75 protein-coding genes and 1 pseudogene (1 of these 76 running past the window's edge) are annotated in these 90,376 nt (G+C 44.8%); 32 read left to right on the top strand and 44 right to left on the bottom strand.

Annotated elements, in window-relative coordinates:
• The first annotated feature begins 470 nt into the window (after nucleotides 1-470).
• Both A6D97_RS04550 and A6D97_RS04545 read left to right on the top strand, forming a co-directional pair.
• On the top strand, nucleotides 471-1,778 hold the full coding sequence (locus tag A6D97_RS04550) for a TolC family outer membrane protein (protein WP_065583903.1): 1,308 nt from the start codon (nucleotides 471-473) through the stop codon (nucleotides 1,776-1,778).
• Nucleotides 1,778-2,389 carry an OmpA family protein gene (locus tag A6D97_RS04545; protein ID WP_010441482.1) on the top strand — a complete coding sequence of 204 codons (612 nt, stop codon included), beginning with the start codon at nucleotides 1,778-1,780 and terminating at the stop codon, nucleotides 2,387-2,389. Before A6D97_RS04550 ends, A6D97_RS04545 begins: the two co-directional genes overlap by 1 nt.
• Nucleotides 2,390-2,664: 275 nt before the next feature.
• Here A6D97_RS04545 and nhaA read toward each other — a convergent pair whose 3' ends face one another.
• From nhaA to A6D97_RS04520, 5 genes are all read right to left on the bottom strand, one after another.
• Complete coding sequence (nhaA, locus tag A6D97_RS04540; protein ID WP_010441484.1) at nucleotides 2,665-3,831, bottom strand: Na+/H+ antiporter NhaA; 1,167 nt, start codon at nucleotides 3,829-3,831, stop codon at nucleotides 2,665-2,667.
• A 274-nt stretch (nucleotides 3,832-4,105) separates the two neighbouring features.
• On the bottom strand, nucleotides 4,106-5,254 hold the full coding sequence (locus tag A6D97_RS04535) for a lipocalin-like domain-containing protein (protein WP_065583902.1): 1,149 nt from the start codon (nucleotides 5,252-5,254) through the stop codon (nucleotides 4,106-4,108).
• The gene (locus tag A6D97_RS04530; RefSeq protein ID WP_065583901.1) at nucleotides 5,244-7,697 is read right to left on the bottom strand and encodes an ABC transporter permease; all 2,454 of its coding nucleotides are present in this window, start codon (nucleotides 7,695-7,697) and stop codon (nucleotides 5,244-5,246) included. Before A6D97_RS04530 ends, A6D97_RS04535 begins: the two co-directional genes overlap by 11 nt.
• Nucleotides 7,678-8,349, bottom strand: coding sequence for an ABC transporter ATP-binding protein (locus tag A6D97_RS04525; protein ID WP_010441489.1), 672 nt, complete (start codon nucleotides 8,347-8,349; stop codon nucleotides 7,678-7,680). Before A6D97_RS04525 ends, A6D97_RS04530 begins: the two co-directional genes overlap by 20 nt.
• A 122-nt stretch (nucleotides 8,350-8,471) precedes the next feature.
• A complete protein-coding gene (locus tag A6D97_RS04520; RefSeq protein WP_065583900.1) occupies nucleotides 8,472-9,845 on the bottom strand; it encodes an MATE family efflux transporter in 1,374 nt (457 codons plus the stop codon).
• Nucleotides 9,846-9,943: 98 nt separating this feature from the next.
• Here A6D97_RS04520 and A6D97_RS04515 point away from each other — a divergent pair, with 98 nt between their 5' ends.
• Nucleotides 9,944-11,374 carry a DUF2867 domain-containing protein gene (locus tag A6D97_RS04515; RefSeq protein ID WP_017065397.1) on the top strand — a complete coding sequence of 477 codons (1,431 nt, stop codon included), beginning with the start codon at nucleotides 9,944-9,946 and terminating at the stop codon, nucleotides 11,372-11,374.
• Nucleotides 11,375-11,499: 125 nt separating this feature from the next.
• Here the strand turns inward: A6D97_RS04515 and A6D97_RS04510 are convergent, their stop codons facing one another.
• From A6D97_RS04510 to rsuA, 3 genes are all read right to left on the bottom strand, one after another.
• Nucleotides 11,500-12,159: a DUF2913 family protein gene (locus tag A6D97_RS04510; protein WP_017060382.1), complete on the bottom strand. Its 660-nt coding sequence runs from the start codon at nucleotides 12,157-12,159 to the stop codon at nucleotides 11,500-11,502.
• Nucleotides 12,159-13,376: a Bcr/CflA family multidrug efflux MFS transporter gene (locus A6D97_RS04505; RefSeq protein WP_065583899.1), complete on the bottom strand. Its 1,218-nt coding sequence runs from the start codon at nucleotides 13,374-13,376 to the stop codon at nucleotides 12,159-12,161. Before A6D97_RS04505 ends, A6D97_RS04510 begins: the two co-directional genes overlap by 1 nt.
• 200 nt (nucleotides 13,377-13,576) lie before the next feature.
• Nucleotides 13,577-14,272: a 16S rRNA pseudouridine(516) synthase RsuA gene (gene rsuA / locus A6D97_RS04500; RefSeq protein ID WP_017060380.1), complete on the bottom strand. Its 696-nt coding sequence runs from the start codon at nucleotides 14,270-14,272 to the stop codon at nucleotides 13,577-13,579.
• 97 nt (nucleotides 14,273-14,369) lie between these two features.
• On the opposite strand from rsuA, the gene A6D97_RS04495 reads away from it, so the two are divergent.
• From A6D97_RS04495 to A6D97_RS04480, 4 genes are all read left to right on the top strand, one after another.
• Nucleotides 14,370-16,112 carry a DEAD/DEAH box helicase gene (locus A6D97_RS04495; protein WP_017065396.1) on the top strand — a complete coding sequence of 581 codons (1,743 nt, stop codon included), beginning with the start codon at nucleotides 14,370-14,372 and terminating at the stop codon, nucleotides 16,110-16,112.
• 180 nt (nucleotides 16,113-16,292) lie between these two features.
• Nucleotides 16,293-16,691 (top strand): membrane protein, encoded by a 399-nt coding sequence (locus A6D97_RS04490; RefSeq protein ID WP_017066076.1) that lies wholly within the window; start codon nucleotides 16,293-16,295, stop codon nucleotides 16,689-16,691.
• A gap of 61 nt (nucleotides 16,692-16,752) precedes the next feature.
• Nucleotides 16,753-17,412, top strand: a complete 660-nt coding sequence (locus A6D97_RS04485) for a response regulator transcription factor (RefSeq protein WP_017060377.1) — start codon at nucleotides 16,753-16,755, stop codon at nucleotides 17,410-17,412.
• Between the two features lie 104 nt (nucleotides 17,413-17,516).
• Nucleotides 17,517-18,863, top strand: a complete 1,347-nt coding sequence (locus A6D97_RS04480) for an ATP-binding protein (protein WP_017060376.1) — start codon at nucleotides 17,517-17,519, stop codon at nucleotides 18,861-18,863.
• A 77-nt stretch (nucleotides 18,864-18,940) separates the two neighbouring features.
• Here the strand turns inward: A6D97_RS04480 and A6D97_RS04475 are convergent, their stop codons facing one another.
• Both A6D97_RS04475 and A6D97_RS04470 read right to left on the bottom strand, forming a co-directional pair.
• On the bottom strand, nucleotides 18,941-20,248 hold the full coding sequence (locus A6D97_RS04475) for an LssY C-terminal domain-containing protein (RefSeq protein ID WP_017070602.1): 1,308 nt from the start codon (nucleotides 20,246-20,248) through the stop codon (nucleotides 18,941-18,943).
• 14 nt (nucleotides 20,249-20,262) lie between these two features.
• A complete protein-coding gene (locus A6D97_RS04470) occupies nucleotides 20,263-20,991 on the bottom strand; it encodes a glycosyltransferase (protein WP_065583898.1) in 729 nt (242 codons plus the stop codon).
• 367 nt (nucleotides 20,992-21,358) lie between these two features.
• Between A6D97_RS04470 and rplY the strand changes: the two genes are divergently transcribed.
• Nucleotides 21,359-21,637, top strand: a complete 279-nt coding sequence (gene rplY, locus A6D97_RS04465) for a 50S ribosomal protein L25 (RefSeq protein ID WP_017060373.1) — start codon at nucleotides 21,359-21,361, stop codon at nucleotides 21,635-21,637.
• Between the two features lie 168 nt (nucleotides 21,638-21,805).
• Here the strand turns inward: rplY and A6D97_RS04460 are convergent, their stop codons facing one another.
• From A6D97_RS04460 to A6D97_RS04430, 7 genes are all read right to left on the bottom strand, one after another.
• Nucleotides 21,806-22,198, bottom strand: coding sequence for an NUDIX domain-containing protein (locus tag A6D97_RS04460; protein WP_017060354.1), 393 nt, complete (start codon nucleotides 22,196-22,198; stop codon nucleotides 21,806-21,808).
• 61 nt (nucleotides 22,199-22,259) lie between these two features.
• On the bottom strand, nucleotides 22,260-23,021 hold the full coding sequence (locus A6D97_RS04455; RefSeq protein WP_065583906.1) for a nucleotidyltransferase domain-containing protein: 762 nt from the start codon (nucleotides 23,019-23,021) through the stop codon (nucleotides 22,260-22,262).
• Between the two features lie 14 nt (nucleotides 23,022-23,035).
• A complete protein-coding gene (locus A6D97_RS04450) occupies nucleotides 23,036-23,572 on the bottom strand; it encodes a GNAT family protein (RefSeq protein ID WP_065583897.1) in 537 nt (178 codons plus the stop codon).
• A gap of 50 nt (nucleotides 23,573-23,622) precedes the next feature.
• On the bottom strand, nucleotides 23,623-24,018 hold the full coding sequence (locus A6D97_RS04445; protein WP_017060348.1) for a DUF3465 domain-containing protein: 396 nt from the start codon (nucleotides 24,016-24,018) through the stop codon (nucleotides 23,623-23,625).
• 58 nt (nucleotides 24,019-24,076) lie between these two features.
• Nucleotides 24,077-24,328: a TIGR03643 family protein gene (locus A6D97_RS04440; RefSeq protein WP_065583896.1), complete on the bottom strand. Its 252-nt coding sequence runs from the start codon at nucleotides 24,326-24,328 to the stop codon at nucleotides 24,077-24,079.
• A 123-nt stretch (nucleotides 24,329-24,451) separates the two neighbouring features.
• Nucleotides 24,452-25,264 carry a hypothetical protein gene (locus A6D97_RS04435; RefSeq protein ID WP_065583895.1) on the bottom strand — a complete coding sequence of 271 codons (813 nt, stop codon included), beginning with the start codon at nucleotides 25,262-25,264 and terminating at the stop codon, nucleotides 24,452-24,454.
• 218 nt (nucleotides 25,265-25,482) lie between these two features.
• Nucleotides 25,483-25,908 (bottom strand): hypothetical protein, encoded by a 426-nt coding sequence (locus tag A6D97_RS04430; RefSeq protein ID WP_004734639.1) that lies wholly within the window; start codon nucleotides 25,906-25,908, stop codon nucleotides 25,483-25,485.
• Nucleotides 25,909-26,435: 527 nt separating this feature from the next.
• Between A6D97_RS04430 and A6D97_RS04425 the strand changes: the two genes are divergently transcribed.
• Together A6D97_RS04425 and A6D97_RS04420 are read left to right on the top strand one after the other, a co-directional pair.
• Nucleotides 26,436-26,627, top strand: a complete 192-nt coding sequence (locus A6D97_RS04425; protein ID WP_017065380.1) for a hypothetical protein — start codon at nucleotides 26,436-26,438, stop codon at nucleotides 26,625-26,627.
• A 206-nt stretch (nucleotides 26,628-26,833) separates the two neighbouring features.
• Nucleotides 26,834-27,210 (top strand): annotated as a pseudogene (locus A6D97_RS04420) (BLUF domain-containing protein).
• Nucleotides 27,211-27,312: 102 nt separating this feature from the next.
• Here A6D97_RS04420 and A6D97_RS04415 read toward each other — a convergent pair.
• The 3 genes from A6D97_RS04415 to A6D97_RS04405 all read right to left on the bottom strand — a co-directional run bounded on the left by A6D97_RS04415 (nucleotide 27,313) and on the right by A6D97_RS04405 (nucleotide 42,263).
• Nucleotides 27,313-28,263, bottom strand: a complete 951-nt coding sequence (locus A6D97_RS04415) for an OmpA family protein (RefSeq protein WP_065583894.1) — start codon at nucleotides 28,261-28,263, stop codon at nucleotides 27,313-27,315.
• Between the two features lie 62 nt (nucleotides 28,264-28,325).
• The gene (locus A6D97_RS04410) at nucleotides 28,326-31,841 is read right to left on the bottom strand and encodes a hypothetical protein (RefSeq protein ID WP_065583893.1); all 3,516 of its coding nucleotides are present in this window, start codon (nucleotides 31,839-31,841) and stop codon (nucleotides 28,326-28,328) included.
• Between the two features lie 27 nt (nucleotides 31,842-31,868).
• Nucleotides 31,869-42,263, bottom strand: coding sequence for a DUF11 domain-containing protein (locus A6D97_RS04405; RefSeq protein ID WP_065583892.1), 10,395 nt, complete (start codon nucleotides 42,261-42,263; stop codon nucleotides 31,869-31,871).
• Between the two features lie 306 nt (nucleotides 42,264-42,569).
• On the opposite strand from A6D97_RS04405, the gene A6D97_RS04400 reads away from it, so the two are divergent.
• Nucleotides 42,570-44,429, top strand: coding sequence for a helix-turn-helix transcriptional regulator (locus A6D97_RS04400; protein ID WP_065583891.1), 1,860 nt, complete (start codon nucleotides 42,570-42,572; stop codon nucleotides 44,427-44,429).
• A 28-nt stretch (nucleotides 44,430-44,457) separates the two neighbouring features.
• Here the strand turns inward: A6D97_RS04400 and A6D97_RS04395 are convergent, their stop codons facing one another.
• Nucleotides 44,458-45,324 carry a LysR family transcriptional regulator gene (locus A6D97_RS04395; protein WP_065583890.1) on the bottom strand — a complete coding sequence of 289 codons (867 nt, stop codon included), beginning with the start codon at nucleotides 45,322-45,324 and terminating at the stop codon, nucleotides 44,458-44,460.
• 141 nt (nucleotides 45,325-45,465) lie between these two features.
• Between A6D97_RS04395 and A6D97_RS04390 the strand changes: the two genes are divergently transcribed.
• Nucleotides 45,466-45,840, top strand: coding sequence for a nuclear transport factor 2 family protein (locus A6D97_RS04390; RefSeq protein WP_065583905.1), 375 nt, complete (start codon nucleotides 45,466-45,468; stop codon nucleotides 45,838-45,840).
• A gap of 204 nt (nucleotides 45,841-46,044) precedes the next feature.
• Here the strand turns inward: A6D97_RS04390 and proX are convergent, their stop codons facing one another.
• The 3 genes from proX to proV are packed head-to-tail and all read right to left on the bottom strand — an operon-like array spanning nucleotide 46,045 to nucleotide 49,330.
• The gene (gene proX, locus A6D97_RS04385) at nucleotides 46,045-47,052 is read right to left on the bottom strand and encodes a glycine betaine/L-proline ABC transporter substrate-binding protein ProX (RefSeq protein WP_017065955.1); all 1,008 of its coding nucleotides are present in this window, start codon (nucleotides 47,050-47,052) and stop codon (nucleotides 46,045-46,047) included.
• Nucleotides 47,045-48,139, bottom strand: a complete 1,095-nt coding sequence (gene proW / locus A6D97_RS04380; protein ID WP_065583889.1) for a glycine betaine/L-proline ABC transporter permease ProW — start codon at nucleotides 48,137-48,139, stop codon at nucleotides 47,045-47,047. Before proW ends, proX begins: the two co-directional genes overlap by 8 nt.
• A 3-nt stretch (nucleotides 48,140-48,142) precedes the next feature.
• Nucleotides 48,143-49,330, bottom strand: coding sequence for a glycine betaine/L-proline ABC transporter ATP-binding protein ProV (gene proV / locus A6D97_RS04375; RefSeq protein WP_017067805.1), 1,188 nt, complete (start codon nucleotides 49,328-49,330; stop codon nucleotides 48,143-48,145).
• 640 nt (nucleotides 49,331-49,970) lie between these two features.
• Between proV and A6D97_RS04370 the strand changes: the two genes are divergently transcribed.
• A complete protein-coding gene (locus A6D97_RS04370) occupies nucleotides 49,971-50,708 on the top strand; it encodes an HAD-IIB family hydrolase (RefSeq protein WP_065583888.1) in 738 nt (245 codons plus the stop codon).
• 40 nt (nucleotides 50,709-50,748) lie between these two features.
• Here A6D97_RS04370 and A6D97_RS04365 read toward each other — a convergent pair whose 3' ends face one another.
• The 3 genes from A6D97_RS04365 to A6D97_RS04355 form a co-directional block, all read right to left on the bottom strand.
• On the bottom strand, nucleotides 50,749-50,961 hold the full coding sequence (locus A6D97_RS04365; RefSeq protein ID WP_017068050.1) for a TIGR02450 family Trp-rich protein: 213 nt from the start codon (nucleotides 50,959-50,961) through the stop codon (nucleotides 50,749-50,751).
• A 141-nt stretch (nucleotides 50,962-51,102) separates the two neighbouring features.
• On the bottom strand, nucleotides 51,103-53,550 hold the full coding sequence (locus A6D97_RS04360) for a molybdopterin guanine dinucleotide-containing S/N-oxide reductase (protein ID WP_017060333.1): 2,448 nt from the start codon (nucleotides 53,548-53,550) through the stop codon (nucleotides 51,103-51,105).
• Nucleotides 53,551-53,572: 22 nt separating this feature from the next.
• On the bottom strand, nucleotides 53,573-54,667 hold the full coding sequence (locus A6D97_RS04355) for a NapC/NirT family cytochrome c (protein ID WP_017060332.1): 1,095 nt from the start codon (nucleotides 54,665-54,667) through the stop codon (nucleotides 53,573-53,575).
• A 307-nt stretch (nucleotides 54,668-54,974) separates the two neighbouring features.
• Here A6D97_RS04355 and A6D97_RS04350 point away from each other — a divergent pair, with 307 nt between their 5' ends.
• Nucleotides 54,975-55,250, top strand: a complete 276-nt coding sequence (locus tag A6D97_RS04350) for a nitrogenase-stabilizing/protective protein NifW (protein ID WP_017060331.1) — start codon at nucleotides 54,975-54,977, stop codon at nucleotides 55,248-55,250.
• A gap of 135 nt (nucleotides 55,251-55,385) precedes the next feature.
• A complete protein-coding gene (locus tag A6D97_RS04345; RefSeq protein ID WP_065583887.1) occupies nucleotides 55,386-56,510 on the top strand; it encodes a M14-type cytosolic carboxypeptidase in 1,125 nt (374 codons plus the stop codon).
• A gap of 143 nt (nucleotides 56,511-56,653) precedes the next feature.
• On the opposite strand, the gene A6D97_RS04340 is transcribed toward A6D97_RS04345, so the two are convergent.
• Together A6D97_RS04340 and A6D97_RS04335 are read right to left on the bottom strand one after the other, a co-directional pair.
• Nucleotides 56,654-57,010, bottom strand: a complete 357-nt coding sequence (locus A6D97_RS04340; protein WP_017060329.1) for a hypothetical protein — start codon at nucleotides 57,008-57,010, stop codon at nucleotides 56,654-56,656.
• A gap of 267 nt (nucleotides 57,011-57,277) precedes the next feature.
• The gene (locus A6D97_RS04335; RefSeq protein WP_017060328.1) at nucleotides 57,278-57,904 is read right to left on the bottom strand and encodes a LysE family translocator; all 627 of its coding nucleotides are present in this window, start codon (nucleotides 57,902-57,904) and stop codon (nucleotides 57,278-57,280) included.
• Nucleotides 57,905-58,113: 209 nt separating this feature from the next.
• Between A6D97_RS04335 and A6D97_RS04330 the strand changes: the two genes are divergently transcribed.
• The 3 genes from A6D97_RS04330 to A6D97_RS04320 all read left to right on the top strand — a co-directional run bounded on the left by A6D97_RS04330 (nucleotide 58,114) and on the right by A6D97_RS04320 (nucleotide 60,257).
• Nucleotides 58,114-59,352 carry a DEAD/DEAH box helicase gene (locus A6D97_RS04330; protein ID WP_065583886.1) on the top strand — a complete coding sequence of 413 codons (1,239 nt, stop codon included), beginning with the start codon at nucleotides 58,114-58,116 and terminating at the stop codon, nucleotides 59,350-59,352.
• A gap of 253 nt (nucleotides 59,353-59,605) precedes the next feature.
• Nucleotides 59,606-59,827, top strand: a complete 222-nt coding sequence (locus tag A6D97_RS04325; RefSeq protein ID WP_017057116.1) for a hypothetical protein — start codon at nucleotides 59,606-59,608, stop codon at nucleotides 59,825-59,827.
• Nucleotides 59,828-59,954: 127 nt separating this feature from the next.
• On the top strand, nucleotides 59,955-60,257 hold the full coding sequence (locus A6D97_RS04320; RefSeq protein WP_017065764.1) for a thiamine-binding protein: 303 nt from the start codon (nucleotides 59,955-59,957) through the stop codon (nucleotides 60,255-60,257).
• 57 nt (nucleotides 60,258-60,314) lie between these two features.
• Here the strand turns inward: A6D97_RS04320 and A6D97_RS21955 are convergent, their stop codons facing one another.
• Both A6D97_RS21955 and A6D97_RS04315 read right to left on the bottom strand, forming a co-directional pair.
• Complete coding sequence (locus A6D97_RS21955; protein ID WP_170791802.1) at nucleotides 60,315-60,482, bottom strand: hypothetical protein; 168 nt, start codon at nucleotides 60,480-60,482, stop codon at nucleotides 60,315-60,317.
• A 109-nt stretch (nucleotides 60,483-60,591) separates the two neighbouring features.
• On the bottom strand, nucleotides 60,592-60,855 hold the full coding sequence (locus A6D97_RS04315) for a DUF1289 domain-containing protein (RefSeq protein WP_017060324.1): 264 nt from the start codon (nucleotides 60,853-60,855) through the stop codon (nucleotides 60,592-60,594).
• 188 nt (nucleotides 60,856-61,043) lie between these two features.
• On the opposite strand from A6D97_RS04315, the gene A6D97_RS04310 reads away from it, so the two are divergent.
• The 5 genes from A6D97_RS04310 (at nucleotide 61,044) to A6D97_RS04290 (ending at nucleotide 66,014) form a co-directional block, all read left to right on the top strand.
• Nucleotides 61,044-61,490, top strand: coding sequence for an META domain-containing protein (locus tag A6D97_RS04310; protein WP_004734625.1), 447 nt, complete (start codon nucleotides 61,044-61,046; stop codon nucleotides 61,488-61,490).
• Nucleotides 61,491-61,918: 428 nt separating this feature from the next.
• Nucleotides 61,919-63,085 (top strand): ABC transporter substrate-binding protein, encoded by a 1,167-nt coding sequence (locus A6D97_RS04305; protein WP_017068055.1) that lies wholly within the window; start codon nucleotides 61,919-61,921, stop codon nucleotides 63,083-63,085.
• A 5-nt stretch (nucleotides 63,086-63,090) separates the two neighbouring features.
• Nucleotides 63,091-64,791, top strand: coding sequence for a thiamine ABC transporter permease (locus A6D97_RS04300; protein WP_017065762.1), 1,701 nt, complete (start codon nucleotides 63,091-63,093; stop codon nucleotides 64,789-64,791).
• The gene (locus A6D97_RS04295) at nucleotides 64,757-65,407 is read left to right on the top strand and encodes an ATP-binding cassette domain-containing protein (RefSeq protein ID WP_065583885.1); all 651 of its coding nucleotides are present in this window, start codon (nucleotides 64,757-64,759) and stop codon (nucleotides 65,405-65,407) included. The genes A6D97_RS04300 and A6D97_RS04295 overlap by 35 nt, the downstream gene beginning before the upstream one ends.
• Entirely contained in the window at nucleotides 65,397-66,014 is a 618-nt protein-coding gene (locus A6D97_RS04290) for a CDP-alcohol phosphatidyltransferase family protein (RefSeq protein ID WP_017060320.1), read from the top strand. The genes A6D97_RS04295 and A6D97_RS04290 overlap by 11 nt, the downstream gene beginning before the upstream one ends.
• A gap of 93 nt (nucleotides 66,015-66,107) precedes the next feature.
• Here A6D97_RS04290 and A6D97_RS04285 read toward each other — a convergent pair whose 3' ends face one another.
• The 4 genes from A6D97_RS04285 to A6D97_RS04270 all read right to left on the bottom strand — a co-directional run bounded on the left by A6D97_RS04285 (nucleotide 66,108) and on the right by A6D97_RS04270 (nucleotide 71,184).
• The gene (locus A6D97_RS04285; protein ID WP_065583884.1) at nucleotides 66,108-67,061 is read right to left on the bottom strand and encodes a class I SAM-dependent methyltransferase; all 954 of its coding nucleotides are present in this window, start codon (nucleotides 67,059-67,061) and stop codon (nucleotides 66,108-66,110) included.
• Between the two features lie 8 nt (nucleotides 67,062-67,069).
• Nucleotides 67,070-67,768, bottom strand: coding sequence for a TIGR01621 family pseudouridine synthase (locus A6D97_RS04280; protein ID WP_017060318.1), 699 nt, complete (start codon nucleotides 67,766-67,768; stop codon nucleotides 67,070-67,072).
• A 177-nt stretch (nucleotides 67,769-67,945) separates the two neighbouring features.
• Nucleotides 67,946-69,562, bottom strand: coding sequence for a methyl-accepting chemotaxis protein (locus A6D97_RS04275; RefSeq protein WP_065583883.1), 1,617 nt, complete (start codon nucleotides 69,560-69,562; stop codon nucleotides 67,946-67,948).
• 188 nt (nucleotides 69,563-69,750) lie between these two features.
• On the bottom strand, nucleotides 69,751-71,184 hold the full coding sequence (locus A6D97_RS04270; RefSeq protein ID WP_083190207.1) for a sodium-dependent transporter: 1,434 nt from the start codon (nucleotides 71,182-71,184) through the stop codon (nucleotides 69,751-69,753).
• A 366-nt stretch (nucleotides 71,185-71,550) separates the two neighbouring features.
• Here A6D97_RS04270 and cls point away from each other — a divergent pair, with 366 nt between their 5' ends.
• Nucleotides 71,551-73,005 (top strand): cardiolipin synthase, encoded by a 1,455-nt coding sequence (cls, locus tag A6D97_RS04265; protein WP_065583881.1) that lies wholly within the window; start codon nucleotides 71,551-71,553, stop codon nucleotides 73,003-73,005.
• Nucleotides 73,006-73,193: 188 nt separating this feature from the next.
• Nucleotides 73,194-74,378, top strand: a complete 1,185-nt coding sequence (locus A6D97_RS04260) for a cystathionine beta-lyase (protein WP_017065338.1) — start codon at nucleotides 73,194-73,196, stop codon at nucleotides 74,376-74,378.
• 244 nt (nucleotides 74,379-74,622) lie between these two features.
• Here the strand turns inward: A6D97_RS04260 and A6D97_RS04255 are convergent, their stop codons facing one another.
• From A6D97_RS04255 to pspA, 7 genes are all read right to left on the bottom strand, one after another.
• Nucleotides 74,623-75,189, bottom strand: a complete 567-nt coding sequence (locus tag A6D97_RS04255) for a DNA-3-methyladenine glycosylase I (RefSeq protein ID WP_017065337.1) — start codon at nucleotides 75,187-75,189, stop codon at nucleotides 74,623-74,625.
• A 76-nt stretch (nucleotides 75,190-75,265) separates the two neighbouring features.
• Nucleotides 75,266-78,376, bottom strand: coding sequence for an efflux RND transporter permease subunit (locus tag A6D97_RS04250; RefSeq protein ID WP_065583880.1), 3,111 nt, complete (start codon nucleotides 78,374-78,376; stop codon nucleotides 75,266-75,268).
• The gene (locus tag A6D97_RS04245; RefSeq protein WP_029222096.1) at nucleotides 78,369-79,454 is read right to left on the bottom strand and encodes an efflux RND transporter periplasmic adaptor subunit; all 1,086 of its coding nucleotides are present in this window, start codon (nucleotides 79,452-79,454) and stop codon (nucleotides 78,369-78,371) included. The genes A6D97_RS04250 and A6D97_RS04245 overlap by 8 nt, the downstream gene beginning before the upstream one ends.
• 1 nt (nucleotide 79,455) lies before the next feature.
• The gene (locus A6D97_RS04240) at nucleotides 79,456-80,490 is read right to left on the bottom strand and encodes an efflux RND transporter periplasmic adaptor subunit (RefSeq protein WP_065583879.1); all 1,035 of its coding nucleotides are present in this window, start codon (nucleotides 80,488-80,490) and stop codon (nucleotides 79,456-79,458) included.
• A gap of 157 nt (nucleotides 80,491-80,647) precedes the next feature.
• On the bottom strand, nucleotides 80,648-81,034 hold the full coding sequence (gene pspC, locus A6D97_RS04235; RefSeq protein WP_029222097.1) for an envelope stress response membrane protein PspC: 387 nt from the start codon (nucleotides 81,032-81,034) through the stop codon (nucleotides 80,648-80,650).
• Nucleotides 81,027-81,260, bottom strand: a complete 234-nt coding sequence (pspB, locus tag A6D97_RS04230) for an envelope stress response membrane protein PspB (protein WP_004734605.1) — start codon at nucleotides 81,258-81,260, stop codon at nucleotides 81,027-81,029. The genes pspC and pspB overlap by 8 nt, the downstream gene beginning before the upstream one ends.
• A gap of 15 nt (nucleotides 81,261-81,275) precedes the next feature.
• Nucleotides 81,276-81,947, bottom strand: coding sequence for a phage shock protein PspA (gene pspA / locus A6D97_RS04225; protein ID WP_004734604.1), 672 nt, complete (start codon nucleotides 81,945-81,947; stop codon nucleotides 81,276-81,278).
• Between the two features lie 272 nt (nucleotides 81,948-82,219).
• Between pspA and pspF the strand changes: the two genes are divergently transcribed.
• The 7 genes from pspF (at nucleotide 82,220) to A6D97_RS04190 (ending at nucleotide 89,399) form a co-directional block, all read left to right on the top strand.
• Nucleotides 82,220-83,242, top strand: a complete 1,023-nt coding sequence (gene pspF, locus A6D97_RS04220) for a phage shock protein operon transcriptional activator (protein WP_065583878.1) — start codon at nucleotides 82,220-82,222, stop codon at nucleotides 83,240-83,242.
• Nucleotides 83,243-83,344: 102 nt separating this feature from the next.
• On the top strand, nucleotides 83,345-84,967 hold the full coding sequence (sapA, locus tag A6D97_RS04215; RefSeq protein WP_065583877.1) for an ABC transporter substrate-binding protein SapA: 1,623 nt from the start codon (nucleotides 83,345-83,347) through the stop codon (nucleotides 84,965-84,967).
• Nucleotides 84,967-85,929, top strand: a complete 963-nt coding sequence (locus A6D97_RS04210) for an ABC transporter permease subunit (RefSeq protein ID WP_065583876.1) — start codon at nucleotides 84,967-84,969, stop codon at nucleotides 85,927-85,929. Before sapA ends, A6D97_RS04210 begins: the two co-directional genes overlap by 1 nt.
• The gene (sapC, locus tag A6D97_RS04205) at nucleotides 85,916-86,803 is read left to right on the top strand and encodes a putrescine export ABC transporter permease SapC (protein ID WP_017065331.1); all 888 of its coding nucleotides are present in this window, start codon (nucleotides 85,916-85,918) and stop codon (nucleotides 86,801-86,803) included. The genes A6D97_RS04210 and sapC overlap by 14 nt, the downstream gene beginning before the upstream one ends.
• Nucleotides 86,803-87,804 (top strand): oligopeptide/dipeptide ABC transporter ATP-binding protein, encoded by a 1,002-nt coding sequence (locus A6D97_RS04200; RefSeq protein WP_017060305.1) that lies wholly within the window; start codon nucleotides 86,803-86,805, stop codon nucleotides 87,802-87,804. Before sapC ends, A6D97_RS04200 begins: the two co-directional genes overlap by 1 nt.
• Nucleotides 87,801-88,583: an ATP-binding cassette domain-containing protein gene (locus A6D97_RS04195; protein ID WP_017065939.1), complete on the top strand. Its 783-nt coding sequence runs from the start codon at nucleotides 87,801-87,803 to the stop codon at nucleotides 88,581-88,583. Before A6D97_RS04200 ends, A6D97_RS04195 begins: the two co-directional genes overlap by 4 nt.
• A 36-nt stretch (nucleotides 88,584-88,619) precedes the next feature.
• Complete coding sequence (locus A6D97_RS04190; RefSeq protein WP_029235328.1) at nucleotides 88,620-89,399, top strand: DUF2927 domain-containing protein; 780 nt, start codon at nucleotides 88,620-88,622, stop codon at nucleotides 89,397-89,399.
• Nucleotides 89,400-89,497: 98 nt separating this feature from the next.
• Here the strand turns inward: A6D97_RS04190 and A6D97_RS04185 are convergent, their stop codons facing one another.
• Entirely contained in the window at nucleotides 89,498-89,887 is a 390-nt protein-coding gene (locus tag A6D97_RS04185) for a DUF2750 domain-containing protein (RefSeq protein WP_004734596.1), read from the bottom strand.
• Nucleotides 89,888-90,036: 149 nt separating this feature from the next.
• On the bottom strand, nucleotides 90,037-90,376 hold the final stretch of the coding sequence (locus tag A6D97_RS04180) for a manganese-dependent inorganic pyrophosphatase (protein ID WP_017065328.1). It continues 566 nt past the right edge of the window; only the last 340 of its 906 coding nucleotides appear in the window; its start codon lies beyond the right edge, outside the window — the gene reads right to left on this strand; it ends in the stop codon at nucleotides 90,037-90,039.

Raw genomic sequence — 90,376 nt, 5'->3', positions numbered from 1 at the left:
TTACTACCGTTTTTGTTTTTAGTTCCCGCTAATCCGCGATGAACCTTTTTTTTGTTTGTTGTTTAGGGTGAAACCTTACTTACCCTTCTTCACAGCTACAACTACAAACTAAACAGCGCGATCGATTCTTTTTATATTGTCATTTTTTACTAAAAATCGAACTACCACGCTTGGCACATTGCTATCACTGAGATACGTATTTCAAACAACCTCCTAACCAACGTTTACCAATCTCTGCCCAAGCCGAATTCTAGCCTTGCATTTATTTTCAACACATCTACTCGAAGCTTGCCACCTGTCACAACTGGTAAATTAATCAATAGCGATAGAGACTTACATTCGAAATAAAGCCAACAAACTTAGCAATTTCTAGCAGATGTCCTAAGCTTCGTTTAATACCCTTCTCAATTAAGTAGTTAAACGCTAGTTGGGAGGAGGAGGGAGCTTTTAAAAGTAGAAGGAGACCTACTTTGAGACTGTTTAAATTACCCATCATCTGTTGCTTAGCTATTGCAACCCCACTCTCTGCTCAGACTTTAGAACAGGCTGTTGCCATTACCTTGGCTACCAATCCTGAGATAAAAAGTATTTTTAATGAGTTTGTGAGTGTACAAAAACGAAACGATGCCGCAGGTGGTGCTTATAGGCCGAGTATCGATCTTGATGCTGGTATTGGCTATGAAGGCATAAACCCTGTGCCAAACAACGGTCCTGATACCGATCTCACACGAAAGGAAGCCACCATATCCCTCACTCAGTTGTTGTGGGATGGTTCGTCGACTCTCAATGATATTGATCGTACTGCCGCAGAAGCAGAATCGGTTCGTTTGCAATTGCTCGCGGATGCCGAAGACAAAGCGCTAGAGGTCACACAGATCTACTTAGACGCAGTCAAAGCAACTGAAGTTTTAGCCCTTTCGGAAAGTAACCTCGCTATCCACAAGAAAATCTATAAAGACATCAAAAAGCGTGCAGTCTCAGGCATAGGCTCAACCGCAGATGTATCTCAGGTAGAAGCAAGGATTGCAAAAGCTCACGGCAACTTATTAGCCGCACAGAACAACCTAATTGATACCCACACCCAATTTAGAAGAATAGTGGGTCAAGAACCGCTTGGCTTAGTCTACCCAAGAGCCGATATTTCTATGATTCCTCTGTCATTATCAGACGCGCTTGTTGATGCTCTGGACCAACACCCAGTCATCAAAGTCGCGACTGCAGATGTCGATTCAGCGCACTTCCAGTACAAACAATCAAAAGGGGTTAACTACCCGACGTTCTCTATCGAGGCATCTCAATCATGGCGCGATGATGCGGGAGGCGATGAAGGTTCGAGCCAAGAGACGTTGGCAATGTTAAGAATGCGATACAACCTCTACAACGGTGGTACCGATAGTGCTAATTCAGAAGCTGCAGCTTACCAACTTAATAAAGCGAAGGATCTAAGAGATCGTGCTTATCGACAAGTGGAAGAAGGCCTTCGCCTATCTTGGAGTGCATTGGATCTGACGTTGCAACAAAAGAACTTCTTATCTGATCACGTGGATTCGGCGTCAGAAACCGTTATCGCTTATGAGAAACAATATCGAATCGGCAAACGTACACTCCTTGACCTGCTTAACACTGAAAACGAATTGTTTGAAGCCCGTAAAGATTACTTAGATGCGCATTACTCTGAACAGTACGCTAAATACCGTGTAATGAACGCGACAGGCTCTCTATTGAACGCTCTACTGGTCGACATTCCAGACGAGTGGACAACGGCCGTGGAGTATTAATGATGAAAATACCTTACTTATTGCTTTCCGCATTAACGATAACGCTATGTGCATGCTCTAGCCAAAATGAAGAGCCCTATATAGAAACGCCAGAAGCGGAGCAAATTTCAGACCTGCAAGACGATGATAATGATGGGGTGGTCAATGCACGAGATACCTGCCCAAGTACACCTAGAGCGTCATTAGTTGATAATGAAGGTTGTGGCGAGACTATACGCTCAGAAGAAATCAGACAGCTGAACATCCTTTTCGCCAATGACTCTTATGAAGTTAACCCTATCTTCTCAGATCAAATCACTACCATGGCTGAGTTCTTAGAAACCTACCAAAGTGCATCGATAGAAATTCAAGGTTACGCCAGTAAAGTCGGCGCGAGTGAATACAACTTAGAGTTATCAAAGAAGCGCGCTCACCACGTTGAAGATGAATTATTGTCGAATGGTATAGACCCGAGCCGAGTAAGAGTTGTCGGTTACGGTGAAAACCGCTTAGAGAGCGATGGCAACGATGCTACTTCTCATGCACTGAACCGTCGAGTAACAGCAACGGTTGTCGGGCTGAATGAGCAGATCGTCGAGGAGTGGACCATATTTACCACGCTAGAAAAATAACATGACACTGTCACTCTGGTCATCCAAAACGATCCGCAATTCATGCCGATCAAAATAATGAGTTGAATCTAGGAGTTTTAGATCATCAATAACTAACCAAACTAAAAATACTAGCAGTTAGGATCAATAAAGCCGAGATAGGAAACCCTATCACGGCTTTTTTGTTCTTTGCTGTCACATGAATCGGGGAGGATGATTCTGTGACTCGTCTTGCTACTCAGAAGTTAGCTTGTTAATCAGTGAATAGGCTCGCCGTTAAACGAGCCTACCGCTGATTATAGTTTTACTTCTTGTTGCTTTGCTGTTTTCGGTAAAGAAACGCTTAGCAGGAAGTAACCTAGAATTGCAGCTGTTGTAGATCCCATCAGGATGCCTAGTCGAGCTAGTGTGTCAAACTCTACATTCGTTGGGCCAAATGCTAGTGATGAAATAAAGATAGACATTGTAAAACCAATACCACACAGGACAGATACTGCGAAGATGTTCATAAAGTTCACACCTTCAGGGAGCTTAGCAACACCCAATTTCACCGCACCCCAGCTGAATGCAAAGATACCAAGAGGCTTACCAATCAATAGACCCATAGCGATACCAAGCGGTAGCATACCTGTTAGGCTTGAGATTGAGATACCTTCCAATGAAATACCTGCGTTTGCAAAAGCAAAGACTGGCAAGATTGCAAAAGCGACGTATGGGTGCAGAGCATGTTCTAGATGCTTCAGCGGAGAATGTTCACCTTTATTGCCTTTCAGTGGGATAGCAAAACCAATCACTACACCAGCCAGCGTTGCATGAACACCAGACTTCAATACTGCAAACCACAGAATTGCACCAACAATGAGATACACACTCAGCTTAGTTACATGCTTGTTGTTTAGCATGAACAACACACCAGTCGCGATGAAGCCAACTGTAAGTGCAAGTGTTGATAGGTCGCCTGAGTAGAACAGAGCAATGATAACAACAACACCTAGGTCATCGATAATTGCCAGTGCTAGCAGGAATACCTTCAAGCTTACCGGTACACGGTTACCAAGAAGAGCCATGATACCCAATGCGAATGCGATATCAGTCGCTGCTGGGATAGCCCAACCTTGAAGCGCTTCAGGGTTACTTGAGTTAAATAGCACGTAAATAAGTGCAGGAGCTAACATACCACCCACAGCTGCGATAGCTGGGAAGATTGCTGTCTCTTTAGACTTTAATGCGCCTTCTAAAAGTTCGCGCTTAACTTCTAAGCCGATTAGAAGGAAGAAGACAGCCATTAAGCCATCGTTAATCCAGTGAGACACAGACATACCAAGAACGTAACTGTGAAGTACACCTTGGTACATTTCGTTCAGTGGTGAGTTTGCTACAAACATTGCGATCGCCGCAGCGATGACTAGTATGATGCCGCCAGCAGATTCCATTTTAAAGAAGTCACGGATGACGTCGGTCATGATTTCGCCCTTATATTTATTATTTAAATAAACGAATAACAAAGAATAACCACGAGTTTATATCCAAGTTTAATTGATAGATAATCACTTCTTCGGATGTTTAACTTCGGTTTTTCCTACAAATACTAAACAATACGTCGTATATACCATAATGTTGTTATGCACCATGAATTAAGTATAGATGAGATCATCGAACCTGTATGCACAATTCATTGGGGGACGCTAAAAGGCGCAGGCATAAAAAAGGCTATCAAATTATAGCCTTAGGTGTTTTTTAGTAGCCAGTTAACTGCATAAAGCCTGTCGCTTCATGACTCCCGCTCGCCTTAATCGGCCCTTCCCAATATGGTATGACAAATGGAAGCCACATATCCCTGCGTATAATACGCGTTGTGAGGTTGATATCATGCTTAGGGACGTTAATGATCCACTGCAAAGGCATCCGTCTTCCATTCATCAACGTTGTATTTTGCAATGGTTGAATGGAAATGTCGGATTCCGTTAATTGGTAAACTTTGCCTGAGCGCGTTGCTAATGTCCCGAATATGTAAGGCAACTGTTGGTTATGACGATAGCGGTTAATGCTCAGCGCTGTGCCGTCATCGAGGTTAAATACAAACCAATCCCAACCTTGTTGGCCCACTCCAAGTAAGCCACTGCCCCACTCTTTATGTACCCACGCAGTTCCTTCCACTTCCTTGGTAACGCCGTCTAGGTTCAACACACCACTCAACGATAAAAATGGAGCGCTGAAGTTATAAGACGCGACAGGTAATAAGTCGTGCTTTTTCTGATAACCGTTATCGCCGTTGAACACATAGGGCCCTTTTGCAATGGTGTCGAGTTCAAGTCCAAACGTGTCTGTTTGCACTTGAAGGCGTCCTGGGAATGGGGTGTTGCCGAGTGCACGCCAGTTCCAGTTATCAATCCAAAGCCTGAATGGACGATTAGTCATTCCCGCTTGGCCAATGCCGCCACGAGCCATGCGCTGTTCTTTCCATACTTTGGACTTAGAAGAGACCACTACATTTGAGATATAGACTTGAGGGCTTTGCCACCCTGGTGTTTCACGTTCGTCCGTTGCGATACGGAAAAAGCTCCACTGGACCGAATAGTCTTTACCATCATCACCTTTCAAAGATGCAAAGTAATGCCACCACTCGTGCTGAAACTCTGGGTGGAACTTAAAATCTTGTGGTAGCGAAACATTACGGTCTGGCAAAACAGGTTCGAACACATTGAAGTGTTCATTAACCAATATTGAGTTAACTTCATTCACGTCCTTTTCACCAGGATCGATGAAATAGGAGTAATAACCCCAAACACTTAAAAAGATGCCGAAGAAACTGATTAATAGCAGAGAAGACAGAATTCGTTGTCTTAACTTAGTTGAAGTATTCCGTAAAAACATACTAAAGCGCATCCCTCAGTGACTTCATCGGAGTGTTCCGAATCATTCTCATCACTGGTAAAGCACCAGCTAGCATCAATGCTGCCATGGCCCATGCAAATGTCTGCAAATAGTCCCAAGGAATCACTTGTAACTCAAGTGACCACCCAAAAGACTGCTTTATCACGATATCAACAATTAGGCTCGCTAGCGCTAATCCGAGCGGAATCGCAATTAAGGAGGAAATAAGCCCGAACACAAACAGCTGCAAACTACCTGTCAGGATCAGTTCTTTCGCCGAGACACCCAAACAGCGCTGCAAGGAAATATGCCTTTGGCGAGATACTTCACCCGCAACCGTCGCGAAGAAGATACCGAAGACGGCGATAACCAAGGTGATATTGCCTAGTGTATCTGCAATCGCGAACGTTCTATCAAACACCCGCATCGCTTGACTGTGAATATTGTTATTATCGAAAACACGCTCAGAACCAAGCCTGAATACACTTTCTAATCGGTTGCGAAGCCCTAGTGAATTCACATCGTCTTTGAGTATTACGCCAAGGCCGACATTTCCCCGCCCTGCAAACCCATACAGCCAATTTCGATGCGACATCATGACTTGATGGTAAGGGTTACCGTAATCGTAATAGACACCGACAACCTGCCAACCAGAGCCGAGACTGTCATAGAGGTCGATGTAGTCGCCAGGGCGAATCCCCAGCTTGAGAGACATCGATTCACTGATCAACACACCTTTAGAGTGATGTAAGTGATACCAGTAATTCGGAATACCTAATTTGATCGTCAGCGCTTCTAGTTCGCCTTCAGAAGGGCCTGTACTGACCACCTGAATACTACCGACTGGAGACGCAACATCTTTCTCCCAACGCCACCAAACCGAATCCACTTCAGGTTGGTCAGATAACCAATTACTCATACGAGCAGCGGCATTGTTGGTTGGGTAGATATAAAGATCGGCTGCCAAACGCTGTGTTAGCCATTTATCAGTGGTATCTCTAAAGCTACCGACCATGGTTTCTACACCAATATTGGCTGTTAAGGCCAACATAAAGGCCATCGTCGCCACGCCACGGTAACTCATACTGGAGGCTGCATCAGCAAAGAACCAGCGAGCACGAACCCAGCGCAACGAATAAGAGAGGCTGTTAAATAACTTCCACATCAAAAACGGGGTAAATAGCGCCACACTGATCAGCATTAGCGCGATAATCGCAAAACCCGTCTCTTGAGTCTGAGGGGCTTGATACACGGCGACAGCGGCAACCAAGAAACCACAGCCAATCAATGCTTGCCAAGTAAACTCCGTACCCGCAAAGCGCATCAAAGATAAGCGAGAGGTCAAACGAATCGGTTGTGATCTAAGCAAGCGCACCAATGGCCAAGCGCACGCTAAAAACGCACCAAGTAACGCCATCAATAAGCTGTAGCCGCTCCATTGCCAATTCCAGTCGATCGTTAAGCCAACGTTGGCGTCGTATAAGTCGCCTAAGCTTGAAGATACCGCTGGTAACAATTGGTTGGCTAACATGACACCGAATAAATTACCGCAGATCCAGCTCAGTACGACCAATATCAACAATTCTAAGCAAAGCGCTTTAGCCAATTGCCAGCCCGATACACCTGTTTGTCTTAAGATTCCGACTAACGGTTGGCGCTGAATAAATGACAACGACATCGCTTGATAGAAAATAAATAAACCAACCACAAACGACAGCATACCCATCGCTTTTAGGTTTAAGTGGAACGCACTGGTCAGCGACTCAAGCTCTGCCTTAGAGCTACGAGAGATCGTCAAACCATTAGGTAACATATTTTTAAGACGTTCAAACTTCTCAGTGGGCATGTCTGAACAAGCAATCACTGAAAGCCCAGCACTGCGTTTAAGCATTCGGAGCAAGGAGATATCCGCAATCAACCTTGTACCATTAATCATATTATTTTGATCAACAACCACAGGACCAAGTTCAGAACCATCCATCAAAGGGATGTAATCGCCGTTGTGCCATTCCATGTGTTCAGCAAGATCATCACTGACAAGGATTGGATATGGTGGCTTCATGAGATTCAAAGCGGTGAGATCTTTTAACGCTATACCAGGTTGTAGCTGAAGCATAGAAACAGGATCTATACCGACAACCATGAAGTTTGCGCCATTTTCATCAGTGATACGATGGTGATCAAGAGGAGAACACTGTTGAAAACCTTCACGGCGAAGTTGGATATAAAAACCTTGCGGGATTTTATTAGCGTTGTGTTTTGGTCGAATACGATAAGGAAGAGGATTCGAAAAAAGTTTCTCGCCATGCGCATAGCTTTGCTTGGCGTGTTGGTTGATGGCAGTAACACCAACCAAAAGTGATACGCCAAGGGTTAAACCAAGCCATACCAAAATAATCTGAAGTGGGTAACGTCGATAGTGACCGAGTAGTGCCTTAACTACGGGCCATGACATGCAGTTGCCCTCCTTGTAGACGGATACGACCATCCATATGGAGCGCTACTTTTTCACTGTGCGTCACCAATAACAAGGTACACTCTAACTGACGAGCCAAAGAAGTAAGCAAACGCATTACCGCTTCCGCATTACGTTCATCTAAGCTTCCTGTTGGTTCATCGGCCAACAAAATTTTAGGTTCCATATACAAAGCACGAGCAATTGCCGCACGTTGTTGTTGGCCACCAGACGCCTCTTCAGGATAACGCCCCAGTAAAGGCATAAGGTCTAAAGCAGAAAGAATTTGTCTCCAGAGTCCTTTATCTTCTGGTAAACCCTTTAATTGACGGCAAAAGCGAATGTTATCGGCAATATTAAGCGTTGGCAGTAAGTTGAATTGCTGGAAGATATGGCCAATATTATTTCGGCGATAAGCAGTACGATCACGTTCAGTGGAGGCGTGCATGTTGAAATGAGGAAAAGCAATTTCACCTGAGTCTGCTAGGTCTAAACCCGCGATAAGATTCAATAATGTACTTTTCCCTGAACCGCTTTCTCCCATTAATGCGAGTTGATCGCCTTGGTTTAATGTTAACTCAGCACCTTGCAAAACAGGGTGGAACTCCCCCCCGTCGACATAGCCTTTACATAGGTCTGACAGCTTTAACATTAAACAGCTCACATTAGTTAGAATTTGGAAGGAGAATCTACACTAATTCCCTGTTATGAGGAAGTATTTTGAAAGATAGATCACACGCCAACGAGAAAGTCATTAGATTGATGCGCCTCACTTCAACTTCCTATTAAGTTCTTAATCCATTTTCTTGTTTTCATTCGATAGAGCGAACCGCCCCACTTTATGACTTCTTCGGTAAGAAACAGTAAATACACCCATTCAGGCGGGAACTTGAAATAAATAGCAGCGATCGCGGCCAATGGAATGCCAATCACCCACTGAGCGATTAAGTCTTGATAGAGGCAGAACTTAACATCACCACCCGCTCTCAATACACCTACAATCACTGTCATTGGGATAGAACGGATAACAATTCCGACACTTAAAATGAGAATAAACTTCTCTGAGAGCGCTCTGGTTTCTTCAGTCAACGCGCTGAACGCATTAAGTATTGGTACTTGCACAAAATAAAGGAAGACCGCCACAACAATACTGGTCAAGAAACACAAAATGGTTAGGCCGAGAGCTTGATAGTAAACCGCTTCATTATTCTTTGCGCCAAGTTGATTCCCGACCAAAACAGAAGCTGCATTCGACATGCCAATCAATAGACTCAACGAGATAGACTCAACCGGCGTCATTACTGACAGTGCCGCCAAACCTTGTACACCTGATTGCCCCATGATTGCGTGGTAAGCAAACAAACCACCCGCCCATGCTAAGAAGTTAAACGTGGTCGGCAGAGACAGCTTCAAGAAGCGAACCACCTTATCAATCGAAGCTGCCGCTTTAATATCGCAAAACTTAAATGCTAATAAATGCTTAGAGAAATAGAGATAACCAAACAAAGTCGCGACTTCAATCGCGCCACTCAGTACCGTCGCAATCGCCGCACCTTTGATTCCAAGCGCAGGAAAGCCTAAGTTACCGAAGATCAGCACCCAGTTTAAGAACACGTTAGACAGGATGCCGATACCGCTGAAAAATGTACTTAGCCCGGGTTTGTGCATCGCTCTCAAACCCACAGCCATACTGCTGACACACGATACCGCTAGCATGCTAAATGACGTAATTACGATGTATTCAACGCCTAAGTTGATGACCTCTTGAGAGTCGGTCGTCACGCCCATGATTTGTCCAGGAAATGAAACGAAAAACGCGATAGTCAGTAAAGCAAACAGTGTCGACACCAGCCACGTCAGCGCAGTGCTTTCTCTCACACCTTGTCTGTTACCCGCGCCCCAATATTGAGCAGTAAGAAGAGCACCGCCCGTGGTAACACCCACCAGCATAATGGTCGTCACGAACATCGCTCGGCTCGCCACCCCCACAGCTGCGATGTCTGCTTCGCCAAGTTGGCCCAACATCAATACATCCACCAAGCCTCGGCTTGAAAACATAATGCTCTGCAAGGTGATGGGCAGTGCAATCGCAATAAGCCTGCGAACAAAATCACCTCGTGTGTGATGAATAATTGAAGAGAGCAACATAGAGAGATACCTAAACGGAACGTATTGATGAATAAAGATAAATATCGCGCTATTATATCAATGTTCGGTTTTTAACCACAGATATAAATGGAGTAACAATGAAGAAAGTACTGGTTTTAGGCGCTTCTGGATATGTTGGTTCGCAACTCCTCCCTCTCCTGCTTGAGCAAGGCTATCAAGTCACGGCAGCAGCAAGGCATATCGACTATTTAAAGGCACGGACCGAGCCTCACGAAAGCTTATCGCTTGAGTATCTTGATCTGGCCGATCAAGCTGCGACACAAGCCTTAGTCCCCGACTTTGATCTTATCTTCTTTCTCGTCCATGGCATGGCGGAAGGCCACGACTTTATCGATTATGAGCTGAACTTAGCCCGTAACTTTGTTTCTGCTCTTGGGCCAAAGAATCAACACGTCATCTACCTGAGTTCTTTACAGCCTCAGACTGGTGATTCAGAGCACCTTCAAGCGAGAAAGAAAACCGGCGAATTGCTTCGTAAAGGGCCTGTACCCGTTACCGAACTTCAAGCTGGCGTGATCATTGGCCCAGGATCTGCGGCATTCGAGATCATGCGAGATTTCGTGTACAACTTGCCGATTATGATTGCGCCAAAATGGGTTGACTCTAAAGCCAACCCGATTGCTTTGCAGAACCTGAACCACTATTTACTAAAACTCGCACAAGACACGCCTAGCGAAAGCCAAACCTTTGAGGTTGGCGGGCCGGATATTGTCTCTTACCGAAACCAATTTGCTCATATTGCTAAAACCGCCGATCGTCCACTCAAACTATGGGCGACATCGCTACTGACACCAAAGATTGCTTCATATTGGTTAGGTGTGGTGACTTCTGTACCGTCTAACATAGGTAGAGCACTGCTTGCAGGCTTAAAGCACGACTTCATCGCCAGTTCGACCATCATTAGAGAAAAGTACCCTCAGAAGCTTATCTCGTTCGAAAATATGGTTGAACAAGCCATTCACGCTGAAGGAAACTTTGTCAAAAGCAATGTATGGGGCTTTGATAAAACCGCATTCAAACGCTGGCAAGCTGGGTATGGCTATTACCCGAAGAAAACAGGCGCAAGTATCACCTCAAGCGCTTCATTGGAATCGCTTTGGCATGTTGCTCAGCAAATCGGAAGCCCGAAGCAAGGTTACTTCTTTGCTAACACTTTATGGCGCACACGCGAATGGTTGGATGTTCTTTTCGGTGGCGGTGTACCGGTTCGACAAATGCCAGAAGGGCCCAACCTAAAAGTCGGTGACAAAATCGATTCATGGAAGGTCATTCGCTGTGAAGAGAATCAGTTTTTATCCCTGCTTTTCGGTATGAAAGGCCCCGGTTTAGGGCGACTCGAGATTACCGTCTCTGACCACGGTGACTCTCGCGAGCTGAACATTTCAGCGTGGTGGCACCCTAAAGGCTTTCTAGGGTTACTGTATTGGTTTGCTATGATGCCAGCCCACCTGTTTATTTTTAAAGGCATGGTGAAGGCAATTGAGAAGCAGGCTAAAGAACAGGATTAAAAGCAGATGCGAGATTCGGGTAACGGGATGCGAAAAGACTTAACAGCAAATTAGCGACACGCGCTATGAGAGACAAAAAAGAGCGGATAATTCCGCTCTTCGTATCTCTCATCTCGAATCCGCTATTAGCCGATAACGCTAATTGGGATCTCAGCCAGTTGGTTGCCTTGGTTAGCAGGGTAAACGATGTATTCACCGTGATACTTCACCGCAGACTTATAGTCCGTTACTTTGTGAAGCATGAAGCCCGCTTCCATCGCCGCTTGGATGAACTCAGCATGGTTGCCACGAACAAACCAGTTCATTGGCTTAACCATCAACTCCCCGTCGAAAGAGTCGTCACACTGTTTACCGCATAAAGCAAAAGAGTGCTCGCCATCGGTGAAGAATTGAATCTTGCCGCCAGTCGTTAGCTCGTCTTCACTCGATACGCTCCAACCCATCTCGTACATTTTGTCCATGAACGCTTCAACATCACTGTCTTTTAGCGTTTTAGGCTCTTCGCCTTCAGGGAAAAAACGTCCGTAAAACGCAGAAATACGTTTAAAGGTAAAAGTTAAATCAGAGTTGTTGCCTTTTGAGCGACCCTGTTTCTGCCAGCGAACTAAGTCAGGCACAATCACGCGATCATAAGCTTGAGATTTAATCGCTTTTGTTACCCAACGAACAAGATAAAGGTTGTTCGCGATAGGTGCGTCGATCGCTTTACCAGACTTATGCAGAGCATACAGCTCGCCCAGCGCATCGTTCACTAACTTCTGAATTTCAATATAGTATTTTGACATTATGCCTTCTTTCCTAATGTCCAATATAGTAATGCTGACAGTATTGCACATGCTGCCATCATCATAGCCATTGGCCCTGCAGTGTCACTTGGTAGCATAGCAACAATTGCCCCCACTACAGAACCAGTACCAAATCTTAATGTGCCTGCAAGCGAAGAAGCTGTGCCGGCCATATTCGGGTATCCGCTTAAAAGCAGTGCCATTGAGTTACTACCAATGGTAGACAGTGTGCCGATAAACAGCATCACGCATGGCACAATACCCCACAAACCGATATCTAACATCCAACCGACTAACAGACCTAAGCCCGCAAACAGTTGAATGGTTAAACCGACTCTGAGCATAGCGTGAGAGCCCACTTTCTTAACGATTCGACCGTTGATGCTCGTCATCAAGATCATAGCAACAATATTCAAGCCGAACAGGTAGCCAAACAGATCAGGGCGAACGCCATAGATATCGATGTAAACGAATGAACCTGCCGTTAAGAACGCAAACATCCCTGAAAATGAGAATGCACCAGAGAAAATCAGGCCCATCGCCGTTGGGTTCTTACACAGTCGAGCATAGTTACGAATCGTTGTTTTAAAGCGCAATGGTTGTCGGTTTTCTGCAGGAAGCGTTTCTGGGATCTTCATCGATACCGCCAGAATCACGATCACCGCAAAAATAGCCAGAACCCAGAAAATTGAACGCCAACCGAACCACAACGCTAAGTAACCGCCAATCATCGGAGCAACCAATGGCGCAACTGTCATCACCAAAGTAACGAAAGACATGGTTCTTGCGAAATCTTCACGATCGAACATATCTCTTACCACCGCTTGGATGATAACGGCCGCCGCAGCACCAGCAAAACCTTGAGCGGTACGGATGTAAGTCAGCGCTTCAATGCCATGAGTTGTCGCACTCACCATAGAAGCGATAGCAAACAAGAACACACCAATAAGCAGTACAGGCTTGCGACCATAGCTATCCGCCAACGGGCCATGCAGCAACTGCCCCAGCGCGAAACCTGCGGTATAGGCTGTTAGCGTGATTTGTACCTCACCCGCCGTCACACCAAGATCTTTAGCAATGGTCGGCATCGCTGGCAGATACATATCAATGGCTAGCGGAGTAAGTGCACCAATCGCACCTAGAATCAAAAACAGCACTAAGCCTAATTGAGGTGTTTCTAGTTGGGAGCTTTGGCTCTGTGAGGTCGATGTTTGCATGGTTCTCCGAATGTTCAACTGATAGAGCTAGGGACTAGCGTGAGTACGCGAGTCAAAGATTGGCTGAGACTTTCCTAGTACCAGTCAACATCATCAGCCGACGCTATCCATGGTCGGCTTTACAACGAAAGGGCTATTTCCAGCAAAAGTGGTCTCTTGTTAAGAACAATTTCTTGTTAAGAGCAACTTCTAGCTAAGGACTACTTCCAGATTGAATCGACTTCTTCTTGCGTTAGGTAACGGTATTCACCTAACTCTAAAGATTCGTCCATCTCAATTTCGCCAATACGTTCACGGTGTAGTGCTTCTACCTTGTTACCAAGAGCAGCAAACATACGTTTAACTTGGTGGTATTTGCCTTCGTGAATCGTTAGCAATACTTCACGCTCTGCACGAACTTCTAGGTGTGCAGGAAGTGTTAGGCCATCTTCGCTCTTAAGCTGGATGCCCTCTTTGAATTTTTCAACGTAATCGTCTTCAACAGGTTCAACCAACCAAACACGGTACGTCTTCTCGCACTTGTGCTTTGGCGAAGTGATACGGTGAGACCACTTACCATCGTCGGTAATCAATACAAGACCTGTTGTATCAATATCTAGACGGCCAGCAAAGTGCAGCTTGTCCATTTTGATTTCATCAAGTAATTCAAACGCGATACGATTTGCGCCATCTTCATGCGAACAAACAAAGCCTTCTGGCTTATAAAGCATGATGTAACGTGGGCCGTGAACATTCAGTTCATTGCCTTGCCATTCCACAACGCACTCTTCAGTTACCTTGAGTGAGCCGCTTTTTTGAATGACATCATTTACTGTCACTGCCTTGGATTTTAATAAGTGTGTTGCTTCTCTTCGAGTGACGCCTAATGCATCGCACAGAAATTTATCTAAACGCATGAATACCTCAACTAATCTAAGTCGGGTATTATAGTCACCTTTGCTCAATTAGTTGAGCTATTTCACACTATTTGTTTTCCTTCTTACAAGACGCGATATGTATACACTCCGCCCGTACCAAGCTGATTCTGTAAAATCAGTGATTCATTACTTCAGAAAACACCAAACTCCGGCAGTGCTCGTGCTTCCGACAGGTGCAGGAAAAAGCCTTGTGATTGCAGAGTTAGCAAGGCTTGCGAAAGGTCGAGTGTTGGTGCTTGCTCACGTAAAAGAGTTGGTTGAACAGAACCATGAAAAGTATGAAGGTTACGGGCTGAAAGGCTCGATTTTCTCTGCGGGTTTAGGACGCAAAGAGACCGACCAACAAGTCGTGTTTGCTTCGGTGCAATCTGTGGTGCGAAATCTCGATTCATTCTCTAACCAATTTTCGCTGTTGGTTATCGACGAATGCCACCGTGTTCCCGATGAAAAGACCAGTAGTTATCAGAAAGTCATCACTCACTTACGCGAGAATAATTCGGGCATCAAGGTGCTTGGATTAACAGCGACCCCATATCGTCTTGGGATGGGTTGGATTTATCAATACCACACTCGCGGTCAAGTGCGTTCAGATGAGCCACGTTTCTTCCGCGACTGTATCTTTGAGCTGCCGATTCGTTACCTGCTCGATGAAGGTTTCTTAACTCCTGCACGCATGATTGATGCACCCGTGTTGAGCTATGACTTTTCGCAGTTAAAGCCCGCGAGCACTGGTCGCTACAAAGAAGCAGAACTCGACATGGTGATCGAGCAATCGAAACGAGCGACCCCACAGATTGTCGATCAGATTATTCACCTAGCCCAAGATAAACTAGGCATCATGGTATTCGCTGCGACCGTTCGACACGCGCAAGAGATCCTCGGCTTATTACCAGAAGGTGAAGCTTCAATTGTGATTGGCGATACGCCGACGCTCGAGCGTGACCAAATAATCAGCGACTTCAAAGAACGTAAAATCAAGTTCTTGGTTAACGTATCGGTATTAACCACAGGTTTTGATGCGCCACACGTCGATTTAATCGCGATTTTGCGCCCGACAGAATCCATCAGTTTGTATCAACAAATCGTTGGCCGTGGCTTACGCCTATCGCCGGGTAAGAAAGAGTGTTTGGTGCTCGACTATGCGGGCAACAGTTACGACCTTTACCAACCCGAGGTTGGCGACCCTAAACCCGATTCAGACAGTGAAATCATCACCATTCCTTGCCCGGCGTGCGGCTTCAATAACAACTTTTGGGGTAAGCTAGACAGCAATGGCTTCTTGCTTGAGCACTTTGGTCGTAAATGCCAAGGCTACTTTACCGATGAAGACACAGGCGAACGCGAACACTGCAACTATCGTTTCCGAGCGAAATATTGCGGTGAATGTGGTGCGGACAACGACATTGCCGCGCGCATTTGCCATGAGTGCGATGCCACCTTAGTTGACCCAGACAAAAAACTAAAAGAAGCACTGAACCTAAAAGATGCATTGGTATTTGAATGTTTAGAAATGGATCTCAACGTGCTTAAAGACGACAAAGGTAAATCACAACTTAAAGTCACCTATCGCGGGGAAAACCAAGCGCAAGTGCATGAGTTTTGGTCATTAACCACCAAAAAGCAGAAGCAAAACTTCAAAGACCAGTTTGTTCGCCCTCACCTTGCAGACAGACATCGCCCTTTTGAAGAAGCCTCACCGACGAAAGTGGTTGCTCACCAACATAGATTCCGCCCACCTCAATTCGTGATTGCACGTAAAGTCGGACGCTTTTGGAAAATGAGAGACAAGATATTCGAAGACGAACTACAGCAGCGTTAAGGATAAGAATAAAGGTAAGTCTTACGTTCTTAACACTCGGCAGTTAGTGTTATGTATTAAAACCCGCGCCATTTAAACGTTAAGTTTTTCGGTATCAAATTCTCATTATTAATCAGGTTCACTTTCTGTTCAGAATTACTTTTTTATACTGAACGCTATCAACCTTCTCTAGGATTCGCTATGTTTAGTAAAGCTATGATTTCTTTGTTTTCTATAAGCTTAGGCTTATTTGTTTCTGCTGGTGCATGGGCTGACTCACATCATAATGGTCATGAATTAGTGCAGGACGTTCACAAAGCAGGAACCAGCATCGAATTTGAAGAAGATCAAGACGAAGTCTATGAAGCCGTACGAGAAGGCTACATTCGCCCTTTCTCAGAAATGTATGCGGCGGTTGAAAACGATCTTCATGGCAGAATCATTAAAGTAGAACTAGAAGAAGATGACGACATTTGGGTGTATGAACTAAAAATCAATTACCAAAACAACATCATCAAAGTCGAATACAACGCTGAGACGTTAGAAATGCTTATGATCAAAGGCCGCAACTTTAAAGACGCAATTAAACACGGCGACTAGTTACGTACGACGAAGAGCTAAGCACGACGAACAGTCATTAGAAGAAATTAGAAGAACAATTATGAAAATTTTAGTCGTTGAAGATGAGCCTCGTTTGGGCCAACAAATTATTGAAACACTTGAGGGGGCCGACTGGGTTCCAGAGCTCTCTCAAGATGGTATCGACGCACTCTACCGTGCAACGTCAGAAGAATGGGACGCGATTGTCCTCGATTTAGGTTTACCTAAGCTTGACGGCCTAACGGTATTAAAAGGCATTCGAGACGAAAACATCAACACGCCAGTGATTATCTTAAGTGCTCGTGACACGCTAACTCAACGTGTTGAGGGCTTGAACGCCGGTGCTGATGACTACCTAACTAAGCCATTTGAGATGGTCGAGCTGATTGCCCGTATCCGAGCTCAACTGCGCCGAGCATCAGGCAGTGCTGCTCCGATACTTCAAATCGGTGATCTAAGCCTAGACACACGCAGTTCTAAAGTGTTGTGGCAAGGTCAAGCAGTTAGCCTCACGGCGCTGGAATATAAAGTTGTCGCGTACTTCATGCATAACCAAAACAAGGTTATCTCGCGCACTGAGTTGGTTGAGCATATCTACAAGCAAGACTTCGACCGAGACTCAAACACGGTTGAAGTGTTCATCGGTCGTATTCGTAAGAAAATCGCACCAAAGATCATCAAAACCGTTCGTGGCCTTGGCTACCAACTGAATGCTGAATAGCTCAGTCGTCAATCACGCCAAGAGCAACCATTAATTAAGTGGACAGCCTGTTCTGATCATCGCAATACGATAAGTTACGATGAGCAAAGGCAGGTTGGAAATGCATGAATCTAAAGAAACGAACACTTAAAAACATCAGTTTAAAAAGCCGCTTGCTCCTTGCTGCGGCTTTTTGGCTAGGTGCGATGATATTAGCGGCTGGTGTTGGGATTCCGAAACTGGTTAACGACTACCTCGTCGATGACATGAAGCAGCAGCTTGGCTTAACCATGGATGAGTTAACCGCCAATATCGAAACCAATGACAGTGGTAACCTGATCATGGCAGAGCGTCTGTCTGATCCTAGGTTCAACCAGCCCTACAGTGGTATTTATTGGCGCGCCGCTACCCAAGAGCAGATCATTCGATCTCGCTCGCTATGGGATAAAGACCTCACCATCAAGCGTTCACCGATTCACACATCAGTCAAAGGGCCAGAGAAAGAAAAGCTGATTTACATCGAGCAAGATATCTACCTGCCTGAACTGAGCGACCCTGTCACGATCACCATTGGTATTGATGAAGATCCATTAGAATCCACACTGACAGAGCTTACTGGTCAAGTCTGGTTGATCCTAATGTTGCTGTTTGTTGGCGTGCTGATGTTGATCGGTATTCAAGTCAGTTGGTCGTTATTACCGCTCAGCAAGATGCAACGCGAACTGGTAATGCTAAGAAACGGCGAGCAACAAGGGTTAAGCGATAACTACCCGAAAGAGGTTTCTCCATTAGTCTCTGACCTCAATGCCCTGCTCTTTCACTATCAAGAGTTATTAGAACGAGCTCGTAACCACGCGGGTAACTTATCTCATGCGTTGAAAACACCGCTTTCAGTTCTAAAAAATGAGATAGAGCGACTTCCAGAGGATGACAAGGCACTGCTGCAACAGCCCATTCATCAGATTCAAAGCCAAATTGATTATCACCTTGGCCGCGCTCGTATGGCAGGTGCAATGAACATTCTTTCGGTGAAGTCTTCACCTTGTGAGCGTGTTGAAGCTATCTCAATGGCGTTTGATAAAGTCTACGCAGCCAACGAAGTCACCATAATTAACGAGCTAGACTCTGAGATTGAAGTGGCGGTAGAAAAAACCGACCTTGATGAAATGGTCGGCAACCTACTCGAGAACAGTTACAAGTGGGCTGGCAGCATTATTCGCGTCCATGCAAATGAACTCGACGATGGCAATATAGAGTTGGTGATTGAAGATGATGGCCAAGGCATTCCTGAAGAGAAGCTTGAGCAAGTGACCAAACGTGGCGTCCGACTTGATGAAACCACACCAGGAACAGGCTTAGGGCTTAATATCGTAAATGAAATGGCACACAGTTACCGAGGCAGCCTAACGCTCAGCAAGAGCTCAATGGGCGGCTTAAAAGCTTCTCTGGTGCTTAAAGTAAGTAAAGGCTGAACAAGCTAAGTAAAAGTTAAACACAATAAGCCCTAACGTAATGCTAGGGCTTAATTCTATCGACCTTATATACAACTCTATATATCGTTCACAGCAACATCCAAAGTTTGTGAATTATCACTAAGGGTCGTTGCTCCAATCGTTAATACCCGGCCATCAGTGTAATAGTCATGATCGTCATTGATCACTTCCACCGTTGCTAATGGGTACTTGTCTAACTCGATGTCTGGTAGTAACGTTCGTATCTGATTAGCAAGCCGATCTCGCTCTTCATCAACATTAGGGTCAATGTTATGAAGCACGGTCACAATGCCTGAGTAAGGCGTGACTTTAAGGCCATCATCATAGCTAATTGCGCCTAACCACTGAGGCTGGTTAGTTTTAATATCAACACCTGCACGCCACCAACGAATATGGCTGCGCTTCATCAGGTTACCCGGCAATTGAAAAGCCATATCTTGCGGCTTGTCTCGCCAATATAAATCAGACACTGGCGGCGTTTTTTCTCTAAGCAATGCGAGATAACCAACCCATTCAATCTCATTTCGAGAGAAGGTTTGATTCTCTATCCAGCCTAATTGCTTCATTAAGTCTCTTGGGGTTGCTCCAACATAAATTACGTTGATCGCTTGCGCCGAGTAGAACGAAGATTTACCGGGGAACGCTTTATAGGTAACCGAGTTCCAGTCGACTTTGTTTATTTGAGCCGTCTCTGGTTGATTCTGAAAGTCATCCGCTTTCCAGAAAAAGTGAGCGTAGTTCGCAAACAATACCCACGCCAACAACAGCGCACTAGACTTAAGTACTAAGCATCGCCACTTCATTCGGTAACCGATAATGGTGAAGACTAATACCGCGAACACACCAACGATCAAGCTATTATGCTCCGAGATAAATATCTTAAGGCTATTAAGCCACGGGAAGTTTTCAACGCCGTGCGCCAGTAACATGCCCCAAGCAATGAACTGCCCTCCACCAAGGGCCAAACCGATAAACGCCAACACACTAAAATTACGCCACGGTACACGATGCGAGCCAGCTATAAATGGCACAACCCAAGCGATAGGCCCTAATAAACGAGCAAAAAGAATGATGTATGTGCCTTTGCGAGCAACCAGATAGCGGCAGCGCGCAATTAATCTTTTGGTTTTAGGGCGAAACTTAATGAGCCTTCGTTGCACCTTAACACCGTATTTATAACCAATGAAATAACTGAGTTGATCACCAAGCAAACCACCTAGCATCACCAAAACCAACGCCATCCATGCACCTGAATACAGTTGAAAGCCCGCTGCGATAAAGAACGGCTCTCCCGGTACAAATAGGTTTGGGCCAATGAGAGCATCACCCAATGCTCCCAGAAACAACCCTAGTCCATCAAACATAACAACCTCAATGCTTACTGTTCTTTGTAGTGACCAAACTTGTAGTTCATTTCGTTGTTACGCATTTCGCCTTTAAAGAAGCGTCTTACATTGGCTTTAAGGTAAGTTGAACCCGTCTTCACAACACCATCTTGATCTAATCGACGTGGGTCAAAGCCAAAGGTCATATTTAGGAATCTAAATCGCCATGTTTTGCTCGCACGTTTTACATAATCACAGTCCTCACAAAGGACAATCTCTTCATCGAAACCACCGATCTCTTCATGTGCTCTTTTGGTTGAGAAAATACACGCGCCAATCGCGGTTGGGAAAAAGAACTGCGTCGCAAATAAGCCCGCATTAAACAGCCCATAACCGAGTTTATGAACCAGTTGCAGCCCTTTTGAACTCATGTATACGCCAGCAACTTCAAGCTTGTTCTCTTCTAACTCATAAAGCGCCTTCGCAAGGAAGTTACGAGGCAGGCTTACGTCGGCATCCAAGAAAAGGATTCTGTTGTATTGCGCCAAAGCAGCCCCGGTGTTTCGACCAAGGCTAACACCGCGTTCTTGCATATGGTGGACTGTCAGTTTTGGCAATGCACTTTCATAAGCTTGCGCCACTTCTCTGGTGTTATCTTCACTGTTCGAGTCGACAACAATCACTTCAAACTCTTGGTGGGTTTGCACGCTCAACTCTTCCATTAAGCGGCTAATGCGTTTCTCTTCGTTTAGCGTAATTACGACAATGCTTACCGGTTCCATATTTTCACCTATTCATTCTGCTGTTTAATTGACACTAAGATTAACGAACTAAGACTTAACCAAGTCTTAGGCAAACATTCATTTTCCGTTCATTAACTTGATGATTTAGCAGTGATATAAATAGATAAGGATTGCGATGTAAAAGGGAGTAAAATGCGCTAAACAAGCGTTAGCGAACGTTTTATCTCCAAACGAACCCATTATCGAAGGAAATTCACTTTGAGATGGGCTTCTGACTTGCTCATATTGGAATGTGATGTTAGTATCCGCGCTCGCTTAAGCATGAACTTTTATGTTTAAGCATTACCACACACTCAAGGTCGCATTGAGGTGTGAAGTTAATTTTTACTAATTTGAGAGTAAAACTATGAAATTTGAAGCAGTAGTACGTACTGAACTAGGTAAAGGTGCGAGCCGCCGCCTACGTCACGCTGGTAAATTCCCAGCTGTAATCTACGGTGGCGAAGCTGAAGCTGTAGCTATCGAACTTGTTCACGCTGACGTGATCAACCAAATGGACAAGCCTGAATTCTACGAAGCAATCACTCTACTGATTGACGGCGCAGAAGTTAAGGTTAAGCCACAAGACGTTCAACGTCACGCGTTCAAGCCAAAAGTTGAGCACATGGACTTCATCCGCATCTAATTCCCTACCAAGGAATAAGATTGGATTAATCCAGCCTTCTGCATAGAAAAGATAATCGATCTTACCAGTCGAGAAATCTAGAAATTCGAAACCCCGATGCTACCAACATCGGGGTTTCACCGTTTTTGAGCCCTCAAAAAACGTCCAAAACATCTTATCGAATCCAAACTAAAGATACCTACCCACGCGCTCTACTTCTTTCAAAGCAATACCATCGGCTGCTATACCAACAGGAGCTGAACCTAGTGAATACCACTTAACATCATCAGTCTCTTGAGCGGTGATATCTCCTTTCCAGTCACTCACGATAAAATAATGAATCAACTGAAGTTCCTTCGTAGGATGGTAAAGCGAACACAAGTATTGGTAATCAATCGGAACAACATTAAGCTCTTCATCAAGTTCACGAAACAGCGCCTGAACCTGGTTTTCACCGTGTTCAATATGGCCGCCAGGTATAGTGATTAAACCGGGATCGGTCTCCCTAGACTCACTACGCTTTTCTAGTAATACCTGCGATTCCTTCAGCATGATAAAAGAAACACACTCGTGGACATCCATCTAATTTTCCTAAAGCCGTTACAAAGGTAGTTAAGTTTGTTGTTCTAGCTTGTGTTAATGCTTAATTTACAACAAGCTTTTTACTCAGCCTTTCATACAATTCAAAAGCTTCTGTTTTAGATATCAAATTTCCGAGAGCGTATTGATGAGCTAGCTCAATATCGTCGCTTTGATTGGAGTAATAGCGCTTGGCGACTGCAGCGCACTGGCTCAGATTGGTGTACCAACTGCCGTCTTGCTCAGCCACAAAATAATACGCCGCTCGCACTAACTTTTTACCAATTACCTTAACGATATCCGCATCAGTCATTGTTTTGAAACTCGAGGGCATGTGCTCAAGAAAAGTAGACAAGTCACCATTGAGAGCTTGAGCGATTTCAATGCTTGGTTTGTATAGTGGGAACTCATTAGATAAATCATTCCCCCAAACACAACAGCAGCAATGCTTGATCCAAAAGTGCCAGTGATACTTTTCCGTGGGTTGCAGAACATCCCGCAGGAAGCCAGGATCGATATCAAGCTTGGTCACTTGCGGATAGGTTTGGGGTATGGTGCCGGAAAGTAGGTTAAATACTTCCTTTTCTCTCTGACCAACAGGCGTAGCGAGTACGATAGAAACATCCAAATCAGAGCGACCAACAATGGCCGTTCCTCTAGGCACGCTTCCATACAAGTAGATACCATCAACTTGACTTGGAAGTTCTCTTAGCAACGAATCAACGACTGCTGACACCACTTCTTGAAATTCAGGCGCAATGTTCTTTGGCGAATAAAGATTTTGAATGAACCCTTCTCGATCGAGCCCTCTATCTAGCTTCTGCATACCACTTTCCATCACTAAGCCTTTTTCCAATCAGAACGTAGAACCGCCAACACAACTGTATCCCACCATTGACCTTTGAAGAATCGATGATCTTTAAAACACGCTTCTTGTTTCATTCCTAGTGACTTACATAATTTAATCGCAGCCAAGTTCTTGCTGATGGTTTCGGCGTAGATACGGTGTATGCCTAACTCTGAGAAACCAAAATCAGCGAGGGCTTCAGATGCTTCTATAGAAAGCCCTTTTCCCTGAGTTTGCCTCGATAAAGCACAGCCCATTGAAGCTTGTTTATCGCGTTCAAGACGTAAACAAACGGTTCCAATAAACTTCCCCGAATCTTTGCTTTCAACCGCTAGCTGATAGGACTGGCGTGGTACTTCCAAAGCCTGTGCAACAAACAACTGAGTTAGCTCTCGATATTTGTTAGGTTCGCAATCACTTTCATCATAGAAACGCTGATACTTTGCGTCTTGAGAGATCGCAACAAAGGCACACTCGTCTTCGATACTCATATCTCGAAGAATCAACCTGTCAGTTTCCAGCTTAAACATCAAAATTCCTTTTTATCTTATAGCCTTGAAGGGAAAAGTCTCGGAGGTGTTTACTCGTATACTTTCCCGTTATGCTTCAACCAACCATGAGTGTGATGATTACGAGGGTCTTTGTGCGTCCAGTGCATTACGCCACCTTTATTGTTCCATTCATATTCACCATAAAATTCAACTCGATCGCCCTTTGCCAGTCCCTGAACACGAGGCGCTAAGTCAATATTATGTGCGACTAACAAGGTTTGTCCGCTATCGAGTCGCAAAATGAATTTCTGATGTCGAGAGCCTTTATTATCATCAGGAAGTACTCGATACACCGTACCCGATCCGCGCACCTGAACGTCGCTTTGGTGATTTTCGTAAGCTTGCTTAAGTCGCGTATCATTCGCTTGAACATGACTAATGCCGAAGCTAAGCAGCACCAAAAGTAGAGCGCAAAATTGTTTCATTCCTTTCATTTCCCATATCTGTGTGTTGATTTGGGATACTTGCTGGGCATCCCCTCTTTTAACGATGCTTGTACTGAGTCGGACAATAACCTCTCGAAACGTCCGAACTGCGCAGTTTTACATGCTTGGTCGAGCGCCCAGAAACACGTGAGCGCCACAGCTTAAAACTGCCAAGCTTGAGATGGCTACGCATAAAACGAATCACTTGCGATTCATTCAAACCAAATTGCTGTTCTATTGCTTCAAACGGCGTTCTGTCTTCCCACGCCATTTCAATAATTCTTGATTCATTCTCTTTGGATAACATCATACATACTCTTCCTTAATAAACTGGGAGAAATACGCTCGTTCCAAATTTAAAGATCACAGGACAAACACTTTGAATTGAACGCGTTATAACGTTCGATAAAACAACAGGCTACCAACTAGGCAATCATGGGATTAAATAAGCTTGTACGAACTCTCTAAGCACTCTCGCATTGTTGTGGTATTTGCTATCCCCGCACTTTATGCCATCTACTCTGATGTCCGGGCTGGAATATGCAGGTATAACATCTCGCTCATAAGACATCACTGTCCCTCTGTCAGCACAAATTGCACCGAAGGAATATTGAGGAGCTCTTGGATACGTTCCAGAAATGTAACTTTCGATACTATCAAAATCTTTCAATAACGTTTTATAGTCATGATTAGCACCACTTAAATGGCCAATTTCATGCTCCATTAAGTAATCAGGGCAGTTTATCGCTAAAGAAAAAAAGTAGGATACCGAAGATGACATACCACAATAATCAGACTCAAAGCTAAAATTATAATTAGAAAATACTATCCCAGTAAAAATGGGGACGCCGTCTTCTGTTGTTTCTGGAATCGGTTCTTCCATCGATAATTTTAATAACCTCTCTGCTGCCCCCAAATCTTGAAACCAAAGGCTGTCGATTTCAGACGTATAAATCACCTTGGTGACTTTTCGCGTCATAGGAATGCAGGAGTTTTTCAACACCAGATTCGAATAGCTTTCCCATGTCGCTATTTTAGAGGCAACAAATGCTTTGGAATATTCGGCTAATACAGATTCATCAACATAAAGATGGATCTCTGTATTCAAAACCTCACTCTTCGCACAAGTAGGAAACTCGATGCTTTGAGCATTGGAGAGTCGACTATTGCTCAACACTATAATCAAAACACAACCAACTAACTGGATGAGCCTTTTAAAAGAACTCTCACTGACTCGTGTATTCATTTCCACCCTCTCCCTATATTCAAAACCACAAAGAGCATCACAAATGCCGTGACTTAAGATTCATATCAATCCCCATTACACATATAAGCATTGGCCTCTCAAAGTAACCTGCACTATCTGTGTTTTTCAGAAAACAAAAAGCTCGCCATGCAATGACGAGCTTTATTGATTATGGGAGCTTAACGGTTATAAGACCCAAGCCTTAACCGATCTAACCATTAAGACACCTGATCGCGCAAAGCCAATTCAACGTTTTTCAACACTTTGAACTCTTCTCGAGTACAACCGCGCGCCACGGAAACCCAGTGGTCGCCAGTTTCATCGGCTCCTTTAAACTCTGCACGCAACTCATATCTTCGCCATGTAACAAACGCCAAGATAAAGGTCAGTGCAAGCATCGGTAAACCGAACTGAGGAACAAATGCCCAAGTCGCAGCCGAGAGAACTAAAGCCAACGAAACAATATTGATTGCGTTTTCTTTAAGACCCAATTGGCGAATTTCTAACTGTTTGATTTTACGTAAGCTGTACACATCTTTCTTAACTCGGAGTTCGTTAGAGCTCACCAGAAAATCTGATGCTTTGTATGACCTACGAAGTCGCACTAAATTCGCTAACCTGTTGCGTGTTTGATTCTTTTTCATCGCCTTTCTCCATGTTATTAAAGGTTAGTAAAAACTAATATAATCATGAAGTTAATGAACGAGTGCTTATTTTATAAATCAAACTAATATTAAAATCAAGCTTATGCAATTAATAACACTTATAACAACACCATCTTGCATGTGAAATTTCAATATGAAGAAGGCTTATTAAGGAATCTACTCATCATAAATCTGTGTACTTTAGTTAAGTTAGATATAGGCCGATAATGGTTCCAATAACCGACCAAACATACCAAACGGCGGGCATAATTCCTCCTGCTTTGTAACCACTTATTTCAACGCGATTTTTGCGACAAACTTCGTGTTCAAGGAATGCTGAACAGTGGTCACATAACGCTCCACTTGTCATAGGTCGCATAACTCCCTTGCCCACTATCCATCCGGCTTTTAAATACCTGAATCACTCAATTGAACATATCAATATAGCTTATCGATTAAGCAATTGATCTCATAATGTAGAGTCTGTACGCTTACACTATGCACACGGTTACCTAATGAAGATCACGATGAACGAACTACTGACATGCGGTATGGAACAGAAACAACGAACAACGGTGACGAGTTTATTCGCAAGAAATGGATTTAAGATCGCAACGACTGACTTTGATGATGTGACTTTCGAACGTGAAAATGTGTTGGTCAACGTTCGATTTGATTCCTCTTCTAACGTTGAATCGATTTCAACTCTAAACAACTAACGAGCTCACAAGCAGGTCGCTAAAATAATTGAATGGCCAACATTCGAGTCATTTTAGCGTATCTTGCAACCTGCCCTTTTCTACTTCATCCCCATCCTCTTCTCTTCCAAAAGCCACCGAGTGACAATTAAATCAATGACTCGCAATTCCATGAACTTGGCTTATATTTATTAATACCCTTTGAACAAAAATTCGAAATAATGCCTATGTTCCTAACTCGGTTAATTTATGTCAGTACGCTTTCCGAATGTTGTGATTCCAAAGCATTGGAGGAGATACTCGCTATCTCGCGAGATCATAATCGGCAAAGCCATTTAACGGGGCTCCTCAGCCATAATCAAAAGTATTTTCTTCAATGTATTGAAGGGTCTAGAGAGGCCGTTAACCACACGTACAATCATATTCTTAACGACGAGAGACACAATCACGTCGCAATACTTTATTTTAAAGAGATTGATAGCAGAGAATTTGGAGATTGGTCGATGGGAGACATTCCGCAGTCCAATTTAACCCATATGAAATGTCTGGCGAAAGTGCTTACCGAATGCTTTTAGAGTTAAAGAAAAATTTGCCATCTGAATAGATATTCGACCCGACTTAATCCCTAGAGCGAGCAACAAAAAGCCCCAACGTAGGGGCTTTTTGCGTTTTATAGAGGCATCTATTTGTTATTCTTCAGTAATTTCTACTCACTCTCGCTGCTCGACGCCTCTTGTTCACTGCCAGAAAGAGCTTGCTGTTCGGCGGTAATATCAGATTCTTTGAACACAATGAACGCGCGGCGGTTTAATGCATCGGCTTTTTCAGAGCGTTCATTAATCGCAGGCTGCAACTTACCAAATGACTTCACTTCCCAGATAAACTGCTTAGGGTCGAGTTTGGTTTTGAGGTATTCAACCACCGTTTCTGCGCGGCGCTCTGCCAGCTTTTCATTGTAAGAAAGTGAACCCGCTTGGTCGGTGTGCCCTGCCACCATTATGCTGCCTTGCAGGCCGCTCAACTTCGTTGTGAAGTCATCTAACTGAGTTAGATCTTCTTGCTTGAGTACTGACTTATCGAAATCGAAGTGTGGCGTCATTGCCATATAAACTTTACGTTCTGGTTTTGGTGGCTCACAGAAAGGCATCTCTTCGTACTTCTGAGCTTCTTCAAACACAATAAATGCACGGCGGTTCTCCGCTCGGTCTTTATCTGTCTTACCAAACAGAAGAGGTTGAGTCTCACCAAGATGTTTCACTTCCCAGTCATATTGCGTTGGGTCTAGTTGCCCTTTCAAATAATCTGCGACCGATTTAGCACGGCGCTGTGAAAGACGTTCGTTGTATTCCAGAGAACCTTTGTAATCAGTATGGCCGACAATCGTGATACGCCCTTCGAGACCTCTGATCTCTTTAACAAAGGTATCCAAGTTGATCTTATCGAGGTCGCGTAATTGGTATTTATCAAACGCAAAATGCTCTGCGATGGCGATGTGCACCTCACGCTCTGGCGCCAAACACTCGCTGATTAAAAACTTAGACACATCGATGCCTGCGAACTTGTCTCGGTTCTCCTGGCTCACATAGGTGTCGGTTGCACAGCCGGACAGCAGCAAAGTACTCATCACTGCGCTTATTAGGAAAATAATTGTTTTCATCTTACTCTTTACTGTCACTTTGAATTCTCAACTCTTAACTTTCAACCCACTTGGGGGCATGCTTAGATCTTACCGACTAAGTTAATAAACACGCCGGATGCGTCGTAGTCGTCATCATTGGTTAAGTCACTATCAAACGCAGAGAAGTTATAACCAATCCCCATTTTGAAGTTCTCGCCGATGTGCTTGTTCACCGAAACTAACGCACCGTGTTCTAGCTCATCGTTGAGTGTGTCTGTTTTCCAGTGGTATTCACCCGTCACATCCCACTCTTTCATCACACGGTAAGAAGCGCTTAATCCGTATAGGTCGATATCGCTTTTAACCAGCTCATTCGAACCAGATGCTCGTTCAAAAGCTTGCTGTTTGTCTTTATGGGCGTACTTAGTACCGACATCCCAGTGTTGGTCAATCGAATAGATCGCCTCAACTTCAATGATCTGACTGGTTTCGTCTTGATAATCCACATCGCGATCCAGTTGATCGAAATCTGCAATATACGTGTAGCGGCTCAGTAAGTTGAGTCGATCGTTGTAGATCGGACGATACGCGAGGCCGCCAGTGGCTTCGGTAAATTGCGCCATGGTTTCGCCCGTGGTTTCGCTTTCGGTGATGGAGTAGTTGTACTTACCAAATAGCGTGTACTCTTCCGTTAAGTGATGCGTGTAACGGTTGGTCGTCACGATTTGTTGCAGTTCTCGCTGAGCGATGTCAGGGTCGTCTTCACTCTTATCCACTCGATATTCAAATTTGTGGCTTAGGGTGATGTCATCTAGGTCAATTGAAGCATTGAAGCTAATAGATTCACGCTCTGTGGTGATGTTCTCGTCATCTTTAATTTCCCCAAGCTGATAACCGATCCCCATCTCGACATCTTCCGTCACGTCGTAACCAAAGCCGTACGAGTCGATACGGCCATGACCGTCGTTTTCATCAACAAACTGGTTCTCTTGGTAGAAATCGACACTGCTAGTCAGGTCTGCACGCTGACCAACAATCACGTTGTTTTGACCTTCGTAGTTATCATCTACATAAGTTACGTAGGTTGAGTGGTCATCGGTTACATCGTAAGTCACAGTCGCTTCTGCTACTTGGCCTCGGTCGCCATCGGTGTATTCGCCGCCAAGAGACAAGTCTTCCAACACTTGGAATTCAGCGCCAATCGACGCGCTGTCGTTTTCATCATAGTCATCCGACTGATCGACGGTCTTTTGCCCTTTAACGTAAACGCTGTTCTCGCTGTCCCACATGTATTCCAAACGCACACCCGCTAAGGTGGCATCACTGTGCTCGTCGTTTTGGTTAAGCTCTTCAGTTTGTTGCCCTGCCGCCGAAACCTTAATGTGCTCGGTGATTTTAACTTGAGTCTCAATCTCAATCGTTTCAGTATCTGTTTCTAGATTACCATCGACATCGCGCTCTTCATTGGTCGAGAAGCGAGATAGCACCGCCAAGCGATCAGTTGCTTGTAAACGAAGTTCAGCACCGTATGCCTCTTGCTCTAAATCATCGCTGCTGCTCGCGTAGCTGTATCCCGCGTCTTTGTCTCGATACCAAAGTTTCAGGTCATTACCAACGGCACCAAAGATGGTTGGGGCAAGGTCATAAAGGCTGGTGACAGCGGTGATTTGGACACTATCACCCTCGCGGTCTTCCAACGTGTCGCCAATGGGCGTAAAGGTTAAACCACCATCAGTAGAGACGAAATTCGACTCGGTTTGCCTACCTTCACTATGTGCAAACTCAGCCTTAATGTAGGTCCCCTCAGTGGCACGTAGCGTTAAGTCCGTTCCATAAGACTCGTAATCTTGATTGTCCTTTTCTTGAGTCGCATACGTCACGCCAACACCAACGTAATCGTTGATCCAACCTTTAGCACGACCACCGTAAGACATCGCATCTAATGAATCTGAACCTTGTGGGACGTACTCATAGTCGACAACCAGAAAGTTTTCGTAATCATCGCCGTTTTCAATCACGCTGCCAAAGCTGTCGGATAGAATGTTATCGAGTGGCTTGGTCAAAATAATGCGACCTTGGTACGGGTCAAAGTCATAGTCGACGCCCGGCTCAAGTGGGATTTCATTCTGCACTAGGCCAGATTCATCTTTTACTTTGACGTAAACTTTGTCACTTCCCGGTACCGCTTCACCATGACGAAGGAAGTACAGAGAGCCGCCTGTACCCAAGAACTCATCGTGTGCATACAAAGAGTCTGCTTCGGCAGTAAAACCGACCACGTTCAAACGATCTTCACCGTATTGTGTAGTATCGCGAGTACGATAATCAGCTTTGAAACCATAGAGGCTGCGGTTGTAATCGTTGTTTTCGGTGCCTGTTAAACCCGTGTTGTAGTTACCCCACAAGTATTGAGACTTATCGTATTCAACATTGAGGTAAACCTTGCCTTTGGTGTTGACCACTTTTTCGATGTTTGAGCTGTCACCATAGTTACCGTAATAAAGCTCATCGTCGTCTTCGAGGATATCGAACACATCCGAATCGTCGGAGGCGAACGGATGTTTGAACATGTCTTTGATTTCACTTTCTCGCGTATCAAAGTGAGTCGTTACACGAAGTTTGTCGCCAAATTTACCCTGACTAAAGTACGCTAAACGACCTTGGTTATAGATGTCATCTTGGTACTGGTCATCGACACTTAATGCATCGCTATTACCAGACACATTGTTCTTACCAACATAAAGATCAGCCAAGCCGGTTTGTGCGTAGTAAGTATCTGGAATACGAACGTACAGCTTGTAACGACGTTCATCACCGTTATCAAACACAACCTTGGTTGGGAAAATGTAGGAGTCTGTAGGTAAGTACTGCTCTGCGTATAAGTTGCCATCTTCGACATCAAATTCATCTTCACCGATGATGACTTTATCTACGCCCTTTAAGCCGGTGCCGATAAATTTCGCTAAGCCCGCATTGGTCGGGATGTTGTGACGCATCAACTTAGCTTGGCCGTAGCTTTTATCTTTGCTCTCTTCATCGTCGTTATCGTTTCGGTCGATATCGACTTCAGAGTCCGGCTTGACTAAGTCAGTCACACCAACGGTGGTCACATCCATGTTGCCATCTTTGTCCCACGCTTTTAGGCGGAACATCAGCTGCTCACCGACCTCAAACTGATAATCAACATCAGTTTGACCATCCCAATTGATGTCAGAGTCGTTCGCCAGTTTATCGCCTTCAAGCACAGCGATGGGCTCAGACAGACCAAAGTCACCCACTCGGTACACTTCCAACTGGTACTTTTTGATGTAGTAACCGTAGTTGGTGGTAATGGTGAAACCGACGCTGTCACGCAGTGTGCCTTGTTCGACTTCTAATTCATCGCTGACACTGACATCTAATACTGGGTCAAAGCGAGTGATGTCACGGCTTGCCCAAATAGCGCCTTGCTCTAAGTAAATACGCGAGCTGTCTTGGTCTTGGTTCGGCTTGGTGATTTCAATGCCAGTCGTCTCAGAACCGAGTTTTTCAAGCTTACCTGTGTCTTTCGCTACCGCCATCACAGGAATGGCCGTTAACACACACGTCGCTAAACGAGACTTACTAAATACTTTCATACAATTTCCAGTTACGGTTCCAATGGCTTACTTCTGTTCACTTTGTTGGTCTTTGCGATGAACGCTAAAGTTGAACTTGGTGAGCTTGTTCGGGGTAATTCGCAACACTTTTGGGTTTTCGCTCACCACTTCCATGGAGGTGGAGAGCGAATCAGTGTCCAACTTCACGAGGAAGTTCTTACCTTTCTTATTGAGTACCCATTGGTCGGGCACGTGGTAACGACCGTACTGGTCTGTGTAAATAACGATTCCCTCAACCGTCATCAACTTAACGCCCGGAATACCATCTTCGTAAATACCTTTGTTCTCGATAACGATTTCCCACAGGTAATCCTCGCCATCGCGATACAGGTTTCTGGTTACGTTGAGGTTTTCCGCGCTCAGTCCCTTTTTCTTGTCCGATTCATGCTTAAACTGAATCTGACCTTGTGCGTCGAACTCGATACGAGAGCCCGCATCGGTTGTGACGTAGAAATCAAAGCTTTGCTGTGTGCGAGTTTTAAATTGAATCACCACTTTGCTGGTTTCTGGCAGTGTTCGGTTCACTGAATGTCCCCAAAGGTCACCAAGCTCCAAACCTTGTTCAAGTGCAGTGGTTATCGCACCATCTTGAGTAGCAACGTCTTGACCATCACGAATGATGTGCGTCGAATCAGCGATGTAGCCTTGTGTTGCTAAGTTCGCAGTTAGCTCAACATCAAACGCGGTTGCATCAGCTTGGAATCCATCTTTGTTATGATCCTCAAAAACTTTACCGATGATCGATGAGGTATCGAACACCTTGTCCGGCTCAATGGTCACTTTGGCGGTGTCTTCATTAGAAACAGCCGAGCCATCAACCTTCGCTACTGCGGTGTTGATGTAATCACCAAAAGTGGCACCTACCGAGACACGCAATAAGTAACGAATACGCAGCTTCTCGCCCGGATCAAAGTTCAACGATGTGAACATTAACTTGCCCGTATCTGATGGATCTTGAGAGATAACCTGATCGTCTTCCGTACCGAACTCACCATCAATGCCGCTTAGCACAACTTCTGATGTATCCACGATGTATTTCAGACCACCTGGGTAACGGTCTTCCACAGTCACGTTCTTAAAGTAAGATTCATTGTTGTTCTCAACGATGATCTCGTACTCAACCGCATCACCCACTTGCGCGGTATCTTGCAACGCAGACTTGGTCAGCTCCAACTCTCCAGAATTATCAGGAATCTTCTTGATATGAGTAGTTACACTGTCGCTGGTTTCGGTACCGTCAGATTCGGTCGCCGTAAAGGTATTGGTAATGTCGTCATCCAAGCCCTTACCTAGCGTACCCACGACCTCAAACGCGTAAGCATTTCGTTTGTTGGATTTCAGGTTAACGGTAGTGTCTAAGTCTTTATTCGACGGGAAAGAATGACGCTGAATAACCGCGCCTGAGTCGTCGACTTCCACACCTTCAATTGTCCAATCGATAAAGACTTTATTACCTGTGCTGTTTTGTAGTCCACTGATCTCATCGGTTAGACGAACATTAGCCGCGTTACCTTGACCGTTGTTGGTCACGGCTAAGTAATAAGTGACACTGTCGTCATCTTCGGTGTATTCAGGCTTATCAGAACGTTTTTCAACAACCAGATCAGCACCCACTGGCGGCAAATCCAAAGCAGATACTTGATCTGCCACTGCCTGCATCGAGGTTTCAGAGGCCAACATGCCTTTAGAACGAGCGCGCATCGCTGGGCTACCAGTTAAGTCGAGGTAGTATCCAAGCACATCGATATTAGTCAGCATGTCTTCGTTGACCGTCAATGTGAACGTGTAATCAATCTTGCCGCCCGGCGATATGTCGACCAAGGTGAACAGGTCTTTGTCGTCATCAAAGGTGCCAGGTTGAGTTTCAGCCCCTTCTGATGTTGCCGTTAGTGTCCATTCATCAAACGCATTACTAAAATTACCATCAATATGATCACCCATGGATTCAGAGAACTGGGTGTAAAGCGCGACATCTTTGGCTATACCTCGGCCTATGTTTTGCACCACTAAGTGATACTCAACCTGCTCTCCCGGCACGTAATACGGGGCATCGGTAAACAGCTCAGCTTGAACCACAGCCGCAACTGTTTGAACTGGAGGACTGATAACATCGCCGCCATCTACTTGCGCAGTATTAATGATGTGTCCGGTCGCGGTATCGACTACGGTGCCTTTTGAGCGGAACACAACTGTGCCGTGCGGTGCAATATCCACACTGTACTCAATCGGGCTAATTTGCTCCGTCGTCGTTCCTACCGTGGTTGACTCAACAACCAAAGAAGTGGTTCCAGCAACAAAAGCAGGCCCAGTGGTACCATCGTAATAGCCCACCTCTATCGTGCTCATGTCATCGACAACACTTAAATCGCTGATGTAGTTGTTAGAGGTGTTTTCAATGGTAATCAAGAATTCCAGCTCACCACCCGGCTCATACTCGGTTTGTACGTTAGTTTTCGTCGCAACAAACTCAGAGTCTTTCGGTGTCATGACTACCGTTGAGTCTTGTGGTGTTCCGTTATAAGTGATGGTTGCCGTGTTACTGATATCGCCAATCGCCGTCGTACGAATCAACGCCTTAACATGGAATGTCACGGTACTTTGTGGCGCCACATCCATACTCACATCGATATCTTCACTCAAGTCGAACGTCTTGGGAGTGACAACAGAGCGATCATCCGAGGCGTCAAAGCTCACTTCCCATAGTAGGAATGCCGACTCTTGTTTATCCGCGGTCGTGTCGACTTGAATGTCACTGATGATGTCTTGAAGTTGAACACCAGATGCAAACGCATCAGAGCTGTTGGTTACGGTGATGTCGTAGTTAATCAGCTTGGTTACTTCATACGATGGCGTATCAACCGTCTTCTTGACCGAAACCGTCGCCAACACTGGTGTACTGGTAGCACTGTCATCAAATGTTGTGCCGTCAAAGGTCGCTGATGCGATGTTAGTAATATCGCCTGTCGCCAACGGATTAGTCGCAACTTGAATAGTGAAAACAATACTGTCTTGAGGCGCAATATCGAGCGTCTCATGAAGGTCTTCACCACGGGTTGCATCCGGTACTGGGGTTTCACCGGTTGTCGATACCGCCGATATTTGGATTGAAGCAGGGTCAAAAGCTTGTTCAGTCGTACCACCTGCAATCGTGGTTTCAACCGACTTCAGCGCATCTTCAATAGCAACATCTTCAGCCCAACCTAAGCCGTTATTCTTAACGGTCACGGTGTACTGAAGTGTTTCTCCCGGAAGGTACTCTGCTTTATCGACATCTTTAGTGATCTCAACTTGCGCATCTTCTGGAATGTAGGTCGCGTCTGCAGAGTGCTCACCGTCGTCGCTATCAACTTTAACGACGTTAGTGATCTCGCCTTTGGCCTTATCATTAACAGTGTTGGTCACGACAAATGAATAACTGTCACCCGGGTGAATGCTGTAAGTCGCACTATAACCCTGTGCGTTATTAACCACATCTTTGCGAGCGTTCAGGGCTGGATCGCCACTGCCATCAAGCTGTTCGTCGCTAATGATCCAATTACCTGTCAACGCTTGCTCTTGATCTGGGCTGTTAGCCACCTCTGTCATGATGGTATCGATGCGATCCGTCAGGACTTGATCGACAAGGTAACCTTCACCTGTGTTAGCCACGGTGATCTTGTATGAGATAGGTTGACCCGGTTGATACTTAGCATCAGGTTCTGCAATTGGCGTCGTTTCTTTGGTTAGAACCAATTGACCCGACTTCGGAGTGATAAAGCCTTCTCGTAAGCGAGCGATCTTCGAATCGTCCAAACCATGTCGTAGATAAGCCGTATTGGTAAAGCGCCCAATCGCATCATCACGAACCTTACCTTGAACGTGAATACGGACAGCTGTGTACTTATCACCACCACCCGTACCAGCATCGTCACGCCCAGCCATCTTGATCGATTCAACAGGTAAATCGATGTCTGGACTGTTTTGACCAACTAGCTTATCTAACTCTGAGAAATCATTAGCGTCAGGGTCTGACGGCGCCGAGTTATAAAGCACATCGTAATCAACCGTCCATTCTGTCAATGCCGTTTTCATTGAGCCGTCGACGGTTTCGACTTCAAAGCCGCTGATGATGTCACGAATCGAAAACAGGCCAGAATCCACATCGTCATTGGTGATGTCGATGTAGTAATTCACTGTTCCACCCGGCACGTACTCAGGCGTATCCGTCCATTTATCAATCAGGATATTCGAGCGGCCCGGATCAAGTACGATGTCGTTGGTGTTATCACCGTTCACTTGCGCCGTGTTGGTAATAGTGCCTGTCGCTGAAGTCGACACGGTGCCTTTCACGTCAAACACAATACGCTCACCAGGACGAAGATCGACAGTTGCATTCAATGGTACGCTACCGTTGTAGTTACCTTGCACGTCATAAGTGCCAACAGGTTCAACCGCAATAGCCGTTGTCCAGCTAGAGAACGCATCATCGCCATCTTCGGTTTTAATGGTGTGAATCGCATCAATAACGCTCACGTCATTTGCGATGCTATCGCCTGTGTTATCTAACGTAACTTGATACTCAACATCACCACGTGGTGCGTAAGTACAACCGCTGCCATCGTTTGAAGGAACAGAACACCCTGCCGATTCACCATCGGTATACACCAAGGTTTTGAAGTAATCGAGTTCAGCATCTTTAGGTGGTATCACTTGCGACGTTGCAGAGTCACTTCCTGCGGTCACTTGGTTCGCATCAATCGTGCCCAAAGCGTCGTCACGAACGACACCGGTTAAGTTAAAGGTCAGCACTTCTCCCGCTGCAATATCGGTTTCAATATCAAGGTTGCCACTGGTGTTGTAGCTTGGTACATAGGTATCAATGTTGGCATCAATACCATTGCTGACTTCATGGATTATATCGCCAGAAACAAAAGCGGATTCCGTTTTACCGCCAATCACTTCGACTTGAATGTCTGTGATTGTGTCTTTGATCTGAATATCATTCGCCCAACCGTTTTCAGGGTTTGTGACTACAAATTCATACTCAACTTCGTCACCCGGAAGATAGGTATCACCATCATTGAACGGGTTGCCGTTGATCGACACCACCCGTTTTTCAACACTGGTATTATTTTCAAGCGGCATTAAATTCGCTGTTCGAGCACTACCGTCATACGTCGCTTTATTTTGAATGTCACCCAATGCATCTTCACGAATTTGAGCATGAATAGTGAACGTTAGGCTTTCTTGAGGCGCGATAACAATTTCGTTATCAATATTGATGTTATTGCCCGGAACAAAGTCAATCGCGTCGGTAATAGAGCCTGTCGCAGCCGTTTTATCTAGGCTAACTTCCCAGCCAGCCAAGAACGGTTGTCCAACAGGATCACCACCTGAAGTGGTGCTGTCTTCTGCAATACGAGTTTGAATTTCCGAAATCGCATCTTCTAGGCGAGAACCATATTCTATACCATCCCCCGCATTCTTAATCTCAACGCGGTAATAAACCTCACTCTCACCAGAAGCTTGAGAATATTCAGTTTTTTGCGAAGAGAAGCCTGCATCATAAAACGCTTTTTTAGAGAACGTGACTTCAGGATCTGCCATCGTTGATGGTGGCGATACCGCGATCAACTCATTGCCATTGTCTTCATCGATGTAAGCTTTATTAGTAAAAGAACCTACCGCTTTCGGACTGATCTTGGCTTTTATGACATAGCGGACAAACGCTGACGATGCAGCTCGGCCAAAGTTGTCTGCCGAGATATCGAAGTGAGTATCAATCGGCTTATTGTCTTGGATTGAGTTATCAACATCTGGGTTGGAAATACCTGAGCTATCAGTGAATGTTTCAATCGTCCAGCTATCAAAGGCAGGGCCACGCGTTCCATCAAAGTATTGAGTGTTAATTTGGTCGATGTCATCACGCAAGCTCATATCATCAACGTGGGCGCTCGCAATGTTCTCAATTAAAATTTCATATTCAACATAACCACCTGGCATGTAGTTAGTTGCGCCAACCAGTTCGTTTTCATCCGTGTCGTAATACGCCAGAATGTTCTTTTCAAAATCAACTTTACGAGCTTCTTGCTGAATATCATGAGAAATGGTGTCGCCATCAACGGTTAGAACGTTAACAACATCGCCATTGGCTTTGTCATTGATGGTCGCGACAACTTGGTACTCAAGCTTAGCGCCCATCGGAATATCGGCTTCAACATTTAGGTTACTGTTGGTTGATGTGTAAACATTGCCAGCACCTGCGCCCGCATCCACATACTCAGAATCAGTTCCAGTTGCGATCGATGTGATGGTCCAATCTGAATACGCTGGTCCTGTATTACCATCCACTAAGCTGACCGTAATATCTTCGAGGTTATCGACGATTGGAATATCGTGAGCGTTACCTTTGCCGTCATTCTCAATCACTAAGTGATAGGTCACGGTTTGAGCGGGCTCGTACACCGCTTCATCAGTCGTTTTATCAAAATCTAAATGGTAGTCATCGGGAATCACGACGGTATCTCGATAATGAATATCACCGACCGCATCCGGTCTTACGGTACCTGTTACTGTGTAAGTCACGTCTTCGCCAGCATCGATATCAATCGAGGTTACGATGTCAGTGTCGTTCGCAACATCACCGTCTTTGGTACCATCTGTTGTACCCGCGTTCGCAGGATCGCTCTTAGCAACCGCCACCGTAAACTTGTTTGAACCTACCGAATCATCGAAAAATGGATTACCTGAATTGCCATCTTGTAGCTCCACTGATATGTCATTAATCAGTTCGTTAACGTCTACGTTGTTTCGATAACCATGTCCATCTTGAGAGTTGTACCTAATGGTATAAGTCAACTCATCTCCCGGAGAGTAGCGGTTAATGTTAGTAGTGCGAACAACGCCGCCGTTATTATGTACCTGATGGTTTTCAGCCACGGCACGTTTGGCATACTCACAATCGTCAGTACAACCGGCATTATCATCATGAATCAGCACGGCTTCGTTGCGGATTATGCCGCCGTCTCTGTCCGCTACACCGTTAGATACCGCATTGTCTTTGACATGCGCCTTAATACGCACCGTGACAAAGTCTTTGGCCGGAATTGAAACTGGGAACTCCACATCTTCAGTCGTTTGAGGGCCGAAACCAGAGCCAGTATCAACAGACCAATAGTCAAACGGGTTTTGATTAAGAACATCTTCTACTTCACCATCTTTATCATTCGCTAGCGTAGTAGTGATCTCACTCAGGCGATCCATGAAGATAAGATCGGTCTCATCAGTGTCGCTGTTATTGCCAATAACGATGGTGTAGGTGAGATCTTCACCCGGCGTGTAGCGGACAACATCGGTCGTTTTGGCTAATGAAACATTGATGTCATAGGTACTGTGTGAGTTATCTATTTGAGCGGAAGAGCTGTGGTCACGGTCTGTAATAGGATCGTAAACATCAACACGGTTCGATACTTGTTCTTCTTCATAGTCAGACTTAACAATGCCGCTCACCTCATAGTGAACCCACCCTCCGGGAGTGATATCAACGTCGGTATCGATGTCAGTGTCGTTAGCAATGTCACCGTAACGAGAACCCGGTTTATCTGTGTTGGTCGAACCTACAATTGTCCAACTATTAAAGAAGTTAAGCGCTGAAATACTATCTTGTACCGTTGCGTCATTTGCATAGCCAACACCGCGGTTATAGATATAAATATCGAACGTAGCGCGCTCACCTACAACAAAGTCGGTATTTTGAGCGGTCTTAGCGACTACAAGATTCGGCTCGCTAGGATAGGTACGTACCGTATCCGATAGATTAGTATCTGGTCCCGTCACTGTTGCGGTATTGGTGAATGCTCCCCAAAGAATCTCACTGTCGACACTGCGATCGAGTGTCCCAACAATGGTATAAGTAATCGTCGCACCTGGCGGGAGCTGAGCGGTGGCATCCAGATCATTGTTATCCGAGAACGATCCAGGGTCAGTCACGGCTTTCACCCACGGGGAGTCTGCCTCTCTTTCTGCACTGATCGTCCACGAAGAGAACACGGGCTTGGTTTCACCCGGCTCGTGAAGTAACTCTGCTTCTATGGTACTGATTTCATCTTTAACATTGATGTTAGAGGCGAAACCGTTCCCTGCTGGGTTGGTAATGCTGATCGTATAAGTGACAGTATTGGTGGTGTCGGTATACGCGTTTTGTTCGTCATGACCATCAACACGCTTATCCAATACTAAGTAGTAATCTCGTGGGTATGAGCCTCTATCGGAATAAAGTACGCTGTCAACCGTCACTTCATTACGGATTTCATCATCGGCAATGGGGTTTACGATCGCGGCAATGCTATAAACGAGCTTATCGTGTGGAGCTAGCTTTGCCTTCACATCTAAGATCTTTTGATTCTTCTGATTACCTTCTATGTCATCAGTAAAGCCGGGATCACTGTTTGTCGAAATTGAGCCGTCAGAGGCATAAGATTTCGCAGTAATAATCCAGCTCAAATACGCTTTAGTCGGTGTATCATTAATAGACTGAGTCATGACAGAGACTAAATCATCATAAACCGGTATATCAATCGCATAGCCGTCACCGTTATTCTCTACCGTGATGTCGTAGTTCAGGGTACCGCCAGCTGAGTAGTAACGAGAATCCACTTCCTTTTGGACCTTTAATTTCGAGTTTGGCATTTGGACGCCAGAACCCGACTCGCCTAAATTATCCCCTAAGCACAAGCCGGCATCGGTACCATCATCAACAATCTGCCCCACACTGGTGTCTGCCACTTTTGCGGTCAGCTTATAATGAACGAAGCCCTCAGGTGCGAGGTCGACTTTCAAATTGATGTCGTTTGTTGTCCAAGTATTGTAATTAAATGAACCATAATTCGATCCTTCACCACTTCTATCAGCGACTTCAAGCTTCCACTCGGAAAATGCTGAAGCATTAGAGCCATCCGCTTGCTCGGTCACGATACAAGCAAATTTATCGACAACTTCGATATCGTTGGCGAAGAACTCTGTGTCCTTGTTAGAAATAACAATGTCATAGACCACTTCGTTATCACCGACTATCCCCGGAACATAAGTCGTATCTGTGGTGTTCTTATTACGTGTAATTTGACTTGATGACGTCGTCAGAACGTCTTTCGAATCGAGAATATTGGCCAAAGCATCGCCAGAATCTGCGTGGCCATCAGCATCAACCACTCGGGCTGCAACTTGGGGAATTTGACCAATAGACACAGGGCTAACGTCCACCACAACGGAATAAACAATCTGCTCACCGGGATAGATAGACACTTTGTCTTCTAGTGACTTGTTGGACTCCTTTCCAGATGCATTGAGTTCAGAAAGGCTATTAGAACCGATCGAGGTCACTTCATTGGTCCAAAAATCGTAAGGGTTACCAACCGTGTCAGTTGCGTTCTTTTCGTTGCTGACATCGTTGCCTAGATCGGTTTCAAGATCCGCAAGAAACTGCTGAACCGAATAATGGTACGCGATACCAGTGTTTGCTTGGTTAGCAACCGTGACCGTATAGGAAAACTCATCGTCGACTAGGTAGTTATCCGATTGGTTCAAGGTATGTGTCAGGGTGATACTAGGCTCAGTGGGTGGAGTGATAACCTCATCAACTGTGACCAAGTCATCGCGTGTTTCAGCGGTTATACCGTCATTAACAATGTCGCCGACTAAATTGTCGGCAACGGTCGCTTGAATTTCGTAAGTCACTGACCCACCTATATCAATCGACGCAGCACTTACTGATAAGTCCCCTGATTCGGCGAAGGTGCCTGGATCGCTTTTGCTGCCTTCAACCTTTGTGGCAGAGTTAACGTTGTCAGTAAAAGCTTGTTGCAAAGCCCCTTCAATATTGAGTGCCTTTATATCTGAAATGATATCTTGAACGTCGAGCGCCTGAATAAACGTATCGCCAGTATTCGAAACCTTAATCTTATAGGTGAGTTTGTTATTGAGTTGATAGTTCGCTTTATCGACCGAAACAACAACATCATGTTGATACACACCACGCTGAATGGATTCTGTATTTGATTCAACAGCATCCAATAGTCCAGTGCTCGCACTTGCGAAGTTATCAATCGTACCGGCTGCGTTAGCAGAAACGGTGGCGACCATGGTGTAGGTCACTGACCCACCAGCCGCAATACGCACACCTGATGCATCTAAGTTTCCGAAGCGACTGTAATCACCTGGAGATGACAGGAAGGAGGATTGCGCTTGAGTCGAGACTTGCGAGAACGCGCTGACATTATTCCCTTGGTCATCTGTCGTTAAGATATTTAACAGCTCATCCTTAACGTCCAACTCAGCAATAGCTTTATCCGACTCATTCGTTAAAACAAGCGTATAAGCCACCTCTTGGTCGTTGTCGTAAGACGCGCTGTCAACAGACAGATCCATAACAAGACCCGTTGTGTCCGCATAGGAGGCAAATGGAATCAATAAAATAGATAAGAAAAAGGCAAGGTTGTATCTGAACATTAACGCGCACTTCACAGTAGATTGACAAGTGTCTAGGCAAAAAGCCATAGATTTGACGTCACTAATTTGGCACTTAGCCTATTAGGGACATGCGCAACATACAGTTCAAATAATCCGAACAATTAACATCTGTAAAAAACAAATTACTGAAGATGTTAAATAGAGAATCTGATGTCTAAATTAGAATCAAGACATTGAGTTAATTATCAGAAGGTTAATGTTTTAATGAGTGAGTTTTCACAGTTGTTACGTAACTTCAGAAAGGAACTTCAATTTACACAAACAGAGTTTGCAACCTACTTAAATCAGCTGGACGACGAGTTTAATGCGGTTGACGTCGTAACGATAAATCGTTGGGAAAACAGTAAGGTAAAGCCTAGTACATACAAAGCACTCAAGATCTTACAGTACCTTGGCGGAGATTTATTTGAGACAATAAAGAGCTTTAAATCCGAACAAAAAGACACACTAATCGAACTGTTTTTAAACGAATCCTATGGCTCATTTCAAAGTAGAATTTCAGCTCTATCAGGCCTGAATCAACAACAAGGCAAACGCAACTTTAAGTCACGGCCTTTAATGTCAGAGCCGTGTGACACTGGCGTTATCGACAGAATCAAACTACTTTCTAAATTCACAAAAGTCGATATTTCGCCATTGGACCAAATTGATTTATATCTCTACTACTGTGAGAAAAAAGCACATGGTCACAAACTGATCAATGTAGATGGTGACATTGTGAGTCACAACGTAGGCTTTTTCTTTGAAGACCATCAATTTGAAACATTAAAAACTCAAGAGCTAGATCTAAGAATGGCCTGCTCTTTAAATTCAAGCAAAAGCATAAATTATTTTAATATAAGCTCACACTCAGAGACAAAAGATCATGTTATTGAGCATATAGTTTCAGATATACAGTTACTTTCTCAGAACAAAAACATTAAAAAATATTCTGTTTTAGTAAAAGACCCCAACATGATGAAACTCTTGAAGGGCGTGGGGTTTGAAGTATTTAAATTTTCAGAACCTTCTGCTAAAAAATGTAATATTACATTCAAAAATAAATATTATAGCTACTGTATATTAACGATTGATAAAATAGACTATCTGACGAATCGGAACGTAATGTCACTAATCAAAGATGAATATTCTACCATGATGAAATTTCCGCAATTACTGCGCGAAGCGCGCAAGAAATTGAAGTTAACGCAAAAGGATTTTGCGGTATACATTAATCACTTAGATGATGAATTCAGCTCTGTAGATGTCGTAACGATAAATCGATGGGAAAATAGCAAAGTAAAGCCAAGTAATTACAAAGCCCTAAAGCTACTGGACTGCCTTGGTCTGGACTTGTATACAACGTTGAAATCCTTTGATTCAGAAGATAACGAAGACAGTGCATTACTTGAAGACTTCCTTCGTGAGAGGTTCTTTTCGTTTCAAAGCCGAATATCGTCTATCACTAAAGGGGAAATAGAAGAAGGCTGCGACTGTCAGATCATGCCACTAATGACAGATCAGAATGACAAATCAGTAATAGATAGAATAAAGCTGATTTCACAATATACAAAGGTGGATCCTTCAGCTCTTGATACTATCGACCTGTTTCTCTATTGCAGTGAAAAAAAGGCGCATGGCAGAAAAATGGTCGATGTTAATGGCGATATTGTTAGTCATAGCCTAGGTTTTTTCTTCAACGAAGAGGTATTCGAGCAATACCAAAATAAACATCTACATATTAAGCAAGCCTGCTCTTTAGATTCTAATCATAACTTAAATTACATTGTGGTTAGCGGTCACTCTGAGAAGCGTGAACAATCTATTGCGAACCTGATTTCCGATATGAAGCTTCTTGCAAGAAATACTAAGATTAAAAAGTATTCCATGATCATAAAGAACCCAAGTGCATTGGAACTTATGAAGAACATCGGATTTGAAATATGGAAGTTTTCAGAACCAACAGAACAAAAGTCGAACATCACCTTCAAAAACAAAAACTACCGCTATTGCGTACTGACTATCGACAAGATCGAATTACTGAGTAATAAACATGTTATTTCTTTTATTAGTAAATATGGTTAAGCACCGGATTTTACCAACGATAGAAAGCTTATACTAAATTCTGCTTAAGCTTTTCTTCCAACGCTTGGATACACAGCTTGATGGCGATAGGCGTATTTGAAGCAAATGGGTTTAGCGCATAAACCGTGTTGGTGGGTAATTCAAAGCTTGGCAGCACGTCGACAACATCACCAAATAACTGAGGAATGCAGAAATCTGGAATCACACCGATACCAACACCTGATTTAATCAGTGCAAGGCAACTATGGAATGAATTAGTGGTACAACTGGCTTGTTGTTGGTAGACGAAGTCTTGTTCACCTTGAGAGCTAAAATGATGAGTCACCTGTTTTCCCTGCCATGAGTTAGCAATATAAGGAATTGATTCAAGTTCACGCTCTCGCATGCTTTCTACGCCGCACAACACGTCTTTAAACTCGCCTAACCGTTTCTGCTTAAGATTACTGTCGCGCGAGCTACCCACTCGTACCGCGAGATCAATATCGTGATCCATGAAATCCAAGTGTTGATCATCACTGATCAGCTCAGGCTTTAGTTTCGGGTATTGCTTCATTAAATCCGCAATAACAGGCGCAACCAACAAGTCCATCAGTGCATTTGGAGCAGTAATACGAATCCGACCTTGGGGTTCTTCCAACTCAGCTTTCGCCATATCCCATGCCGATTCGGCGATTACATTAATATCCTTACAGCTTAGATAGAAACGTTCCCCCATACTGGTCAAGGTTTGTCTTCGCGTTGTTCGTTTAAGAAGCGAAGCACCGAGCTCTTGCTCTAAAATTTTTAGATGCTGACTGACAACAGATTTAGACAACTCTAGTTTTTCAGCCGCGGCCGATACTGAGCCTTGTTCCACGATATGAGCGAAAATCGACATCTGCTTTAGCTTACTCATTTTATTGTTCTCTTTTTACAAACAGTATTTTCTATTATCTCTGTTTTTCAAGTTAATTACCAAAGCTAAACTGTATTCAACTTATCGAGATAACCCAATCAAAAACACAGTGTTTCAAAGAAGACTGTTATGGAGAAAACAATGTCAAACAATCAAGTATTAGAAGCGTGTAAGCAAGGCATTAACGCATGGCAAAAAGCATTCAACAGCCAAGACGCGAAAGGTTGTGCCGATCAATATACTAAAAGCTGTGTAATGGAAGCGCGTCCATTTGGTACTTTTGAAGGTCATGAAGCGATTCAAGCATTCTGGCAAGGTATCATAGACCAAGGCTTCAAAGACGTTGATTACACTGACGTGAAATGGGAAGAGCACCCAGACGGCGGTTACATTCTTACCGCGAGTTGGACAATGAACAAAGCGTTTGGCGTTGTACATCATGAACACTGGGCACTTGAAGCCGATGGCTGCGCTCGCTTAGTCAGCGACAACTTCGAAGTTCAAGGCGAACGCTAGAGCTGTAATTAACAGCTAGAAGCTCAAAAATAGAAACAGAAAGCAAAAAGCCAGCAATCCAAATGGACTGCTGGCTTTATAATGTTCACTCTTGTCGCCCTTTCACTTGGTTTGAAGGTGATTGAGTGACTCTACACAATCACTCAACACGCTCATCATTTCAAATCAAAGTGTCTGGTAAGACAGAACAAATACAAGTCAAAGTTACAGTGCTGCTTTCTTCGCTTCTGTAATCCAACCATCGAACGTGCTTTGGTTCGCTTTGATCCAACCGTTTACGTGCGCTTCGATATCAGCAGAGCTGTTCTTACCTTTACTCATCATCATGTTCTGAGCGCTTACATCATTGATGTTAAGTTTGATGATTTCAAAAAGCTTCGCTGCTGATGGGTTGTTCTTAGCAAACTCTTTATTCGCAATAATGCGCATTGAGTTCATTTCGAAGCCGTAGTTTTTGCCGTTAGATAGCGTCGTATCCACGTTCGAACGCTCGCCAGGAAGTGCTGAGAAAGGAACTTCTAACCAAACTACATCTTCGTTAGGCACCAATACGCCACTTACCCAGTAAGGTGTCCACGTGTAGTAAAGGATTGATTCACCCTTTTGGTAACGAGAAATTGTATCTGCAATGATTGCAGCGTAGTTACCTTGGTTGTGAGTTACCGTATCGTCCAGTTTGAACGCTGAAAGTTGGTGTTCAATCACCATCTCACAACCCCAACCTGGGTTACAGCCTGTTAGGTCTGCTTTGCCATCACCGTCCGCATCAAACAGCTTCGCGATTTTTGGATCAGTTAATTGACCAATGTTGGTGATGTTGTACTTTTCAGCCGTTTTCTTATCAATTAGGTAACCTTGAGCAGCGCCGCTTACATATTGGCCTTCACGGTAGAATTTCTCATCACCACCTGCCATTGTGTATTTATCAGCATGAAGCGGGAACCAACCTACCGTTAGGAACGTTGCGTCACCCTTTGCAATCGAGGTGTAGCCTACGTTGTAGTCCACTTCTTGAGTTGATTTCACGTCATAACCCAGTTCTTCTAGAGCACGGTTAACGATCAATGTTTGGAATGTCTCTTCCGCTACAGACGATTGAACAGGCTGAACTGATACGCCATCACCCGGTAGGCTTGCTGCCCACACGTTAGTCGATACCGCTAATGTAGAAACGATGCTTACTGCGAGTTTACTCTTCCATGAATTATTCATTGGTGTTTTTCCTTAATTGAAGTTCTGATTTGTTACCGCGATTAAGTACATTCAGTACAAGGGAAACAGGTCCCATGCGATACCAGCGTAATTTTGTATTACCAGCATTGACACCCAGTACTTGGGTGATTCTGTCTAATAAGATGGCTAAGATAACGATGCCTAAACCACCAACAGCGGCCAGTCCCATATCTAAACGGCCAATACCTCTCAGTACCATTTGACCTAAACCGCCTACCGCAATCATTGATGCGATAACCACCATAGATAGCGACAACATCAGTGTTTGGTTCACGCCCGCCATGATAGTTGGCAATGCAAGTGGCAGTTGAATTCGGTAAAGCATCTGCTTTTTGCTTGCACCGAATGAGTGACCCGCTTCGATCAATTCTTCCGGTACTTGCTGAATACCCAAGATGGTCAAACGCACAACAGGAGGAAGTGCGAATATGATGGTCACTACTACACCCGGAACGTTACCGATACCAAACAACATTACGATCGGTACTAAATAAACGAAGGCTGGTGTGGTTTGCATAGCATCCAAAATTGGGCGCACGAATTTGGCTGCCGTGTTACTTCGGGCGAGCCATATACCCATGGGTAAGCCAATCAATAGACAAAAGAATACGGATGTCATGACCAGTGACAGTGTGGTCATTGCTTCAGACCAAGCACCAATCAGGCCAATGAAAGTCAAAGATACGGCCGTTGCAACGCCAAGCTTCAAGTTTGAAAACTGCCATGCGACTAAAAACAGAATGATCAACATGAATGGGGCTGGCGTAGACACCAACGCCGTTTCAAATGAACTTAGAATAAAATCGATAGGCACACGGATCGCTTGAAATAATGGGCGTCCGTGCTCAACTAACCAATTCAGTCCAGACTCTACCCAAGTGTCGACAGGCAAAACTGCCTCTGCAAAAGGGTTCAGTGGATCAAAAGGTGTCGCTTCAACTGTTTCGCTGCTTAACCAATCTGCTGATGGTGAGGTATCAGCTGCTTGACCCCAAGGATCACTTGCAGGTTGAGCTGCAGGAGCCGATTGAGACCATGGGGCATTATTTGTTTGTTCAGACGACATGATCTACCCCTTATCCAATGTTTGTAACAGTCGTGACTTAGTCACCACGCCAAAGTAATTACCTTGCTCATCCACAACAGGCACTGAGTAAGGCACACCACCAACTAGGCCAAGCACATCATTGATTGGTAAATCAGGGTTCAGCGTTAGTCCATCATCGAGCTGTGCGCTGATGAGTGATTTGTTCTCTTTGTGGGCTTTACGAAGCGAGTCGATAGAGACAATGCCGGAGTAACGGCTGCTCTTCTCAACTACGATGCCGTACTCGCGGTCGTTATCCATCAAAATTTGTAGAGCGGACGCTGGGCCATCGTGTTCTGATTTTTTAAATACCGCAGCTGGCTTCTTACGCGCAATGTCTTTCACAGTAAGTACGCTTGCTACGTTCACACCACGGAAGAAAGCTTCGACATAATCATTCGCTGGGTTACTAAGAATATCGTCTGGAGTACCGACTTGAACCACTTCGCCATTTTGCATAATCGCAATTCGGTCACCGATACGCATCGCTTCATCCAAATCATGCGAGATAAAAACAATGGTTCGTTTATCGTCATTTTGAAGGCGAATAAGCTCATCTTGCATTTCAGTACGAATCAAAGGATCGAGCGCCGAGAACGCTTCGTCCATCAACAAGATATCTGGGTCACATGCTAGTGCACGAGCCAAACCAACACGCTGCTTCATACCACCAGATAGTTCATCTGGGTAAGATTCTGAATATGCGCCAAGGCCAACACGTTCAAGTGCTTCAAGTGCTGATTGCTTTCGTTGCTCAACTTCAACACCCGCAAGCTCTAGACCAAATGCGGCATTCTCGATGACCGTCATATGCGGCATCAAAGCGAAATTTTGGAAAACCATCGAGATGTTGTTGCGGCGAACTTCGCGGAGTTCATCTTCTGAGATGTGGGCAATGTCTTTGCCTCGAAGAAGCACATTGCCTTTGGTTGGTTCGATCAAGCGGTTAAGAAGGCGTACTAGGGTTGATTTGCCAGATCCTGACAGTCCCATTATGACGAAAATCTCGCCTTCTTGGATACTAAGAGAAACATCGTTAACGCCGATCGTTAGCCCTGTTTCTTCGAAAACTTTATCTTTATTTGCGCCTTCATTAATCATTGTAAAAGCACGGTCGGTGTCTTCACCAAACACCTTGTACAGTCCCTTAACTTCCAGTATGGGATCCATGTAATCTAATCCTTTCTCAGTTATTTAAACTTAAATTGGTTATTTAAACCCGAAAAACAATTAGCACTCTAAGTAATTGACACGTGTAAATCAAGGTTCTTCGCTCGGTAAAACAAGGCAACAGACTGAAACCAGACCAGCAACAACAAGACCAAAAAATAAGCAAAAACAAAGCAAGACACTGATAATAAAAGGGATAAGTTAGATAAGCGTACGGCCAATATTATGTATTACGTAGTCGTAGATTATTGAATATTAATTTTACATTAGAGTAATTAATAGGCTGAATGAACCAACAAAAGCCACAATTAGTTCGTGCACAAATAATTCGAATGCGAACTATTTATTAAGCTTTCATGATGTTTCCGAGGCGAAAGTTCGCTCGGTAACAAGGATAAGATCGACTCTCAATCTCTACCTAAAAACCAAAGGTCAACCGTCTAAAGTCAGCGAGTTGAAATCAACCTTTTAGACCAAGAATTTTAATACATCACACCAACTGTGATACTTGCTGCAAACTGTCAATTGGTGATTATCTAAGCTGGGTTTCAACTTGTAGAGTGCTCATTGCTGAGCCATTCTTTATAGAAGAAATAAGCATTTCCCCGTGACGAAATAGAGAAAAAGACAAGGAATTCGAATGATAAAAATGTTGGTGTGTGACTTTGACGGTACGCTTGATGGAGGCTCATCTCACGGTGTTAACCAGCTATTTGATTACCTCACAGAACAACCTGATATTCGCTTTATCATCGCGACAGGAAGAACATTACCTTCGATTCGAATGGGTTTAGAATCGGATAACTACCCGAAGCCACACAGTATTATTAGCGATGTGGGCACCAAAATTCATCATGTTCATTCCCAAAAACCAGACCATGTTTGGCATAACCAACTGGAAGCTTCTTGGAACAAATCAAGGGTAGAGACGGCTCTCGCCCCCCTTGATTTTATGGGTGATCGCATAGAAAACCATCAAGGCGATTACAAGATCACCTTTGAAGGAAAGCTTTCAGAGCCTCAACACGAACTGATTGAATCTAGCTTGGAGATGCACGGATTAGATGTTCACCTGACTTACTCTCATGATTGGTACTTAGATATCACACCAAAAGGCGTTAACAAGGCGACTGCGATTCACCACCTACTCGAACAACACGATTTGAGCGTTGCAGAAGTGTGCGTCGCAGGTGACTCAGCTAACGACACCTCAATGCTCACCATTGAAGGCGTAAACTCGATACTGGTTGCTAACCATTACCCAGAGGTTGCTCACCTATCGGATAGAGACAACGTATACACGAGTAGAGCAACACATGCTGAGGGTGTCTTAGAAGGCCTTAAATACTGGCAAGGGCGTGCAGCAGCGGGTAATTAGAAATAAGTAGAGGTGACCGACTGCTCCCTGCTTCCTATCCTTATTTCCAACCGGGAAGCCAATGATCCTTGTCGGTGAGATCCCGCCAGTTGATGTCTTCCTCTCGTTTGGTCATCACCGCTTCTATCAAACAACGAATAACCTCCCCTTCTTCAAACTCTACCTCTGTGACCATAAAGTGTTTTTCTTTCTTTACAGGGCTAACGGCCGTCCATTTACTGCGAAGTAGTTTCTTTGGATTGATTCGATTCATGAGTTTATTTCTCGCTTAGATGTCATTGATTATTATGGATTGTCTAGCCGACACTGAGTAATAGTCTTCGTCGCAAGAAAAGGATCAAAAAAAGCCAGCGATTAGGCTGGCTTCATTCAGTTAGCTATTACTTGTTAAAGATTAGCCGTTTTTAGGTGGATCAAATGCCGTGAGTTCTAATACTGGACCTGTGTATTTTTCAATCTTCACAAGCGCAGAGTTTGCAGCACAGCCATTCGCCAAACGAGAAGTCGGGATATCCAACGTAAGCACGTTACAGCCACCGTTTTTACATAGACCTGTGTCTTTATCTAAATCAGGCCAACCGCCTTCATGGATACATACAGAGCCTTGTTTGATGCCATCCGTCACTAATGCACCCACCAATACTTGTCCACGACCATTATGTGCACGAACCAAGTCACCCGTTTTAATGCCTCGAGCTTTCGCATCTTCAGGGTGAATTGAAATCGGCTCACGGTCTGCAATCGCATACTCTTCGCGGATCTTCGCGTAGTTGAACTGGCTATGCAGACGGTGCGCGGCGTGCGCTGTCATCAGTTGCAGTTCGCCATCTTTAGCGTTGCCTGTGTACTCTGTTGGTTCTAACCAAGTTGGGTGTGCAGGGCAATCATCTAGTTGGTAACCTTCAATGGTTCTTGAGAATATCTCGAACTTGCCACTTGGTGTACCTAGTGGGTTCATGATTGGGTTCTCACGAAAATCAGCGTAACGAACAAACTGTGCGTTCTTCTCGTTCCACTTCATCTCGATCAACTGATTATCTTCCCAGAACTTGCTGAAGTTAGGCATTACGATACGCTGACCACGACCACCTTGCTGTGCGGTTTTGTAAAAACCATACAGCCATTCCATCTCGGTCTTGCCTTCGGTGTACACATCACGACCACCCGGAGCAAGTAACTCAGACATGTCCGCAAATACATCGAAATCGTTACGAGCTTCACCTTGTGGCTCAACCACTTTCTTCATTGGCACTAAGTGTTGGTTACTGTAGTCACCCGTCATCGTCATATCATTACGTTCAAACGATGTAGTAATTGGCAGAACAATATCCGCGTGCTTAGCTGCTGCTGTCCAGTAAGGTTCTGAGATAACAATCAGCTCAGGCTTTTGCCAAGCTTTGATCAAGCGGTTGGTATCTTGGTGGTGAGTAAAGTTCGCACCGCCTGCCCACCAGATCATTTTGATCTCTGGGAACGTTAGGTTGTGACCATTGTGATGGTAGCTTGAACCCGGGTTTTCTAGCGCTTCAACAATACGCGCTACAGGGAATGCGTTCACAGATCCTGAAACAGCCCAATCGTTACCCGCCGAAGAACCACCGCCAAGTGACGCTGAAATCGCAGGAAGTACGCCTGCATCACGAGCAGGGTTACCACCGTTTGAGTAGTGGTAAGAAAGACCGAAACCACCACCAGGCAAGCCAACTTGACCTAGCATTGTCGCTAGCGTAACCAACATCCAGTGACGTTGTTCACCGTATTGTTGACGCTGCATACCCCAGCCAGACATCAGCATAGTACGGTTCTTACTGAAGATATCCGCAAGTAGCTCAAGCTGCTTCACTGGCACACCACAGATCTCAGACGCCCACTCAGCAGATTTTTCTACGCCGTCTTCCTTACCCATCAAGTAAGCTTCGAATACGTCGTAACCTGTTGTGTATTTACCCAAGAATTCTTTATCGTGCTTGCCCTGTTTCACTAACGTGTGTGCGATACCCATCATCATGGCTACGTCAGTCATTGGGTGAGGAGCAATCCACTCTGCGTTGTCACCAAAAAACTCGATAGTCTCAGAGCGCATTGGGTCAATCGCAATCACTGTCTTGCCCGACTTCTTCAACTGGTGGAAGAACTCAAGACCTGCACAGTCGGTTGAGCTCCAAGCGATCTTCAAGGTGTTAATTGGGTTTAGGCCCCAAAGTACCACCACATCACTGTGCTCAAGGATAACTGGGTAAGTCGTCTGCTGTTCATACACCTCAATCGAACCCACAACGTGCGGCATGATAACTTGCGCAGCACCTGTTGAGTAATCACCTAAGTGACCAGAGTAACCACCAGCCATGCTCATATAACGTTGTAGAAGCGTTTGCGCTTTGTGCAGAACACCACTTGAACGCCAGCCATAAGAGCCTGCGAATACAGATTCCGCACCGTGCTCTTGACGAATACGTGAGTGTTGTTGGTGAATCAATTTGTACACTTCATCCCAAGAGATACGAACAAATTCATCACTACCACGTACACCTTCAGGTGCAGATGGGTTAGCCAAGTAGCCTTTACGAACCATAGGGTACTTAACACGCGCTTTGGTGTGTACTTGATCAGGGCCTGTGGTCTGCAGGCTATTTGGAACCGTTTGTGCCAGTGCATTCGTCGTCGACACTAACTTGCCATCTTTCACTTCACACAGCATTGGTCCCATACGACCTGATGTTAGAACACCAGAACCACGTTTGTCCGAAGCAATTGCGCTCATCGGCGTCAAAGATGTGAATGCCAACGCACCAGCTGTAATACCTGTGCCTTTCATAAATCCACGACGTGTCATATTAGTCATAATTTTATCCTTCTAATTCTCTTTAGTGACCAACAACGTCTTTCGCGTGGTTTTGGAAGTACTTAGTCAGCAGCTCAAGGTTTTGCTCAGAAATGTCTGTACGGTCGCCCATACTTTTCGCAACAGGTCCCCAAGCATTCACAGTGAAGTGGTTTGAAGGAATTTTCGCGTGACACGTTGCACAGTAAACGTTGTCCAACTCTTCTGCGTAAGACCAGATTGGGTCTAGTTTATCGACAACTGGAGAAGTGATATCACCCGTTAGCGCAACTGAACGCCACTCGTTACCGTAAGCATCGGCTTTATAGTCACCAGTAGTCAGTGCTTCTTGACCTTTGTCTGTCAATGTCGCAACGATTGCACGTTGGCCTTCACCGAAGTAAAGCACTTGCTCTGCACCTTTCATTTGGAATGCATTCAAAGTCACAGTACGGTTGTCGCCTTCAGCCTTGACCACTTGCAGTTCTGCTGTTGGGTTTACACTGCCGAAGTCACCCATTGCGATATCGGTTACTGGGTAAACCACTTTCGCATCTGCTGGCGTGTTTTTCGTAAATGCGATCAGGGTATCGAACGCTTTGCTATCTAGCTGAGCTTCAGGAGCAAAATGTGCAACGCCTTTGTGACAATCGATACACGTTTGGTTATTTTCACGACCATAAGCATGCATTTTTGCTGCATCACGAGATTGCTCGAACTCTTCCATTGCATCGAATTCGTGACAAGAGCGACAAGTCGCTGAGTCATTCTCGCGGAATTGAGCCCAAACTGTCTCAGCCATCTCTTCACGGTGTGCTTCATATTTCTCAGGCGTGTCTATCTTACCTGAAATAAATTCGTGGTAGATGTCTTTGGACGCTCTTACTTTGGTGATCACGTAGTCAATCGGATCAGTTGGAATGTGGCAATCGGCACATTCAGCTCGAATGCCTTTTGCGTTACTGAAGTGTACAGAACCTTGGTATTCTTTGTGGGGTGCTTCCATTGTGTGGCAAGAAACACAAAACTCAGTGCTCGATGTATAGTGCATAACGGCTGCAGTTCCCCCTAAGGTTAACCAACCAATACCTATACCAACCGCCGCTATTAGTGCGATATAACGTTTTTTTATTGTCATAATTCTTAATCATCTTCAACAATTGGTTACAATTAAGATCAGAATAGTACTTTAGGGGTAGATCAGTTTGATTTGGATCATAAATCGCATTCTGAGGAACAAAAATTGAACCTTTATGAGAACCCAAGGGCACTTCACGAAATTATTCCCCACCAGATACAAGCACCCACCAAATAAGAATCGACGGTTAAATATCTATTATTGATTAATCTAACATCAACGAGACAAAACGGCTTTCTAAGTCAAAGAAGTAAATTGTAAATCTATTACAATATTGGCTATCTATTTTTCATAAACTCCTCACTCAATGAACCAAACAGAATTCCAACAAAAAATGGCGAGTTTCACCTCGATTGAACAAGCGCTTGATTACTTCGAAATTGGGTTTGATAGCAAGTTCATCAACCAAAATAGAGTCGAGCTTATGAAACGCTTTAATGGTTATCTGATCCTGTCAAAACCCGATGATTGGTTCTCTGGACGAAGAGCGCTGAAAAACGCTTATTGTAAGGTTCAACGCAGCAAGTTAGATCGCCACACACGTTCAGCCTGTCGTGGGTGTACAACTTGTCAGCGTCGATAGATAGGAAGTACTGCTCAAAGTAGAGAACTAAAAAGTAGATAGTTGAAATAACATCTCATTACGATTTAGTTAGTGGTTTGCTCGAAAAAAAGTGTGCTAGTCTTACGGCAACTCAACTACGAGATAAAAACTACAATGAAAATTTTCAGCAATTTCGAAAGCGGCAACATTCACGTCGTTTCTGCAGATTCACCACAAAACATTCAACTGACTATCCCAGCAGACTACCAAACTGAAATCTCTCAGTGGTTTCACTTCCGCTTAGAAAGTGAGGCTCAACAAGCTCACCACTTTGAAATCGGTCAATTGGCAACATCTGCCTACCCTGAAGGCTGGAAAGATTACGATGTGGTTGCATCCTACGACCGTGAAGAGTGGTTCCGTATCCCATCTCAGTTCGATGGCGATACATTAAGCTTCGATATCATCCCTGAACACGATTCAATGTACTTCGCGTATTTCGCACCGTACTCATACGATCGTCACCAAGATCTTCTGCACAGTGCTCAAACGCACCCAGCTTGTAAGCTTGAAACTCTAGGTCACACGCTAGACAACAACGACATCACTTTGCTAACTATCGGCGAGCCAAGTGAAGAGAAGAAAAATATCTGGGTTATCGGTCGCCAACATCCAGGCGAGACGATGGCTGAATGGCTAATCGAAGGTCTGCTACAACGCCTGCTTGATGAAACAGATACGGTCGGTCGCTCTCTTCTAGACAGCGTTGTGTTCCGCGTTGTACCAAACATGAACCCAGATGGCAGCATCCGCGGTCACCTGCGTACTAACGCGATTGGTGTTAACCTGAACCGCGAATGGCAATCACCTTCTATGGAACGCAGCCCAGAGGTATTCCTTGTTCGCGAGCGTATGCTAGAAACGGGCGTTGACCTGTGCCTAGATATTCATGGCGATGAAGCGATTCCATATAACTTTGTAGCAGGCAGCGAAGGCACGCCTTCATACAACGAGCGCATCGCGAAGCTAGAGAGCCACTTCAAGCAAGCACTGCTGACTATCACGCCAGAGTTCCAAGATGAATTTGGTTACGATAAAGACGAACCAGGCAAAGCAAACATGACAGTTGGCACAAACTGGATTGGTGAGCAATTCAAGTGTTTGGCTTACACCGTCGAGATGCCATTTAAAGATCACATCAGTCACGCTGACGAACTTTACGGCTGGTCTCCAGAACGAAGTGTCGCGTTTGGTCACGATATGCTAGCCGCAGTTTGGGCTACAGTAGACGAGCTATAAGGCGAACTAAGCTCATTAGCTTTACCTGTATCGCCTTTGGTTTATAAGAATCTGGGCTATAGATAGAACAAAGCCCAGCACTTGTGAAAGTGCTGGGCTTTTTAATATCGGCTTGGATGAGTGAATCTAACTTTAAAAGCTTTCTATGCCACTCTGAGGCTAGCAAAAAACACTGGGTATCTTTGCCTAATGTGGCGTTGTTCAGACACCATATCTTTGAAGCTCGGACCTTGTGATAACTGAACGATCACTTCGTCACCTTCTTGTCGCAATACAGCACCGCTAATATCGATACTGTTGTTGTCATGCAACCTCAAGGTGCCGGCCATTGAAAAGCCACGATAAACCGGAATGATGTTACGCATCATCAGGCGTACACCCTTTTCAGAAACTTCGCTGACATGAAAAAGCTCATCCTTAATTCGCATCACCGGACGAGCCTTTTGAGGGTACTTTAAGCGGTAATATTTGCGTTTCTGGGTGAATGAATCTTCACGCATTGGTGACTCCCTGTCTCTGTTATTTCGGTCAAGCAATAGGCTGTAGCTTCAATTGGTCTCAAATAAACACATTCACCAAATTGATAGCTAATAATTATATCGACTTCCCGAGCTAATGCTTTAGAGATTTATACAGAGAAACACTGATTGCTTAGCATTCAGTAAAAAATGAGAACTGAATCGGAAATGAAAACTAAGATGGAAACGAGAACTAAGCCGGAAATGAACTGAACCAATAGCTAAAAACCCAATTCTTCGCATCGCACCCTAAAGCTGAAACAATGCCAACTGAATGCTGAAGCCCACGAATAGAATCCCACACACAATGTTCATCATTTGCGAGGTGCGCTTTTGAACTAACAAGCGCTTAAAGGTATCCGCCATTAAGATCACAACTAAGAACCACATCGACACCACTGACGCTTGAATTGCACCAAGTATCAAACTGTCTGTCACAATCGCATCTGTTGAAACAAATTGAGGGAATATAGAAAGATAAAACAGGACAATTTTAGGATTCAGTAGATTAGTGAGAAGCCCTTTGAAAAATTGCTTATAAAGCTTACTTCCCGATGCACTGACCACAGAGAGCACGCCCTCTTGAGCGCGCAGCGCCGCACGAAAATGGTTATACCCAAGCCAGACAAGATACAAAACCCCAGCCCACTTTAGCCCTTCAAAGGCCATGGGAGTGTTCGACAGTAATAAGCTTATGCCGTTAGCCGAGATAAAGGCATGAAAAAAGAAACCACATGACACGCCCAACACGTTCACAAATGCGAACAGCTTCCTTTGAGTTAAGGCTGTGCTTAATACCAACAGCGCATTTGGGCCCGGGATAATGGCAATAAAAAACACGATAACGATAAACAGCCAGATACTGTCCCAACTCATTTCGATCTCATTTCATGAACATTTTCAGGGCGGACATTGTACGTCCATTCAGTGCCATTACAATATGATAAACGCTTAATTATCGCGTATAGCTAACAGACATAATTCGCGCGTATAATGAATGTGTTTATCGTCTAACATACAAAACTGATTCTCTAACATTTATAGCCCTGTTAGACTCCACCTCCATTTTGATACTTGGTTCATTTATGTCATTTGATAACCTCACCCTTAACGCAAAAACCGTCACAGCGATCCCTTCTCAATTCGACAAACCGACTGAGATACAACAAGCGGTAATTCCATCAATTATTGCGGGTAAAGACGTACTTGCGTTGGCTCAAACAGGTAGCGGAAAAACGTTGGCGTTCGGCTTACCCTTGCTGAACAACATCAACCATGATGTGAATGGACTGCAAGCGCTTATCATCGTCCCGACACGTGAACTCGCGTCTCAAGTGACCAAATCTTTAGAGCCGATCGCAACAGCGCTTGATATCAAATTGGTAACGCTAACGGGCGGCGTAAATACTGATGATCAACAGCAACAATTATCGACTAAACCACAATTAGCCATCGCCACACCGGGCCGCCTACTTGCTTTAATCAAAAGTGATGAACTGGATATAGCTCGGTGTTCATCATTGGTTCTTGATGAAGCCGACCGCCTGATCGACATGGGATTTTGGCCAGATATTCAAGCGATTACTTCAGCACTACCGAGCAAACGTCAGTCACTGTTGTTCTCTGCGACACTTCCGCCCGAATTAGTAGGTCAGGCTGAAGAGCTTCTTTCAAATCCAGTTAAGGTCACGACACATCAAGAAAACAGCGTGGTCGCGGCTATTGAAGAAACCCTGTATTTAGTGAACAAAGGCAGTAAAGCTCAAGCGCTCATCGCACTACTCAATCAACACACATGGCCGCAAGTATTGGTATTTATTGGCGCAAAAGACAATGCCGATGCATTAACCAAACGATTGAATAAAGCCAAAATCAGTGTGAGTGCGTTACATGGAAATAAGAGCCAAGAAGAACGAGAGCAAGCATTAGAAAGTTTCAAAAATGGCGAGACTCGTGTGCTTATCGCGACAGACGTGATGGCTAGAGGCATTCATATTGATCAATTACCTGTCGTAATTAACTTCGAATTACCTTCTCACTCAGCAACTTACGTACACCGCGTTGGTCGTACAGCAAGAGCAGGAAGTACTGGCTGCGCGGTCTCTCTGGTTAGCCACAGCGAAACTGACTACCTCAATGCGATTCGCACCTTGACCAATAAGCCGTTAGTGCTGCAACCATTAGAGGGTTTCCCGGTTACCGACAAACCTGCATCTGAAACGACCGCTCGCAAGCGTCCACCTAAAGATAAAATGGCCAATCGAAGAACAGCTAAAAAGAAAAGCATTAAGCAATTTAAAAGCAAACCAAATAGCTCTAAGTAACCAGAAATAACTCTAAGTAACCAGAAATAGAATGGTCAGCTCAGTTTGTACTGGGCTTTTTTATATGCAACAAAATACAAATTCACACCCAAAAACTTCCCTAAAGTTGCCAACTTAAATGACACTTTTTTGAATTATGATGCCAACGTATTGATTCTTGGTTGCTCAAAAAAAATACTCTTAAATCACGTTGACGCCCCTATATCTAGCAACTAGATTTTTCTATTAGTGTCTACAACAGGAGGTCATTGAAATGAAACGTGCTAGCTCTACATATCGATTACAACTGATTAAGGAAGTGGCAACTCGCCGAGATCGTCAACGTTCCAATGACCCGATGGCAAACTACATACAAACCCTAATAGATAATAAAGATGATTGTGATACTTCGGTTGAACGCAACCAGAGGTTCAGTGGCAGTCATTTTGATGAGCACATAGGTGGTTGGGTAAGTGACCACTGGGGTAACAAGTAGGACAAAGAGAGTAATCCAACCAGCATAATCGCTGTAGAATTCGTCTCCGAATTAACCTATCATCTGCAACAATTCCCTATCCTAGAGTAAGCAGAAAGTGTCTGAGTTAAAAAGAGAAAAAGAAGTGATGGTTGCCTTCCAAGTGATACCTCGCGTTAAAGAAGGCAACAACTTCGAAGTGGTTGATAAAGCCATTGAAGTTGTGAAAGCTGCCGATGTGCCTTTCCAAGTCGGTGCGATGGAAACTACGATGAAAGGTGAACTCAACCAATTACTCGATATCGTTAAAAAAGCAGAACAAGCTTGCTACGATGCAGGGGCGGTAGAAGTGATCACAAACATTAAGATTCACAGTAAAACCACCGAGGCCGATGATACATTTTGCACGTACCATCGTGGTGTAACGAAAGCGAATCACATGTTTGTTTAATCACATTTTTGTTTCTGAAAACTGAGCTTTAAGAAAGGCTCTGAAGAACCAGTGGTGTTATTGGAAAGGCATGTCTGAGAGGTGAGAAAGGATTTCCATTCGTTCTTCTTCTGACATCGAATGCCAATCACGCGGAGTCTCTTCAGGGTCATCTTTTGCCTCGATCGGTTTTCGGTCAAGTGCTTTGACTGGCTCTTTTTTGATTTTTACGTTCTTTTTATTCATACCGACACCACTCCTTCAGGTACAAAGGTACCTACTTTAATATTACACCCCAACCATTATGTAAAGTAATAGTTACTTCGGAGTTAAATAAAATCTAAATACTTCCTCTTTAGCCAAAAAGATCTCTTTGGGGACTGGTATTTCCCTCTTCATCGACCTGCTTACCAATCAAGTTTTTTTGATTCATTATTTTTCTTCTATAGCGCTGACGACACAGCTTTATCACGTGCAATTGTTCTGACGGTGTCATCGACATCCAATTAAAGCGCTCTTCTCTCTTGCGCATACAACCGTTGCAATAGCCTTTGTCATCGCTTGAACAAACCCCAACGCAAGGGCTTGGAACTTGGAAAAACTCTAACTGCTCCACCATGCCTCCTTACACATTCAAAATTACGCTTACTCTCTCAAAAATAAGCGATTAATTTGTCGCCTGGCTCATGAAACCCATACTAAACTATGACCTTATACTGACACATATAGTGTTTTGTAAACTATACTTTGAACCCATCAAGTTACACTTATCCGGTAACTTCGTTCTTTCCTTTGGAGCCTTATAATATGAAGTTTAGTTCAAAAAAATTACTAGCAGTAGCCGCTTTACCTATGATGCTAGCAGCATGCACAACAACAGGTGACAACGCGATGCAAGTAACACCAACCGATCTACAGCACCATAATTGGGAACTTGCGCAAATTGATGGCAAGGACATTGTGAAAAGCGAAGACCAAGCAGCTCCTCGTCTAGAGATCGGCGAAAAGATGACTGCAAACGGCATGGCTGGTTGTAACAACTTCTTCGGTCAAGGCGAGCTGAAAGACGGTCAATTCCGTATCAAGCAAATGGGCATGACAATGAAAATGTGTCACGGCTCTGCGATGGAAATCGAACAATCGGTTTCTGCTACTCTAAGCGAGTGGAGCGACGTAACGCTAACAAACGATACGCTAGTACTGAAAAACGATGTACACACGCTAACGTACACAATTCGTGACTGGGTAAACTAATCCGTCATCGAAACCAAATACTGATTAAAGGAGCCTGATGGCTCCTTTTTTATTGTCAGCTTGCCCTCACTACTTCTTCAAAATTGACACTCATCGCCGACTTTTCGTACCAGCCTCCAATAAACCTCAAAAATCTCTCATTTAGATGCAATAAATTCAACGGTTCAGCGGTCTGTTGCTAGGATGGCAAAAGCCTAGAGTCTGTCGAGTTTTCGAGGTGATTACAGATCGAACAAAACTCAACCGAGAACTCCCTGCTTGTTCTCAAGTAATTGATTGAATTTACTGTTGAATTAGAATTTATTTCAGAAACAGATAGAATAACTATTAGGGCATGTTGATCTTTCGTTAACCACGAAGGGTCAACACGCCCTAGGGAGTTTGAAAATACAATGCTCTTGCCCGTTCACTACCAAATGGAAAAGTTTATGAACAATATAGTAAGTACGTTAGGAATCATGGCAACCGTTGCATACAGCGCAACCATTTATGCTGATGAAGCAACATCCATCGACAGCTGGAACCAAATAGAACAGCAGGCAGAGGGAGAAACTGTCTACTTTCACGCTTGGGGCGGAAGCCAAGAGATCAATCGTTACCTACAGTGGGCAGGCAAGAAATTACAAAGTGACTACGGTGTCACGTTAAAGCATGTGAAAGTGACCGATATTGCGGAAACCACCACTCGACTGCTTGCTGAAAAAGCGGCAGGAAAGAACAGTGAAGGCAGCGTCGATATCGTCTGGATTAATGGCGAGAACTTCCGTTCGATGAAAGACAACGCGCTATTGTTTGGGCCATTTACGGAATCACTTCCAAATTGGCAGTATGTCGATAAGTCTCTGCCAATTGATGTCGATTTCTCAGAGCCGACAGAAGGCTTAGAAGCACCGTGGGGCGTGGGACAACTGGTGTTCATTCATGACCAAGAAACACTTCACAACCCGCCACAATCATTCTCTGAGATGTTAAGCTACGCTCAGGCTTTCCCGAACCGCTTAAGCTACCCTCGCCCACCAGAGTTTCATGGCACGAGCTTCATTAAGTCACTACTGATTGAACTAACAAACAATAACCCTGCGCTGGCTCAGCCGGTTTCAGAAGACAACTTCCAAGAAGTAACGGCACCATTGTGGGCTTACTTAGATAAATTCCATAAAGTGGCGTGGCGCGGTGGAAAGCAGTTCCCAGCAGGCACATCGGAAAGCATCCAACTTCTGGATGACGGACAGATCGATCTCGCGATTACGTTTAATCCAAACTCTGTTTATTCAGCACAAGCCAGTGGTCGCTTAGCCGAAACCACTAAAGCTTATGCTCTAGAAAGCGGCGCTCTATCTAACATTCACTTCCTTGCGATTCCTTGGAACGCCAATGCAACCGCGGGTGCTCAAGTGACCATTAACTTCTTACTGAGCCCTGAAGCACAGTCTCGCAAGGGGGACCTCAATGTTTGGGGCGATCCTTCGGTTCTGAGCAGCAAGTACCTCACTGGCAGCGCTAAAAACACCCAGCAATTTAAATCGGTTGATGAACCACACCCTAGCTGGCAAAACGCGCTCGAGAAAGAGTGGCTTAAGCGATACGGTAACTAGTCTTCATGCTACGCGCTCTATATTTTGTTGTTATAGCTGTATGCATTATCCCGACCATTCCTGGGGTAGCGGGAGTCGTGGCTTCGTCACTGAGTTTCATCCCGCCCCTTGGTTTAGAGGAGCCGACACTCAACGGTTTTAGCCAAGTCTTTCAATGGGAAGGGGCTTGGCACTCTATTGGCTTAAGCCTAGGTTCAGCAATTGCAAGCAGCTATATAGCCTGCTTCCTGACCTTTTGTATTCTTCAAGCCTCTTGGGGAAACAAGTTTTGGAGAAAGATTGAGTTTACGCTATCGCCAATGCTTGCCATTCCACATGTAGCTTTCGCTATCGGCTTTGCTTTTCTGTTTAGTCCAACGGGGCTTGGCGCAAGAGCGGTACATCACTTGCTCGGCGAATCGGCTACCAGCTCTGAATTGGCGTTATTGGTGAAAGACCCATACGCGTTCGGCTTAATTATTATGCTCGCACTCAAAGAAGTCCCCTTCTTATTGCTGATGAGCATTTCGATACTTCAGCAAATTGATGTAGAGCGTATCACCAAGGTCAGTGCATCGCTCGGTTACAGCCGCGCTCAGATCTGGTGGAAATGTATTTTCCCACAATGGTTTACTAAGCTTCGTTTCCCAATGCTGGCGGTACTCGCTTACAGTGTCTCGGTTGTCGATATTGCTTTGATCATAGGCCCAACCAACCCGCCGACCTTTGCCGTTTTGGTATGGCAATGGTTCAACGATCCGGATCTTAACCTACTTCCGCGAGCTGCTGCTGGTGCCATCGTTTTGTTTGGTTTAGCTTCGTTGATCATCGCCTTGGCGCGTTTAGTTGAATGGGCGGTTCTTAAGTACTTTCGAACTTGGCAGTATTCCGGAAGAACAGGGGCAAACCTTCCGGGGAAAACGGTATTCACTGTCCTTGCTAGCCTTTCACTGCTGATCATTCCTTTAATGGTAATTTGGAGCGTTGCTCAGCGTTGGCGCTTCCCTGATTTACTGCCGAGCCGCTACAGCACGCGCTTCTGGGAGTTCGAGTGGGAAGGCATCATGAGCACCGTTGGTCAAAGCTTATGGATTGGTCTGATTGCTGCTTCAATCGCTTTGTTGCTTGCGCTGGTTGCTCACGAATACAGAATCAAATACAAGTGGCAAGTTCCGGGCTTCATTATCGCTATTCCAATGCTAATACCACAGCTTTCAGTGTTGTTTGGTATGCAAGTCACGACCCTCTACATCGGCAGTAGTGCCTATGAGTTCTGGGTGATTTGGGCGCATGTTTTCTTTGCTTTCCCGTTTGTGTACCTATCTTTGGATGGCCCGTGGAAAAGCTTCAATGATGGGTTGATTAAAGCCTCGCTGAGCCTAGGTAAATCGCCATTTCAGAGTTGGTATTCGATCAAACTACCAATCTTGCTTCCTGCGATTGCCTTTGCTTGGGCGGTCGGGATCAGCGTGAGTTTGGCCCAATACCTTCCAACATTAATGCTCGGCGCGGGCCGTATTAGCACGATCACCACAGAAGCCGTTGCACTTACCAGTGGTTTCGACCGCAGGGTGACAGCAATCTATGCCATTTGGCAGGCCCTATTGCCTCTGTTCTTTTTCTCTTTAGCGATATTAGTCAGCCGACTTCAACTGAGATATCGCCGTCTTACTTTTAAAGGTTTCCTAAGTAATGAGTCTGTACCTCAACGACCTCGCCATCCGTAAAACCGATGGAGATTCGCTGTTCTCAGCGCTAAACGTCACATTAGAATCTGGCCAAATACTGGCTTTGATGGGGCCGAGTGGCTGCGGAAAGTCGACCTTACTGGATGCGATTGCTGGTCACTTAAGTGAAGAGTTTTCGTACTCTGGCACCGTTGTGTTGAACAATATTCAGCTCGACGAGCTTCCATCACATCAGCGTGAAGTCGGTATTTTGTTTCAAGATGACTTGTTGTTTCCGCACCTCAAAGTATGGGAAAACTTGGCCTTTTCGTTACCGAACTCTGTTAAAGGTTCCGCTCGCCAAAAACAAGCAATGGCTGCACTAAAAGACATAGAGCTAACTCACTTAGCTGAATCTTTCCCGGATCAAATATCCGGCGGTCAACGCGCAAGAATAAGCTTGACTCGTATGTTGTTAGCCAAGCCTAAACTCGCCCTGCTTGACGAACCGTTCAGTAAGTTAGACCAAGAGCTCAGAGCACAATTTCGCGATTGGGTCTTCGAACAGCTGACCAAAGCGAATATCCCTACATTAATGGTCACGCACGACGACGCCGATGTACCTCAAGGGGCAGAAGTACTGTCTTGGCCATGGAGAAGTAACCATGCTGGATAAGTACTCCATTAAGGTCATTAAGTGGCCATTAAATCAGTCTGCTAAGTTACTAAACCAATTGGGTATCACGGCCAATCAAACCACGTTATTCGGATTTCTGATTGGGTGTTTAGCGTTTCCAGCGTTGGCATTTCAACAATATGAGTGGGCGTTAGGCTTCATTGTGTTTAATAGAGTATGTGATGGGCTTGATGGAGCCTTGGCTCGAATCCAAGGCATTAGTGATGCGGGCGGTTTCCTCGATATCAGCCTAGATTTCCTATTCTACTCGCTGATCCCTTTTGGATTTGTCATTGCCAACCCAGAACACAACGCCATTGCCGGTGCATTTTTGATCTTCTCTTTTATCGGCACAGGCAGCAGCTTTTTAGCGTTTGCGGTTATGGCAGGCAAGCGAGGCATTGAAAACCCAGTCTATAAGCATAAGTCTCTGTACTACATGTCAGGGCTAACCGAAGGCACCGAAACCATCGCTTGTTTCATCGCGTTTTGTATTTGGCCTCAACACTTTGCGGTTATCGCTTACACCTTTGGTGCAGCTTGTTGGCTAACCACGTTCATGCGTATTTATTTTGGTTTTCAGACACTAAAAAACCAAGCTAGTTAATAAATGAGTTAGTTTCTTGCACCTATAAAAACGCCGCTCATTGTGAGCGGCGTTTTCTATATTAGTATGGATAATGCCCGCTAAATCATGACATCAAGCTTCAGCTGAAGCCGTGATTTTAAACCTCAATACCTTTAGGCTTGAATCAAGGTCGACATCGACAAACTCAGGCGGGTTGTCTAGGCGTTCAATAAACTCAACGCTTGGCGCTTCTTCTGCCATCGTCTCAATCAGGAAGTTTGGTGAGACTGCTGGTGAGTTCACACACGCAATCACTTCACCGCCTTCCGTTAGAAGTTCAGGCAAACGACGTAAGATTTTTTTGTAATCTTTGGTTAGAGCAAAGCTGCCTTTTTGGAACGAAGGTGGATCGATGATAACGAGCTCGTAAGGACCGCCCTTCTTGATTTTCCCCCACGACTTAAAGATATCGTAGCCAAGGAAGTTAACCGAGCGCATATCGTGATCATTCAGACGGTGGTTATCGCGGCCTTTATTCAACGAGCCACGTGACATATCCACATTCATGCACTGACGAGCGCCACCAGCGATAGCCGCGACAGAGAAACCACAAGTGTATGCAAACAGGTTAAGAACGTTCTTATCCTTGGCATTATCTTGTACCCACTGACGACCATTACGCATGTCTAGGAACAAACCGAAGTTCTGATTACGGCCAATGTCTAATTGGTACTTAAGGCCATGCTCAACCACAACCGGAGAGTCATTCAACTCACCCCATAGAACCTCTGAAGGCGCACCATCGGCATAACGGTGTTGCAGAACAATGCTTGTGCCCTGCTTTGATTGCCAGATATCTTTGTTGGTGAGTTCAACCAATCCAGCTTTAAGAGATGACAAGAATTCATCGTCGACTTCTTTAAACACGTTAACCAGTAGCTGTCCATCAACCCAGTCACATGTCAGTTGCTCTAGACCAGGCCAAAACTTACCGCGCCCGTGGAAAATACGGCGTAGTTCGTTTGGTACTTCATTAAGTTGCTGTTCAATATGACTAAAAAACAGAGGTAAAGCTGATGCTTCCATTATTTCACTCACTTAGTGTTTAGCTTTGGCCAAGTTAATGACCAAGGTTCAAGCCAACTGTCCAAACCGTTCGACACGGTTTCTTGATGCCACTTCTCACCCAAGGAGTTTAGGCTTCTTGGATCGCAGACATATTCGTAGGCTTGTGATTGATAGGCAAATCGAATCGCGAAGGCATGCAGATAACCTCTGTCAGCCTCACTCGATGGATTATAAATAGGGTCACCAACAATGGCTGAGCCGATCGACTTCATCGCGACACGGATCTGGTGAGTTCGCCCCGTATAGGGTTTGCATAACAGCAGACGCTCACCGGGTTCAGCCGTTGCTGATAAAAACTGAGTAATCGCAGGGTTCTCTTTGGATGTCAGAAGTTTCCAACTTGAGCGTCGTGAACGCTCCATGTCTCCTGAGATCAAACCTTGCTTTTTCTTTGGCTTCTTAGAGCCAATCGCAAGGTAGTATTTTTCTACTTCACGCTTTGCAAATAGCTGTGAAAGCTCGCTCGCCGCCGACGCATTTTTTGCCAGCAGCAGAATGCCCGAAGTCATTTTATCTAGTCGATGAACGAGATACAGCTTAGGCTCATTAATTGCCTTAGCAACTTCTTGAAGCAACATGGTATCGCCATCGTCTTTGTGGACGCTGACTCCAGGGTGCTTATTGATAAGTAAAAAATCAGAGTGGTTCAGAAGAATATCGAACATTAAAGGCTAGCTCCATTGTAGAACGTGGAGTATACCTCGTCTGAACCCAGATTCCAGCTACGAAAAAGCCCAACTCACTCAATAAATATTGAATCGTTGGGCTTCTTTTCAGCAACTAGCGATCAGTGCGTGGTCTTTACTCGATTACCAATAGGTAAATAGAACCAAGCTACCGCTTTACCCCAGTTTAAACTTACCAACTAATGCTTCTAGCTCAGCAACCTTAGCGTTCAAGCCTGATGTATTTTCGGAGCTACGAGTTGCTAGCTGCAGAGATTGCTCAGAGATATCGCTAATCGCGGTAATGTCCGCTGCAATTTCTTTGGTCACAGCCGTCTGTTCTTCTGCCGCAGTCGCAATAGAGTTAACCATGCTTTGTACATTGCCCGCACCGCTCACAATCGCTTCTAGAGCCGAAACAGCACCTGAGCTTTGCTCAACACCAATCTCAACTAAACGACAGTTATCTTGAGTGTAAGTCACCGCTTCTTGAGTGCCCGATTGAATCGATTGAATGATGCCCGAGACTTCTCGTGTCGCTTTGGTTGTTCTTTCTGCTAGCGCTCGCACTTCATCGGCTACCACAGCAAAACCACGACCAAACTCGCCTGCACGTGCCGCTTCAATTGCAGCGTTAAGAGCTAACAGGTTAGTTTGCTCAGCAATGTCTTCGATTACCTTGATAACGCTACCAATCTGCTCACCGTGAGAACCTAGAGTATTCATTTGCAACGACATATCGCTCATTTGAGTCGACACTTGTTGAATACTCGCCACCATCTCAACAATCACGTTGCGGCCATCTTCTGCAGAGGTTTCTGAGCGACGTGCTTCTTCATAAGTTGAAGTACCTTGCTGCGCCACTTCAGAAATGGTCAAGCTTAGCTCTTCAGCAGCCGTTGCAATCAAGTTAGCTTTGTCTGCTTGAGCTGATGCACCAGTAACGATGTCTTGGCTAATAGAAGAGAGCTCCCCTGTCACCGATTGGACTTGGTGAGTCACAGACGAGATTGAACCTAATAGGTCTACTAGTGATTTCTGCATCTGGTTAATCGACTTAGCCAGTTCAGCCAATTCATCACCAGAATCATCAATAATGTCGCCTGCCGTTAGGTCACCATTTGCTACACGTCGTGCTACTTGTTCTACACGAGTAAGACGATTGGTAATAGAGCTAGACAATAGATACGCAATCACACAACCAAAGACAATCGCAATAGCAGACAACACCATGATGGTGCGCTCGATGGTAGTAAACGTGTCGGTTAGTGTCAGTAGTGACTGTTCTGTATCTGCGCGCTCACTTGCTGACGCTTGATCCAGTAAGTTCTCAATAGGGATAAGATTGCTCTCATACAAAGATCGTAGCTGTTGAATATTGGCTAGTAGCGCAGCTTCATCATTGATCTTCGGCACAAGCTTTGATTCAAACTCTTGAGTGAAACGCCCCATCAGGTCTTCAATTCGCTGAATACGGCGGTGGTCTTCCGAACCTCTACTCTCCAAACGCTTAGCCTGCTCGATAGCTTGAGCAAATTCGTTCTTGCTGGTTCGATAATCATTGAGTGCGTTATCAACCAGTGTAATTGCACCAAGCGCATCTCGGTATACATCACCCGCTTCATCAATCAGTACCAGGTAGGTAACAGTACCCGGAACATCGTCCATTCTAATTTCATCTGCGCTCTGGTGCGCGCCGATAACTTCTATCCATACAATACTGACTAACGTAACAAGCACCGCCAATATAGAGCCAAAACCGGCATACAGTTTCTTTCTCACTGACAATTTCACACAACACCTACCTAAATTAAATACCGATCAAAAATTCTTGATATTCAATATATCGGCTAGGTGACGGATAACTTTAGTGAATGTAATGTTTTATTTTTTGATAAGAATTAAGTATTTGAATAAAAAAATGGGAGCCATTGGCTCCCGTTTCTTAACTTACTTTAGCTCGCGATTGTAGCTTCTTAAAACTATAGCTTCTTAGAGATAAGCGCAGAGCCAGCAATAATACCAATACCTAGTAGCATGATTGCACCTTTACCGCTGTCGAAGCCAGAAGAGATACCCATGAATGCAACGATTGCGATAGCTACTGGGATGATGTACTTAACTAGCGTGTACCATAGACCGAATAGTGGGAAAGATACTTCACCATCGTTAGTGATTTCTTTCTCTAGGTCAGCACGGTTTAGTCTCCAACCAGCGAAGATACATACCAACATACCGCCAACCGCTAGGAAAATCTTATCCGTTAGTAGGTCGAAAATGTCGAACGCGCCAGTATCAAACAGTGTTGGACCGAAGCCGCCAAGTGATAGAGAAGCGAAGATACATAGAATCGCCATTACAACACCTGCAGACAGTACCGCTGTTACACGCTTCATGCCTTTCTCATCGATTAGGTAAGAAACCACAACTTCAAGTAGAGATACTGAAGATGTTAGTGCCGCAACACTCAAACCAACGAAGAACATAAGAGCAAATAGAAGACCAACTACGCCGCCCATTTCAGCGAATAGCTGAGGAACAACAACGAATACTAAACCAGGGCCCGCTGCAGGTTCCATACCGAACGCGAACATTGCAGGGAACATTGCAACACCAGCTAGAATAGCAACACCAGTATCCATTGCGGTTACCATTGCTGTTGTCTGAACTAGGTTCTCTTTCTTCTTAAGGTAAGAACCGTATGTCATCATACAACCCATACCAAGACTTAGAGAGAAGAATGCTTGACCTAGAGCGGCTAGGATTACATTGCTGTCTACTTTAGAGAAGTCAGGACTGAATAGGAACTCAAGACCAGCCATCGCGCCCGGAAGCATAATGCCTTTGATTGATACTACAATAAGGATAATGAAAAGAAGCGGCATCAGGATCTTACCTGCTTTCTCAATACCACCAGAGATACCTTTCATAACGATAACAACGTTAAGTAGTAGGTATAAGCCCATCCACATTAGTGGTTGAACTGGGTTTGAGATAAAGCCACCAAAGCTATCACCAATTGCTTCTGGTGCGTCTAGAAGACCACCTGCAATTTTACCGATGTATGCGATTGACCAACCGCCTACTACTGGGTAGAAACCCATGATAAGTAGACCACTGACTACGCCGATAACGCCAGCGAACGTCCAACGACGGTCAGTTGTTTTAAATGCACCTACTGCTGATTTTTGCGTATGACGGCCAATCGCAAATTCAGTCAGCATGACACTGAAACCAATAAAAATTACAAAAAACAGGTAAATGGCAACGAATGCACCACCGCCACTTTCGCCTGCTGTGTATGGGAATTTCCAAATGTTACCTAAGCCAACAGCAGAACCTGCTGCAGCCATTACGAATCCTAACTTCGAACCCCAGGTATCGCGGGGTGTTGTGGTTGTATTACTAGTAGCCACGTGTACTCCAAACTTTTGTGTTATGTGATGTTGTGTTTTGCTTTGGGTGGCGTCTTTAAAAGGAAGGTGTATAAATAAATTTACACACCTAAAAGATTTGATTGACGCTCGTTGTCTAGCAAGTAAACCAGTTTAAGAATAGAATTGGAAGAGCATACCGTACAAATTTCGTTAAAGATGTAAATTTTTATGGTTAAATGCCGACTTTTCATACAAAACAATCGTTTTCTTCTTAAGTTGACCAAAACTTAACAACTTTAACCTATTTACATCTTTTGCTCTATTTTGTAAATAGTTGAATCCTTAAATTCCCATATCCGTTAAATAGCATTACTATCTAAGTGTCTCTTTTTTCGAGTATTCAATGTGGATAAGCTTTATCATTTTTTAACTTTGGCCTCTGTTGTTTTGTACTGGGTTCTCGTAGCCGGTGTGACGTTTCGTGTTGTACTAAAACGACGCTCTGTCAGCGTTTCTCTTGCTTGGCTAATGGTTATCTACATTATCCCGATTGTTGGTGTAGCTTGTTACTTCCTTTTTGGTGAGCTAAACCTAGGCAGAAAAAGGGCTGAACGCGCTCATCGTATGTTTACCCCTTTCGGCGACTGGTTCCGTCAATTGAATGATTGCCAACTTCACCAACCAGGGAAAGTCGGCTCCCCTATCCATAAGATTGACGAGCTTTGTAACAATCGAATGGGCATCCCTGCACTCAGTGGAAACACTCTATCGCTGCAATCTTCACCAAACGAGATCCTACACGCAATTATCGAAGATATAGAAAATGCACAAACCAGTATCAAGATGGTTTTCTATATTTGGCATCCAGGTGGCCTGACCGATTCGGTTGCCTCTGCGCTGATTCGCGCTGCAAAACGTGGCGTAGATGTTAAAGTTTTGCTCGATTCAGCCGGTAGCCCTCGCTTTTTCAAAAGCCACTGGCAGTCAATGATGAAGGACGCAGGCGTTCAAGTCGTACAAGCACTAGAAGTGAGCCCATGGCGTATTTTCTTACGTCGCCTAGATTTAAGACAACACCGCAAAATCATTGTGATTGACGAGACTATCGCCTATACGGGTTCAATGAACATGGTCGATCCTGCTCACTTCAAACAAAGTTCCGGCGTTGGTCAGTGGATTGATGTAATGGTCAGAGTGACTGGGCCAACCGTTAATGTGTTATCCGCTATTCATGGCTGGGATTGGGAAGTTGAGACTGGTGAACGCATTCTCCCTGATATACCTGAATGCCCAGTTGAAGAAATCATGACACATCATCCGGTTCAAGTAGTGCCGTCTGGCCCTGGCATGCCGGAATATTTGATCTTACAAGTACTGACCATCGCCATCAATCAAGCGAATCATTCTGTACGTATTACTACACCTTATTTTGTGCCAAGTGCTGACTTACTCGAAACACTTAAGATGACAGCTCAACGCGGCGTAACTGTAGAACTGATCATTCCACACAATAACGATTCACTAATGGTTAAATGGGCTTCTCGTGCGTTTTATACCGAGTTGCTTGAAGCTGGCGTGAAGATCTATGAATTTTACGGTGGCCTTCTTCATACCAAATCGGTAGTGATCGATGAAGAGTTTTGCTTGATCGGAACCGTCAATATCGACATGCGCAGTTTGTGGCTCAACTTTGAAGTAACCCTTGCCGTTGACGACGTACACTTCACCAAGCAATTGTTTGATTTACAGCAATCCTATATTGAATCATCTCATCCCGTGGAATTAGAGCAGTGGGAACAGAGAAATTTACGTAACCGCTTCTTTGAGAGACTGTTCTATTTATTCAACCCGTTGCTCTAATACTCCTCGCTCGCCGACCACCATTGGCAACGAATAGTATCTTTGCGATCGCTTTTTAACTTTTCATCACAAATCGAGGAAAAGTTAAAAACCAAAAGAAAACGTTAAAAACTCTCTCTTCCCTCTTGCTTTGATGGCTACTCGCATGTTTTAAATAGGACATAACCGATTGATAAGGAATTCACAGCATGTCCGAGAACAAAACCACTAAACTTATCACTGCCGGTCGTGATAAGAAGTGGACCAATGGTGTTGTTAACCCACCAGTACAACGCGCTTCAACTGTCGTATTTAACTCAGTAGAAGAGAAGCGTAAAGCTACGATTAACCGCGCTAACAAGACCCTTTTTTACGGACGTCGTGGAACCAACACTCATTTTGCCTTCCAAGATGCGATGGTTGAAGTAGAAGGCGGCGCGGGTTGTGCACTGTACCCGTGTGGTACAGCAGCAATTTCGAATGCCATTCTCTCTTTTGTAGAAACAGGTGATCATATTTTAATGGTTGACACCTGCTACGAACCTACTCGTGATTTCTGTGACACCATCATGAAAAAGATGGGGGTAGAGACAACTTACTACGAGCCAACGATTGGTGAAGGTATCCAAGACCTTATCAAGCCAAACACTAAGGTGCTGTTTACTGAGTCTCCAGGCTCTGTCACCATGGAAGTGCAGGATATTCCAACACTAGCGCGTATCGCTCATGAACATGACATCATCGTTATGCTAGACAATACTTGGGCGGCTGGCGTGAACTTCTCACCGTTTGATTTTGGTGTTGATATCTCGATTCAAGCAGCGACCAAATACATCGTGGGTCACTCTGATGTGATGCTAGGTACGGCAGTCGCCAATGAGAAATGCTGGGATCAACTAAGAGAGCAAAGTTACTTGATGGGGCAATGTGTCTCACCTGATGATGCTTATTTAGGGCTTCGCGGCATTCGTACTCTTGATGTGCGTCTACGCCAACACGCAGAAAGCAGCTTGAAGGTCGCAAAATGGTTAGAGACTCGTCCTGAAGTTAACCACGTTCGTCACCCTGCTCTTGAGTCTTGCCCAGGCCATGAATTCTTCAAACGAGATTTTACTGGCGGTAATGGCTTGTTCTCTTTTGTACTAAACAACTCTAATATCAAAGCGACGACAGCGTTACTTGATGGAATGACACATTTTAGTATGGGTTACTCTTGGGGTGGATTTGAAAGTTTGATTCTAGCTAACGAACCAAGCAGTTTTGACAGCTTGAGAACTGTTGCCAATCCTAATTTCGAAGGTACCTTGATACGTGTTCATATTGGGTTAGAAGATGTTGATGACCTGATTGCTGATCTAGAGGCGGGATTAGAACGTTATAGCGCTCTGATTTAATCTGAGACGATAGGTCTAATATGCAAAAAAGGCAGGATATTCCTGCCTTTTTCTGTTTAAAGCATAACTCAAAATACTCATATTCAGATACTTCAGCTCATAATACAAACCGCTCATAGTCCAGAAGCTTTCAAAGCCAATATTGAACCTTAAAGCACATCCACTTAAAGATCTCAGAGCGATGAAAAAATGGCTATGAATTTTTCAATTTCTAAGTGATTGTTCCGCTGAAATAAATAACACTTTATTTGTGTGGGCAACCGACTAAATGATCATTGACCATACCTGTTGCTTGCATAAATGCGTAACAGATTGTTTCTCCTACAAACTTAAAGCCTCTCTTCTTCAAAAACTTACTCATCGCTTTAGATTGCTCGGTAGAAGCGGGAACTTGAGACATCTCAGTCCATTGATTCACGATCACTTCATTATCAACAAATTGCCATAAGGCATTAGAAAGAGAGCCGAACTCTTTCTGTAATTCAAGCGTTGCTCGTGCATTGTTGTATACCGAAGCAATCTTACCCCTGTGTTTAACCACATCGAAGTTTTCAATGATGTGCGGCACGTTGTCTTCATTCAGCTCAGCTAGCTTGTTTAGATCGTAATTATCGAACGCGGCACGATAGCCTTCACGCTTTTTAAGGATCGTAATCCAACTCAGACCTGCTTGAGCGCCTTCTAAAGTAATGAACTCAAACAGAACTTGGTCATCATAAACAGGCACGCCCCACTCTGCATCGTGGTACTCCCTTTCAAGCTCATGTTTAAGCGCCCATGCACACGTTCTATCCACTGTATTCGCTTCCATTTCGATAGTCTCTTTTAGTAATCGTACATAAAAATAATGCCCCAATTAGGGGCATTATTTCAAAGGTCAGTTGACGTTAAGCCACTTCAATTTTATGGAACAAACGATACAGCACAGGCACTACGATTAGCGTGAGTACAGTCGCAAAGCCTAAACCAAACATGATGGTTACTGCCATTGGTTTGAAGAAGATATCCGGTAGTAGAGGGATCATACCTAGAATGGTGGTAATCGCCGCCATACATACCGGGCGAACACGACTCAGAGCCGCATCAACAACCGCTACATACGGATCTTTACCAGATTTCATCTCAATCTCAATTTGATCAAGTAGTACGATACCGTTCTTCAGAAGCATCCCAGATAGACTCAAGAAGCCCAACAGCGCCATAAAGCCGAATGGTGTATTCAAGGCTAGCAAGCCTGTCGTCACCCCTATCAACGCCAATGGAACCGTTAACCAAACGATCAGAGGCTCTTTCACCGAGTTAAACAAGAACACAGTGATTAAGAACATGAACAAGTAACCCAGAGGCATGGTTGTGAACAGTGACGCCTGTGCATCTGCTGACGACTCATATTCACCCCCCCATTCCAATGAGTAACCCGGAGGCATCTCAATCGCTTCAATCTGTGGTTGTAAGCGTTTCTGTAGAGTTGAGGCCGTCTCTTCACCCAATAGATCAGGATCCGCCATTACCGTTAGCATACGCTTACGGTTCTTACGGATGATCAGTGGATCTTCCCATTCTAGCTCGTAACCTAACGTTACTTGTTGAAGTGGGATGTACTCACTTAATGCTGGGCTCCAGATCTTCATGCCTTCGATGTTACGAATATCGACACGCTCGTCTTCAGGCAAACGAGCCACAATCGGCATTAACGTTGTACCATCACGATACACACCAATCGACTTACCAGAGAAAGACATTGCTAGGAAATCATCAACGTCAGATTTAGTAATACCATAACGACGCGCTTGGCTTTCATTGAACTGAGGCTCTAATACCTTAGTTCTTTCACGCCAATCGTGACGAACGTTAAATGCGCCTTCATCAGCACGCATGATGTCCATCACTTGTGCAGCGATTGAACGTAAAACCGTTGGATCAGAACCCACAATTCGCGCTTCAATTTTCGCACCGCCACCAGGACCTAATTCGATCTGTTTAAGCTTGTAGTCAATCTCTGGGAACTGACCATTTACATGTTCACGGAAGCGTTTCATTAGCCCTTCAAGTACTTCATAACTTTTCACACGAACCGTTATCTCGCCGTAAGCGCTATAACTTTTCTCTGGCGCATAAGTCAGCATGAAACGTTGCAGGCCTTTACCCGCGGTTGTCGTGATATGTTCAACTTCGTCCTGCTCAGCTAGCCAACTCTCAAGCACTTTAAGCTTGGTATTGGTCGCTCGAATATCGGTACCTTCTGGCATCCACACATCCACTTGGAACATAGGTGTGGTTGAAGACGGGAAGAAGGCTTGCTTAACGAAACCAAAACCGTACACACTCGCGCCTAAACCAATAATCAGAACAAACATGGTTAACCAAGCACGCTTCATACAGAACTCAAGGAAGTTTTTGTAGATAACAAAAACCATCCCGTTGTATGGGTCCTTACCTTCGTTATCTGGATCGACCTTCTGACCTTTAAAGAACATGTCGGCAAAGAACGGCGTGAGCGAGATGGCAGTAAACCAACTCAGCATCAAGGAGATCAGTAGCACCGTGAACAAGGTGCCACAGTATTCGCCTGTTGAGTCTTCAGATAAACCAATTGGAGCAAACGCAGTCACCGCAATAACCGTCGCACCAAGCAGCGGCCATTTGGTTTGGGTTACGATATCGGTGGCGGCCTGCATCCGGGTTCGCCCCTTCTGCGTGCCGATCAATATCCCTTCCACCACCACAATGGCATTATCCACCAGCATCCCCAAGGCGATAACCAACGCGCCCAGTGAAATACGTTGTAGGTCGATCTTGAAGTAATGCATGAAAATGAATGTACCGAATACGGTCAATAGCAGTATCAAACCAATCAATAGGCCCGATCTTAGTCCCATGAAGAACAGTAACACCACGATTACGATCGCAACCGCCTGCCCTAAACTCACCACAAATCCGCTTACCGACTTGTTCACCTCTTTAGGTTGGTTATAAACCTCGGAGATGTCGATACCGACGGGTTGTTGATATTTAAGCTCGGCGAGTCTTCGATCAAAGTCTTCACCCACTGCGACCACGTTCACGCCTTGCGCAAAAGAGACACCCAGGTTAAGCGCGAGTTCGCCGTTATAACCAATGATGTTACTCGGTACCTCAACGTAACCACGGGTTACATTCGCCACATCTTTTAGATAGATAAGCCCTTGAGCGCCACCTTCCGTAAGAATCAAATCTCCAAGCTGTTCAACGTTTTGGAACTCACCCGTTGGATGGATTCGAATATATTCATCACCAATCCTTACCGCTCCTGCACTTGATACAATATTTTGAGTCGATAAAAGGTTAAATACCGTGCTTGGAGACAGACCCAGAGAGCTTATCCGTTTCATCGATATCTCAATGAACACTTGCTCTTGTTGTTGGCCGGAAACGGAGACTTTACTGACCCCATCAACCAACTCTAGCTCTCGCCTTAGGTAATCAATGTAATCCAGCAGCTCTTTGTAGCTATAGCCATCCCCCGTCACCGCCAGCAAAATACCGTAAACGTCACCGAAATCATCGATGACTTGAGGATCATTGACGCCGGGTGGCAGTTCAACCTTGAGATCATTCACTTTTCGGCGAAGTTCATCCCATATTTGCGGAAGATCATCTGGGCCGTAGTTGTTCTTCATCGTCACCGTTACCTGTGATAGGCCGCGGCTAGAGATAGAGTTCACTTCGTCCACATAGGTAAGTTGTTGAATCGCTTTTTCTAGTGGGTAAGTAACTTCTTCTTCAACTTGTTGAGGTGTGGCCCCTGGGTAAGAGGTCACAACCATCGCATCTTTGATGGTAAAGGCAGGATCTTCTAAACGACCCAAGCCGAAAAAGGCAGAGACACCACCAATAAGAAAGATCAGAGATAGCATCCAGCTAATGACTTTGTTACGTATAAAGTAAGAAGCAACACCTGTGATCTGATCATCACCCTGTTGATCGTCATTTTGGGGCTTGTTATTTACTTCACTCATTGTTCGTCTCCTGAGACAATACTTCCACTGTCATCCCATCTCGCAATCGCGATACGCCTGCAACAACGACATGCTGCCCCATTTCTAATCCTTTCATGATCTGCAATGTTTTCTGATTGGCTTTTCCTATTACGACTTGCTGTTTTGAGACGGTACTGTCGTCATTAAGCACCCATACATAAGAGTTCTGGCGCGTTAAATCATCGCCATCCGCATTAAACACAGCTTCGATTGGGATAAGTACCCCAGCTTTTAACTCCAAGCCGATATCTCGCCCATTTGACGTCACCTCAACGGCCATACCATCCAGAATCAAATCATCTTCCGGCATAGGTAGAGCAAGCGTCACCGTGAACGTGCCCGTGCTTGGGTCAGGTTCAGTGGTAAACTCCTTAATAGCCGCCGTGTATTCATTGCCACTGGGTACTCTTACCACAGCCTCAACATTCGATAACAGCTGTTCGCTAGGCTGATTCACGTAAATCTGGTCAGGCAGTTGGATAACAACCTCAACATCCTCGACACTGTGAATGTTCACGACCTGCTGGCCTACCTGAATATTTTCATATTGATCGACACTGACACGAGAAATGATCCCATCAACAGGAGCACGAAGCTTAGTGAACGACAAGCGCAGTTTTGCGAGTTCCAGCTCGGCATAAGCGATCTGGCGTTGAGCAGCAATTTCATCAAACTGTGACTTCGCCAATAAGCCTTTCTTCACTAGCGGACTTGAACGTCTGTATTGGCTGTTAATTACCGTGTAACGCGCCTGAGCATTGTCGACATCCAGTTGATAATCGGTAGGGTCAAGCTCTGCAATGATGTCTCCTTGTGAAACACGCTCACCTTCTTTCACATCAAGCTTATTGATTTCACCAGCGACTCGAAAGCTGAGATGAGCCTTCTCGGCAGCGTTTGCAACCGCTGGGAAATAGAGTTTGTCGCTAAAGTCGATGACTGAAATCTCGATAGCTTTAACCAAGGGCGTGTTATTCACTTCTACAACTTGTTTATCTTCACAAGCCGTAAGTAAAGCCAAACACGACAGTCCAGCGGCCACTTTAAGTGTTTTCATGTTATAGCCCCCTTTCCTTGATCCACTCTCGAACTTTAACGCCCGGTTCAAGACCATTAACACCAGAAGTTACGATGCGATCACCATCGTTCAACCCTGAAACAATATGGCGCTTTTCATCGATGATGATTGCGACATTTTCAACAATACCGTCGCTATTCACGCGCCACACAGAGACATCATCGCCATCAGTCATCATTGCTGATGTGGGAATTTTTGTGGCGGCTGCTAACGCTGAAACTAAATGAACTGTGCCTGACATACCCGGCAAAATACCAACATCGGTGGGTCTTTCCATTACCATGGTGACTTTGTACGACCCGGTTTTGGGATCCGCTTCAGTATCAACTTCTTGGAATGCTAAAGCGTAGGAGCTACCAGGGAAAGCATCAAAAACCATGGTTGCATCCGTCTCAAACCCTGAAGAAAAGCGCGTGATAAGTTGGTCGGGTAATAAGAATACGACTTTGAGGATTTGATTCGTTTGAATATTCATCACGCCTTGTTTAGCCGCAATGTATTCATGGTTTTCAGCAGGAATGATGGAGATAGTACCATCGTAAGGCGCAACCAAAGTGGTATAACGTAGGTTGGCTTTTGCTTGGTTAAGCACCGCTTTAGCAGAATTATGATTAGCTTTCGCTTGGTCGAAGTCTTGCTCAGATACGACGCGATCTTTGCGCAACTTAATGGAACGTTGGTATTGAACATCGGCAAGCTTAAAGTTGGCTCTCGCTTGCTTCTCTAACAACTGATATTCGTCAGGATTAAGCGTTGCAAGCCCATCACCTTTGGTAACCTGTTGACCAGATGTGACATCGATAGTCTGAAGTAGCCCTGGAACACGAAATGCCAGTACTGCTCTGTCACCAGCTTCTGTGGTGGCTGGAAAGCTACGTTCAAAAGCATTACTACCGACGGAGACAGTGAAGAGTTTGGCGGGTCTAGAATCAGGTTCAGGTACGGGAGGAAGCTCCTTACCACACCCAGACAACCCAGCTAAGGCTGTCAATAGGACAACGGAGGCTCTATACATTAGTGATCATCCATAACTATAAATATTTTTATAACATAGATTAATTACATGTAACTTACCAGTTATCGTAAGATTTATTTAGACAAAATTATTAAAAAAAATAACGGCTTGGAATAAATTTTCCTAAACCGTTATCTAATGTTTTTCAGGTTTACCACTACATGTTCTTAAATGCGCGGTCGACTTTGAAAGTATCCGAAGTCACATAAGCTTCCATATTGCGGACACTGGTCTCTAATTTCTGGAAATCACCCTCTAAAGTGCCCAGTAACGACTCTGCGGTTTGCCCTTTTTCCCAAGGTTTTTGCTTGAGCGTGTGCTCTTGTTTGGCCTTCATCTGATCGACATACTGAGGTGGTTGTTTTTCAAGCATAAATGTCAAAGCTACATACGCTAATAACACCAAAAAGCTACCACCAAGCAGTGCCGCCGAGATAACCAAGATGCGAACCAACCACACTTCAAGGCCAAAGTAGTTCGCTAACCCTGCACACACTCCAGACAACTTACCGTTAATAGGATCGCGATACAGTTCTCTACTCATAGTTTCGTCTCCAGTTAGGTGACTCCGCATCCAGTATTTTTTCTAGCGTTTTCACTCGATCTTGCATCGATTCAGCTTGAGCAGAAAGCTTGTGCAAACGCTGAAGATCCGTTTCTGAAAGACCATTACTGGATTTCTTCTTGCTGCGGTAATGTAAGAACAACCATAGCGGTGCCACGAAGATTAAAAAGACAATCAGTGGGCCTGCAATTAGAAATGTTGACATAGACAACTCCTAAAATTATTTATCGCGGTTTTCAACTTGTTGCTTCAGTTTCGCCAGCTCTTTTTCAATTTCATCTTGAGCTTGTAGATCTGCAAATTCTTGGTCTAACGATTTTGCGTTACCTGTTTTGGCGTAAACATCTGCTTCAGCTTCTAATTCATCCACTTTACGCGAGAATTGCTCAAACTTCGCCATTGCTTCGTGGGTTTTGCTTGAATGCAGATGCTTTTGAACATCACGACGATTGCTTGCCGCATTATTACGAATCATTAATGCTTGCTGCTTCGCACGTGTTTCTGCGATTTTGGTTTCAAGCTTGCCAATCTCACTGGTCAGCTTTTCGATGGTTTCGTGAACCAAGGTTTGCTCTGTGTGAAGGCTTTTGATTATATCTTCAAGTTTTTGCTTTTCTATTAGCGCCGCTCTAGCTAAGTCTTCACGTTGTTTAGTTAGTGCTAGTGTCGCTTTATTTTGCCAATCTAGAATCTGAGTTTCGATAGCTTCAACTTTACGCGCTAACTCTTTTTTATCTGCGATAGCTTTAGCGGAGTTAGTGCGAACCTCAACCAGCGTATCTTCCATTTCTTGGATAATCAGGCGAATCATCTTTTCAGGATCTTCAGCCTTGTCTAAAAGTGCACTGATGTTCGAATTTACAATGTCTGCAAAGCGAGAAAAAATACCCATGAGGAACTCCTTAATTACAATGATGGCAAATGTGCTTTAAAGCGTTATTCGATTTCTCAATCCACTTGCTCAAAAATTTACGTTTGTTGTTAAACCTACCATAAGTAATCCAAGTAACGTGCCAACTTTTAAGCCATTTATTATCAGATACTTACAATAAAATGGTGATTAACCCGAACCATGCTATGATGAATTTAGCCAAGTATTGGTATTTTTCACCACTATGGCTCTTACATGACCTCTCCAGCGATTAATTCATACAAGGACCCGCTATGCAGCAGAACCTCATTGGTGAATCACCTAGCTTTCTCTCTGTGTTAGATAAAGTTTCCCAACTCGCACCAATAGAAAGACCCATTCTGATCATTGGCGAACGTGGCACAGGTAAAGAGTTGATCGCACAAAGACTGCATTACCTTTCAAGACGTTGGGATCAACCTTTGATCTCATTGAACTGCTCAACCTTAAGTGAAGGTTTGATTGATTCAGAACTGTTTGGTCATGAATCAGGATCCTTTACGGGTTCGAAAGGGCGTCATCAAGGTCGTTTTGAAAGAGCAGAAGGCGGAACGCTGTTTCTGGATGAGCTGGCGACCACTCCCCTTGCGGTTCAAGAGAAACTACTGCGCGTTATTGAATACGGGCAATATGAACGTGTCGGTGGGCAAAAGGCGCTAAGTGCCAATGTCAGACTGGTGTGTGCAACCAATGCCGACTTACCAGACATGGCATTAAGGGGCGAATTCAGAGCCGACTTATTGGACAGGCTCGCGTTTGACGTGATTACTATACCCCCTCTTCGAGAGAGAAAAGAAGACATCACGCTGCTGGCAGAATACTACGCCATTAAGATGTGCCGTGAATTAGAATTGGAGTTGTTTGTTGGCTTTGCTCCGTCTGCCGTTGAGGCGCTGCTGGATTATTCATGGCCGGGGAATGTGCGAGAACTCAAGAACGTTATTGAGCGCGCAGTCTACCAGCACGGTAAAGACCCATATCCTATTGAATCTTTGGTGTTTAACCCATTCAAACCCGCATGGAAAATAGATCAAGATTCCACGCATGAAATTGGCAATGCGCCGTCCAACAGCCATACTTCATCAGAGAGCTTGTTTTCTTTGCCGCTTGATTACAAAGCATGGCAAGAACAACAAGACATCAAGCTACTCAACCAAGCCCTCAAACAGAGCAAATATAACCAGAAACAAGCCGCAGAATTACTTGGGTTAACCTACAACCAATTACGTGGAATGGTGAGGAAGTACGCGATTGTCGGACAAGCTAACGATAAATAGCTGTCCACGCTTGATTATTATTTGGAGCCGAATAAATAAAATGTTAAATTGTCCGGATCTTGAGGCTCCTCTAACGCCTCGTTTCGAAAAGTATTTCTTTTTATGAAAGCACTAATAAGACTATCACTGAGCATCTGCACGTTGAGCTTTCTCGCTGGATGTGGTGAGAGTGTGAATCACGAGCAAATCCGTGAAAAAGGCTTCATTTATTGCGGCCAAGGTAATCCTAGTACCTTCAATCCACAGCTAGTTGATAGTGGCATTACCGCAGAATCGCTGAGTCCTCAAATCTTCGATACACTGCTCACTCTTGATCCGATGACGTACCGACCAAAACAGAACTTAGCGACAAGTTGGTCTGTTGATAAATCAGGTACAGAATACACGTTCAAACTGCGCCCAAATGTTGCGTTCCAAACCACAGACTGGTTCACCCCAACTCGTAGCATGAATGCACAAGATGTGGTGTTTAGCTTTGAACGTGTCATTGATAGTTCAAACCCATTTCATTATGTGGGTGGCGGCCTATACCCATGGTTTGCCGGAATCGACTTCAAAAACCTGATTGTCGATATCACCGCAGTTGATGACCTAACGGTGAAATTCCAATTAAGTCGCCCAGACAATTCGTTTCTCAACAATATCGCCACCAGCTATGCAGTCATTCACTCTAAGGAGTATGCCAATCAGCTCATTGCAGCGGATGAGAAAAATCGAATCGATTCCAATCCAGTCGGCACTGGCCCTTTCTACTTAGATGAATACCAAATCAACGACCTAGTGCGCTTGAAAAAGAACAAGCACTACTGGAAAGGTGAAGTACAAATGGACCAAGTTGTGTTCGATACTTCGCAACGTGGAACAGGCACACTTGCCAAGCTTCTGCGTAGTGAGTGTGACGTGCTCAACTCACCAATTTCTAGCCAAATCCCTATTATTCAGGCTCATGAAGAGTTGAAGATTTCTGCTACTTCGGCGGTTAATGTCTCTTTCATCGCGCTGAATACTGAGCACCCTGCACTGCGTGACTCTCGAGTTCGTAAAGCGCTCAACTTAGCCATCAATCGTCAGAACATTCTTGATTCTGTGTATTACGGTACAGGAACCAAAGCCTACACCTTGCTTCCTCCGACTTCTTGGGCTCACCAAAAAGACAGCGTTCAAGTTCGCTACGACCGAAACTATGCGGTTGCGCTTCTCAAAGAAGCTGGCGTTGAACCTGGGTTAGAGCTTTCAATGTGGGTACCACTAGAGCCACGCGCATACAATCCAAGTCCAAGAAAAACGGCAGAACTTATCCAAGCAAACTTAGCCGATATTGGTATTGAATTGAAACTCTATACCGATGACCGATTTGACCGCACACAGTTGTCCTCTATTTCCTCAACAGACTTGTTGCTTACAGGCTGGATAGGCAATACCGGTGACCCGGACAACTTCTTACGTCCGCTGCTCTCATGCAGCTCTGAGCGTGCAGGGTTAAACGTCTCGATGTGGTGTAATTCAGACTTTGATTTCCTTCTCGACTTAGCATTAGAGATCAATCAACAAAGGCACCGTGTGAACTTGTACCGACAAGCCCAAAACATTCTCAATGAAGAAGTTCCTGTGATTCCTTTAGCTCATGGCGTGCAATTTCGCGTACACGATCGTTCGCTAACAGGCTTTAAAGCAAGTCCTTTCAATGCCCAACCTTTTGATCAAGTCAGAAGAGAGGTGCAGTAATGTTTTGGTATACATTAAGACGTGTAAACTTATTCGTTATTACGCTAGGAATTCTGACCTTGGTAGGTTTTTCCCTGCTTCGATTAGACCAAACCTCACCTTGGGCAATTCAAGATTTTTGGCCCGGTTGGATTAGCTATATCACTGAATTATCGACGCTAAACTTTGGCCTAACCAAACACGGTGTGCCTATCATCGATGAGTTGGTCCTGGTGTTCCCTGCAACGCTAGAGCTGTGCTTCTTTGCCTTTGTGTTGGCACTCATCATCGGTATCCCTTTCGGCACCATTGCTGGTATGAGACAAGGTAAATTTGTTGATACCACCATATCGTTCACCTCAATGGCCGGTTACTCTGCGCCTATATTTTGGGTCGCGTTGCTGATGATCATGGTGTTTTCACTGCACTTTGAAATGTTCCCAGTTGGTGGCCGATACGACCTACTTTACGAGATTGAACACGTGACTGGATTCGCGATGATTGACGCCTTTTTTGCCGAGGGTCGCTACCGTGCGCACGCACTACAAAGTGTTATCGAGCACATGGCGTTGCCTTGTCTTGTTTTAGCACTGGCGCCAACGACTCAGGTCATCCGATTGATGAGAGCGTCAGTGGCTGAAGTAATGACGCAAAACTACATCCGCGCTGCGCGAATTAAAGGTCTTTCCACTAGAGAGATCATCACGCAGCACGTGCTAAGAAACGCGATACCTCCGATTATTCCTAAGGTCGGTGTTCAGCTATCGAGTATGTTAACGCTTGCTATTGTTACCGAGTCTATCTTTAACTGGCCGGGCATTGGCCGCTGGTTATTGGATGCCTTATCGAATCAAGATTACGTTTCAATTCAAGCTGGTGTAATTGTGGTGGCTACCTTAGTTTTGACCGCTAATATTCTGTCCGATCTACTGGGCGCGATGATCAATCCACTGGTAAGGAAGGAATGGTATGCTAACAAATAACGTCTACCAAGAAGAACAGATTCCAACCCAGTTCGAACGTTTCTGGCGCAGCTTCCGCAGCAATAATCTAGCTATGTTTGGCTTGTGGTGTTTGGTGCTTATCATTCTGGTCACCGTCACTTCACCGTGGCTAGCCCCGCATGATGCACAAGAACAAACCGGTCACCTATTAACGCCGCCCTCTTGGGATCCTGCGGGAACGGTAGAATACTTTTTGGGTACGGATGACTTAGGCAGAGATATTCTCTCTCGCCTAATAATTGGCTCTCAGTTAACCTTCGGCGCCGCGGTGGTGATTACCTTTATCGCAGCCGTCATTGGTTGTCTGATTGGCGTACTTGCTGGTATGACGCGCGGTTTACTATCAAGCACACTAAACCACCTGCTTGATACTGTTATGTCGATTCCATCTCTTCTGTTGGCGATTATCTTCGTGGCATTCCTTGGCTTTGGGGAGTTTAATATCTTGCTCGCCTTGTGCTTGGCACTGATCCCGCGCTTTATACGCTCGGTGTACATTGCCGTGCATGCTGAAGTAGAAAAAGACTATATTCTGGCTTCTCGCCTTGATGGTGCGAACGATTTTTACCTGCTATGGAACTCAATCCTTCCGAACATCCTTACCGTGATCGCTCTTGAAGTTACGCTGGCACTGTCAGTCGCAATTCTTGATATCACGGCTTTAGGTTTCCTAGGGCTTGGCGCTCAAGCACCGAGTACCGAATGGGGCTCCATCTTGGGTGATTCGGTCGAGTTGATTTACCTTGCGCCATGGACAGTTACCCTACCCGGCTTAGCTATTATGTTTACAGTTATCGTGATTAACCTCGTCGGTGAAGGTGTTCGCCAAGCGCTAAATGCAGGAATCGAATAATGCCGTTACTTGATATTCGACATCTAACCATCGAGATTGAGACCCCTCAAGGGATGGTTAAAGCCGTAGATCGAATGAGTATTACCCTCAATGAAGGGGAAATTCGTGGCTTAGTAGGTGAATCAGGCTCAGGTAAGAGTTTGGTTGCAAAAGCGATCGTCGGAGTATGTAAAGAAAACTGGAAGGTTTCTGCAGACCGAATGCGCTTAGGTAATATCGACCTACTGCAACTGACGCCGAAAGAAAGACGCCGAGTGATCGCCCGCGATATCGCAATGATCTTCCAAGAGCCATCAACGTGTCTTGACCCTTCTGAAAAAGTAGGTAACCAGCTCGTTGAAGCGATCCCTTCCCATTCGTTTGAAGGTCGTTGGTGGCAACGATTTAAGTGGCGTAAGAAGCAAGCGATCGCATTACTACACAAAGTCGGCATCAAAGACCACTCTCGCCTAATGGACAGTTACTCTTATGAGCTGACAGATGGTGAGTGTCAAAAAGTCATGATCGCAATGGCGATCGCTGCCAAGCCAAAAGTCTTGATTGCTGACGAGCCAACCAACGATTTAGACCCAATTACACAGTCTCAAATATTGCGTCTTTTGAGTCGTATGAACCAGATCAATAACACCACCATCGTGTTGATCGGCCATGACTTAACCACCATTACCCAATGGGCGACTCGCATTACCGTGATGTACTGTGGTCAATCGGTAGAATCCGCTGATACACCGAAGCTGTTGGATGCACCAAAGCACCCGTACACCGTTGCTTTGTTAAAAGCGATGCCAGACTTTAACGACTGGATTCCCCACAAGGAGAAGCTCCAGTCTTTGCCGGGGTCAATTCCACCGCTGCAACATCTTCCTATTGGTTGTCGATTAGGGCCTCGCTGCCCATACGCACAAAGGCAGTGTGTCGAGATCCCACATACGAAACGTATCAAGAACCATAAGTTCAACTGTCACTTCCCTCTGAATATGGAGAAGAAAAAGAAATCATGAGTGCATTATTAGAAGTCAGTGATTTGTCTAAAGACTTTACGACTCGCTCTGGTCTTTTCCGTAAAAAGATTCATCAGGCGGTGAAGCCAGTTAGCTTTTCTCTTGAAGCAGGCCAGACAATTGGTTTTATCGGCCAGAATGGTTCTGGCAAATCAACATTAGCCAGAATGCTCGCAGGCATGGTGGAGCCAACCGCAGGCGAGATCCGCGTGAATGGCGAAAAGCTAGAGCACAAAGACTACTCGACTCGTTGTAAGCTGATTCGAATGATCTTCCAAGATCCGAATACGTCACTTAACCCGCGCATTCAGATCGGTCGAATTCTTGAAGGTCCATTAAAGCGAAACACCAACATGCCTCCAGAAGCTCGTATGCGTCGTATGAAAGACACACTACTGCGCGTAGGCCTTCTACCGGAACATGCGTATTTCTACCCTCAGATGCTTGCTGCAGGCCAGAAACAAAGGGTTTGTTTGGCTCGTGCCTTAATACTTCAGCCATCCATCATTGTTGCTGATGAAGCTTTAAATGGTTTGGACATGGCAATGCGCTCGCAAATCATCAATCTGTTCTTAGAGTTACAAGAAGAGATGGGCGTATCGTTCGTTTATGTATCTCAACACCTCGGTATTGTTAAGCACATTACCGACAAGATTATTGTCATGCATGAAGGCAATGTGGTTGAGAGTGGGGAAACAGATCAAGTGCTAACCAATCCAACTCACCAAATCACCCAAAGATTGGTTGAGAGCCATTTCTCCAAAGCGCCGAACCACTAACCTGGAATCACGCTACATTTAGCAGAGGGGAAAAGTATGTATCGAACAGCTTCAATGCTTCCCCTCTTGTTGGTGCTGTTGTCCTTTAACGCGACAAGCACACCGCTCACATGGCTAGATAGAAGCTTCGTCGAAACTGCCTTTTATAACGTCGCGCTTCAACACGAATACTCCCAAGGCAACAAACCGCTCGCCAAGTGGAAACAACCGATCAAGATTTGGATCGATCATCGAGTGGGCGATGAGGAACTGCATCAAGAGATCACAGAGCTTCATATCAAACACTTATCTGAAGTCACCCAACATCCAATAACAATCGTCAGTAAAGAGTCCGAAGCGAACGTTAAATGGATATACACAAGGCAGAGCCAGTGGGTATCTGAGGCGAAATCGGTGCTCAAGCTCAAATCAACTCAACATTTAAATAGCGCCATCTGCACGGCGGGCTATAGAACCAATTCTAAAGGCGAGATTGTATACGCTGGGATTGTAATCCCGGTTGATCAGGCAAGATCGCGAGGTAAGCTGGTCGCCTGTATCGTGGAAGAGATCACACAAGTTCTAGGCCTGCCGAATGATTCAGATAAAGCCTACCCTTCTATTTTCAACGACCACACGCCTGAAGACTTATTATCGCCGTTAGACGTAGTGCTACTGCAATTGCTGTATGAACCAGAATTGAAAGCTGGAATGACAAAATCTGAAGTAAAACCTATCGTTCGAAAGATACTCAAGAGATACAGCAAAACAGGTGTGCTTCAGCAAGCTTCTAAAGCCGCACAGCAAGCGCCTTTGTATCAGTTGATTGGGTATTGACGAATATACGTTGGAAGTAACTTAGATGGGATAATTGAATGATAGCGCTGCCTAAGAAAGGCAACGCTGACTTACGATGTTACTGTATTACGAAAGAACTAGCGCTTAGCTGCCTGCTTTTTCAATTCGAAGTCGAACTCATCCGGGAACAGGATAACGCCTTCTTCTTGCTCGTTCGGGAATACTACAACAGCAAGTTCGTCGTCTTCTAGACCATTCGTCCAGCGACTGTGCCATTTGTTCAACGAAATAGACTCAGCTTTACACTCAGACCAATCACCCGTTGCCCATGATTCTGCGAACTCTTGGTTTGGCCATACTGGAACACAATCTTCATCTTCTGTGTTCAGCATTACACAACCGTGTTCATCGGTTAAGATCCATACTTCACGGTTTGCTACGATTTCTTTCACACAGTATTTCAGGCGTTGCTCGCCCGTATACTTGTTGATTTCAGCGATTTTTTTATCGTCTAGCTGTGTAGTCATCTTAATTTCCTACTTTAGTCAGTAACTTTGCTCTTAAAGCTATTTTATGCCGAGTGTTGTTAACTTCAAACATTATCGATGAAGAAGAAAGTCTACTTCAAAGAAAAACGCCTGCTAAATAAGCAGGCGTTTAATATTAAGCGACTTGATTAAACAAGCTCACCTTGTAGCCAAGGCCAGCCTTGCTTCTTACGGCTTAGTGTATTTTCCATCATTAATACGCCGCCTTTCTCGTGCTTAACCAATTTCTCAGCCCACTCACCTTTGTATAGAAGACGAGTTTGAGCAGTAGTGATATCTGTTAGCATTACCGCAGCGAACGCTAGACCGTCTTTCTCACAACGCTCTTCAAGATCAGCTTCTAGCGCTTCGATCATGCCGTCTACTTGCTCAAGAGTCGCAAGTTCAACTTGACCAACAACAACATCACGACCGTTGAATGGGTAGCCTTTAAGGTCTTTTTCTACTAGCTGTGCAGCAGATAGGCCT

This window comes from Vibrio sp. ZF57, assembly GCF_001691235.1.
GTDB lineage: Bacteria > Pseudomonadota > Gammaproteobacteria > Enterobacterales > Vibrionaceae > Vibrio > Vibrio crassostreae_C.
This window is presented reverse-complemented; position numbering and strand designations above follow the sequence as displayed.

Coding starts and splice junctions, on each gene's coding strand:
- A6D97_RS04280 (WP_017060318.1), bottom strand. CDS start 67,768: ATGTTCGATATTCTTCTGAACCACTCTGATTTTTTACTTATCAATAAG.
- A6D97_RS04415 (WP_065583894.1), bottom strand. CDS start 28,263: ATGAAAACAATTATTTTCCTAATAAGCGCAGTGATGAGTACTTTGCTG.
- A6D97_RS04240 (WP_065583879.1), bottom strand. CDS start 80,490: ATGTATAGAGCCTCCGTTGTCCTATTGACAGCCTTAGCTGGGTTGTCT.
- rsuA (WP_017060380.1), bottom strand. CDS start 14,272: ATGCGTTTAGATAAATTTCTGTGCGATGCATTAGGCGTCACTCGAAGA.
- A6D97_RS04355 (WP_017060332.1), bottom strand. CDS start 54,667: ATGACAATAAAAAAACGTTATATCGCACTAATAGCGGCGGTTGGTATA.
- A6D97_RS04520 (WP_065583900.1), bottom strand. CDS start 9,845: ATGTTGCTCTCTTCAATTATTCATCACACACGAGGTGATTTTGTTCGC.
- A6D97_RS04470 (WP_065583898.1), bottom strand. CDS start 20,991: ATGGAACCGGTAAGCATTGTCGTAATTACGCTAAACGAAGAGAAACGC.
- A6D97_RS04400 (WP_065583891.1), top strand. CDS start 42,570: ATGAGTGAGTTTTCACAGTTGTTACGTAACTTCAGAAAGGAACTTCAA.
- A6D97_RS04285 (WP_065583884.1), bottom strand. CDS start 67,061: ATGGAAGCATCAGCTTTACCTCTGTTTTTTAGTCATATTGAACAGCAA.
- A6D97_RS04485 (WP_017060377.1), top strand. CDS start 16,753: ATGAAAATTTTAGTCGTTGAAGATGAGCCTCGTTTGGGCCAACAAATT.
- A6D97_RS04365 (WP_017068050.1), bottom strand. CDS start 50,961: ATGAATCGAATCAATCCAAAGAAACTACTTCGCAGTAAATGGACGGCC.
- proX (WP_017065955.1), bottom strand. CDS start 47,052: ATGAATAATTCATGGAAGAGTAAACTCGCAGTAAGCATCGTTTCTACA.
- A6D97_RS04295 (WP_065583885.1), top strand. CDS start 64,757: ATGAGTCTGTACCTCAACGACCTCGCCATCCGTAAAACCGATGGAGAT.
- A6D97_RS21955 (WP_170791802.1), bottom strand. CDS start 60,482: ATGAATAAAAAGAACGTAAAAATCAAAAAAGAGCCAGTCAAAGCACTT.
- proV (WP_017067805.1), bottom strand. CDS start 49,330: ATGGATCCCATACTGGAAGTTAAGGGACTGTACAAGGTGTTTGGTGAA.
- A6D97_RS04260 (WP_017065338.1), top strand. CDS start 73,194: ATGTCCGAGAACAAAACCACTAAACTTATCACTGCCGGTCGTGATAAG.
- A6D97_RS04200 (WP_017060305.1), top strand. CDS start 86,803: ATGCCGTTACTTGATATTCGACATCTAACCATCGAGATTGAGACCCCT.
- A6D97_RS04320 (WP_017065764.1), top strand. CDS start 59,955: ATGGTTGCCTTCCAAGTGATACCTCGCGTTAAAGAAGGCAACAACTTC.
- A6D97_RS04530 (WP_065583901.1), bottom strand. CDS start 7,697: ATGTCATGGCCCGTAGTTAAGGCACTACTCGGTCACTATCGACGTTAC.
- A6D97_RS04410 (WP_065583893.1), bottom strand. CDS start 31,841: ATGAAAGTATTTAGTAAGTCTCGTTTAGCGACGTGTGTGTTAACGGCC.
- A6D97_RS04335 (WP_017060328.1), bottom strand. CDS start 57,904: ATGAGTTGGGACAGTATCTGGCTGTTTATCGTTATCGTGTTTTTTATT.
- A6D97_RS04495 (WP_017065396.1), top strand. CDS start 14,370: ATGTATACACTCCGCCCGTACCAAGCTGATTCTGTAAAATCAGTGATT.
- A6D97_RS04405 (WP_065583892.1), bottom strand. CDS start 42,263: ATGGATCTGTCTGTTGACAGCGCGTCTTACGACAACGACCAAGAGGTG.
- A6D97_RS04480 (WP_017060376.1), top strand. CDS start 17,517: ATGAATCTAAAGAAACGAACACTTAAAAACATCAGTTTAAAAAGCCGC.
- A6D97_RS04185 (WP_004734596.1), bottom strand. CDS start 89,887: ATGACTACACAGCTAGACGATAAAAAAATCGCTGAAATCAACAAGTAT.
- A6D97_RS04440 (WP_065583896.1), bottom strand. CDS start 24,328: ATGATGTTATCCAAAGAGAATGAATCAAGAATTATTGAAATGGCGTGG.
- A6D97_RS04325 (WP_017057116.1), top strand. CDS start 59,606: ATGAAACGTGCTAGCTCTACATATCGATTACAACTGATTAAGGAAGTG.
- A6D97_RS04435 (WP_065583895.1), bottom strand. CDS start 25,264: ATGAATACACGAGTCAGTGAGAGTTCTTTTAAAAGGCTCATCCAGTTA.
- pspF (WP_065583878.1), top strand. CDS start 82,220: ATGCAGCAGAACCTCATTGGTGAATCACCTAGCTTTCTCTCTGTGTTA.
- A6D97_RS04390 (WP_065583905.1), top strand. CDS start 45,466: ATGTCAAACAATCAAGTATTAGAAGCGTGTAAGCAAGGCATTAACGCA.
- pspA (WP_004734604.1), bottom strand. CDS start 81,947: ATGGGTATTTTTTCTCGCTTTGCAGACATTGTAAATTCGAACATCAGT.
- A6D97_RS04425 (WP_017065380.1), top strand. CDS start 26,436: ATGAACGAACTACTGACATGCGGTATGGAACAGAAACAACGAACAACG.
- A6D97_RS04315 (WP_017060324.1), bottom strand. CDS start 60,855: ATGGTGGAGCAGTTAGAGTTTTTCCAAGTTCCAAGCCCTTGCGTTGGG.
- sapA (WP_065583877.1), top strand. CDS start 83,345: ATGAAAGCACTAATAAGACTATCACTGAGCATCTGCACGTTGAGCTTT.
- A6D97_RS04475 (WP_017070602.1), bottom strand. CDS start 20,248: ATGTTTGATGGACTAGGGTTGTTTCTGGGAGCATTGGGTGATGCTCTC.
- A6D97_RS04340 (WP_017060329.1), bottom strand. CDS start 57,010: ATGCGTGAAGATTCATTCACCCAGAAACGCAAATATTACCGCTTAAAG.
- A6D97_RS04195 (WP_017065939.1), top strand. CDS start 87,801: ATGAGTGCATTATTAGAAGTCAGTGATTTGTCTAAAGACTTTACGACT.
- A6D97_RS04445 (WP_017060348.1), bottom strand. CDS start 24,018: ATGAAACAATTTTGCGCTCTACTTTTGGTGCTGCTTAGCTTCGGCATT.
- A6D97_RS04455 (WP_065583906.1), bottom strand. CDS start 23,021: ATGCAGAAGCTAGATAGAGGGCTCGATCGAGAAGGGTTCATTCAAAAT.
- A6D97_RS04395 (WP_065583890.1), bottom strand. CDS start 45,324: ATGAGTAAGCTAAAGCAGATGTCGATTTTCGCTCATATCGTGGAACAA.
- A6D97_RS04490 (WP_017066076.1), top strand. CDS start 16,293: ATGTTTAGTAAAGCTATGATTTCTTTGTTTTCTATAAGCTTAGGCTTA.
- A6D97_RS04300 (WP_017065762.1), top strand. CDS start 63,091: ATGCTACGCGCTCTATATTTTGTTGTTATAGCTGTATGCATTATCCCG.
- sapC (WP_017065331.1), top strand. CDS start 85,916: ATGCTAACAAATAACGTCTACCAAGAAGAACAGATTCCAACCCAGTTC.
- A6D97_RS04360 (WP_017060333.1), bottom strand. CDS start 53,550: ATGACTAATATGACACGTCGTGGATTTATGAAAGGCACAGGTATTACA.
- A6D97_RS04450 (WP_065583897.1), bottom strand. CDS start 23,572: ATGTTTAAGCTGGAAACTGACAGGTTGATTCTTCGAGATATGAGTATC.
- A6D97_RS04345 (WP_065583887.1), top strand. CDS start 55,386: ATGAAAATTTTCAGCAATTTCGAAAGCGGCAACATTCACGTCGTTTCT.
- A6D97_RS04515 (WP_017065397.1), top strand. CDS start 9,944: ATGAAGAAAGTACTGGTTTTAGGCGCTTCTGGATATGTTGGTTCGCAA.
- A6D97_RS04290 (WP_017060320.1), top strand. CDS start 65,397: ATGCTGGATAAGTACTCCATTAAGGTCATTAAGTGGCCATTAAATCAG.
- A6D97_RS04430 (WP_004734639.1), bottom strand. CDS start 25,908: ATGAAAAAGAATCAAACACGCAACAGGTTAGCGAATTTAGTGCGACTT.
- A6D97_RS04250 (WP_065583880.1), bottom strand. CDS start 78,376: ATGAGTGAAGTAAATAACAAGCCCCAAAATGACGATCAACAGGGTGAT.
- A6D97_RS04505 (WP_065583899.1), bottom strand. CDS start 13,376: ATGCAAACATCGACCTCACAGAGCCAAAGCTCCCAACTAGAAACACCT.
- proW (WP_065583889.1), bottom strand. CDS start 48,139: ATGTCGTCTGAACAAACAAATAATGCCCCATGGTCTCAATCGGCTCCT.
- A6D97_RS04330 (WP_065583886.1), top strand. CDS start 58,114: ATGTCATTTGATAACCTCACCCTTAACGCAAAAACCGTCACAGCGATC.
- A6D97_RS04190 (WP_029235328.1), top strand. CDS start 88,620: ATGTATCGAACAGCTTCAATGCTTCCCCTCTTGTTGGTGCTGTTGTCC.
- A6D97_RS04305 (WP_017068055.1), top strand. CDS start 61,919: ATGAACAATATAGTAAGTACGTTAGGAATCATGGCAACCGTTGCATAC.
- A6D97_RS04525 (WP_010441489.1), bottom strand. CDS start 8,349: ATGTTAAAGCTGTCAGACCTATGTAAAGGCTATGTCGACGGGGGGGAG.
- pspC (WP_029222097.1), bottom strand. CDS start 81,034: ATGAGTAGAGAACTGTATCGCGATCCTATTAACGGTAAGTTGTCTGGA.
- A6D97_RS04535 (WP_065583902.1), bottom strand. CDS start 5,254: ATGCGCTTTAGTATGTTTTTACGGAATACTTCAACTAAGTTAAGACAA.
- A6D97_RS04370 (WP_065583888.1), top strand. CDS start 49,971: ATGATAAAAATGTTGGTGTGTGACTTTGACGGTACGCTTGATGGAGGC.
- A6D97_RS04210 (WP_065583876.1), top strand. CDS start 84,967: ATGTTTTGGTATACATTAAGACGTGTAAACTTATTCGTTATTACGCTA.
- A6D97_RS04245 (WP_029222096.1), bottom strand. CDS start 79,454: ATGAAAACACTTAAAGTGGCCGCTGGACTGTCGTGTTTGGCTTTACTT.
- nhaA (WP_010441484.1), bottom strand. CDS start 3,831: ATGACCGACGTCATCCGTGACTTCTTTAAAATGGAATCTGCTGGCGGC.
- pspB (WP_004734605.1), bottom strand. CDS start 81,260: ATGTCAACATTTCTAATTGCAGGCCCACTGATTGTCTTTTTAATCTTC.
- A6D97_RS04255 (WP_017065337.1), bottom strand. CDS start 75,189: ATGGAAGCGAATACAGTGGATAGAACGTGTGCATGGGCGCTTAAACAT.
- rplY (WP_017060373.1), top strand. CDS start 21,359: ATGAAATTTGAAGCAGTAGTACGTACTGAACTAGGTAAAGGTGCGAGC.
- A6D97_RS04545 (WP_010441482.1), top strand. CDS start 1,778: ATGATGAAAATACCTTACTTATTGCTTTCCGCATTAACGATAACGCTA.
- A6D97_RS04310 (WP_004734625.1), top strand. CDS start 61,044: ATGAAGTTTAGTTCAAAAAAATTACTAGCAGTAGCCGCTTTACCTATG.
- A6D97_RS04460 (WP_017060354.1), bottom strand. CDS start 22,198: ATGGATGTCCACGAGTGTGTTTCTTTTATCATGCTGAAGGAATCGCAG.
- A6D97_RS04510 (WP_017060382.1), bottom strand. CDS start 12,159: ATGTCAAAATACTATATTGAAATTCAGAAGTTAGTGAACGATGCGCTG.
- A6D97_RS04350 (WP_017060331.1), top strand. CDS start 54,975: ATGAACCAAACAGAATTCCAACAAAAAATGGCGAGTTTCACCTCGATT.